The organism is Variovorax restrictus, from assembly GCF_051216715.1.
Classification (GTDB): Bacteria; Pseudomonadota; Gammaproteobacteria; order Burkholderiales; family Burkholderiaceae_C; genus Variovorax.
On the sequence record NZ_JBPJZH010000001.1, the window covers coordinates 1,400,125 to 1,510,680 of the forward strand.

The 110,556-nt window shown below is 67.0% G+C and carries 109 protein-coding genes, 2 tRNA genes and 1 pseudogene (2 of these 112 cut by a window edge); 55 read left to right on the forward strand and 57 right to left on the reverse strand.

Translation table 11 applies throughout. The features are described from left to right. The 17 genes from trpB to ACSFA0_RS06595 form a co-directional block, all read right to left on the reverse strand. Positions 1-399: the start of a tryptophan synthase subunit beta gene (gene trpB / locus ACSFA0_RS06515; protein WP_435449393.1), read on the reverse strand. Its footprint begins 864 nt before the window's first position; 399 of the gene's 1,263 nt are visible here — the first part of the coding sequence; the start codon lies at positions 397-399; the stop codon falls past the left edge of the window. Positions 400-452: 53 nt separating this feature from the next. Then, positions 453-1,139 carry a phosphoribosylanthranilate isomerase gene (locus tag ACSFA0_RS06520; protein WP_435449394.1) on the reverse strand — a complete coding sequence of 229 codons (687 nt, stop codon included), beginning with the start codon at positions 1,137-1,139 and terminating at the stop codon, positions 453-455. Continuing rightward, positions 1,136-1,957, reverse strand: a complete 822-nt coding sequence (gene truA, locus ACSFA0_RS06525; protein WP_435449395.1) for a tRNA pseudouridine(38-40) synthase TruA — start codon at positions 1,955-1,957, stop codon at positions 1,136-1,138. The genes ACSFA0_RS06520 and truA overlap by 4 nt, the downstream gene beginning before the upstream one ends. Before the next feature lie 43 nt (positions 1,958-2,000). Beyond that, on the reverse strand, positions 2,001-4,589 hold the full coding sequence (locus ACSFA0_RS06530; protein WP_435449396.1) for a FimV/HubP family polar landmark protein: 2,589 nt from the start codon (positions 4,587-4,589) through the stop codon (positions 2,001-2,003). Between the two features lie 246 nt (positions 4,590-4,835). Next, positions 4,836-6,005, reverse strand: a complete 1,170-nt coding sequence (asd, locus tag ACSFA0_RS06535) for an aspartate-semialdehyde dehydrogenase (RefSeq protein ID WP_435449397.1) — start codon at positions 6,003-6,005, stop codon at positions 4,836-4,838. 94 nt (positions 6,006-6,099) lie between these two features. Continuing rightward, complete coding sequence (leuB, locus tag ACSFA0_RS06540; protein ID WP_435449398.1) at positions 6,100-7,203, reverse strand: 3-isopropylmalate dehydrogenase; 1,104 nt, start codon at positions 7,201-7,203, stop codon at positions 6,100-6,102. Between the two features lie 35 nt (positions 7,204-7,238). Further along, entirely contained in the window at positions 7,239-7,889 is a 651-nt protein-coding gene (gene leuD, locus ACSFA0_RS06545; RefSeq protein ID WP_435449399.1) for a 3-isopropylmalate dehydratase small subunit, read from the reverse strand. Between the two features lie 15 nt (positions 7,890-7,904). Beyond that, complete coding sequence (gene leuC / locus ACSFA0_RS06550; protein WP_435449400.1) at positions 7,905-9,326, reverse strand: 3-isopropylmalate dehydratase large subunit; 1,422 nt, start codon at positions 9,324-9,326, stop codon at positions 7,905-7,907. A 38-nt stretch (positions 9,327-9,364) separates the two neighbouring features. Further along, entirely contained in the window at positions 9,365-10,321 is a 957-nt protein-coding gene (locus ACSFA0_RS06555) for a LysR substrate-binding domain-containing protein (RefSeq protein WP_435449401.1), read from the reverse strand. A 172-nt stretch (positions 10,322-10,493) separates the two neighbouring features. Beyond that, positions 10,494-10,634, reverse strand: a complete 141-nt coding sequence (locus ACSFA0_RS06560) for an entericidin A/B family lipoprotein (RefSeq protein ID WP_435449402.1) — start codon at positions 10,632-10,634, stop codon at positions 10,494-10,496. 163 nt (positions 10,635-10,797) lie between these two features. Next, the gene (gene gltA / locus ACSFA0_RS06565) at positions 10,798-12,108 is read right to left on the reverse strand and encodes a citrate synthase (RefSeq protein WP_435449403.1); all 1,311 of its coding nucleotides are present in this window, start codon (positions 12,106-12,108) and stop codon (positions 10,798-10,800) included. 58 nt (positions 12,109-12,166) lie between these two features. Further along, positions 12,167-12,445, reverse strand: a complete 279-nt coding sequence (locus ACSFA0_RS06570; RefSeq protein WP_435449404.1) for an FAD assembly factor SdhE — start codon at positions 12,443-12,445, stop codon at positions 12,167-12,169. A gap of 19 nt (positions 12,446-12,464) precedes the next feature. Then, the gene (locus ACSFA0_RS06575; RefSeq protein WP_435449405.1) at positions 12,465-13,166 is read right to left on the reverse strand and encodes a succinate dehydrogenase iron-sulfur subunit; all 702 of its coding nucleotides are present in this window, start codon (positions 13,164-13,166) and stop codon (positions 12,465-12,467) included. Between the two features lie 31 nt (positions 13,167-13,197). Further along, complete coding sequence (gene sdhA, locus ACSFA0_RS06580; protein WP_435449406.1) at positions 13,198-15,009, reverse strand: succinate dehydrogenase flavoprotein subunit; 1,812 nt, start codon at positions 15,007-15,009, stop codon at positions 13,198-13,200. A 4-nt stretch (positions 15,010-15,013) separates the two neighbouring features. Then, complete coding sequence (gene sdhD, locus ACSFA0_RS06585; protein WP_435449407.1) at positions 15,014-15,379, reverse strand: succinate dehydrogenase, hydrophobic membrane anchor protein; 366 nt, start codon at positions 15,377-15,379, stop codon at positions 15,014-15,016. A gap of 14 nt (positions 15,380-15,393) precedes the next feature. Further along, positions 15,394-15,840 carry a succinate dehydrogenase, cytochrome b556 subunit gene (gene sdhC / locus ACSFA0_RS06590; protein ID WP_435449408.1) on the reverse strand — a complete coding sequence of 149 codons (447 nt, stop codon included), beginning with the start codon at positions 15,838-15,840 and terminating at the stop codon, positions 15,394-15,396. A 265-nt stretch (positions 15,841-16,105) separates the two neighbouring features. Next, a complete protein-coding gene (locus ACSFA0_RS06595) occupies positions 16,106-16,861 on the reverse strand; it encodes a GntR family transcriptional regulator (protein ID WP_435449409.1) in 756 nt (251 codons plus the stop codon). Positions 16,862-17,049: 188 nt separating this feature from the next. Between ACSFA0_RS06595 and ACSFA0_RS06600 the strand changes: the two genes are divergently transcribed. The 5 genes from ACSFA0_RS06600 (at position 17,050) to ACSFA0_RS06620 (ending at position 23,129) form a co-directional block, all read left to right on the forward strand. Next, positions 17,050-18,039, forward strand: coding sequence for a malate dehydrogenase (locus ACSFA0_RS06600; RefSeq protein WP_435449410.1), 990 nt, complete (start codon positions 17,050-17,052; stop codon positions 18,037-18,039). A 15-nt stretch (positions 18,040-18,054) separates the two neighbouring features. Beyond that, positions 18,055-18,828 (forward strand): trans-aconitate 2-methyltransferase, encoded by a 774-nt coding sequence (gene tam, locus ACSFA0_RS06605; RefSeq protein ID WP_435449411.1) that lies wholly within the window; start codon positions 18,055-18,057, stop codon positions 18,826-18,828. After that, on the forward strand, positions 18,825-19,826 hold the full coding sequence (locus ACSFA0_RS06610; protein ID WP_435449412.1) for an HpcH/HpaI aldolase/citrate lyase family protein: 1,002 nt from the start codon (positions 18,825-18,827) through the stop codon (positions 19,824-19,826). Before tam ends, ACSFA0_RS06610 begins: the two co-directional genes overlap by 4 nt. Before the next feature lie 28 nt (positions 19,827-19,854). Further along, entirely contained in the window at positions 19,855-20,445 is a 591-nt protein-coding gene (locus ACSFA0_RS06615) for a hypothetical protein (RefSeq protein WP_435449413.1), read from the forward strand. A 98-nt stretch (positions 20,446-20,543) separates the two neighbouring features. Continuing rightward, a complete protein-coding gene (locus ACSFA0_RS06620) occupies positions 20,544-23,129 on the forward strand; it encodes a bifunctional aconitate hydratase 2/2-methylisocitrate dehydratase (protein WP_435449414.1) in 2,586 nt (861 codons plus the stop codon). A gap of 56 nt (positions 23,130-23,185) precedes the next feature. On the opposite strand, the gene ACSFA0_RS06625 is transcribed toward ACSFA0_RS06620, so the two are convergent. From ACSFA0_RS06625 to ACSFA0_RS06650, 6 genes are all read right to left on the reverse strand, one after another. After that, entirely contained in the window at positions 23,186-23,884 is a 699-nt protein-coding gene (locus ACSFA0_RS06625; RefSeq protein ID WP_435449415.1) for a glycosyltransferase family 2 protein, read from the reverse strand. Continuing rightward, positions 23,881-24,507 carry a methyltransferase domain-containing protein gene (locus tag ACSFA0_RS06630; protein ID WP_435449416.1) on the reverse strand — a complete coding sequence of 209 codons (627 nt, stop codon included), beginning with the start codon at positions 24,505-24,507 and terminating at the stop codon, positions 23,881-23,883. Before ACSFA0_RS06630 ends, ACSFA0_RS06625 begins: the two co-directional genes overlap by 4 nt. A 4-nt stretch (positions 24,508-24,511) precedes the next feature. Further along, positions 24,512-25,273, reverse strand: a complete 762-nt coding sequence (locus ACSFA0_RS06635) for a PIG-L deacetylase family protein (protein ID WP_435449417.1) — start codon at positions 25,271-25,273, stop codon at positions 24,512-24,514. Next, complete coding sequence (locus ACSFA0_RS06640) at positions 25,261-26,262, reverse strand: acyl-CoA dehydrogenase family protein (protein WP_435449418.1); 1,002 nt, start codon at positions 26,260-26,262, stop codon at positions 25,261-25,263. Before ACSFA0_RS06640 ends, ACSFA0_RS06635 begins: the two co-directional genes overlap by 13 nt. A 14-nt stretch (positions 26,263-26,276) precedes the next feature. After that, complete coding sequence (locus ACSFA0_RS06645; RefSeq protein ID WP_435449419.1) at positions 26,277-26,783, reverse strand: pyridoxamine 5'-phosphate oxidase family protein; 507 nt, start codon at positions 26,781-26,783, stop codon at positions 26,277-26,279. A gap of 105 nt (positions 26,784-26,888) precedes the next feature. Beyond that, positions 26,889-27,713 (reverse strand): helix-turn-helix domain-containing protein, encoded by an 825-nt coding sequence (locus ACSFA0_RS06650; protein WP_435449420.1) that lies wholly within the window; start codon positions 27,711-27,713, stop codon positions 26,889-26,891. 135 nt (positions 27,714-27,848) lie between these two features. Here ACSFA0_RS06650 and ACSFA0_RS06655 point away from each other — a divergent pair, with 135 nt between their 5' ends. The 6 genes from ACSFA0_RS06655 to ACSFA0_RS06680 all read left to right on the forward strand — a co-directional run bounded on the left by ACSFA0_RS06655 (position 27,849) and on the right by ACSFA0_RS06680 (position 35,133). After that, entirely contained in the window at positions 27,849-28,265 is a 417-nt protein-coding gene (locus ACSFA0_RS06655; RefSeq protein ID WP_435449421.1) for a hypothetical protein, read from the forward strand. A gap of 157 nt (positions 28,266-28,422) precedes the next feature. After that, entirely contained in the window at positions 28,423-31,290 is a 2,868-nt protein-coding gene (locus ACSFA0_RS06660) for an aconitate hydratase (RefSeq protein WP_435449422.1), read from the forward strand. Between the two features lie 181 nt (positions 31,291-31,471). Continuing rightward, positions 31,472-31,783, forward strand: a complete 312-nt coding sequence (locus ACSFA0_RS06665) for a FeoA family protein (protein WP_435449423.1) — start codon at positions 31,472-31,474, stop codon at positions 31,781-31,783. Then, complete coding sequence (feoB, locus tag ACSFA0_RS06670) at positions 31,776-33,677, forward strand: ferrous iron transporter B (RefSeq protein ID WP_435449424.1); 1,902 nt, start codon at positions 31,776-31,778, stop codon at positions 33,675-33,677. Before ACSFA0_RS06665 ends, feoB begins: the two co-directional genes overlap by 8 nt. 1 nt (position 33,678) lies before the next feature. Next, positions 33,679-33,951, forward strand: a complete 273-nt coding sequence (locus ACSFA0_RS06675; protein WP_435449425.1) for a DUF6587 family protein — start codon at positions 33,679-33,681, stop codon at positions 33,949-33,951. A 3-nt stretch (positions 33,952-33,954) separates the two neighbouring features. After that, entirely contained in the window at positions 33,955-35,133 is a 1,179-nt protein-coding gene (locus ACSFA0_RS06680) for an FAD-dependent monooxygenase (protein WP_435449426.1), read from the forward strand. Between the two features lie 37 nt (positions 35,134-35,170). Here the strand turns inward: ACSFA0_RS06680 and ACSFA0_RS06685 are convergent, their stop codons facing one another. From ACSFA0_RS06685 to kynB, 4 genes are all read right to left on the reverse strand, one after another. Continuing rightward, positions 35,171-36,427: an SMI1/KNR4 family protein gene (locus tag ACSFA0_RS06685; RefSeq protein ID WP_435449427.1), complete on the reverse strand. Its 1,257-nt coding sequence runs from the start codon at positions 36,425-36,427 to the stop codon at positions 35,171-35,173. A 73-nt stretch (positions 36,428-36,500) separates the two neighbouring features. Beyond that, positions 36,501-37,340 carry a tryptophan 2,3-dioxygenase gene (gene kynA, locus ACSFA0_RS06690; RefSeq protein ID WP_435449428.1) on the reverse strand — a complete coding sequence of 280 codons (840 nt, stop codon included), beginning with the start codon at positions 37,338-37,340 and terminating at the stop codon, positions 36,501-36,503. 1 nt (position 37,341) lies between these two features. Continuing rightward, positions 37,342-38,661: a kynureninase gene (gene kynU, locus ACSFA0_RS06695; protein ID WP_435449429.1), complete on the reverse strand. Its 1,320-nt coding sequence runs from the start codon at positions 38,659-38,661 to the stop codon at positions 37,342-37,344. Then, positions 38,658-39,293 (reverse strand): arylformamidase, encoded by a 636-nt coding sequence (kynB, locus tag ACSFA0_RS06700; RefSeq protein WP_435449430.1) that lies wholly within the window; start codon positions 39,291-39,293, stop codon positions 38,658-38,660. Before kynB ends, kynU begins: the two co-directional genes overlap by 4 nt. Positions 39,294-39,409: 116 nt before the next feature. On the opposite strand from kynB, the gene ACSFA0_RS06705 reads away from it, so the two are divergent. Further along, complete coding sequence (locus ACSFA0_RS06705) at positions 39,410-39,742, forward strand: DMT family transporter (RefSeq protein ID WP_435449431.1); 333 nt, start codon at positions 39,410-39,412, stop codon at positions 39,740-39,742. 12 nt (positions 39,743-39,754) lie between these two features. Here ACSFA0_RS06705 and ACSFA0_RS06710 read toward each other — a convergent pair whose 3' ends face one another. Further along, positions 39,755-41,170 (reverse strand): amidase, encoded by a 1,416-nt coding sequence (locus ACSFA0_RS06710; RefSeq protein ID WP_435449432.1) that lies wholly within the window; start codon positions 41,168-41,170, stop codon positions 39,755-39,757. Positions 41,171-41,429: 259 nt separating this feature from the next. On the opposite strand from ACSFA0_RS06710, the gene ACSFA0_RS06715 reads away from it, so the two are divergent. From ACSFA0_RS06715 to ACSFA0_RS06780, 14 genes are all read left to right on the forward strand, one after another. Further along, the gene (locus ACSFA0_RS06715) at positions 41,430-42,164 is read left to right on the forward strand and encodes a maleate cis-trans isomerase family protein (protein ID WP_475539781.1); all 735 of its coding nucleotides are present in this window, start codon (positions 41,430-41,432) and stop codon (positions 42,162-42,164) included. Positions 42,165-42,235: 71 nt separating this feature from the next. Further along, a complete protein-coding gene (locus ACSFA0_RS06720; RefSeq protein ID WP_435449434.1) occupies positions 42,236-42,958 on the forward strand; it encodes a GntR family transcriptional regulator in 723 nt (240 codons plus the stop codon). 333 nt (positions 42,959-43,291) lie between these two features. Next, positions 43,292-44,287: an ABC transporter substrate-binding protein gene (locus ACSFA0_RS06725; protein WP_435449435.1), complete on the forward strand. Its 996-nt coding sequence runs from the start codon at positions 43,292-43,294 to the stop codon at positions 44,285-44,287. Positions 44,288-44,304: 17 nt separating this feature from the next. After that, entirely contained in the window at positions 44,305-45,180 is an 876-nt protein-coding gene (locus ACSFA0_RS06730; RefSeq protein WP_435449436.1) for an ABC transporter permease, read from the forward strand. Position 45,181: 1 nt separating this feature from the next. Further along, on the forward strand, positions 45,182-45,952 hold the full coding sequence (locus tag ACSFA0_RS06735; protein ID WP_435449437.1) for an ABC transporter ATP-binding protein: 771 nt from the start codon (positions 45,182-45,184) through the stop codon (positions 45,950-45,952). Between the two features lies 1 nt (position 45,953). Then, entirely contained in the window at positions 45,954-46,970 is a 1,017-nt protein-coding gene (locus ACSFA0_RS06740; protein ID WP_435449438.1) for an NAD-dependent epimerase/dehydratase family protein, read from the forward strand. Beyond that, positions 46,963-47,766, forward strand: a complete 804-nt coding sequence (locus ACSFA0_RS06745; protein ID WP_435449439.1) for an SDR family NAD(P)-dependent oxidoreductase — start codon at positions 46,963-46,965, stop codon at positions 47,764-47,766. The genes ACSFA0_RS06740 and ACSFA0_RS06745 overlap by 8 nt, the downstream gene beginning before the upstream one ends. Before the next feature lie 37 nt (positions 47,767-47,803). Beyond that, positions 47,804-49,225, forward strand: coding sequence for a dihydropyrimidinase (gene hydA / locus ACSFA0_RS06750; RefSeq protein ID WP_435449440.1), 1,422 nt, complete (start codon positions 47,804-47,806; stop codon positions 49,223-49,225). A gap of 12 nt (positions 49,226-49,237) precedes the next feature. Further along, positions 49,238-49,990: an aspartate/glutamate racemase family protein gene (locus tag ACSFA0_RS06755; protein WP_435449441.1), complete on the forward strand. Its 753-nt coding sequence runs from the start codon at positions 49,238-49,240 to the stop codon at positions 49,988-49,990. Between the two features lie 29 nt (positions 49,991-50,019). Further along, the gene (locus ACSFA0_RS06760; RefSeq protein WP_435449442.1) at positions 50,020-51,186 is read left to right on the forward strand and encodes an MFS transporter; all 1,167 of its coding nucleotides are present in this window, start codon (positions 50,020-50,022) and stop codon (positions 51,184-51,186) included. A gap of 216 nt (positions 51,187-51,402) precedes the next feature. Beyond that, a complete protein-coding gene (locus ACSFA0_RS06765) occupies positions 51,403-52,491 on the forward strand; it encodes an ABC transporter ATP-binding protein (RefSeq protein ID WP_435449443.1) in 1,089 nt (362 codons plus the stop codon). A 49-nt stretch (positions 52,492-52,540) separates the two neighbouring features. Beyond that, the gene (locus ACSFA0_RS06770) at positions 52,541-53,584 is read left to right on the forward strand and encodes an ABC transporter substrate-binding protein (protein ID WP_435449444.1); all 1,044 of its coding nucleotides are present in this window, start codon (positions 52,541-52,543) and stop codon (positions 53,582-53,584) included. Between the two features lie 26 nt (positions 53,585-53,610). Further along, a complete protein-coding gene (locus tag ACSFA0_RS06775) occupies positions 53,611-54,471 on the forward strand; it encodes an ABC transporter permease (RefSeq protein WP_435449445.1) in 861 nt (286 codons plus the stop codon). Next, the gene (locus tag ACSFA0_RS06780; RefSeq protein ID WP_435449446.1) at positions 54,468-55,283 is read left to right on the forward strand and encodes an ABC transporter permease; all 816 of its coding nucleotides are present in this window, start codon (positions 54,468-54,470) and stop codon (positions 55,281-55,283) included. Before ACSFA0_RS06775 ends, ACSFA0_RS06780 begins: the two co-directional genes overlap by 4 nt. Positions 55,284-55,322: 39 nt before the next feature. On the opposite strand, the gene argF is transcribed toward ACSFA0_RS06780, so the two are convergent. Together argF and ACSFA0_RS06790 are read right to left on the reverse strand one after the other, a co-directional pair. Next, the gene (argF, locus tag ACSFA0_RS06785; protein WP_435449447.1) at positions 55,323-56,255 is read right to left on the reverse strand and encodes an ornithine carbamoyltransferase; all 933 of its coding nucleotides are present in this window, start codon (positions 56,253-56,255) and stop codon (positions 55,323-55,325) included. After that, positions 56,252-57,457 carry an aspartate aminotransferase family protein gene (locus ACSFA0_RS06790; protein ID WP_435449448.1) on the reverse strand — a complete coding sequence of 402 codons (1,206 nt, stop codon included), beginning with the start codon at positions 57,455-57,457 and terminating at the stop codon, positions 56,252-56,254. The genes argF and ACSFA0_RS06790 overlap by 4 nt, the downstream gene beginning before the upstream one ends. 161 nt (positions 57,458-57,618) lie before the next feature. Here ACSFA0_RS06790 and ACSFA0_RS06795 point away from each other — a divergent pair, with 161 nt between their 5' ends. Both ACSFA0_RS06795 and ACSFA0_RS06800 read left to right on the forward strand, forming a co-directional pair. After that, a complete protein-coding gene (locus ACSFA0_RS06795; RefSeq protein WP_435449449.1) occupies positions 57,619-57,945 on the forward strand; it encodes a DUF3579 domain-containing protein in 327 nt (108 codons plus the stop codon). Between the two features lie 74 nt (positions 57,946-58,019). Further along, complete coding sequence (locus ACSFA0_RS06800) at positions 58,020-58,706, forward strand: alpha/beta fold hydrolase (protein WP_435449450.1); 687 nt, start codon at positions 58,020-58,022, stop codon at positions 58,704-58,706. 251 nt (positions 58,707-58,957) lie between these two features. Here ACSFA0_RS06800 and ACSFA0_RS06805 read toward each other — a convergent pair whose 3' ends face one another. After that, positions 58,958-59,926 (reverse strand): chemotaxis protein, encoded by a 969-nt coding sequence (locus tag ACSFA0_RS06805; protein WP_435449451.1) that lies wholly within the window; start codon positions 59,924-59,926, stop codon positions 58,958-58,960. A 320-nt stretch (positions 59,927-60,246) separates the two neighbouring features. Further along, complete coding sequence (gene rpsT, locus ACSFA0_RS06810; RefSeq protein WP_435449452.1) at positions 60,247-60,564, reverse strand: 30S ribosomal protein S20; 318 nt, start codon at positions 60,562-60,564, stop codon at positions 60,247-60,249. Between the two features lie 205 nt (positions 60,565-60,769). Here rpsT and murJ point away from each other — a divergent pair, with 205 nt between their 5' ends. The 5 genes and pseudogenes from murJ to ACSFA0_RS06835 all read left to right on the forward strand — a co-directional run bounded on the left by murJ (position 60,770) and on the right by ACSFA0_RS06835 (position 65,935). Next, positions 60,770-62,335 (forward strand): murein biosynthesis integral membrane protein MurJ, encoded by a 1,566-nt coding sequence (gene murJ, locus ACSFA0_RS06815; protein ID WP_435449453.1) that lies wholly within the window; start codon positions 60,770-60,772, stop codon positions 62,333-62,335. Between the two features lie 55 nt (positions 62,336-62,390). Continuing rightward, positions 62,391-63,242, forward strand: a complete 852-nt coding sequence (locus ACSFA0_RS06820) for a SirB1 family protein (protein ID WP_435449454.1) — start codon at positions 62,391-62,393, stop codon at positions 63,240-63,242. Beyond that, positions 63,242-63,652, forward strand: a complete 411-nt coding sequence (locus ACSFA0_RS06825) for a VOC family protein (RefSeq protein ID WP_435449455.1) — start codon at positions 63,242-63,244, stop codon at positions 63,650-63,652. The genes ACSFA0_RS06820 and ACSFA0_RS06825 overlap by 1 nt, the downstream gene beginning before the upstream one ends. Before the next feature lie 171 nt (positions 63,653-63,823). Further along, positions 63,824-64,972 (forward strand): annotated as a pseudogene (locus ACSFA0_RS06830) (FUSC family membrane protein). Between the two features lie 9 nt (positions 64,973-64,981). Further along, entirely contained in the window at positions 64,982-65,935 is a 954-nt protein-coding gene (locus tag ACSFA0_RS06835; protein ID WP_435450914.1) for an FUSC family protein, read from the forward strand. A gap of 8 nt (positions 65,936-65,943) precedes the next feature. Here the strand turns inward: ACSFA0_RS06835 and ACSFA0_RS06840 are convergent, their stop codons facing one another. From ACSFA0_RS06840 to purM, 8 genes are all read right to left on the reverse strand, one after another. Continuing rightward, entirely contained in the window at positions 65,944-66,930 is a 987-nt protein-coding gene (locus ACSFA0_RS06840) for a GlxA family transcriptional regulator (protein WP_435449456.1), read from the reverse strand. Between the two features lie 19 nt (positions 66,931-66,949). Beyond that, on the reverse strand, positions 66,950-67,261 hold the full coding sequence (locus ACSFA0_RS06845) for a DUF1272 domain-containing protein (protein WP_435449457.1): 312 nt from the start codon (positions 67,259-67,261) through the stop codon (positions 66,950-66,952). 12 nt (positions 67,262-67,273) lie between these two features. Beyond that, positions 67,274-67,846, reverse strand: coding sequence for an isochorismatase family protein (locus tag ACSFA0_RS06850; protein WP_435449458.1), 573 nt, complete (start codon positions 67,844-67,846; stop codon positions 67,274-67,276). Between the two features lie 120 nt (positions 67,847-67,966). Continuing rightward, positions 67,967-68,329, reverse strand: a complete 363-nt coding sequence (locus tag ACSFA0_RS06855; RefSeq protein WP_435449459.1) for a DUF1428 domain-containing protein — start codon at positions 68,327-68,329, stop codon at positions 67,967-67,969. A gap of 68 nt (positions 68,330-68,397) precedes the next feature. After that, positions 68,398-69,780: a DHA2 family efflux MFS transporter permease subunit gene (locus tag ACSFA0_RS06860; RefSeq protein WP_435450915.1), complete on the reverse strand. Its 1,383-nt coding sequence runs from the start codon at positions 69,778-69,780 to the stop codon at positions 68,398-68,400. Positions 69,781-69,853: 73 nt separating this feature from the next. Next, positions 69,854-70,279, reverse strand: coding sequence for a VOC family protein (locus ACSFA0_RS06865; protein ID WP_435449460.1), 426 nt, complete (start codon positions 70,277-70,279; stop codon positions 69,854-69,856). Positions 70,280-70,357: 78 nt separating this feature from the next. Continuing rightward, entirely contained in the window at positions 70,358-71,404 is a 1,047-nt protein-coding gene (locus tag ACSFA0_RS06870; RefSeq protein ID WP_435449461.1) for an AI-2E family transporter, read from the reverse strand. A gap of 14 nt (positions 71,405-71,418) precedes the next feature. Beyond that, positions 71,419-72,459: a phosphoribosylformylglycinamidine cyclo-ligase gene (gene purM / locus ACSFA0_RS06875; protein ID WP_435449462.1), complete on the reverse strand. Its 1,041-nt coding sequence runs from the start codon at positions 72,457-72,459 to the stop codon at positions 71,419-71,421. Positions 72,460-72,632: 173 nt separating this feature from the next. On the opposite strand from purM, the gene hda reads away from it, so the two are divergent. From hda to ACSFA0_RS06910, 7 genes are all read left to right on the forward strand, one after another. Continuing rightward, positions 72,633-73,319, forward strand: a complete 687-nt coding sequence (gene hda, locus ACSFA0_RS06880; protein ID WP_435449463.1) for a DnaA regulatory inactivator Hda — start codon at positions 72,633-72,635, stop codon at positions 73,317-73,319. 37 nt (positions 73,320-73,356) lie between these two features. Next, positions 73,357-74,970: a polynucleotide adenylyltransferase PcnB gene (gene pcnB / locus ACSFA0_RS06885; protein ID WP_435449464.1), complete on the forward strand. Its 1,614-nt coding sequence runs from the start codon at positions 73,357-73,359 to the stop codon at positions 74,968-74,970. A 10-nt stretch (positions 74,971-74,980) separates the two neighbouring features. Beyond that, the gene (folK, locus tag ACSFA0_RS06890; protein ID WP_435449465.1) at positions 74,981-75,436 is read left to right on the forward strand and encodes a 2-amino-4-hydroxy-6-hydroxymethyldihydropteridine diphosphokinase; all 456 of its coding nucleotides are present in this window, start codon (positions 74,981-74,983) and stop codon (positions 75,434-75,436) included. Between the two features lie 252 nt (positions 75,437-75,688). Continuing rightward, positions 75,689-76,678, forward strand: coding sequence for a glycosyltransferase family 4 protein (locus ACSFA0_RS06895; RefSeq protein WP_435449466.1), 990 nt, complete (start codon positions 75,689-75,691; stop codon positions 76,676-76,678). Positions 76,679-76,723: 45 nt separating this feature from the next. Beyond that, complete coding sequence (locus tag ACSFA0_RS06900) at positions 76,724-77,887, forward strand: polysaccharide deacetylase family protein (protein WP_435449467.1); 1,164 nt, start codon at positions 76,724-76,726, stop codon at positions 77,885-77,887. 87 nt (positions 77,888-77,974) lie between these two features. Next, a complete protein-coding gene (locus tag ACSFA0_RS06905) occupies positions 77,975-78,619 on the forward strand; it encodes a DUF47 domain-containing protein (RefSeq protein WP_435449468.1) in 645 nt (214 codons plus the stop codon). A 13-nt stretch (positions 78,620-78,632) separates the two neighbouring features. Continuing rightward, positions 78,633-79,637, forward strand: a complete 1,005-nt coding sequence (locus ACSFA0_RS06910) for an inorganic phosphate transporter (protein WP_435449469.1) — start codon at positions 78,633-78,635, stop codon at positions 79,635-79,637. Positions 79,638-79,801: 164 nt separating this feature from the next. Here ACSFA0_RS06910 and ACSFA0_RS06915 read toward each other — a convergent pair whose 3' ends face one another. Together ACSFA0_RS06915 and ACSFA0_RS06920 are read right to left on the reverse strand one after the other, a co-directional pair. After that, positions 79,802-80,248 (reverse strand): TM2 domain-containing protein, encoded by a 447-nt coding sequence (locus tag ACSFA0_RS06915; RefSeq protein ID WP_435449470.1) that lies wholly within the window; start codon positions 80,246-80,248, stop codon positions 79,802-79,804. An 8-nt stretch (positions 80,249-80,256) separates the two neighbouring features. After that, entirely contained in the window at positions 80,257-80,784 is a 528-nt protein-coding gene (locus tag ACSFA0_RS06920) for a GNAT family N-acetyltransferase (RefSeq protein ID WP_435449471.1), read from the reverse strand. A 216-nt stretch (positions 80,785-81,000) separates the two neighbouring features. On the opposite strand from ACSFA0_RS06920, the gene rpsP reads away from it, so the two are divergent. The 8 genes from rpsP (at position 81,001) to ACSFA0_RS06960 (ending at position 87,226) form a co-directional block, all read left to right on the forward strand. Beyond that, positions 81,001-81,264: a 30S ribosomal protein S16 gene (gene rpsP, locus ACSFA0_RS06925; RefSeq protein ID WP_187108420.1), complete on the forward strand. Its 264-nt coding sequence runs from the start codon at positions 81,001-81,003 to the stop codon at positions 81,262-81,264. A 12-nt stretch (positions 81,265-81,276) separates the two neighbouring features. Beyond that, entirely contained in the window at positions 81,277-81,843 is a 567-nt protein-coding gene (rimM, locus tag ACSFA0_RS06930; protein ID WP_435449472.1) for a ribosome maturation factor RimM, read from the forward strand. 14 nt (positions 81,844-81,857) lie between these two features. Continuing rightward, entirely contained in the window at positions 81,858-82,604 is a 747-nt protein-coding gene (gene trmD / locus ACSFA0_RS06935; RefSeq protein WP_435449473.1) for a tRNA (guanosine(37)-N1)-methyltransferase TrmD, read from the forward strand. A gap of 88 nt (positions 82,605-82,692) precedes the next feature. Next, complete coding sequence (gene rplS / locus ACSFA0_RS06940) at positions 82,693-83,076, forward strand: 50S ribosomal protein L19 (protein ID WP_435449474.1); 384 nt, start codon at positions 82,693-82,695, stop codon at positions 83,074-83,076. Between the two features lie 182 nt (positions 83,077-83,258). Continuing rightward, a complete protein-coding gene (locus ACSFA0_RS06945; protein ID WP_435450916.1) occupies positions 83,259-83,969 on the forward strand; it encodes a CoA pyrophosphatase in 711 nt (236 codons plus the stop codon). Between the two features lie 70 nt (positions 83,970-84,039). After that, positions 84,040-85,041, forward strand: coding sequence for a CobD/CbiB family protein (locus ACSFA0_RS06950; RefSeq protein ID WP_435449475.1), 1,002 nt, complete (start codon positions 84,040-84,042; stop codon positions 85,039-85,041). Between the two features lie 17 nt (positions 85,042-85,058). Then, on the forward strand, positions 85,059-86,147 hold the full coding sequence (gene hisC / locus ACSFA0_RS06955) for a histidinol-phosphate transaminase (RefSeq protein ID WP_435449476.1): 1,089 nt from the start codon (positions 85,059-85,061) through the stop codon (positions 86,145-86,147). Between the two features lie 59 nt (positions 86,148-86,206). Beyond that, positions 86,207-87,226 (forward strand): glycosyltransferase family 4 protein, encoded by a 1,020-nt coding sequence (locus tag ACSFA0_RS06960; protein WP_435449477.1) that lies wholly within the window; start codon positions 86,207-86,209, stop codon positions 87,224-87,226. An 8-nt stretch (positions 87,227-87,234) separates the two neighbouring features. Here ACSFA0_RS06960 and rsgA read toward each other — a convergent pair whose 3' ends face one another. Genes rsgA through ACSFA0_RS06975 form a run of 3 tightly spaced genes read right to left on the reverse strand, consistent with a single transcriptional unit; the run spans position 87,235 to position 89,815 of the window. Further along, positions 87,235-88,173 carry a ribosome small subunit-dependent GTPase A gene (rsgA, locus tag ACSFA0_RS06965; RefSeq protein WP_435449478.1) on the reverse strand — a complete coding sequence of 313 codons (939 nt, stop codon included), beginning with the start codon at positions 88,171-88,173 and terminating at the stop codon, positions 87,235-87,237. A gap of 15 nt (positions 88,174-88,188) precedes the next feature. Further along, positions 88,189-88,536 carry a 4a-hydroxytetrahydrobiopterin dehydratase gene (locus ACSFA0_RS06970; protein WP_435449479.1) on the reverse strand — a complete coding sequence of 116 codons (348 nt, stop codon included), beginning with the start codon at positions 88,534-88,536 and terminating at the stop codon, positions 88,189-88,191. A 19-nt stretch (positions 88,537-88,555) separates the two neighbouring features. After that, the gene (locus tag ACSFA0_RS06975) at positions 88,556-89,815 is read right to left on the reverse strand and encodes a M48 family metallopeptidase (RefSeq protein ID WP_435449480.1); all 1,260 of its coding nucleotides are present in this window, start codon (positions 89,813-89,815) and stop codon (positions 88,556-88,558) included. A gap of 71 nt (positions 89,816-89,886) precedes the next feature. On the opposite strand from ACSFA0_RS06975, the gene orn reads away from it, so the two are divergent. Together orn and ACSFA0_RS06985 are read left to right on the forward strand one after the other, a co-directional pair. Beyond that, entirely contained in the window at positions 89,887-90,483 is a 597-nt protein-coding gene (gene orn / locus ACSFA0_RS06980; protein WP_435449481.1) for an oligoribonuclease, read from the forward strand. Positions 90,484-90,695: 212 nt separating this feature from the next. Beyond that, complete coding sequence (locus tag ACSFA0_RS06985) at positions 90,696-92,585, forward strand: DEAD/DEAH box helicase (protein ID WP_435449482.1); 1,890 nt, start codon at positions 90,696-90,698, stop codon at positions 92,583-92,585. Positions 92,586-92,750: 165 nt separating this feature from the next. Here the strand turns inward: ACSFA0_RS06985 and ACSFA0_RS06990 are convergent. Continuing rightward, positions 92,751-92,826: transfer RNA gene (locus tag ACSFA0_RS06990), tRNA-Lys, on the reverse strand. Positions 92,827-92,929: 103 nt separating this feature from the next. Between ACSFA0_RS06990 and ACSFA0_RS06995 the strand changes: the two genes are divergently transcribed. Continuing rightward, on the forward strand, positions 92,930-93,649 hold the full coding sequence (locus tag ACSFA0_RS06995; protein ID WP_435449483.1) for an SDR family NAD(P)-dependent oxidoreductase: 720 nt from the start codon (positions 92,930-92,932) through the stop codon (positions 93,647-93,649). 295 nt (positions 93,650-93,944) lie between these two features. Here the strand turns inward: ACSFA0_RS06995 and ACSFA0_RS07000 are convergent, their stop codons facing one another. The 3 genes from ACSFA0_RS07000 to ACSFA0_RS07010 all read right to left on the reverse strand — a co-directional run bounded on the left by ACSFA0_RS07000 (position 93,945) and on the right by ACSFA0_RS07010 (position 97,655). Then, complete coding sequence (locus ACSFA0_RS07000) at positions 93,945-94,634, reverse strand: YfbU family protein (protein ID WP_435449484.1); 690 nt, start codon at positions 94,632-94,634, stop codon at positions 93,945-93,947. 1,312 nt (positions 94,635-95,946) lie between these two features. Then, positions 95,947-96,819, reverse strand: a complete 873-nt coding sequence (locus ACSFA0_RS07005) for an ATP-binding protein (RefSeq protein WP_435449485.1) — start codon at positions 96,817-96,819, stop codon at positions 95,947-95,949. A 251-nt stretch (positions 96,820-97,070) separates the two neighbouring features. Continuing rightward, positions 97,071-97,655, reverse strand: coding sequence for a DNA-binding transcriptional response regulator (locus tag ACSFA0_RS07010; protein WP_435449486.1), 585 nt, complete (start codon positions 97,653-97,655; stop codon positions 97,071-97,073). 289 nt (positions 97,656-97,944) lie between these two features. On the opposite strand from ACSFA0_RS07010, the gene ACSFA0_RS07015 reads away from it, so the two are divergent. Further along, the gene (locus ACSFA0_RS07015; RefSeq protein ID WP_435449487.1) at positions 97,945-98,949 is read left to right on the forward strand and encodes a hypothetical protein; all 1,005 of its coding nucleotides are present in this window, start codon (positions 97,945-97,947) and stop codon (positions 98,947-98,949) included. A 401-nt stretch (positions 98,950-99,350) separates the two neighbouring features. On the opposite strand, the gene ACSFA0_RS07020 is transcribed toward ACSFA0_RS07015, so the two are convergent. The 3 genes from ACSFA0_RS07020 to ACSFA0_RS07030 form a co-directional block, all read right to left on the reverse strand. Continuing rightward, positions 99,351-100,277, reverse strand: a complete 927-nt coding sequence (locus ACSFA0_RS07020) for a replication initiation protein (RefSeq protein WP_435449488.1) — start codon at positions 100,275-100,277, stop codon at positions 99,351-99,353. Positions 100,278-100,431: 154 nt separating this feature from the next. After that, positions 100,432-102,207 (reverse strand): DUF6538 domain-containing protein, encoded by a 1,776-nt coding sequence (locus ACSFA0_RS07025; protein ID WP_435449489.1) that lies wholly within the window; start codon positions 102,205-102,207, stop codon positions 100,432-100,434. Positions 102,208-102,357: 150 nt separating this feature from the next. Next, positions 102,358-102,433: transfer RNA gene (locus ACSFA0_RS07030), tRNA-Ala, on the reverse strand. A gap of 98 nt (positions 102,434-102,531) precedes the next feature. Here ACSFA0_RS07030 and ACSFA0_RS07035 point away from each other — a divergent pair. Further along, complete coding sequence (locus ACSFA0_RS07035; protein WP_435449490.1) at positions 102,532-103,395, forward strand: alpha/beta hydrolase; 864 nt, start codon at positions 102,532-102,534, stop codon at positions 103,393-103,395. Positions 103,396-103,415: 20 nt separating this feature from the next. On the opposite strand, the gene ACSFA0_RS07040 is transcribed toward ACSFA0_RS07035, so the two are convergent. After that, positions 103,416-104,393 (reverse strand): GMP reductase, encoded by a 978-nt coding sequence (locus ACSFA0_RS07040; RefSeq protein WP_435449491.1) that lies wholly within the window; start codon positions 104,391-104,393, stop codon positions 103,416-103,418. A 209-nt stretch (positions 104,394-104,602) separates the two neighbouring features. Then, positions 104,603-105,256 (reverse strand): OmpW/AlkL family protein, encoded by a 654-nt coding sequence (locus tag ACSFA0_RS07045; protein WP_435449492.1) that lies wholly within the window; start codon positions 105,254-105,256, stop codon positions 104,603-104,605. A gap of 230 nt (positions 105,257-105,486) precedes the next feature. Here ACSFA0_RS07045 and azu point away from each other — a divergent pair, with 230 nt between their 5' ends. Together azu and ACSFA0_RS07055 are read left to right on the forward strand one after the other, a co-directional pair. Further along, positions 105,487-105,939, forward strand: a complete 453-nt coding sequence (gene azu, locus ACSFA0_RS07050) for an azurin (protein ID WP_435449493.1) — start codon at positions 105,487-105,489, stop codon at positions 105,937-105,939. 44 nt (positions 105,940-105,983) lie between these two features. Continuing rightward, positions 105,984-108,413, forward strand: coding sequence for a UvrD-helicase domain-containing protein (locus ACSFA0_RS07055; RefSeq protein ID WP_435449494.1), 2,430 nt, complete (start codon positions 105,984-105,986; stop codon positions 108,411-108,413). Positions 108,414-108,452: 39 nt separating this feature from the next. Here the strand turns inward: ACSFA0_RS07055 and ACSFA0_RS07060 are convergent, their stop codons facing one another. The 3 genes in view from ACSFA0_RS07060 to ACSFA0_RS07070 are tightly spaced (at most 10 nt apart) and all read right to left on the reverse strand, a layout consistent with a single transcriptional unit that may run on beyond the window. Further along, on the reverse strand, positions 108,453-109,244 hold the full coding sequence (locus tag ACSFA0_RS07060; protein ID WP_435449495.1) for a BPSS1780 family membrane protein: 792 nt from the start codon (positions 109,242-109,244) through the stop codon (positions 108,453-108,455). Between the two features lie 10 nt (positions 109,245-109,254). Next, positions 109,255-110,304 (reverse strand): homoserine kinase, encoded by a 1,050-nt coding sequence (locus tag ACSFA0_RS07065; protein ID WP_435449496.1) that lies wholly within the window; start codon positions 110,302-110,304, stop codon positions 109,255-109,257. 7 nt (positions 110,305-110,311) lie between these two features. Then, positions 110,312-110,556, reverse strand: the 3' portion of a protein-coding gene (locus ACSFA0_RS07070; protein WP_435449497.1) for a hypothetical protein. 124 nt of this gene lie beyond the right edge of the window; the window shows 245 of its 369 coding nt (coding positions 125-369); the start codon falls outside the window, past its right edge; the stop codon is at positions 110,312-110,314.

Here is a 110,556-nt window from a genome sequence, read left to right on the forward strand (position 1 = left end):
TTCGAGGCCGTAGCGGGCGCAGATGGTGGCGGTCGCCACGCCGTGCTGGCCCGCACCGGTCTCCGCGATCACGCGGGGCTTGCCCATGCGCTTGGCGAGCATGGCCTGGCCGATCACGTTGTTGATCTTGTGGGCGCCGGTGTGGTTCAGGTCCTCACGCTTGAGGTAGATCTGCGCGCCGCCCATTTCGCGACTGGTGCGCGCCGCATGGTAGACCGGCGAGGGCCGGCCGACGAAGTGCTTGAGCTCGTAGTGGAACTCAGCCAGGAAGGCCGGGTCGTCCTTGAACTTGGCATACGCCTCGCGCAATTCGGCGATGGCATGTGTGAGCGTCTCGCTCGCGAAGGTGCCGCCGTAGGGGCCGAAGTGGCCGGCGGCGTCGGGTTGTTGATAGCTCATGGGTTTCTCGATCGATGGGGCCGCGCCCGTCGACAAAGAGACGGTGCGGCCGGTCAAAGGGGGGCGAGGTCGGCTGCGCGCACGGCAGCAATGAAATCGCGGATCTTTCCGGCGTCCTTAATGCCCTTGGAGGCTTCGACGCCGGAACTCACGTCAACGGCCAGCGACCGGCATCGCGGCCGGAGCTGGCGAATGCCATCGGCCACGTTTGCAGGTGTGAGTCCACCACTCAAGACGAGGTGAGCGTCGACGGCGGTTGGAAGAAGTGACCAATCGAATGCCTTGCCGCCACCGCCGAACCCGTCGACATGCGCGTCGAGCAGGATGGCCTGGGCGTGGGAGAAATCGGAAGCGTATTTTACGAGGTCGAAGTGTGCCCCCGCCGCGCCAAGTGGAATGCGGGCTGCGCGCATGTACCGGTACGCCCCGTGGCCGCTGGCTGTCTGGCATTGCGCGGGGGTCTCGTCGCCGTGGAACTGGGCCATGGCGCCCGGCACGGTGGCCAGTGCGCCCATCACCTGCGTCGGCGCCTCGTTCACGAACAGCAGCACCGGCGTGACGAAGGGCGGCAGGCGCGATGCGAGCGCCGCCGCGCGCTGCGCGGTGACCGCCCTGGGGCTGGCCGGATAGAGCACGAAGCCCACGGCGTCGGCGCCCGTGTCGACCGCCGTATCGACGTCGGCTTCACGCGTGAGGCCGCAGATCTTGATGCGGGTTCGTCGAGGGGCGGGCGCGCTCATGGCGGGCCATCATACGCAGCGCCGCTCGCGCCCAGGGTCGCCTCGGCAGGGAGCCCCCAGGCCGCGTCGTACAAGGGGCCAACGAAGTACAGGCCGGCCGGCGAGAAGGTGGGCGCCGCCACCTTGCGGCTGCGCGCGGCCAGCACCTCAGCGATCCACTCGGGCCGCTCGTCGCCGTGCCCGATGCGGACCAGACAGCCCATGAGGTTGCGGATCATGTGGTGCAGGAAGGCATCGGCCTCGAACTCGAAGTGCCACTGGCAGCGCTCGCCATCGACCGAGACTTCCTTTTGCGTGATCGCGATGCGGCGCATCGTCTTGATTGGTGACTTCGCCTGGCAGGCCGAGGCGCGGAAAGAGGTGAAGTCGTGCTCGCCGATCAGCTGTGCCGCCGCGTTGCGCATGGCCGCGCCGTCGAGCGATCGCATCGACCACCCGACGCGACCGGCGTCGAGGCTCGGTCGTACCGGCGATTGCGAGAGCACGTAGAGATAGCGCCGCGCCACGGCGCTGGCCCGGCAGTGGAAGGCGTCGGGCACCGGATGGGCCCACTGGATCGCGATGTCGGCGGGCAGGTAGCGGTTGGTGCCGCGCACCCAGGAGAAAGGCGTGCGTTCGATCTCGGTGTCGAAGTGCACAACCTGCATCAGGCCGTGCACGCCGGCGTCGGTGCGGCCGGCACACAGCGTGGAGATCGGGCGATCGGCAAAGCGGGCCAGGGCGGCCTCCAGCTTGTCCTGCACGGTTTGCCCGGACAGCTGGCTCTGCCAGCCCTGATAGGCCTGGCCGTTGTAGCGAACGCCGAGGGCCAGCCTCACGAGGGTCGAACGGGCCGCCGGCGCATGCGTCGTGCCAGCCCTCTCAAGCCAGTTGCGCCAACAGGTGCCGTGCCTGGGACTTCAGGTCGCCGGAGCTTTCGGCTTCGACTTCTTCGACCAGCGAACGCGCGCCTTCGGTGTCGCCCAGGGCTTGCAGCTCGCGCGCCAGCGACAGCTTGATCGCATGCGGGTTGTCGTTGGCCTCGTCCAGCGGTTCGAGCCGGCCAGGTTCGGTGTCGTTGGAATCGCGCTGGTTCAGGCCGGCGAGCGCGCTCATGTCGAACTCGATGAAGCCCGAGTCGCCTGGCAGGCCGGCACGAAGCGTTGCTGGCTGGGTCTGCTCGTCTGTGCCGATCGGCCTCGACATGCCGGGCATTTCCAGCGCGGCGGGCGCTGTGTTGAAGTCGGTGTCGAAGTCCGCCGAAGGGCTCATCGGCGACATCTCGCGCAGCGTGTCGCGCGATGTCGCCGCGAAGCGCTCCGGCGCGGGCGCCGGGGACGGTGGCAGGCTAGCACTGACCGGAGCGGGTTCGGTGATCGGGGCCGGCTCGGTGATGGGTGCCGGCATCGTGCTGGGCGTCTCGAGGGGCGAGGGCTTGCTCAGGTCGAGATCGAAATCGAGCGGTGCCACCGAGGGGACGAACGCCGGTGGTGGCGCGGCAACGGGGGCTGCGGGTGGGGCGGCCACCACCGCCGCGGCTGTCGCGGCGATGACGGCGGCGGGTGCTGCGCTGTCGACAACCACCGGCCGGACGCCGGCTTCGTACAGCGGGTTACCCGGATCGAGCTCCTTACCCATCTCCACGACGCGGTTCCAGTCGGTGCCCTGACCGCCAGTCAACTTATGGACGTCCGATGCCAACGCCTCGTAGGCGCGCAGATCGCGCCGCTTGGCATGGATCTCGAGCAGCTTGAGGTGGATGGCGATGCGCTCGGGGTTGATGCGCAGCGCTTCGCGCAGGATTTCTTCGGCCTGGAGGTCCCGCCCATAGGCGAGGTAGACGTCAGCTTCCGCCACCGGATCGACATCGCCGGCGTCGAGCTGGCTGGGCGAGTACGAGAGCGACGAGACGATCGAGCGGTTCTTGGTGTCGACCGACTCGCCGCCGCTGGCGGCGAAGAACGAATCCTTGGGCAGCCGGCTTTCCAGGAAGACGCTGTCGCCGGCGTCCTCGCGGCGGCGTTTGACCGCCTTGTAGCCGAGGTAACCGAGCAGCAGCAGGACGAGCGCGCCACCGCCGAGCAGCAGCGGGTTGTCGAGCAGGTCGTCGAGGAAGCTGGGTTCCGGTGGAGGGGTCGCCGCGGGCTTGGCGGCAGGCTTGGCCGCCACGGCCGAGGCTGTTGCCGCCGGTGCCGGTGCCGGTGCCGATGCCGATGCCGATGCGGGAGCAGGCGTCAGGGCAGCCGGGGCGACCAAGGTCGGCGCTGCCGCCGTGGAAGCTGCAGGCGCCGCTGGTGCCGCGACCGCGGGTGACGCACTAGCCGGTGCTGCCCCGGCGACCGGCGCGATCGGCGCGCTGGCGGCTGGAGGCGCCACCGGGGCCGCACCTGCAGGCGCCGCTGCCGTGGCACCGGCCGACTGCAGCTTGTTCAGGTCGCTGATGTTCTTGGACAGCTCGGCCACGCGGGCATTGCTTTCCTGCGCCTGTCGGGCCTGGGCGAGCTTGTCGTCGGCGGCACGGGCCTGCGCGATGGTCAGTTTGTCCGGTGCGGCGGCGGCCTTGCTGCGGTCCTCGACGTTCGCATCGAGTCGGCCGGACGTTTGCCGATCGGCCGCGGCCACGGCAGACGTCGGGGCGTTGTCGGCGAGGCGGCGGCGATAGTCGCCGAAATCCCGGCTCTGCGCGATCACCGTGCGGCGTGCTTCCGGAGCGGGCGTGGCGGCGGCTTGCGATGCGTCGGGCAGGTCGAGGACCGCGCCGGCCTTCATGCGGTTCATGTTGCCGCCGATGAAGGCGTTGGGGTTGGCGCGCAGCATGGCGACCAGCATCTGGTCGAGCGACACGTCTGCTGGCTTGTAAGCGCCGGCAATCTTGCTGGCGGTGTCGCCCGGCTGTACGGTGACCTGCTGGCCGGCGCTGCCGCCGACGGTCCGCACCGCAGGCGCCTCGGCCGGTGTAGCCGGGGCGACCACGGCGGGCCGCGGCGCACGACGAATGGCCGGTGGTGCAATCGATGCCGGGCCGGTGCCGATGCTGATCTGCGGCGATATGGGCGCCGGCGCGACGGCGGCAGCCGCCGTGCGGCTGGCCGGCGGGTCGAGCAGCACCGTGTAGTCGCGGACGATGCGACCCGTGTTCCAGGTGGCTTCGAGCAGCAGGTCGATGAAGGGGTCGGACACCGAGCGATTGCTCGTCAAGCGGACGACATAACGGCCGTCGGCACGGCGTTGCAGCGCGCTGCGCACGTCGGACAACGCGGCGTTGTAGGGCACGCCGGCAGCGCGAAAGGCGTCCGGCGAGGCGATGTTGACGCGCAGGCCATCGGCCTCGGCGGTGCTCATCTCCGCGATTTCGATTTCCGCGCGCAAGGGTTCGCCGATGGCGGACTGCACATTCATGCGGCCCAGCGACAGCGCATGGGCATCGATGACCGCCGACCCCAGTCCCAGGGCAATGGCGGCACTGAGCAACGACAGCCGCGTCCGGCCCCCGGACGTCGGTTTCGGACGGATGGCTGAATCGCGGACCGCAGGCAACGGATGTCTTGTCATGCTGGAAGAGGGGCACCGCGGCCCAAAGTGTAAGAGGACGTTAACACCAACGTTCTGCACTGACAAGGAGACCGGCGTGTTCACCCCAGTGCGCGCCAACTTCGGCATGTTTTGTCCGTTGCAGCAGAGCAACGAGCGCCCATTTCAGGGCGCTTGCGTGCGGTTTTACGCGTCCAGCAGGATGCGCAACATGCGGCGCAGCGGCTCCGCCGCACCCCACAGCAATTGGTCGCCGATGGTGAACGCGCCCAAATACTCCGGCCCCATCGCCAGCTTGCGCAGCCGGCCGACCGGGATGCTCATCGTGCCGGTGACGGCGACGGGCGTCAGGTCCTTGACGGTGGCTTCGCGGGTGTTGGGAACGACCTTGACCCACGCGTTGTCGGCGGCGATCAATGCCTCGATGTCCGCCATCGGCACGTTCTTCTTCAGCTTGAAAGTCAGCGCCTGGCTGTGGCAGCGCATGGCGCCGATGCGCACGCAGAAACCGTCCACCGGCACCGGGGCGACATCGAAGCCCGGCCCCTGGCCGAGGATCTTGTTGGTTTCGGCGCCGCCCTTCCATTCTTCCTTGGACATGCCCCACTCGGCGTCGTCCTGGCTCTTGCCCAGGCCCAGGTCCTTGTCGATCCAGGGGATCAGCGAGCCGCCGAGCGGCGCACCGAAGTTCGCCGTTTCGCTGGCCGACAGGTTCTGCTGCTTGTGCAGCACCTTGCGGTCGATTTCCAGGATGGCGGACTTCGGGTCGTCCAGCAGCGCACGCACTTCGGCGTTGAGCGTGCCGAACTGCGTCAGCAGTTCGCGCATGTGCTGCGCGCCACCACCGGACGCGGCCTGGTAGGTCATGCTGGTCATCCACTCGACCAGGCCGGCCTTGTAGAGCGCGCCGACGCCCATCAGCATGCAGCTCACGGTGCAATTTCCGCCGATCCAGTTCTTGCCACCCTTGGCGAGCGCGTTCTGGATGACGGGCAGGTTGACCGGGTCGAGCACGATGATCGCGTCGTCGTTCATGCGCAGCGTGGAGGCCGCGTCGATCCAGTGGCCATTCCAGCCGGCGGCGCGCAGCTTGGGGAAGACTTCGCTGGTGTAGTCGCCGCCCTGGCAGGTGATCACGATGTCGCACTTGCGGAGCGCGTCGATGTCGTGCGCGTCCTTCAGCGTCGTCTCGTTCTTGGCCATCGCCGGGGCCTTGCCGCCGGCGTTGGAGGTCGAGAAGAATATCGGCTCGATGAGCCCGAAGTCGCCTTCGGCCTGCATGCGGTCCATCAGGACCGAGCCGACCATGCCGCGCCAGCCTACGAGGCCGACCAGAGGTTGAGATGCGTTCGCCATTTCAATATGCCCTTCGAAGAAAAAACTAGGAGATCAGGTTTTCTTGGCGCCCGGCTCGTCGAGCCGGGGAGGGGCGTGACGAAGCGGGCTGCGGTTAGCCGGTAATGCTCGTCTTTTTGATAACGGAAGAGGAGAGGGCTGCTACGACCGCGTCGCCCATCTCGCGGGTGCCGACGCGCTTCGTGCCTTCCGACCAGATGTCCCCCGTGCGCAGCCCGGCGGCGAGCACCGACTTGACCGCCGACTCGATTCGGTCGGCAGCTTCGGGTTGTTGGAGGGAGAAGCGGAGCATCATGGCAGCGGACAGGATTGTAGCCAATGGGTTGGCGACCCCCTTGCCGGCAATGTCGGGCGCGCTGCCATGGCTCGGCTCGTACAGGCCCTGGCTGCTCGCATTGAGCGACGCCGAGGGCAGCATGCCGATGGAACCGGTCAGCATGGCCGCCTCGTCCGACAGGATGTCGCCGAACATGTTGCCGGTGACGATCACGTCGAACTTCTTCGGCGCCTTCACCAGCTGCATGGCCGCGTTGTCCACGTACATGTGGTCGAGTTCGACGTCGGGATACTCCTTGCCGACCTCGGTCACGATGTCCTTCCAGAACTGGAAGGTCTCGAGCACGTTGGCCTTGTCGACGCTGGTCACGCGCTTGCTGCGCTTGCGGGCGGCCTCGAAGGCGACGCGGGCGATGCGTTCGACCTCGGGGCGCGAGTAGCGCATCGTGTCGAAGGCTTCCTCGGCACCGGGGAAGTGGCCGTCGATGGCGGTGCGGCGGCCGCGCGGCTGGCCGAAGTAGATGTCGCCGGTCAGCTCGCGAATGATCAGGATGTCGAGGCCCGCGATCAGCTCGGGCTTCAGGCTCGATGCCGCGACCAGCTCCTCGTAGCAGATGGCCGGGCGGAAGTTGGCGAACAGGCCGAGGTTCTTGCGCAGGCCGAGGATGGCCTGCTCGGGGCGGAACTGGCGTTCGAGCGTGTCGTACTTCCAGTCGCCGACGGCGCCGAACAGTACCGCGTCGGCCTCCTTGGCCAGCTTCAGCGTGGCCTCGGGCAGCGGATGGCCGTGCGCGTCGTAGGCGGCACCGCCGACCAGGGCGGTTTCCATCTCGAATTGGAGTTCGAGCGCGTCGAGCACACGGATGGCTTCCGCGACGATCTCGGTGCCGATGCCATCACCGGGGAGGACTGCGATTTTCATGAGCTGATTGGGGTTGAGGTTGAAACGGTAGGCGTTCAGACGAGCGAAGCCTTGGCCAGCCACGGCTTGGTGGCGAGTCGTTCGGTTTCGAAGGCCTTGATCTTGTCCTTCTTCTGCAGCGTGAGGCCGATATCGTCCAGCCCGTTGATGAGGCAGTACTTGCGAAAGGCCTGCACGTCGAAGGCGAGTTCGGTGCCGTCCGGCTTGATGACCACCTGGCGTTCCAGGTCGACCGTGAGCGTGTAGCCCGGGAAGGCGAAGGTCTCGTCGAACAGCTGGGCGACCTGCGCCTCGGGCAACACGATCGGCAGCAGGCCGTTCTTGAAGCTGTTGTTGAAGAAGATGTCGGCGTAGCTCGGCGCGATGATGGCGCGAAAGCCGTACTGGTCGAGCGCCCACGGCGCGTGCTCGCGCGACGAACCGCAGCCGAAGTTCTTGCGCGCCAGCAGCACCGAAGCGCCCGCGTAGCGCGGCTGGTTCAGCACGAAGTCCGGGTTCGGCTTGCGGCTGGCCGGGTCCTGGCCCGGCTCGCCGTGGTCGAGGTAGCGCCATTCGTCGAACAGGTTAGGGCCGAAGCCGGTCTTCTTGATCGACTTCAGGAACTGCTTGGGAATGATCGCGTCGGTGTCGACGTTCTCGCGGTCCATCGGTGCCACGAGGCCCTGGTGCACGGTGAATTTCTGCATGGTGTGTCTCCTGGCTCAGGCGAATTGGCGGACGTCGACGAAATGGCCGTGCACCGCGGCGGCGGCGGCCATGGCCGGGCTCACCAGATGTGTGCGGCCGCCGGCGCCTTGACGGCCTTCGAAGTTACGGTTGCTGGTGCTGGCGCAGCGCTCGCCCGGCTCCAGCCGGTCGGCGTTCATGGCCAGGCACATCGAGCAGCCCGGCTCGCGCCACTCGAAGCCCGCCGCCTTGAAGATCACGTCGAGCCCTTCACGCTCGGCCTGTTCCTTCACCAGGCCGGAGCCCGGCACCACCATCGCAAGCTTGACGTTCTTCGCGACCTTCTGGCCGAGCTTCTTCACGACCGCCGCGGCTTCGCGCATGTCCTCGATGCGGGAGTTGGTGCACGAGCCGATGAACACCTTGTCGATGAAGATGTCGTTCATCGGTTTGTTCGGCTCGAGATCCATGTAGACCAGGGCACGCTCGATGGCGCCGCGCTTGTTGGCGTCCTTTTCCTTGTCGGGGTCGGGCACGCGGCCGTCGATCGCCATCACCATTTCGGGCGAAGTGCCCCAGGTGACCTGCGGCAGGATCTGCGTCGCGTCGAGTTCCACCACCTGGTCGAAGTGCGCGCCGGGGTCCGACTGCAGCGTCTTCCAGTAGGTCACGGCGTGGTCCCATTCGACGCCGGTGGGTGCCAGGGGGCGGCCCTTGACATAGGCGATGGTCTTCTCGTCCACCGCGACGAGGCCTGCGCGCGCGCCGGCTTCGATCGCCATGTTGCACACCGTCATGCGGCCTTCCATGCTCAGGTCACGGATGGCGGAGCCGGCGAACTCGATCGTGTAGCCTGTGCCGCCAGCGGTGCCGATGCGGCCGATGATCGCCAGCACGATGTCCTTGGCGGTACAGCCCAGCGGCAGCTTGCCCTCGACCTTCACCAGCAGGTTCTTGGCCTTCTTGGCCAGCAGCGTCTGCGTGGCCATCACGTGCTCGACCTCGCTGGTGCCGATGCCGTGCGCCAGCGCGCCGAAGGCGCCGTGCGTGGAGGTGTGCGAGTCGCCGCACACCACCGTCATGCCCGGCAGCGTGGCACCCGACTCCGGCCCGATCACGTGCACGATGCCCTGGCGCTTGCTGAGGAACGGGTAGAACGCGGCGGCACCGAACTCGGCGATGTTGCTGTCGAGCGTGGTGATCTGTTCCTTGCTGATCGGGTCGGTGATGCCGTCGTAGCCGAGCTCCCAGTGGGTGGTCGGTGTGTTGTGGTCGGCCGTGGCCACCACCGAGCTGATGCGCCACAGCTTGCGGCCGGCCACGCGCAGGCCCTCGAAGGCCTGTGGGCTGGTCACTTCGTGCACCAGGTGGCGGTCGATATACAGGATCGAGGTGCCGTCGTCCTCGGTGTGGACGACGTGTTCGTCCCAAAGCTTGTCGTAGAGCGTGCGTGCCATGACTGTCTTCTTTCGTGGGGGAGGGTGAGGGTTCGTGCTCAGGCGGCGAGCCCGAGCGTTTCTTGTTCGGACGCGGCGCCGGAGGTCTGCAGGTGCGCCACCAGCGCACGCGCGGCCACCGGCAGCGTCGAGAAGTCGCGCGCGACGAGCCGGATCTCGCGCCGCGCCCAGGTGTCGGTCAGCTCGATGCTGACCAGCCGGTGGCCGATGCCGCCTTGCATCAATTCGAAAGCGTGGCCCGGCATCACGCCGATGCCCAGGCCGTTCTCGATCATCCGGCACATGGCGTCGAGGCCGGTCACGTGGATGCGCAGCTTGATGCTGCGGCCCGCTTCCAGCGCAGCCTGTCGCGTGGCCACATAGATCGAACTGTTCGTGTGCAGGCCGACATGGTCGTAGTCCAGCGAATCCGCGAAGGCGATCGCGTTGCGGCCTGCCAATGCGTGGACGGCCGGCACGACGAGCACGAGCCGGTCGTGCCGGTAGGGCAGGCTCTGCAGATCGCTGCCGCCGTCGCCCGCGTGGCAGATGCCCAGGTCGGCCGCGCCTTCGTGCACCGCGCGCAGCACCTCGGTGCTCAGATGCTCCTCGAGATCGATCTTGATGGCTTCATGGTCGCGGCGAAAGGCGCCGAGATCCTCCGGCAGGAACTGCACGATGGCCGAGATGTTCGCGTGCACCCGCACGTGGCCGCGCACGCCGTCGGCGTATTCGCTCAGTTCGCCCTGCATCTTCTCCAGGCTGTAGAGCACCGAGCGCGCGTGGTGCAGCAGGCTTTCGCCGGCCGGCGTGAGGTCGACGCCGCGCGCGTGGCGGTAGAGCAGCGGCGTGCCGAGCGTGGCCTCGAGGTCGGACAGCCGCTTGCTGATGGCCGACGCCGCGATGAACTCCCGCTCTGCCGCACGTCCGATGCTGCCCAGCTCGCACACCGCCACATAGAGCTGGAGCGAGGTCAGGTCGATTCGGCGGGCAAAGGTCCGTTCGGACGCGGTCACGGCATCGTGTGGGGAGAGGTGGGGTCCTTATTCTCCCTGAGAGTTCTGCTGTGTGCCATCGTGATCCGAGATGTCTTGGATGCCGGGCCGAGATGAGGGCGAGGCACCAGCGCGCCACCAACAAAAAAGCGGGCTCGAGGCCCGCTTTTTTGTGATCAAAACAAACGATCGATTACTGGCGCTTCTTAGCCGCGTCCTCGAGCTTGTCGCCGCCCTTCTGGATGTCCTGGCCGGCACCCTTGACGGTGTTGCAGCCAGCCAGCGGAACGCCAAATGCGAAGACGACAGCGATCATTGCGGTAAGTTTTTTCATGACAGAACTCCTGAGAGCGGTTTGTTGACGGATTCGAGCGTGGAGTCACCCTCCGTCGACGACGGTATCGAACCTGCCCCAACGCTTCTGTAAGCCAAGACGCAAAAAAGCTGCCCGCAGGCAGCTTTCGAGTGCGAAGGCCAGGCCGGCCTCCGAGGCGAGATCAACGCTGAGCGATCGGCTTCACGTCGCGCGGGGTCGAGCCTTCGAACAGCTGGCGCGGGCGGCCGATCTTGTACTCCGGGTCGCCGATCATCTCGTTCAGCTGGGCGATCCAGCCAGACGTGCGGGCCAGGGCGAACACGGCGGTGAACAGCGGGACCGGGATGCCGATGGCGCGCTGCACGATGCCCGAGTAGAAGTCGACGTTCGGGTAGAGCTTGCGTGACACGAAGTACTCGTCTTCCAGCGCGATCTTCTCGAGCGCCATGGCCAGCTTGAACAGTGGGTCGTTTTCAAGGCCCAGCTCGCTCAGCACTTCCTTACAGGTTTCCTGCATGAGCTTGGCGCGCGGGTCGTAGTTCTTGTACACCCGGTGGCCGAAGCCCATCAGCTTGACGTTGGAGTTCTTGTCCTTCACCTGCTTGATGAACTCGCCGATCTTGTCGACGCCACCGGCCTTCTGAATGTCGTAGAGCATGTTGAGCGCCGCTTCGTTGGCTCCGCCGTGCGATGGGCCCCAGAGGCAAGCCACGCCGGCTGCGATGGCGGCGAACGGGTTGGTGCCCGAGGAACCGCACAGGCGCACGGTCGACGTCGAGGCGTTCTGCTCGTGGTCGGCGTGCAGGATGAAGATGCGGTCGAGTGCGCGCTCGAGCACCGGGCTCACCTTGTACTCTTCGCACGGCGTGGCAAACATCATGTGCAGGAAGTTGCCCGCGTAGCTCAGGTCGTTGCGCGGGTACATGTACGGTTGGCCCACCGTGTACTTGTACGCCATCGCCACCAGCGTGGGCATCTTCGCGATCAGGCGGATGGCTGCGATCTCGCGGTGCTTCGGATCGTTGATGTCCGTGCTGTCGTGATAGAAGGCCGACAGGGCGCCGACCAGGCCGGTCATGATGGCCATCGGATGCGCGTCGCGGCGGAAGCCACGCAGGAAGAACTGCATCTGCTCGTTGACCATCGTGTGGTTGGTCACCAGCTTGGTGAAGTCCTGCTTCTTGCCGGCGTCCGGCAGTTCTCCGTACAGCAGCAGGTGGCAGGTCTCTAGAAAGTCGCAGTTGGTGGCGAGTTGCTCGATCGGATAGCCGCGATAGAGCAGTTCACCCTTGTCGCCGTCGATGTACGTGATGGCCGACTGGCACGACGCCGTCGACATGAAGCCCGGGTCGTACGTGAACATGCCCGTCTGTGCGTACAGTTTGCGGATGTCGATCACGTCGGGGCCCATCGTGCCCTTGTAGACCGGCAGATCGACGTTGTCTCCGCCGTTGCTGAACGACAGGGTGGCTTTGGTGTCGGAGGCTTTCATTTCGACTTTCTTTCTTGAGATTGATGTTCGGGAAGAAGACTTGGAACAGGACGCGTCGTCAGACGCGCATCAGCCGCAGCAGATCGACCACGTCCGCCCCGGCCCATGCGGGCTCGGGCTCCTTTCGCTGCAAAAGGAGGTCGAGCAGATCGGGATCCGACAGATCCATCAATGTCTCCATCGCCTTGGCCTGGCGCACGGTCAAGCGGCTTTCGTGCTGCTCGAAGAAGCGTGCGATGAACAGGTCGTTCTCCAGCAAGCCGCGACGCGTGCGCCATTTCAGCTTGCTGAGCGCGCGAACGTCCAGCGGCTGGTCGAGGTCGGCGTCTGCGTGCATGGAGCTGATTCTTCCCGGTTCAGATGGCGCGACGCACCATCAGTTCCTTGATCTTGCCGATCGCCTTGGTCGGATTCAGGTTCTTCGGACACACGTCCACGCAGTTCATGATCGTGTGGCAGCGGAACAGGCGGTACGGGTCTTCGAGGTTGTCCAGGCGCTCGGCAGTGGCTTCGTCGCGGCTGTCGGCGATGAAGCGGTAGGCCTGAAGCAGGCCGGCCGGGCCGACGAACTTGTCCGGGTTCCACCAGAAGCTCGGGCAGCTCGTCGAGCAGCTCGCGCACAGGATGCACTCGTAGAGGCCGTCGAGCTCTTCGCGCTCTTCGGGGCTCTGCAGGCGTTCCTTCTCGGGCGGCACGTTGTCGTTCTGCAGGTACGGCTTGATCGAGTTGTACTGCTTGAAGAACTGCGTCATGTCGACGATCAGGTCGCGGATCACCGGCAGGCCGGGCAGCGGCTTGAGCACGATCGTGCCCTTGAGCGTCAGCATGTTGGTCAGGCAGGCCAGACCGTTCTTGCCGTTGATGTTCATCGCGTCGGAACCGCAGACGCCTTCGCGGCAGGAGCGACGGAACGACAGCGTCGGGTCCTGAGCCTTGAGCTTCATGAGGGCGTCGAGCAGCATGCGTTCGTGACCGTCGAGTTCGACCTCGATCGTCTGCATGTACGGCTTCGCGTCCTTGTCCGGGTCGTAGCGATAGATCTGGAATGTGCGCTTCATCGTGTGGACCTTTGATGTTTTTTTGATGTGGTTAGAAGGTACGAACCTTCGGCGGCACCGAATCGACGGTCAGCGGCTGCAGGCGAACCGGCTTGTAAGTCAGCTGGTTGTCGCCGGCGTGCCACAGGGTGTGCTTCATCCACTCCGCGTCGTTGCGGCCCAGCGGCGCGACCGGGTCGTCCGCAGGACGCTCGTAGTCCTCGACCGTGTGAGCGCCGCGGCATTCGGTGCGCGCTGCCGCCGAAACCATCGTTGCCTGCGCCACCTCGATCAGGTTGTCGACTTCCAGTGCTTCGATGCGGGCGGTGTTGAACACGCGCGACTTGTCCTTGAGCGTAATCGCGTTAACGCGGTCGCGAACAGCGGCAATCTTGGCCACGCCTTCGTTCATCGACGCCTGCTTGCGGAACACGGCCGCATGCTGCTGCATGACGGTGCGGATTTCGTTGGCGACGTCCTGCGCGTATTCGCCGGAGGTCGAGGCTTCGAGCTGGTTCAGGCGCGCGAGCGAACGGTCGGCGGCGTTGGCCGGCAGCGTCTTGTGCTCTTTCAACTTGTCGTTGAATTCGACGATGTGGTTGCCCGCAGCGCGGCCGAACACCAGCAGGTCGAGCAGCGAGTTGGTACCCAGGCGGTTCGCGCCGTGCACGCTCACGCAGGAGCATTCGCCCACCGCGTAGAGACCGTTGACCGCCACGCTCTTGTTCTCGGCGTCCTGGACGACGACCTGGCCGTTGATGTTGGTCGGGATGCCGCCCATCTGGTAGTGGATGGTCGGCACCACCGGGATCGGTTCCTTCGTGACGTCGACGTTCGCGAAATTGATGCCGATCTCGTAGACCGACGGCAGGCGCTTGTGGATCGTCTCGGCGCCCAGGTGGTCGAGCTTCATGTGGATGTAGTCCTTGTTGGGACCGCAGCCGCGACCTTCCTTGATTTCCTGGTCCATCGAGCGCGACACGAAGTCGCGTGGTGCCAGGTCCTTCATGGTGGGCGCATAGCGCTCCATGAAGCGTTCGCCGTTGCTATTGAGCAGGATGGCGCCTTCGCCGCGGCAGCCTTCAGTCAGCAGCACGCCCGCGCCGGCCACGCCGGTCGGGTGGAACTGCCAGAACTCCATGTCCTGCAGCGGAATACCGGCGCGTGCCGCCATGCCCAGGCCGTCACCGGTGTTGATGAAGGCGTTGGTCGAGGCCTGGAAGATCCGGCCGGCACCGCCGGTGGCCAGCAGCACCGTTTTGGCCTGCAGGATGTGCAGGTCGCCGGTTTCCATCTCGAGCGCGGTCACGCCGACCACATCGCCTTCGTCGTCTCGGATCAGGTCCAGCGCCATCCATTCGACGAAGAACTGGGTGCGGGCTTCGACGTTCTTCTGATAGAGCGTGTGCAGCATCGCGTGGCCGGTGCGGTCGGCCGCGGCGCAGGCGCGCTGCACCGGCTTTTCGCCGTAGTTGGCGGTGTGGCCGCCGAACGGGCGTTGGTAGATCGTGCCGTCCGGATTGCGGTCGAAGGGCATGCCGAAGTGTTCGAGCTCGTACACCACCTTGGGTGCTTCACGGCACATGAATTCGATCGCGTCCTGGTCGCCGAGCCAGTCGGAGCCCTTGATCGTGTCGTAGAAGTGGTAGTGCCAGTTGTCCTCGCTCATGTTGCCGAGCGATGCACCCACGCCGCCTTGTGCGGCGACCGTGTGCGAACGGGTCGGGAACACCTTGGAGAGCACGGCCACGTTGAGGCCGGCGCGCGCCAGTTGCAGCGAGGCACGCATGCCCGAGCCGCCAGCGCCGACGATGACGACGTCGAACTTGCGCTTGGTGATTTGGTCTTTGGTATAGGCAGTCATCTTGTCAGAGTCTCCAGAGCACTTGAATGGCCCAACCCGCGCAGCCCACAAGCCAGACGATCGTGAAAATTTGGCAAACGAGTCGGATGCCGACCGGCTGGACGTAGTCCATCCAGACGTCGCGCATGCCAACCCATACGTGGTACAGGATCGAAGCGATCACCACGAAGGTGAGCACTTTCATCCATTGGGCAGAAAAGATGCCCGACCAGGTGTCGTAGCCGATGGGGCCGCGCGAGAAGAGCAGCTGCCCCAGCACGAGGATGGTGAAGAGGGCCATCAGGCCGCCGGTGATGCGCTGGCTGAGCCAGTCGCGCAGACCGTAATGTGCGCCGACGACGATGCGCTTGGCGCCGTAATTCACAGACATGTCGGTGCTCCTTCTCAATACAGGCCGAAGAGCTTCGCGCCGAGGACGACGGTCAGCAGGATGCTCAGGGCGAGCGTGGCGATCGCGGAGCTCTTGCCGAACTCCTTGTTGACCGCGGCGTGGCTCACATCCATCCACAGGTGGCGCAGGCCGGCGATGAAGTGGTGCAGGTAGGCCCAGATCAGGGCCAGCGCGACCAGCTTCAGGAACCAGCCCGGCGCGAAGCCCAGGCCGCTGTTGAAGGCGGCCTTGAAGCGTGCGAACGAGATGTCGGAGGAGACCGAGGTGTCGAACATCCAGATGATGAACGGCAGCAACAGGAACATCACGACGCCGCTCACGCGGTGCAGGATCGAAACGATGCCGGCGGGCGGAAGGCGGTAGGTGGTGAGGTCGGTGAACGCATTGATGTTGCGGAACTCGCGTCTCGGTGGACGGGGTGTTTTGGCAAGCTCGGTCATGGGGGCTTTCGTTGCTTTTTCGGGGTAGCTGCTTGTCTTTGACGGAAATGCAAACAACGCAAAATTCTATTGCAATGCACCATCGTGCAGCGGACGCCGCCGCGTCACCGCACTGGAATGGTCGGACGCTGCCGTGTTGGCGGCGATGAAGCCGGCACGCCAGATGCCAGGGCGCCCGCGGAACTGGCTGTGCCAGGCCGCTGGGCGCGCCCCCTCGATGGGGAGGCAGCGACACGCAGTGCGCCGCGTCGGGGGAGGTTTCATTTCAGCCCAGTTCGTTGCGGTAGTGGTGGGTGTCGGTGCGGTAGAGGCCGCGCCGAAGCTCCATCGGGGTGTCGTTGTAGGTGTGCGCGACGCGTTCGACGCTCAGCAGCGGCGTTCCGGTGACGACATCGAGCAGCAGCGCCTGTTCTACGTCGGGCAGGACGGCTCGGATCTTTTCTTCGGCACGCACGAGGCGCACGCCGAACTCGGCTTCGAACATTGCGTACATCGGACCGTGCCATGCGCGCAGGCGCTCGGCCGTGAGGCCCTTGAACGGCGTGCCGGGCAGCCAGAGGTCTTCGAGGATGGTCGGCACCCCGGCGTAAGCCAGCACGCGGCGCACCTGCAGCACGGCGTCGCCAGTGCGCAGGGCCAGTGCGCGCGCCACGTCGGCGGAGGCGCGCAGTCGCTTGCAGTCGACGATGGTGCGTTCGGCCGGGCCTTCGGTGGCGGTGTCGCCGCTGTCGGGTACCAGCTTCAGGAAGCGGTACTGCACCTGTTGCTCGGCATGGGTCGCGACGAAGGTGCCCTTGCCCTGGCGGCGCAGCAGAAGGTTCTCGGCGGCGAGTTCGTCGATGGCCTTTCGCACGGTGCCCTGGCTCACGCGGAAGCGCGCGGCGAGGTCCATCTCGCTCGGAATCGGTTCGCCCGGCTTCCATTCGCCCACCTGCAGGCTCTGCAGGATCAACGCCTTGATCTGCTGGTACAGCGGACTGAAGGACGGCGTGGCGGGGTCGGGGAGGGTGGGCGTGTTCATGGCGTTTCGCTCACCTCGCGGCGTGCAGACGGGCTGTATCTTATATAAGACATAAGACGCGTGCGCTCCAAACGGCGAATCGGCATAAAATGCGAGGCTGTTCCGCCACACGGGTCCGCCCGCTGCGGGCACCGGGGCCGCCGCCGTGCTGGCCGACACCGTTCTCACCATCTTCTGGAGTCTTTCCCATGAGCAAAAAGCCTGTTCGCGTTGCCGTCACCGGCGCCGCCGGCCAAATCGGTTACGCCCTGTTGTTCCGCATCGCTTCCGGCGAAATGCTCGGCAAGGACCAGCCGGTCATCCTGCAATTGCTTGAGATTCCCGACGAGAAGGCTCAGAAGGCGCTCAAGGGCGTGATGATGGAGCTCGACGACTGCGCCTTCCCGCTGCTGGCCGGCATGGAAGCCCATGGCGATCCGATGACCGCCTTCAAGGATGTCGACTACGCGCTGCTGGTCGGTTCGCGTCCGCGCGGCCCCGGCATGGAACGCGCCGAACTGCTGGCCGTCAACGGCGCCATCTTCACGGCGCAGGGCGCTGCGCTCAATGCCGTCGCCAGCCGCAACGTCAAGGTGCTGGTGGTGGGCAACCCCGCCAACACCAACGCCTACATCGCGATGAAGAGCGCGCCCGACCTGCCGCGCAAGAACTTCACCGCCATGCTGCGCCTGGACCACAACCGCGCTGCCAGCCAGATCGCCGCCAAGACCGGCAAGGCCGTGGCCGACATCGAAAAGCTCACCGTCTGGGGCAACCACTCGCCCACGATGTACGCCGACTACCGCTTCGCCACCATCAAGGGCGAGAGCGTCGCCAAGATGATCAACGACCAGGAATGGAACGCCAACACCTTCCTGCCGACCGTCGGCAAGCGCGGCGCGGCCATCATCGAGGCGCGCGGCCTGTCGTCGGCCGCCTCGGCGGCGAACGCCGCCATCGACCACATGCGCGACTGGGCCCTGGGCACCAACGGCAAGTGGGTCACGATGGGTATCCCGTCGGACGGCCAGTACGGCATTCCGAAGGACGTGATGTTCGGCTTCCCCGTCACCTGCGAGAACGGCGAGTACAAGGTCGTCGAAGGCCTCGAGATCGACGCCTTCAGCCAGCAGTGCATCGACAAGACGCTCAAGGAACTGACCGACGAGCAGGCCGGCGTCGCCCATCTGGTCAAGTAAGCACGGCCCACGTCGATGCTCGATTGGAATCCCGCGCTCTACACCCGCTACGAGGATGAGCGCACGCGTCCGGCCGCCGAACTGCTGGCGCGCGTTCCGCTGACGCAGGCGGCCCGCGTGGTCGACCTCGGCTGCGGCCCGGGCAATTCCACCGAACTGCTGGCGCGCCGCTTCCCTCAAGCGGACGTGCTGGGCATCGACAACTCCGAGGCCATGCTGGTCAGCGCGCGCAAGCGGCTGCCGCAGGCCCGGTTCGAATTCGGCGACATCGGCCAGTGGACGCCCGATGTCGCCCCCGATCTCATCTACGCCAATGCGGCGCTGCAATGGGTCCCGGATCACGAGACGCTGATCCCGCGCCTGTTCGCCGCCCTGGCGCCCGGTGGCGTGCTCGCCATCCAGATGCCCGACAACCGGGCGGAACCCACGCACCGTCTGATGCGCGAAGTCGCGTCCGAGGCGCCTTGGCAAGAACCCATCGGCGACGCCGACAAGCTGCGCACCGAGCTGCTCGGCATCGGTGGCTACTACGACCTGCTGGCGCGCGATGCCGCCCACGTCGATGTCTGGCACACCATCTACCAGCACCCCATGGCGTCGGCTGCGGCCATCGTCGAATGGGTGAGCAGCACCGGGCTCAAGCCCTTCGTCGACCCGCTCGACGCCGAGCTCAAGGCGAGTTACCTCGCCGCCTACGAGCGCCGCATCGCGCAGGCTTATCCGCCGCGCGTGGACGGGAAGCTGCTGCTGGCCTTCCCGCGCCTGTTCATGGTGGCCCGCAAGGCATGAGCGCGGCGTCTACCCATCCGCGCGACGTGCTCCTGGGCGCGCAGGCCGGCGCCATCGTGCTGCCGGTGTGCGACCACTACAGCGGCGTCGAAGCCCGCATGAAGAAGAGCCTCGCGCTCCAGGCCGAGATGGCCGAGGAGTTCGGTGCCTGCGTGTTCGACGTGACGCTCGACTGCGAAGACGGCGCCCCCGTCGGTGGCGAAGCCGAGCATGCGCAGCTCGTCACCGAGCTCGCGCTGGCCGCTGCGCCGGCGATGCGCGTCGGCGTGCGCGTACACCCGGTCGACCACGCCGCTTTCGAGGCCGACATCGCCACCATCGCCGGCCGCGCCGGCCAGCGGCTGAGCCACCTGATGGTGCCCAAGGTCGAGTCGGTCGACGACGTGGCCAAGGCTGCCGCGGCGCTCGATGCTGCCGGTGCTGCGCAGTTGCCGCTGCACGTGCTCATCGAATCGCCACTGGCCGTGCACCGTGCCTTCGACATCGCCGCCCATCCCCGCGTGCAATCGCTCAGCTTCGGGCTGATGGACTTCGTGTCGGCCCACGCCGGCGCGATTCCGGCTGACGGCATGGGTGTGGCGGGCCAGTTCAGCCATCCCCTCGTGGTGCGCGCCAAGCTCGAGATCGCCTCGGCCGCCCACGCCCACGGCAAAGTGCCGTCGCATTGCGTCGTCACGGAATTCAGCAACGTCGAGGCCCTGCGCGCCGCGGCGAAACGGGCCGCCGACGCGTTCGGCTACACCCGCATGTGGAGCATCCACCCGAGCCAGATCCGTCCGATCCTCGAGGCCTTCGCGCCCGACGAAGGCCAGATCGCGCTCGCCGTGCGCATCGTCGACGCCGCCATCCGCCAGGACTGGGCGCCGGTCAGCATCGACGGCAGCCTCCACGACCGCGCGAGCTACCGCCATTTCTGGCAAGTGCTCGAACGCGCCCATGCCACAGGCCGCCACCTGCCCGCCGAGGCACTGGCCTGGTTCTCCTCCCCGAGTCACTGACTTTCATCCTTCAAGGACACCGACCCCCATGAACAAGACCTTTGCACTGATCGCCGCCGTAGCGCTGGCGCTGCCCCTGGCCGTCAACGCACAGACGGCCACCCCCGCCAAGCCGGCAGCCAAGGCCGCGGCCAAGCCCGCCGCCAAGCCGGCCGCCAAGTCCACCACGACCGCCGCCAAGAAGCGCCAGGTGACGCCCCGCGCCGCCAAGGCCGTCGAGGAAGTCACGCCCATCGACACCAGCACCGACATCGCGCTGAGCGAGACCGACCTGGCCGTCGCCCAGCGCGTGTACACCGGCAAGATCCAGTGCGAGCTGGGTGCCGACGTGACCATCACCGCCGACGAGAAGAAGGCCGGCTTCTTCACCGTGTCGACCAAGGGGGCGCGCTACCGCATGCACCCGGTCGAGAGCCGCACCGGCGCCATCCGCCTAGAGGACCCCAAAGCCGGCGCGATGTGGCTGCAGATCGCCAACAAGTCGATGCTGATGAACCAGAAGCAGGGCCTGCGCCTCGCCGACGAATGCATGGCGCCGGCCCAGGTGGCTTATGCCGAAGAAATGAAGAAGAACCCGCCCAAGAGCCTGTTCGAGGGTGCTGACGCCGCGAAGAAGTAAGCAGGCACGGCGCCCCCCAAGAGCCGCTTGCGCGGCGCGGCTCTTGCTCGGACGTGAGAACACGAGCCGCAGTTGTCCCAGTTCCCGGAGAAAAGAAAATGTTGCAAGCCTACGTTGACCATGTCGCCGAGCGCGCCGCGCTCGGCATCCCGCCGCTGCCCCTCACCGCCAAGCAAACCGGTGAGGTGATCGAGCTGATGAAGAACGCGTCGGCATCCGACGGCGAGTTCCTGCTGAACCTGCTCACCTACCGCGTGCCGGCCGGCGTGGACGACGCGGCCAAGGTCAAGGCCAGCTACCTGGCGGCCGTGGCGCATGGCACCGAAAAGAGCACGCTGCTGTCGCGCGCCCGTGCGACCGAACTGCTCGGCACGATGCTCGGCGGCTACAACATCAGCCCGATGATCGACCTGCTCGACGATGCCGAAGTCGGCGCCGTCGCGGCCGAAGGCCTCAAGAAGACGCTGCTGATGTTCGACCAGTTCCACGACGTCAAGGAAAAGGCCGACAAGGGCAACGCCAACGCAAAGGCCGTGCTGCAGAGCTGGGCCGATGCCGAGTGGTTCACCAGCCGTCCGGAAGTGCCCGAGAGCATCACGGTCAGCATCTTCAAGGTGGCCGGCGAGATCAACACCGACGACCTGTCGCCCGCGCCCGATGCGACGACGCGTCCCGACATCCCGATGCACGCCCTGGCGATGCACAAGAACGCGCGGCCCGGCATCGTGCCGGAAGAAGACGGCAAGCGCGGCCCGGTGAAGTTCATCGAAGACCTGCGCGCCCGCGGCCACCTGGTGGCCTATGCCGGCGACGTGGTCGGCACCGGCTCCAGCCGCAAGAGCGCGACCAACTCCGTGCTGTGGTTCACCGGCGAAGACATCCCCTACGTGCCGAACAAGCGCTTCGGCGGCGTCTGCCTGGGCGGCAAGATCGCGCCGATCTTCTACAACACGATGGAAGACTCGGGCGCGCTGCCGATCGAACTCGACGTGACGCAGATGAACATGGGCGACGTGGTCGAGCTGCGTCCGTACGAAGGCAAGGCGCTCAAGGACGGCAAGGTGATCGCCGAGTTCCAGGTCAAGAGCGACGTGCTGTTCGACGAAGTGCGCGCCGGTGGCCGCATTCCGCTGATCATCGGCCGCGGCCTGACCACCAAGGCGCGCGAAGCGCTGGGCCTGCCCGTGTCCACGCTGTTCCGCCTGCCGACCAGCCCGGTCGACACCAAGAAGGGCTTCTCGCTCGCGCAGAAGATGGTCGGCCGCGCCTGTGGCCTGCCCGAAGGCCAGGGCGTGCGCCCGGGCACGTACTGCGAACCCAAGATGACCTCGGTCGGCTCGCAGGACACCACCGGCCCGATGACCCGCGACGAACTGAAAGACCTGGCCTGCCTGGGCTTCTCGGCCGACCTCGTCATGCAGTCGTTCTGCCATACGGCGGCGTACCCGAAAAAGGTCGACGTGAAGATGCACCACGAGCTGCCGGACTTCATGGCCAACCGTGGCGGCGTCTCGCTGCGCCCGGGCGACGGCGTGATCCACAGCTGGCTCAACCGCCTGCTGACGCCCGACACCGTCGGCACCGGCGGCGACAGCCACACGCGCTTCCCGATCGGCATCAGCTTCCCGGCCGGCTCCGGCCTGGTCGCCTTTGCGGCGGCCACCGGCGTGATGCCGCTGGACATGCCGGAGTCGGTGCTGGTGCGCTTCAAGGGCACGATGCAGCCCGGCGTCACGCTGCGCGACCTGGTCAACGCGATTCCGCTGTACGCGATCAAGTCGGGCCTGCTCACCGTCGCCAAGCAGGGCAAGAAGAACATCTTCTCGGGCCGCATCCTGGAAATCGAAGGCCTGCCGGACCTGAAGGTGGAACAGGCTTTCGAGCTGAGCGATGCCTCGGCCGAACGCTCGGCTGCCGGCTGCACGGTGCACCTGAACAAGGAACCGATCATCGAGTACATCAACAGCAACATCACGCTGATGAAGTGGATGATCGCCGAGGGTTATGCCGACGCCCGCACGCTGGCCCGGCGCATCGCTGCCCAGGAAGCCTGGCTGAAGAACCCCGAACTGCTCAAGGGCGACGACGACGCCGACTACGCGGCCGTCATCGAGATCGACCTGGCCGACATCCACGAGCCGATCGTGGCATGCCCGAACGACCCTGACGACGTGAAGACGCTGTCGGACGTGGCCGGCGCGCAGATCGACGAAGTGTTCATCGGCTCGTGCATGACCAACATCGGCCACTTCCGCGCGGCATCGAAGCTGCTCGAAGGCAAGCGCGACATCCCCGTCAAGCTGTGGATCGCACCGCCGACCAAGATGGACGCACACCAGCTCACCGAAGAAGGCCACTACGGCGTGTTCGGCAATGCCGGTGCGCGCACCGAGATGCCGGGCTGCTCGCTGTGCATGGGCAACCAGGCGCAAGTACGCGAAGGCGCCACGGTGATGTCGACATCGACCCGCAACTTCCCGAACCGCCTCGGCAAGAACACCAACGTCTACCTCGGCAGCGCCGAGCTGGCCGCGATCTGCTCGCGCCTGGGCCGCATCCCGACGAAGGAAGAGTACATGTCGAGCGTCGGCGTGCTGGACGCATCCAGCGCGCAGATCTACCAGTACCTCAACTTCGACCAGCTCGAGGAATACAAAGCTGTGGCGGACGGCGTCGCCGCTTGATCGCGCAGCGCTGAAACCAGAAGGCCCGCATCGTCGGGCCTTTTTTCATGGCGCCGCTACTCGGCCAGCCGCGGCGCCACCGATGCCGCCAGCCCGGCGGCGATCACGGCCAGCAGCGTGTCGCCGAAGCCGCCGCGTGCGCGCGCGTCGTGGCGCGCACTGGTCGACACGCGTGGCGCCGCGCTCCACGCGATGCGCGCACCGGTCGCCTGCAAGGCCTCGACCAGCGCCACATCTTCACTGCAGGCCAGCGCGGGGAAGCCGCCCGCGCGCACGTACGCCTCGGCCGAGACACCCAGGTTCGCGCCGTGGATGTGCCGGTGACCGTCGGCGTCGGTGTAGGTGCGCGCGAAGTGGGTGCGCAGCGCGTCGGCGTGCGAGCCATGCACGCTCCAGTCTTCCACTCCGATGGAGCCGCACACGGCATCGGCGCCGAGCTCGAGTTGGCACACCAGCCACTCGGGGGACACGCGTGTGTCCGCATCGGTGAAGGCGAGCCAGCGTGCGCCTTCGGCGAGCAGCCCGTCAGCGCCCGCGGCCCTGGCGCGCCCGACGTTGCAGGCGTCGACGGCCAGGGTGCGTGCACCGCACGCGCGTGCGATCGCACCGGTCGCATCGCTGCAACTGTCGAGCACGACGAGCACTTCGACGGCCTCGCCCTGCAGCGCCGGATGCGCCGCCGCCAGCAGCAAGGCCGCCACGGTATCGCCGATGTCCCGCTCCTCGTTGTGCGCCGGGACCACGATGCCGATCACCGGATGCCCTCGCGCTGCGCGACAGAACGCGGTTCGTTGCACCACAGCTCGAGCAAGAAGTCGTCCTCCACATGCCGGACCATCCGCGCCAGGCCGGTATGGGCGAATGCGCCATGCACCGCGTCGGTGGGGAGAGCGCGCTCGGCAAAGTCGGGGCGCCAGTTGCAAGCCACCAGCACGCCCTCGGGCGTCAGCGAGGCGGCACACAGTTCGGCCAGCGTCTCCATCGCAGGCGCATCGAGGAAATAGCCGAGCTCGCTCACCACGATCAGGTCGAAGGGCGCCTCGCCGCGGGGCCAGTCTTCGGGAAGCTGATGCGATGCGATGCGCACGTTGGGAAGCCCCGCCGTGCGCTTGCGTGCAGATGCCGCGGCACGCGCGTTGAAGTCGGCGGCGAGCACGGTGTCGCAGCGCGCGGCCAGCGCCACCGTCAGCTCGCCAGCGCCGCAGCCCGGTTCGTAGGCGGTCGCGTAGCGGCGGTGGGGCAGGGCGGCGAGCAACACGTTGCGCTTGCGCTCTTCGTACCACCGGGTGCGCAGGCCGTAGGGGTCCTCGTTGCCGTCGTAGAGCGACTCGAAGTAGGGCAGGCGGTCGACCGTCTGCGGATCGGGGTGAGGCGTCATGGCGCTAGGCAAAGAAAATTTCGAAAGGTCGGTGCGCCCGTTGCACGGTAGTACTGCGCAGGATCGGGCCTGCACCGGTGGACGCGTCGCCGGCGAGCTGGCTGGTGAACGCGCCGACCGCATGGCGCTTGCGCGCTGCACTCGGTCCATCGAGTGGCAGCCGCACCGCGCGGTGCCAAGGCAGGCGCGTGTCGCCCGGGGCCGCCCAGTGCCAAGCCCAGACCGGCACCTCGACCAGCGTGCTGCCGACCTGCGTGCAGGCGACGGCGCAGGCCCGGCCGGTGGCTTCGTGGTCGGGGTGCCCGTCGTGGCGCCAGGTCGTGAACACGACATCGCTGGGCCGCAGCAGTCCGATCAGGTGGCGAACCAGCGTGTCGCGGTGCCCGCGCACATCGCCATCGGGCAGGCCCAAGCGCTCGCAGGTCGCCTGCCCGAAGCCCAGGCGGCGCCAGGCCTCGGCGCTCTCCAGCGGTCGCTCGGCTGCCAGCCGGCCACGCGGCCACTGCTGCGACTCGGCATGGCTGCCTTCGCCATCGGTCACGGCCACGATCAGAACGTCGCCGCACAAGGTCGACAGCTGTGCCAGCAGACCGCCGATTGCCAGGACCTCGTCGTCCGGGTGAGGCGCCACCATCACCAGCCGGCGGCTGCCGCCCAGCAGGTCGTCGGCCGTCGCCGAGCGCAACGGCTGCGCGGCAAGCCATGCCAACCACGCATCTTCGGTGGTGCCCAGGCCGGCGATGGCCTTGTCTGCTACAGCGCCCATGGGCTCTCCTGTGTGGGCAGCAACGATTCCCCGAGCGCCGCGAGGTCGCGCTCGGCATGGCTCTGTCGCAGGAAAACGGGCAAGTCGGCCATGGCGCGCGCGACCTTCGGGTCGCGGCACAGGGGACCGGCGCCCATGGCGCGGCCGGCGTGCGTCAGCACGCTGGTCGCTGCGGCCTCGATCACCAGGCGGGCGCGCAATGCGGGCTGGTGGGCGAGGGAAGAAGGCTGCTCGTCGATCCACGCGGCCGTTTCGCGCAGCACGGCGGCAGCGCCTGCGAGTGAGACGTCGATCGCGCCGAGATGCGCCAGCTTGTGGGCGTCCGGCTTCGGGCCGGCCAGATCTCGCGTCATTGCCGCGATGCCGGCCGCGCCGCCATACCAGCAGGCGGCAATGCCTGCCCCACCTTGCCAGAAGCCGGCCCGTGCGACGTAGTCGCCCGCATTGCCGACCGGGATGGCGAGGGCGCCGTCGAACACCACGTCAACGCTGCCCGTGGACGCCATGCCCACGGCATGCCAACCCTGGTCGGTGATCTGCACCCCCGGCTGCGCCATCGCCACCGCCGCGAGGCGCGCCGCGCCGTCGTCGTCCCAGCAGCTGACCAGCGCATGCGTGACATCCGATGCGCCAGAACACCACGCTTTGGTGCCCTCGAGCACCCACCGGTCGCCACGGCGTCGCAGCGCCACCCGTGCGCTGGGCGGCTCGGCGCACCAGGTGCCCCAGCGGCTACCGACCGGAGGCTCGGCGCCGCCCAGTTCGGTCAGGATCGCCAACGCATCGGTGTGCCCCTCGAAGCGCTTCACCAGCGAGAGATCGCTGGCCGCGACCGCGGCCAGGGCCTGCCAGCGTTCCAGCGTTCGGCCGCCGCCGGGCAAGGGCAACTGGTCGCAGCCCGCCTCGACCAAGTCGCTCAAACTCGGCGGGCCGGCGCGATCCTCGCCGAGCACGGCAGCGAGACGTCGATCCACGCGGGGCGCGAGCATGGGGTTTGACCCGCTCAACCGACGTTCAAGGTCTTGTGCTCGCCCATGTTCTTGGGCGGTTCACCGGTGACGGCAGCCTTCATCATCTTGAAGATCTGGACCATCTTGCTGTCGTCGACGTCCCAGAACTCGGCGTTGTCGATGTGCACGGTCAGCAAGCCGAGGTTCGGGTCGGTCACGCCCTTGGGAAACCAGGCCTTCGCCATCGGGTTGAACAGCTCTTCCTTCTTGGCTTGGTCTTCCAGCAGCGACGCCCGGCCAGAGACGGAGACGTAGCTGTCCTTGTCGGTGTTGGCGTAGGCCACGTTGACGGCGTCGTCGGTGGCGATGCTGCGGGCAATCTCGCCGTCCTTGGGTACGAAGAAATACAGCGTTGCCCCCTCGTCGATGGCCTTGTTCTGCGTCGTCAGCGGATGGCTGTGCAGCAGGCCGTCGTGGTGGCGGTGGACGAACATGCCGAAGCGCGTGTCCTTGATCAGGTCCCAGAGTTTCTGGTGGTCGTTGTCATTGGTTGTCGTCATGGTGGTGGTCTCTGCAAAGTGGAAGACACCAACATACGAAGGCACCGCGCCCTTGGGGCAGGACGAACGGCGCGTGTGCGTGTGGGCCGACGCCGACGGTCCGCGTCAACCGTGCAAGGCCGACAGCGCGGCAGCGGTCTGTGCGTCCGCAGGAAAGAAGGACTCCACCGCGAGCTCCTGCAACGTGATGTCGACCGGCGTGCCGAAGACCGTGGTGGTGCTGATGAAGCTGAGCACGCCGCTCTCGGTGGCCAACTGGAAGGGCACCGCCACACCCGCGAATTCCCCGCTCGAAGACGGTGCGCCGTGCGTCGACGCCGTCACCGGATAGCCCGCCAATTCGTCGTGCAGCGACTGCAGCGTGGCGTCGCCCGACGCCGCGATCTGCTGCTGCAGCCGTTCCAGCAAATGCGCACGCCATGCCTGCAGATTCACGATGCGAGGTGCCAGGCCCTGCGGGTGGAGGCTCAACCGCAGCACGTTGATCGGCGGCTCCAGCAGCGCGGGGGCAGCCCCGGCCATCAGCAGCGGCACGACGCGGTTGGCCGCGACCAGGTGCCAGTGACGGTCGACAGCCAGCGCCGGATAGGGTTCATGGCCTTTGAGCACCAGGTCGACCGCGCCGCGCGCTGCGGCGAGCGCCGGGTCGTCGAGCGCGCGTTGCCGGTACATCGGGGCGAAGCCGGCCGCTGCCAGCAGGGCGTTGCGCTCGCGCAGCGGCACGCCCAGCCGGTCGGCCAGACGCAGCACCATTTCGCGGCTGGGCGCGGCGCGGCCGGTCTCGACACAGCTCAGGTGCCGGGTCGACACCTCGGCCTCCTGCGCCAGGTCGAGCTGGCTCAGTCGGCGGCGTTGGCGCCAATGGCGCAGATGGGCGCCGAAGGGCTCGCGGGCGCCGGGTGCAACAGAAGGTGGGGCGGAGCTGTGCATGGCGGCCATTCTGGAATGCCTTGCGCGCTGCGGCTATGACCTCCTGGGTCATGGACGCCCTGACGCGCACGCGGAACCATCGACCCGACGCAGCAGGAAGGGCCTGCCGCGTGATCCCACCCAAGGAGTTCCACCATGTCGATCTTTGCTTCCCCCCGTTTCCTGCCCCGCGTGATGGCGGCCGACGCGATCTCCTGCGCCGCGACCGGCGCCCTGCAACTCGGCTTGGCCGACATGCTGGCGCGACTGACCGGCCTGCCGGCGCCTTTGCTCACCGGCACCGGTGCGTTCCTGCTGGCCTATGCCGCGCTCGCGGCGTGGATGGCGCGCCGCCCCGTACCGCCGCGCCGGCTGATCGGGCTCGTAGTCTTCGGCAATCTGGCCTGGGCCGCCGGCGCTGTGGCGCTGCTGGCCAGCGGCCTGGTGGCGCAGACAACGCTCGGGGTGGCCTGGGTGCTGGCGCAAGCCGTGGTCGTGGTCGTGCTCGCGGAATTGCAGTGGGTGGGGCTGCGTGCAACGCGCCCCGCGCGAGGCCGCATGGCGGTGTCCTGAAGCCCCTGTCGCGCGGCCTCCGCCAAAGGAGGGAAATACGGGTCCGTCCGAAGGGAGCGGCCCGCCGGCGGGTGCGGCCTCACGGCCCTCCCTCCGACAGCGAATGACTTCGAAGCCTGCTATCTTTGCGGTGCTTCCACGAATCACAGGAGTTCCCATGGCCAAAGCACCGGCGCACCCTTTCGCATCTGCCCTCAAAACGTTCAAGACGGCATCGGGAGGGTCCGGCAAATACTGGTCGCTGAAGGAACTCGCCAAGCAATACCCGAACATCGGCAAGCTGCCGGTGTCGCTGCGCATCGTGCTCGAATCGGTCATGCGCAACTGCGACGGCCAGAAGGTCGGTGTCGAGAACGTCGCGCAGCTCGCCAACTGGCAGCCCAACGCCGAGCGCACCGAAGAGATCCCTTTCGTCGTGACCCGCGTGGTGCTGCAGGACTTCACCGGCGTGCCGCTGCTGGCCGACCTGGCCGCCATGCGCAGCGTGGCGCAGAAGCTCAACAAGAGCCCCAAGACCATCGAGCCGCTGGTGCCGGTCGACCTGGTCGTCGACCACTCGGTGATGGTCGACCACTACGGCACGCCCAAGGCGCTCGACCTGAACATGAAGCTGGAGTTCCAGCGCAACAACGAGCGCTACCAGTTCATGAAGTGGGGCATGCAGGCCTTCGACACCTTCGGCGTGACGCCGCCGGGCTTCGGCATCGTGCACCAGGTGAACCTCGAGTACCTCGCGCGCGGCGTCTACAAGGCGGCCGACGACAAGGCCGAGGTGCCGACCTGGTACCCCGACTCGCTGGTCGGCACCGACAGCCACACGACGATGATCAACGGCGTCGGCGTGGTCGGCTGGGGCGTGGGCGGCATCGAGGCCGAGGCGGCGATGCTGGGCCAGCCGGTCTACATGCTGACGCCCGACGTGGTCGGCTTCGAACTGACCGGCACGCTGCGCGAAGGCGTGACGGCGACCGACCTGGTGCTCTTCGTCACCGCCATCCTGCGCGGCGAGAAGGTGGTGGGCAAGTTCGTCGAGTTCTTCGGCCCCGGCGCGGCGTCCATCGCTGTGCCCGACCGCGCGACCATCGGCAACATGGCGCCGGAGTACGGCGCGACCATGGGCTTCTTCCCGGTCGACGAGAAGACGCTGGCCTACTTCAAGGGCACCGGCCGCACCGCCCAGGAGATCGAACGCTTCGAGGCCTACTACAAGGCGCAGGGCCTGTTCGGCATGCCGGCGCCCGGCGAACTCAACTACACGAAGATCGTCCGGCTCGACCTGGGCACGGTGTCGCCCAGCCTGGCCGGCCCGAAACGCCCGCAGGACCGCATCGACCTCGGCCACCTGGCGACCAAGTTCTCCGAGCTGTACAGCAAGCCCAACGAGGCCAACGGCTTCAACCAGCCGGCCGACAAGCTGAAGATCCGCTACCCGCTCACGAAGAACGGCCACGGCGACGACACCGAAGCGCCGGCACCCGCGCCCGGCGCGCCGCGCCAGGTCGAGGAAATGGTCGCCAACCGCTCGACCAAGGCCGCCGCGCACGTGAGCGCGACCGCACCGGCTTCGCCCAAGGGCCATGTGACCATCGGCAACGGCGACGTGCTGATCGCCGCGATCACCTCCTGCACCAACACGTCGAACCCCAGCGTGCTGCTGGCGGCGGGCCTGCTGGCGAAGAAGGCGGTGGAGGCCGGGCTCACCGTCAAGCCACACGTCAAGACCTCGCTGGCGCCGGGCTCGCGCATCGTCACCGAGTACCTCGAAAAGGCGGACCTGCTCAAGTACCTGGAGAAGCTGGGCTTCTATCTCGCGGGCTACGGTTGCACCACCTGCATCGGCAACGCCGGCGACCTGACGCCGGAGATCAATGAGGTTATCACCGAGAACAACCTGGTGGCAGCGGCGGTGCTCTCGGGCAACCGCAACTTCGAGGCACGCATCCACCCGAACCTCAAGGCCAACTTCCTGGCCTCGCCGCCGCTGGTGGTGGCCTACGCCATCGCCGGCAACGTGATGGTCGACCTGATGACCCAGCCGGTGGGCAAGGGCAAACACGGCAAGGACGTGTACCTCGGCGACATCTGGCCGACCGCCAAGGAGATCGACGAGAACCTGCACTTCGCGATGAACGCCAAGGCCTTCCGCAAGAACTACGAGCAGATCGCCGAGAACCCGGGCAAGCTGTGGAGCAGCATCAAGGGCGTGAGCGGCGACGTCTACAACTGGCCCACCTCCACCTACATCGCCGAGCCGCCGTTCTTCGAGGGCTTCAAGATGAAGCCGGCCGCGACCAACCCGGGCTTCTCGGGCGCGCGCGTGATGGCGCTGTTCGGCGACTCGATCACCACCGACCACATCTCGCCGGCCGGCGCCATCAAGGAAAGCTCACCCGCGGGCATCTGGCTGAAGGCGCACGGCGTGCAGAAGGCCGACTTCAACAGCTACGGCTCGCGCCGCGGCAACCACGAGATCATGATGCGCGGCACCTTCGCCAACGTGCGCATCAAGAACCTCATGCTGCCGCCCGACGAGAAGGGCACGCAGGAAGAGGGCGGCCTCACGCTGTTCCAGCCGGGCAACGAGAAGATGTTCATCTACGACGCCGCGATGAAGTACATCGAACAGGGCGTGCCGACGGTCGTCTTCGGCGGCGAGGAATACGGCACCGGCTCGTCGCGCGACTGGGCCGCCAAGGGCACGCAACTGCTGGGCATCAAGGCCGTGGTGGCGCGCAGCTTCGAGCGCATCCACCGCGCCAACCTGGTAGGCATGGGCGTGCTGCCGCTGCAGTTCCGTGGTGCCGATTCATGGCAGAGCCTCGGCCTGACCGGCCACGAGAAGATCGACGTGGTGATCGAAGGCGAACTGCGCCCGATGATGGACGTGAAGCTGAACGTGCACCGCCCCGACGGCACGCACCAGGAAGCCACGGTGCGCTTGCGCATCGATACGCCGATCGAGGTCGATTACTACAAGCACGGTGGCATCCTGCCCTTCGTGTTGCGGCAGTTGCTGGCGGCCTGATTCGACGAGCGAATCTGCTGACCGTTACCTGACCCTGCGCCGATGACCCTTGCGGGCATCGGCGTTGTTCGTTGCGGCGAGGTCTTGTCGCACCGGGGCCAAGGGGCTTAGTCCTACGTTGTTTGGCCCTGCCGATCGTTTTCGAGAATAATTCTCATCTTTATCTCGATGGAATGTTCGGGTGACAACAACGACTTTGGCAGCCCCTGTGGCTGCGGGCGCGGCGGCCGGTGCGCTGCGCCTTGACCAGCTACCGATCAACGAATGGGCCACGGTCCTCGACGTGCTGCGGCCCGAGGCCGCCCAGGACCGCGAGCTGGTGCTGCGCCTGACCGAAATCGGCTTCGTCCCCGGTGAAGCGGTGCGCATCGTGGCGACCGGCACGCCCGGCGCCGACCCGCTGGCCGTGCGCCTGGGTCACACCACCTTCGCCTTGCGTCGTCACGAAGCCGCTTTCGTCCACGTCACCCGCGGAGCGAGCCACCATGGTTGAAGCCACGCTCGACTTCCGTCCCAACGCCACCCGTGCCGCGGCCGCACCGCCGGAACGCGTCGCACTGCTCGGCAACCCCAACTGCGGCAAGACTGCGCTCTTCAACCTGCTGACCGGCAGCCGCCAGAAGGTGGCCAACTACGCCGGTGTGACCGTCGAGCGCAAGGAAGGCACGCTGCTCACCGCGGGCGGGCGCCGCGTCTTCGTGCTCGACCTGCCCGGCGCCTACAGCCTCAACGCGTTGTCGGCCGACGAAGCGGTCACGCGCGACGTCGTCACCGGCCAGAGCAAGGAGCCACCGCCCGATCTGCTGGTGTGCGTGACCGACGCGACCAACCTGCGCCTCAACCTGCGACTGGTGCTCGAAGCCACGAAGCTCGGCCTGCCGATGGTGGTGGCGCTGAACATGACCGACATGGCCAAGCGCCAGGGCATCGTCGTCGACACCGCCGTGCTCGCGCGCGAGCTGGGCGTGCCGGTGATCGAGACGGTCGGTGTGCATGCGGGGGGCGCGCGTGACCTGCTGTCCGCGCTCGACGCGCCGGTGGTGGCAGCCACGCCCGTGCCCTGGGTGGCCCCTGGGCTCGACGACGTGCTCGCCACCCAGCGCGAGGTGCGCCGCATCCTCGGCCTGGCCGTGACCGAGCCGGTCGGCAGCCTGGCCACCAGCGACCGCATCGACCGCGTGGTGCTGCACCCGCTGTGGGGCATGGCGGTCCTGGCGGTCACGCTGTTCCTGATGTTCCAGGCCGTGTTCAGCTGGGCCAACGTGCCGATGGACGCCATCAAGGCCGGCACCGAATGGCTGGGCGAGGCGGTGAAGGCGGTGGTGCCCGAAGGCATGCTGCAGAGCCTGCTGGTCGACGGCGTCGTGGCCGGGCTGGGCGGCGTGGTCATCTTCCTGCCGCAGATCCTGATCCTGTTCCTGTTCATCCTCGCGCTGGAAGACTCGGGCTACCTGCCGCGCGCGGCCTTCCTGCTCGACCGCATCATGGGCACCGTGGGCCTGTCGGGCCGCTCGTTCATCCCGCTGCTGTCGAGCTTCGCCTGCGCCATCCCGGGCGTGATGGCCACGCGCACCATCAGCAACTGGCGCGACCGGCTGACGACGATCATGATCGCTCCGCTCATGACCTGCTCGGCCCGGCTGCCGGTGTACGCGCTGCTCATCGCCGCCTTCATCCCGGCGCAGACCGTGGGTGGCATCTTCAACCTGCAGGGCATCGTGCTGTTCGCGCTCTACGTCTTCGGCATCGTCTCGGCCATGGCCGTGGCCTGGGTGATGAAGCGCTTCCGCGACAACACCGCGCATTCGCCGTTGATGATGGAACTGCCGGCCTACCGCTGGCCCAACCTGCGCAACCTGGCGCTCGGCCTGTACGAGCGCGCGTGGATCTTCCTGCAGCGCGTGGGCACCATCATCCTCACGCTGACGATCCTGCTGTGGTTTCTGTCGACCTTCCCCTCGCCGCCGGCGGGCGCAACCGGGCCGGCGATCGAATACAGCCTGGCCGGCATGCTGGGCCGCGGGCTCGAGCACATCTTCGCGCCCATCGGCTTCAACTGGCAGATCTCGATCGCGCTGGTGCCGGGCATGGCGGCGCGCGAGGTGGCGGTGGGCGCGCTCGGCACGGTGTATGCGCTGTCGGCCACCGGCGACGACGTGGCCACCGCGCTGGAGCCGCTGATCGCGGGCAGCTGGTCGCTGGCGACCGCGCTGTCGCTGCTGGTCTGGTTCGTGTTCGCGCCGCAGTGCATCTCGACGCTGGCCGCCGTCAAGCGCGAGACCAACTCGTGGAAGTACGTGTGGATCATGGCGGGCTACCTGTTCGGGCTCGCCTACATTGCCTGTTTCATCACCTACCGCATCGCGGTCGCCTTGGGAGCCGGATGACATGACCCAGCAAATCATCGTCGGATTGATCGTCGCCTGCGCCGCCATCTATGCGGTGTGGCGCTGGATGCCTGCGGGCTGGCGGCGTTCGGCCGCGACGAAGCTCGCCGCCGGCTCGCACCGCGCCGGCCTGGTCGACGCGCAGCGCGCCGAGGCGCTGGCGGCATCGCTCGCCAAGACCTCGGGCTGCGGGTCGTGCGACAGCTGTGGGAGCTGTGGCACGGCGAAGACCGGCCAAGCCGCCACCGGCGCGCCGCCGAGCGCCGTTCGCTGAGGCATGGCACTGCAGCTCCTGGTCGCCGGTGGCGGCATCGGCGGGCTGGCCAGTGCACTGGCCTTGGCCCGTGGCGGCCATCGGGTCGAACTTTTCGAACAATCGGCCGTCTTCGCCGAAGTCGGTGCGGGCATCCAGCTCGGGCCGAACGCGGTGCGCCGGCTGCATGCGCTGGGCTTGGCGCAGGCGCTCGACACCATCGCCGCGAAGCCCGACGCGCTGGTGGTGCGGGCGGCCTCCGACGACCATGAGCTGGCCTGCCTGCCCTTGGGCGACGTGGCGGTCCGGCGCTACGGCGCGCCGTACTGCTGCGTGCATCGCGCCGACCTGCATGGCGTGCTGCTGGCCGCCGTGCGCGCGCAGGCCGACGTCGCGCTCAACCATCCGGCGCGCCTCGTGCAGATCGAGCATTCCGACGATGTCGTGACGGTCGCCGCCGACGGCGCCCGGGCCTGGGAGGGCGATGCGCTGATCGGGGCCGACGGCTTGTGGAGCGCCGTGCGCGCCGAGCTCGACGTGCCCGGCCCCGCGCCGCAGCCCACCGGCCACACCGCCTGGCGTGGGCTGCTCTCGCAAGCCGCCTTGCCGCTGGCGCAGCGCAGCACCCAGGTGCGCGTGTGGCTGGGGGATCGCCTGCACGCGCTGGTCTACCCGGTGCGCGGCGGCGAACTGCTCAACGTGGTCGTGCTCGCCGAAGCCGCACCGACGGGCGATGCGCGGGATTGGGACCAGTCGACGAGCCTCGATGCGTTGCAGCGCGCCACCGGCCGCTGCTGCACGACGCTGCAGGGCTACCTCAGCGCCGTGCCGACCTGGCGCGCCTGGTCGCTGCACGACCGCGCGCCGCTCACCGGCCCGGGCCAGATGACGCACGAGCGCATCGCACTGCTCGGCGACGCGGCGCACCCGATGCTGCCGTACCTGGCGCAGGGCGCCGGCATGGCGATCGAGGATGCGGTGGCCCTGGCCGAGGCTTTGCGTTCAGTCGACAGCGACGGCGTACCCGAGGCCCTGCGTCGCTACGCCAACGCACGTTGGCAGCGCAACGCACGGGTGCAGGCACGGGCACGCCGCAATGCACAGATCTTTCATTCCGCCGGCCCACTGCGCATGGCGCGGGATCTGGCTATGCGCACGCTGGGCGCGCGCCTCCTCGATCAGCCCTGGTTGTACGCGCACTGATCGAAGCCGACGCCGAACGTCCGCAGGGGCGCAGCGGTCACAGGACGAAGTTCTCCAGGTGCTCGATGCGCGCGGCCAGACCTTCGCCCCCGAGGTAGTGTGAGAACGCCTGGCTCGGGTCGCGCACCTTCGCCAGCGATGCGCGCAGTTCTTCCAGCATCGCGTCTCGATGGGTCTCGTAGGCCGCGGGCACGTCGATGTCCATGCGTGCGCACGCGTCAGCGATGAGCCGGGCACTGGCCGGCGCGCCGCACGCCACGCACTTCACCATCGCCGCCATGTCGGGCTCGGCACCGTTGGCCAGCAGCGCGGCCGTGAGCTCCGGCGAGATGGCGCTGTCGATGTTGCTCAGCGCCTCCGGCGCGACCGGCGCACCGGCCCGCACCAACGCGGCGGCCGCAGCGAAGGCGCGTGCGCCCACGGCGACGTCGGTGGCCGTGGCGCTGCCCGACAGCGGGCCCTCGAAGCGCACGCCGGCCGCTGCCAGCTCAGCCACGAGTTCGGCGTCGTCCGTGGCAATCGCATGGCGCAGTGCCACATGTGCCAACGCGCTGCGGTGGCGCAGCGTGCCGTCGGCCAGCGGCGTGCGCCAGTCGACCATGGCACGTCGGTAGAACGCAATGAGCTTGTCCATCAGCGCGAGGTCCAGCCCGTGCTCCTCGTGCCGTTCGTCGAGGTACTCGATCAGCGTCTGCCCCGAGAAATAGTCACCCGACGGCGCCAGCGGGTCTTCGTTGAGGTGCAGCGCGGCAAACGCGGCCCGCAGGTCGGGCGCGATCGGGCTGATGCTGTCTTCGTGCAGGCGATGCGTCCAGGCCGGTGGCAGGCCCTGCTTCCACGCGATGATTTCGCCATGCGCGTCGCCGGGCTCGACCACGGCATAGATGCGGTCCAGGTACTCGAAGCCGCCGATGGGCAGGTGCGTGAGCTGGCCGCTCCAGGGTCTGCCACTTTCCTTTGCGGCTTCTTCAGCACATTCCTGCTCGTGGGCAATCCAGCCCTGCAGGTCGCGGTAGCCCGGGCTGCCGTGGAAGAAGAGTTCGTTCCAGCTGATCGCTTCCTCGTTGCCGTTCATCGAGAGCGTGAGGTCGTAGTCGAGGCTTCCGCCGGCCGTCTGCTGCCACAGCGCGACGAGCGCCGCCGGGAGCGGTCCGGCGCACGCCGCCTGAACCTCGGCGATCTGTCCGGTCGTCATCGGCGGCTGCGCCTCGAAGATCACGCGGTCGGCGAACAGCACGATGCCGTGCGCTCGCAGGACGTCGAGTTCGGCGGTGGAAAAACTGTCTTCGGTCATCGCTGTCTCCCGTGGCGATGCACAGAATAGCGCTGCGCGGGAGAGATGGGTACCGGGGATCGCCCCGGCTGAACTAGAGGCTGGTGCGCAGCGTCCAGATCTCCGGGAACAGCACCACGTCGAGCATCTTGCGCAGGTAGCTCACGCCGCCGGTGCCACCGGTGCCGCGCTTGAAGCCGATGACGCGCTCCACCGTCGTCACGTGGCGGAAGCGCCAGAGCCGGAAGGCGTCCTCGATGTCGGTGAGCTTCTCGCCGAGCTGGTACAGGTCCCAATGCTGGCGCGGGTCGCGGTAGACCACGAGCCAGGCCGCCTCGACCTCGTCGCTGGCCGCGTAAGGCTGCGTCCAGTCGCGTTCCACGTACCCGGCCGGAACGGCCAGGCCGCGCCGCGCCAGCAGACGCAGCGCTTCGTCGTAGAGCGAGGGCGCGCGGTAGGCCGCGTCCACCTGCGCCAGCAGGTCGGCGCGGTGCGCGTGCGGCTTGAGCATCGCCGCGTTCTTGTTGCCCAGCGCGAACTCGATGCAGCGGTACTGCGCGCTCTGGAAGCCGCTCGAACTCGCAAGGTACGGGCGCATCGCGCTGTACTCGGGCGGTGTCATGGTCGAGAGCACGGTCCAGGCGCCGACCAGCTGCTCCATGATGCGCGTCACGCGCGCCAGCATCTTGAACGCGTCGGGCAACTGCTCGGTCGCAATGCAGCGCGTCGCGGCCGTCAGCTCGTGCAGCATCAGCTTCATCCACAGCTCGCTGGTCTGGTGCTGGACGATGAACAGCATCTCGTCGTGCGCCGGCGAGAGCGGGTGCTGTGCGTTCAGGATCTCGTCGAGGTGCAGGTAGTCGCCGTAGCTCATCGACTGGCTGAAGTCGAGCTGCGCCTTCTCGTCGTGGACGATCTTTTCGGGTTCGCTCATGTCAGGTCACCGCATTCTTTTCGTTGAACTCGGGGCGCTTCCATTCGCCGTCGGCCAGCACCTGCACCAGATGCTCGACCGCATCCCACACATCCTCGAAGCTCAGGTACAGCGGCGTGAAGCCGAAGCGCAGGATGTGCGGCGTCTGCGCGTCGCCGGCGCGGAAGTCACCGATCACGCCGCGCGCGATGAGCGCTTGCACGATGGCATACGCCGCATTGCCCTGCGCTTCGGTCGCATCGGCCATCGCCAGGCACACCTGCGAGCCGCGCTGGGCGTGGTTGCGTGGCGTGACCAGCGTGAAGCGGCCGGGGCAGCGCGCCTCGACCAGCGCGATGAAGGCGTCGGTCAGCGCGAGCGACTTGGTGCGCAAGGCCGCCATCGGGCCGAAGTCGGCGTTGAAGGGCTCGGCGGCCAGCAGGGTGTCGAGCCCGCATTCGAGCGCCGACAGGCTGATGATCGGCTGCGTGCCGCACAGGTAGCGCGCCACGCCCGGCGCGGGCCGGTAGTGCGGCGTGAACTCGAAAGGCGCGGCGTGGCCGAACCACCCCGACAGCGGCTGTTCGAAGCGGCTCGCGTGGCGCGTGTTCACCCACACGAAGGCGGGGGCGCCGGGGCCGCCGTTCAAGTACTTGTAGCCGCAGCCGATCGCGAAGTCGGCGTTGCTCTCGTTGAGCGTCACCGGCACCGCGCCGGCGCTGTGTGCCAGGTCCCACACGGTGAGTGCGCCGACCGCATGCGCCGCCGCCGTGACAGCCGTCATGTCGTGCATGGCACCGGTGCGGTAGTTGACGTGCGTCAGCATCAGCACAGCGACCTCGGGCGTCAGCGCCGCGGACAGGGCGTCGACGCTGTCGATCAGCTTCAGCGTGAAGCCGCGTTCGCGGCAGAGCGATTCGGCGATGTAGAGGTCGGTCGGGAAGTTGCTGCGTTCGCTCACCACGGTGCGTCGCGTCGCGTCGCCGCTGTCGATGACTTGGCTCATCGCCGCGAACAGCACCTTGTAGAGGTTGATCGAGGTGCCGTCAGCGCACATCACTTCGTCGGGCGCGGCGCCGATGAGGCGCGCGAGTTTGTTGCCCAGGCGCTGGGGCAGGTCGATCCAGCGCGCGGTGTTCCACGAACGGATGAGGCCGGTGCCCCATTCCTGCGCGACCACTTCCGCAACGCGCGCTGGTGTCGCCGCGGGCATCACGCCCAGCGAATTGCCGTCGAGGTAGATCACGCCCTCGGGCAGGGTGAACAGGGCGCGCAGGTCGCGCAAGGGGTCGGCGCGGTCGAGGGCGTGGCAGTCGTCGAGGGTCATGGTCAGGGAGGTCATCGGGGGAGTTCGCGCAGCACGGCACGCACGGGGGAAGCGTCGGCACTGACCAGCTTCAGCGGCAGCGCGATGAGTTCGTAGTCGCCCTCGGGCACGTCGTCGAGCACCAGGTTCTCGAGCACGCGCAGGTTCAGGCGACGGATCACCTGGTGGCTGTCGAGCGTCTTGCTGTCCGCGGGGTCGATGCTCGCGGTGTCGATGCCGACCAGCGTCACGCCGAGCGCGGCCAGGCGCTCGATGGTCGCGGGCGCGTAGGCGGCGAGGGCGCCGTCCCAGCGCTCGACCGGCGCACGCTGGTAGGTGCGCACCAGCAAGCGCGGCGGCAGGTCGGCCACGGCGTGTTCGATGTGCGACCACTCGATCAGCGGGCCGCGCGCGATCGCGTGGATCACGCGGCAGCGGCCGAGGAAGGGCGCGAGGTCGACATCGCCGATCGTGGCGCCGTCAGGCGCGTAGTGCAGTGGCGCATCGGCATGCGCACCCACGTGCGGCGACAGCGTGATCTCGCTGACGTTCACCGGGCAGCCGGGGCCGATGCTGGCGGCCCAGCGCTGCCGGTAGGGCGTGTCGCCGGGGAAGACCGGCGCGCCCTCGTGCACGGGGGGGGAAATGTCCCAGAGGCGTTGCGTCATGGCGCGAAGTTAGCGCCGCGCGACGGGTCGTGGTGTCGGTTATTTCCAACGGCCGAGAGAAAACGTCGACGCGCCAAGCGCGCGCTATCCTCGCGGCCCACCGTCATCGAGCACGCATGAACACCTACCTCATCCTCGGCGCGGCCATCGTGCTGGAGATCATCGCCACGTCCTGCCTGAAGGCCTCCGAGGGCTTCACGCGCCTGTGGCCGAGTCTCGTCACGGCGGCTGGCTATGCTGGTTCCTTCTATTGCCTGTCGCTCACGCTGAAGGTGCTGCCGATCGGGGTCGTGTACGCCATCTGGTCCGGCGTGGGCATCGTGCTCACCGCGGTCGTCGGCTGGTTCATCTTCAAGCAGCGCCTGGATGCGGCGGCGATCGCCGGCATGGCGCTGATCGTCGCGGGCGTACTCGTCATCCACCTGTTCTCGAAGACCGCGTCGCATTGACGCACCGGCGGCTCACGTGCCGTCGAGCGCCTCGATGCCGCGCGCGCACTGCAGCACACGCGCATCTTCATAGCGCGGCGCCACCACCTGCAGCCCGACCGGCAACCCGCGCACCGTGCCCGCGGGCACCGAGCACGCGGGCACGCCGCAGTAGTTGAAGAGGGGGGTGAAGGCCGCATGGCCGCGCGGCCCGGCGGGGCGTCCGCCGATCACCGGCGGGCCGAGCTGATCGAGCGGCCAGGCCGTCACCGGCGTGGTGGGGCACAGCAGCACGTCGAAGGACTCGAAGAAGCGCGCCAGGCTCGCGGCGATGCGCTCCTTCAGCCGCAGTGCGCGCGCCACATCGGCCGGCGTCACTGCGGCGCCGGCCTCGATCTGGCCGACCAGCACCGGGTCGATGCGCGCGCGGTCGGTCGCCAGGCGCTCGCCGTACAGCGCATGCAGGCCGGCCACCTGCAGCGCCATCAAGGGGTACTCGCGGGCTTCGGCCGGCCACGGCGGGTCGGCATCGGCGATCTGCCAGCCGGCGGCGCGCAGGGCATCGACGCGTTGCTGCAGCGCCGCGAGCACGTCCGCGTCGACAGCGAAATCGCAGCCCAGCTGCGGGCTCCACGCGACGCGCAGTTCCTGCGGTGGCGCGTCGAGCGACAGCAGCGCGTCGAGCTCGGCGGCGATCGGCACGCCGGCCGGGTCGCCGGCGTCGTAGGCCAGCAGGTGGTCGTAGAGCCAGGCGCAATCGGCCACGTTGCGCGCCATCGGGCCGATGACGGACAGACCGTAGTTCGGCTCGGCGAAGCCCCACGGGTGTGGGATCAGCCCCGGGCTCGGCTTGAAGCCGACCAGCCCGCAATGCGCGGCCGGCCGACGGGTCGAGCCGCCCGCGTCGGTGCCCAGTGCGAGCAGCCCGAGGCCCGACGCCAGGGCCGCGACCGCGCCGCCAGAGGAGCCGCCCGGTGTGAGCGTCGGGTCGATGGGATGCCGCGTCGCGCCGTAGACCAGGTTCGATGTGACGCCTTTGCAGGCGAACTCCGAACAGTTCGTGATGCCCAGCACCACGCCGCCGAGCGCACGCAGGCGCGCCACGGCCCAGGCATCGCGCGGCGCGACGAAGTCCTCGAACAGCAGCGAGCCTTGCGCGATGCGGCGGCCCGCGACCCAGAGGTTGTCCTTGACGGTGAAGGGAACGCCGGCCATCGGCAGCGATTCGCCGGCGGCGATGCGCCGGTCGACCGACGCGGCCTCGTCCAGCACCTGTTGTGGGTCGAACTGCACGATGGCGTTGAGGCCCGGGTTGAGCGCTTCGACCCGGGTGATGAAGTGCCTCGCGACGTCGACAGCGCGCAGTGCGCCGTCGGCCACCTGCGCCGCAAGGGCGCGCGCCGTCCACGTGTTCAATGGACTGTCGTGCGTGGAGGCGTCGGTGTGCATGGGTTGATCTTCACAAGAAGCATGCCAACGGGGAGCGGCTGCCTGCTCATTCATTGGCTCCAATGCATTTTTAGATTGGACACAATGGTCTGTAAGCTTGTGCACAAATGGTGCGCGCCACGCCATCTTGGCGCGCCCACCGCACCGGCCTGGGTAGCGCCGTTCATCTGGCGGCACGCGGCGATGCATCGCCCGATGGCATGAAGATTGCGCACAACCCGCTGTCCGGGATCGCTCGATCCCGCAGAGTTCTCATGAGATGGCATCGATGAAACGTGTTTTGCTGGGGATGCTGACCCCCTCGTCCAATACGGCGCTGGAGCCGATCACCTCGGCGATGGTGGCGGGCCTGCCCGAGGTGTCGGCGCATTTCGCGCGCTTTCGCGTGACCGAGATTTCCCTGCGCTCGCAGGCGCTTGGGCAGTTCGACATCGCGCCGATCCTCGAGGCGGCGCGGCTGCTGGCCGATGCACGGGTCGACGTGATCGCCTGGAACGGCACCTCGTCCGGCTGGCTCGGCTTCGAGGCCGACGAGGCGCTGTGCGCGCGCATCACCGAAGAGACGGGCATTCCGGCGTGCACGTCGGTGCTGGCCTTCAACGAGGCGATGCAGCTGTCGGGCCGCAAGCGCTTCGGGCTGGCCACCCCCTACCTGGCCGACGTGCAGGCACGCATCGTCGAGAACTACCGTGCCAACGGCTACGACTGCGTCGCCGAGCGGCACCTGGGGCATCACGTGAACTTCGAGTTCGCGGAGGTCACGCCGGCAGAGATCACGCGCATGGTGCGCGAGGTCGCGAAGGCGTCGCCGCAATGCATCAGCACCTTCTGCACCAACCTGCGCGCGGCGCACCTGGTGCCGGCGCTGGAAGCCGAGCTCGGCATTCCCATCTACGACACCGTGAGCACGGCGGTCTGGAAGGCACTGCGCGTGTGCGGCGTCGACACGCGCCGGGTCGTCGGCTGGGGCAGCCTGTTCGGCGAATTCAACTGATGCCGACGGCGCCGCGGCCTTCTGGGTACCATCCGGCCTCTGTCGCACCTCTTCCCGAACACCGCCGCACCATGGCCATCTCCACGTCCCGCCGCGCCCTGAAGCCGTCGTCCAAGACGGCCTCCAAGGCCGACATCTACGAACGCATCTACGAAGCCGTGGTCGAACACCGCCTGCTGCCGGGCACCAAGCTGTCGGAGGAGCGCGTGGCCGAGCTGTTCTCCGTGAGCCGCACGCAGGTGCGCGGCGTGCTGCAGCGCCTGGCGGTGGAGCAGTTGGTCACGCTCATTCCCAACCGCGGCGCCTTCGTGACCACGCCCAGCGTGGACGAGGCGCACGACGTGCTCGAGGTGCGCCGCACGCTGGAGCCGGCGGTGGTGCTGCGGCTCATCGACCGCATCGCCGAGGGCAAGGCGCCCACCGCCATCAAGCAGCTGCGCGCGCTGGTCAAGCGCGAGCAGCAGGCCCACGACGTGGGCGACCGTCGTGCGGCCGTGCGGCTATCGGGCGAGTTCCACGTGCAGCTCGCGCAGCTGTCGGGCAGCAGCATCATGGCGCGCATGATGCGCGAGCTGACGCCGCTGACCTGCCTGGCCATCCTGACCTTCGAGGCGCCCACCGTGGCGGCCTGCCCGAACGACGAGCACACGCTGCTCATCGACGCGATCGAAAAGGGCCAGAAGAAGGCGGCCGTGGCGCTCATGACCGACCACCTGCACCACATCGAGAAGTCACTCAACCTGCACGTTGAGGACGAGCCCGAGATCGACCTGGCCGAAGTGCTGCTCGGCTGAGCGCCGCCGGCGGGTTACCGACGACTGGATACAAAACTCGGCACGGCCATTGTTTCGGGTGGAACACGGGTTGCCGACGCGCGTCGACATGGACGCGGTATGTGCCGAAGCGGAGGCGGCCGCGCGCGAACTGTGGGGCGACGAAGGGAGGCGCTATTGGGAGTGGGCGCAGGACTGAGGTCCGTGCCCGTGCATCGGCGGGGTGCATCTTGCACCATCGCTGCACACTTTGTATCCAATCTGATCGTGTCATTGGATTCAAAGCTGGCACGGTGTTTGCACTCCGTGAGGCAGGCCCCCTGTGCGGGCTCCCTCCAACCTTCGAGGAACACCATGTTCAAGTTCATCGCGAAACTCATCGTCGTGGCCGCCGCCGTCGTGCCGCTGGCCAGCCAGGCGCAGGACACCATCAAGCTCGGCTATGCCAAGTGCGCCCATTGCACGCCGCTGGCCCTCACGCCCGAGAAGGCGACAGACGTGAAGCTGGAGGCCATCGCCTTCAACACCGGCAACGACGTGCTGACCGCGCTGCTGTCCAAGAGCATCGACGTGGCCCAGGTGACCTACCTGCACTACGCCACGGCGCTCGACAAGGGCTTCGATGTGGTGGCCATCTCCGGCCAGATCAACGGCGGCTCGCAGATCCTCGTCGGCAACGACCTGCCGCTGCGCGAGAACGACTGGGCCGGCCTGAAGAAGCTGATCGCCGACTACAAGGCGCAAGGCAAGGTGTTTCGCGTGGCGGCCTCGCGCGGCAATGCGCAGGACATCCACATGCGCGGCGCCTTCGCCAAGCAGGGCATCGACATCAACCGCGACGTGCAGTTCATCAACATTCCGAACCCGTCGGACCACGTGCAGGCGCTGCGCCGCAACGAGGTGGAGCTGATCTGCTCGGTCGACCCCTTCGCCACACAGATTCGCGAAGTGAAGGCCGCCAAGTTCTTCGCCTTCCCCTACGACCAGGCCGCCGGCAAGCTGACCAACCTGATCGTCACGCGCTCCGACGTGATCGCCTCGCGTCCGAAGGGCGTGGAGCAGACCGTGCGTTCGATCATCAAGGTGAACGACCTGATGGCCAGCGACAAGGCGCTGTTCATCGACACGATCCAGAAGGTGACGGGCCTCGACAAAGCCGTGGCCACGGGCGCCGTCGCCAACCTGTACCCCGACTACCAGATGCACCGCGCCTCGGCCGTCGCCATCGCCCAGATGATGCGCGACCTGAAGTACATCAGTACCGACGTGAGCGCCGCGGTCGAGAAGAACATGGATTACCGCTTCCTGGAAGCCGCCACGGGCAAGCCGAAATCCGCCCTCGGCTACTGATCGATCGGTACCCAGCGATGGCGCTTTCTTCGTCCGCACCGACCCTGCCCGTGCCGCAACCGAGCGTGGCTGCCCGGCCGGCGCTGATCAAGCGGCTCTACCGCCGCATCGAACGCGCCATCGTCCCCGTCCTGCTGCTCGTCGGCTGGGAGATCTTCTCGCGCTCCGGCGTGCTGCCGCCCGCCTTGCTGCCGGCACCGTCGCAGGTGCTGGTCGCCTGGGCCGACTGGGTGTTCGCCACCGACGGCAACACGCAGACCTACAGCGGCCATTGGGTCTTCGACGTGGCCGCGAGCGCCACGCGCGTGTTCGCGGGCTTCGCGATCTCGACGCTGCTGGGCGTCTCCATCGGCATGGCGATCGGCTGGTCGCGCACCGTGGAGCGGCTGATCGAGCCGGTGCTGCAGGTGCTGCGGCCAGTGCCGCCGGTGTCGTGGATTCCGCTGGCCATCATCTGGTTCGGCATCGCCGACAAGCCGGCCATCTTCCTGGTGTTCCTCGGCTCGTTCTTCCCGATCCTGCTGAGCACCATCCACGGCGTGAAGACCTGCGACCGGAACCTGCTGCGCGCCGGCGCCATGACCGGCGGCACGCCGGGCAAGCTGCTGCGCTACATCGTCTTTCCCGCGGCGCTGCCGAGCATCTTCTCGGGTCTGCGCATCGCCGTCGGCTCGGCCTGGATGCTGACCGTCACCGCCGAGATGGTGGCGGTCAAGAGCGGCGTCGGTTACGTGCTGTGGGATTCGTATTACTTCCTGCGCTACGACATCGTGATCGCGGCGATGGTGAGCATCGGCCTGCTCGGCTACCTCAGCGACCTCGCCATCAAGCTGATCGCTGGACGCGTGCTGCGCTGGCAGCGCGGCTCGACCCTTCAAGCGAAAGAGGGATGACATGAGCCTCATCACCATCCAGAACGTCACGCGGCTGTTCGACGACCCGAAGCGCAAGAGCGCAGTGAAGGCGCTCGACAACGTGAGTGTCGAGGTCGGCCGCAACGAATTCCTCTGCCTGCTGGGCCCCAGCGGCTGCGGCAAGTCGACGCTGCTGAACCTCATCGCCGGCTTCGACCATCCGACCGAAGGCACGGTGAAGGTCGGTGGCCAGGTGGTCACGGCGCCCGGTGCGGACCGCGGTGTCGTCTTCCAGCAGCCCACGCTGATGCCCTGGCTCACCGTCTGGGAGAACGTCGCCTTTCATCTCACGATGCAGGGCGTCGGCAAGGACATCCGCCGCAAGAAGGCGCAGCACTTCATCGAGATGGTCAACTTGAAGGGCTTCGAGAACCACTTCCCGAGCGAGCTGTCGGGCGGCATGAACCAGCGCGTGGGCATCGCGCGCGCGCTGCTCATGAACCCGGAAGTGATCCTGATGGACGAGCCCTTCGGTGCGCTCGACGAGCAGACCAAGATGGAGATGCACGGCGAGCTGGTGCGCATCTGGCGGGAGAGCCAGAGCACCATCGTCTTCGTGACGCACGGCATCGACGAGTCGCTGTCGCTCGGCACGCACGTGGCCGTGATGTCGGCGCGGCCGGGCCGCATCCGCGAAATGATCAAGATCGATCTGCCGCGCCCGCGCGACCCCACCAGCCCGCAGTTCAACGACACCAAGCGCCACATCCTGTCGCTGTTGCGCCCCGAGCCGGTCGCCACGGAAGCCTGAGGTGTCGACCTTCATCACCGGTGCCTGCGGCTTCGTCGGCCTGGCGCTGGCCGAACACCTGATGTGGCGCGGCGAGAACGTGGTCGGTTTCGACCGCACACCCTTGCCGCCTGCCGCGTTGAAGGCCTTCGACGGCCTATCGGGCCGCTTCAGCATGGTGGTGGGCGACGTGCGCGACGCCGACGCGCTGCGCCAGGCTATGGCGCTGCACCGGCCGCAGCGGCTGGTCACGCTGGCCGCGATCACGGCCGATGCGAAGCGCGAGCGCGCCACGCCGGGCGCGATCTTCGACGTCAATGTCGGGGGCGTGATCGCTGCACTCACCGCCGCGGCCGACTGTGGCGTGACGCGCGTGCTGCATGCGAGCTCCGGCTCGGTCTATGGAGCGAGCGGCGAAGGTGCCGCGGCGCTGCACGAAGACGCCACGCCCTTGCGCCCGGAGGGCCTGTATGGGATCTCAAAGCAGGCGGCCGAAGGCGCCGCGTTGCGCCTGGCCGCGCTGCACGGGCTCGACCTGGTGGTCGGCCGGCTCGGCACCTGCTTCGGCCCGTGGGAGGCCGACACCGGCGTGCGCGACACGCTCAGCGCGCCGCTGCAGGTGCTGCGCCTGGCCGAACGTGGCGAGCCGGCCGTGCTGCCGCGCGACAGCCGGCGCGACTGGCTCTACGTGCGCGACGTGGCCGCGGCCATCAGTGCGCTGCTCGACCGCCCGCAGTTGCCGCACGCTGTCTACAACGTGGCGGCAAGTTTCATGGGGTCGATGAGCGACTGGTGCGACGCGCTCGCCGCGCAGCATCCGGACTTCGCCTGGCGCCTGTCGCCCGAAGGCGAGCCGACCAACGTCGACTACTACGCGCCCTACGATCGCGCGCCGATGGACATCGCGCGCCTGCGCACCGACACCGGCTTCGCGCCGCGCTTCGACCTCGCCGCAGCGGCGAAGGATTTCCTGGCCTGGCGCGAGCGCCATGGCGCCGCCCCACGCACCGCGCATGCCGCTTCGCACGCCCATGTCTGAATCCGCTTCTTCGTCGATCGCGTCCGCCCGCATGGCTGGCCAGGTGTGCATCGTCACCGGCGCCGCGTCGGGCATCGGCCGTGCCATCGCACGCACGCTGGCCGCGCACGGTGCGACCGTCGTCGTAGCCGATGTGACCACCGAGGTCATCGAAGGCGGCGCGCCGACGGCCGAGGTGATCGCCGCCGAGGGCGGTCACGCGGTCTTCGTCTCGACCGACGTCGCCCGCACCGAGCAGGTCGACGCGCTGGTGGCGCAAACGGTCGCGCGCTTCGGCCGGCTCGACGTGCTGGTCAACAACGCGTGCATCCGCCACGCGCGGCCGCTGCTCGAGCTCGAAGAAGCCGACTGGCAGCGCGTGCTCGACGTGAACCTGTCGGGCGTGTACCGCTGCTGCCGCGCCGCGGTGCGGCAGATGGTGACGCAGCCACTGGTCGACGAGGTGCGCGGGCGCATCGTCAACCTGTCGTCGCAGCACGGCATCATCGCGGCGCCCGGCGACCTGGCCTACGGCACCAGCAAGGCGGCCATCGCCTATCTCACGCGGCAGGTGGCGGCCGACTACGCGGCGCAGCAGATCGTCTGCAACGCGGTGGCGCCGGGCAAGATCCAGACCGGTGCCGGCGGCCGCGCCGTCGACCCCGTGGTGATGGCACGCGCCGAGCGCCGCACGCCCTGGCCGCGCCTGGGCCGGCCCGACGACGTGGCCCGCGCCGTGCTCTTCCTGGCCAGCAGCGACGCCCGCTTCGTGACGGGCGCAGAACTCATGGTCGACGGCGGCTGGATGGCCGCCTGAACCGTTCGACCCCACACACTTTCAATAGACGCACCCCATGCCTGATTTCGACCTCGTCATCCGCAACGCGAAGGCCATCACGGCCAGCGACACCTTCACCAGCGACATCGGCATCCGCGACGGCCGCATCGTGCAGCTCGGGCTCGGCCTCGGCCCGGGCGCGCGCGAGATCGACGCGGCCGGCCGCGCCGTGACGCCGGGCGGCGTCGACGCACACTGCCACCTCGACCAACCAATGCCGCCGCCCATGCGCAACGCCGACGACTTCAACACCGGCACGCGCTCGGCGGCCTGCGGCGGCACGACCACTGTCATTCCCTTCGCGGCGCAGCAGAAGGGCCAGTCGCTGCGCGCCGCGGTGGAGGACTACCGCGCGCGCGCGGCGGGCAAGGCGCACGTCGACTACGCGTTCCATCTGATCGTGAGCGACCCGACGCCCGAGGTGCTGAAGGTCGAGCTGCCCGAACTCATCCGCGAAGGCTTCACCTCGTTCAAGATCTACATGACCTACGACGACATGAAGCTCGACGACGGCCAGATCCTCGACGTGCTCGACGTCGCGCGCCAGCAGGGCGCGATGGCGATGATCCACGCCGAGAACGCCGACTGCATCGAGTGGCTCACCAAGCGACTCGAAGCCGCTGGACGCACCGCGCCGCGCTACCACGCGCATTCGCGCCCGATGCTGGTCGAGCGCGAGGCGACACACCGCGCCATCGCGCTGGCCGAGCTGGTCGACGTGCCGATCCTGATCGTGCACGTGTCGGGCCGCGAGGCGGTCGAGCAGATCCGCTGGGCGCGCGCGCATGGCCTGAGCGTGTTCGCGGAGACGTGCCCGCAGTACCTCTTCCTGACGGCCGAAGACCTCGGCATCGACGACAGCTACAAGGGCGCGAAGTGCGTCTGCAGCCCACCGCCGCGCGACAAGGCCAACCAGCAGGTGATCTGGGACGGCCTGAACGACGGGCTCTTCACCGTGTTCTCGTCCGACCACGCGCCCTTCAAGTACGACGCGCCCGAAGGCAAGAAGCCCAACGGCGAAGAGGTCGGCTTCCGCCACATCCCCAACGGCATCCCCGGCATCGAGACGCGCATGGCGCTGCTGTGGTCCGAAGGCGTGCTGGCCGGCCGCATGACGCCGCACCGCTTCGTCGAGCTGACCGCCACCGGCCCGGCCAAGGCCTATGGCCTGCACCCGCGCAAGGGCAGCATTTCGATCGGCGCCGACGCCGATCTGGTGATCTGGGACGAGCGCGACTTCATCCTGAAGAACGAGCAACTGCACCACGAGGTCGACTACACGCCCTACGAAGGCATGCGCCTGAAGGCCTGGCCGGGCCTGACGCTCAGCCGCGGCGAGGTGGTGTGGGACGGCAGCGACTTCCATCCGCAGCCCGGCCGTGGCCAGCTGCTGGCCTGCGGCGCGCCGTCGCTGATGCCGGCACGCCGCGCTGCCTGAGCGATCGATGCCATGCGCCTGCTCATCATCAACCCCAACATCTCGGAGAGCGTCACGGCGCTGATCGAGGCCGAGGCGCGCCGCACGGCCGCGCCGGGCACGGAAATCACGATGAAGACCGCGCCCTTCGGCGTGGCCTACATCGAGACGCGCTTTGAGGCACTGATCGGCGCCTACGCCACGGCGCAGGTCGCGGCCGAGCATGTCGAAGGGCACGACGCGGTAATCGTTGCGGCCTTCGGCGATCCGGGTTTGAGCGGACTGCGCGAGGCGCTGCCGGTGCCGGTGCTGGGGCTCAGCGAATCGGCGCTGGCCAGTGCCTGTCTGCTGGGCCATCGCTTCTCGATCGTCGCGATCTCGCAGCGCATCAGCGCCTGGTACCGCGAGGTGGTCGAAGCGAACGGGCTCATCGGCCGGCTCGCCAGCATCCGTGCGCTCGACCAGCCGCTGGCCGGCATCGGCAGCGTGCAGACCGACCATGCAGAAGCACTGCGCGCGCTGTGCGAGCGTGCGGTGTCCGAAGACGGTGCCGAAGTGATCATCCTCGCGGGCGCGCCGCTGGCGGGCCTGGCGCGTGCGGTGCGCGGCGAACTGCAGGTGCCGGTGGTCGACGGCGTGTCGAGCGCGGTGCGCCATGCGGAGACGATGGTGGCGCTGGCGCCGGGCAAGGCGCGCAGCGGCAGCTTCGCACCGCCGCCGGTCAAGCCCAACGCGGGCCTGCCCGACGCCATCGCGCGCCTGCTCGGCTCCGGGGCGGCCCCCTGACCACGCCCCTCGGCCGCACGCTGCCCGCCATGACGGCGGTGCAGGCGGTCGTGGCCATGGGGGCCTTCTCGCTCTCGGTGCTGGCGCCCCAGTTGGGCGTCGACCTCGGCACGCTCGGGTGGCTGGGCACCACGCTGTTCGGTGTCGGCGCGCTGTCGTCGCTGGCGAGCGGCTGGCTGATCGGCCGCGTCGGCGACCTGCCGCTGGCGGGGCTCTGCATGGTGTGCGTGCTGCTCGCGATGCTGTGCGTGGTGGCGGATGCGTTCGGCCTGGGCCCCGCGCGCTGGTCGCTGTGGCCGGCCGCGGTGCTGCTCGGTCTGGCCTTCGGGCCGGAGACACCCGCCAGCGCCGCCGTGCTGTCGCGCGTGACACCGCCCGCCCGGCGGCCGTGGGTCTTCTCGATCCGCCAGACCGGCAACCAGATCGGCGCCGTGGCCGGGTCGCTGCTGCTGCCTTCACTGATGCTGGTGCATGCGGCGCTGGCCTTCGGGGCGGTCGCCGTCTTCGCACTCGCCGTGGCGCTGTGCTGCTTCGCGCTGCAGCGGGTGGACGGCGCGCCGCCTGCCGTCCGCCCCATGCCGTCGCCCGGCGCGGCCCTCGATGCGAGCGGGTTGCGCGCACTCGCCGCATCGCCGGCGCTGCGGGTGCTGACGGCCACCACGGTCGTGCTCATGGCCACGCAGGTGTGCCTCAACTTCTTCACCATGAGCCATGCGGTGCGCCATTGGTCGCTGCCGGTGCCTGTGGCGGCCGGCTGGGTGGCGCTGATGCAGGCGGCGGGGCTGGTCGGCCGCTTGCTCTGGGGCCGCGTGGCGCAGCGGCCGGGCGTGTCGACCATGTGCCTCGTCGGCGTGCTGGGGCTGATGATGGGTGCCGCCGGCCTGGCGCTGTTCCTGTGGCCGGGGGTGCCGCCGCCCGCGGCGCTGGCCCCGCTGCTGGCCGTGCTGGGGCTCAGCGCCAGCGGCTGGAACGGCGTGATGGTCGCCGAGATCGCCCGGCTGGCCGGCCCCGATCGCGCCGGCGCCGTGAGCGGTGCGGTGCTGCTCTTCGGCTACGCCGGCCTGGCGCTGGCGCCGATCGGCTTCGCCGCGCTCGGTGCCGCGGCGGGGACCACGACGGCCTTCGCGGTCCTGCTCACGGCCGCCATGGCGATGGGTCTGCGCTTGCTGGTGGCGCGGCCCTCATCGCCCGCGTAGCGCCTTCGCCCGCCTTTTTCGGTGCATTTGTTCGAGAGGTTGTATCCAATTCAGTGCCGGATTGCACCAAATAATGCCGGTCATGCTTTGCGCATGATTGCGTCCGTTTCCAGCGGCAATGGAGAACACGGTCTCGCCGCGACGTTGACGATGCAAAAGAGCGTCCCGCGCACATTGGATACAAAACATGGCATGCCGATTGCATGTGCGTCCGCCATGGATTCGACCACCGGACAAAGCCTGACGCTCGACGACATCGTGCATCGCTATGCGGGCTCGCTGGCGGTCGACCATGTGACCCTGGAAGTCCAGGCCGGCGAACTCGTCGCGCTGCTGGGCCCGAGCGGCTGCGGCAAGACGACGCTGTTGCGCATCATCGCGGGCTTTATCCAGCAGACCTCGGGCAAGGTGGTGGTCGGCGGGCGCCGCATCGACGACCTGCCGCCGGCGCGGCGCCAGGTCGGCATCGTGTTCCAGAACTACGCGCTCTTCCCGCACATGACGGTGGCGGAAAACGTCGGCTACGGGCTGGCGGCGCGTGGCACCGACCGCCAGGCCGCCCGCAAGCGGACCGCCGAGATGCTGGAGATGGTGCAGCTCGGCCACCTGGCCGACCGCCTCACCAAGCAGCTGTCGGGCGGCCAGCAGCAGCGCGTGGCGCTCGCCCGCGCTCTGGCGATCGAGCCGCGCGTTCTGTTGCTCGACGAGCCCTTCTCGGCGCTCGACAAGAGCCTGCGGCTGGACATGCAGATCGAGATCAAGCGCATCCAGCGCGCAGCGGGCACCACCGCCATCATCGTCACCCACGACCAGGAAGAGGCGCTCGGCATGGCCGACCGCGTGGCCGTGCTGAGCCAGGGCCGTCTCGAGCAGTTCGCCGCGCCGTCGGCGGTGTACGACACACCGGCGACCTATTTCGTGAACCAGTTCGTCGGCACCGCGAACGTGCTGCCCGGCGTGCTGGGCGAGGTGTCCGGTGGGCAGGCCGGGGTCCGGCTGGACGACGGCACCTGGCTCGCCGCGCGGGCGCCGGTCGGCGTTGCGCCGGGCGCGCGGGTGGTCGCCTGCATCCGGCCCGAGAACATGCGGCTGGATGCGGACACCGCGTCGGACGGCCTCGAAGGCACGGTCGAACTGGGCATGCCCCTGGGCGCCACCATCGTCCATGAGATCCGCACCGCCTCGGGCCTGCGGCTGAAGTTGTCCGAGCCCCGCATGCCGGGCATGGGGCCGCGCACCGCCGGCACGCGCGTCCGGTTGCGGCCCGCATCGCCCGAGGGCGTCACCGTGTTTGCCGCGCCCTGAGATCCCGCTTCGTTTCGTCTTCACTTCCACTCTTTTCACGAGGTCTTCCATGGAACTGTCCCGTCGTCATCTGCTCGGCAGTGCGCTCACGCTGAGCGCGATGCAGCTCTTCCCAGGTATCAGCCAGGCGCAGGCGCGCAAGCTGGTGTTCGCCACCTTCACCGGCAGCTGGGAAGAGGCGCACCGCGACGTGCTGGTGCCCGCCTTCAAGAAGGCAAGCGGCCAGGACGTGCTGCTCGACGCGATGCTCTCGGTCGACCAGATCGCCAAGGTCGCGGCGGCGCGGAACAACCCGCCCATCGACGTGATGCTGCACGATCCGGGTCCGGCGCTGACGGCGATCGGGCAGGACCTGGTGGAGCCGTTCCCGGTCGCGTCCAGCAAGAACTACAAGGACCTGATCCCCGAGGCGCAGGACCCGATGGGCCCGTCGATGTTCTTCCAGGTCGTGGGCCTGACCTACAACCCCGAGAAGATCAAGACGCCGCCGACCTCCTGGGCCGACCTGTGGAAGCCCGAGTACAAGGGCCGCGTCGGCATCACCAACCTGAATTCGACGCTGGGCACCGGCTTCCTGGTCGAGATCGCGCGCATGCACGGCGGCGGCGAAGGCAATGTCGAGGAAGGCTTCAAGGCCATCGACAGGCTCAAACCGAACCTGGCTGCGGTGGCCGCCAACCCGGGCGCGCTGGCCGCGCTCTACCAGCAGGGCCAGATCGACATCAGCCCCGGCAACTTCAACGCCATCCAGATCCTCAAGGCGCGCGGCGTGCCGGTCGAATTCGTGGCACCGAAGGAAGGCGCCATCGCCTTCAAGACCAGCATCCACATCGTCAAGAACTCGCCCAACAAGGCGCTTGCCGCCCAGCTCATCGACGTGGCGTTGTCGCCGGAGGTCCAGGGCAAGCTGATGCAGGCGCCCTACCTGGTCGTGCCGACCAACGGCAAGGTCAAGATGGAAGGCGAGATCGCCAAGGTGCTGGCCAAGGACACGGCCGAGATGAAGAAGAAGTTCGTCTTCCAGGACTGGAAGAAGATCAACGAGAACCGCGCTGCCTGGATCGACCGCTTCAACCGCGAGATCAAGCTTTGATGGGGCGCTGAGCGCGAGCACGCACGATGACCGCCGCCGTCCTCAAGGGTCCGCCCGTCACCGGCTACAGCCTGGCCTTCGCCACGCCGCTGGCGGCGTTCTTCGTGCTGTTCTTCCTGGCGCCGCTGCTGCTGCTGGTCGTCATCAGCTTCTACGCCACGCCGGAACTCAAGTCCTTCGGCTTCGACCAGTACGTGAAGATCGCGACCGACGGCTTCACGCTGCCGGTGCTGTTCGACACGCTGTGGCTCGGCCTGCAGACCACGCTGCTGTGCCTGCTGCTCGGCTACGCGCTGGCCTGGTGCTACGTGCGCAGCCCCGGCAGCCTGCAGAAGCTGCTGATGCTGGCCATCCTCATGCCGCTGCTGACCAGCGTGGTGGTGCGCACCTTCGCGTGGGTCGTGATCCTCGGACGCCAGGGCATCGTGAATTCGGTGCTGGCGGAGTTCGGCTGGATCGATGCGCCGCTCAAACTGCTCTACACCCGCGGCGGCCTGATCGTCACGCTGGCCAACGTGCAGCTTCCGCTGATGGTGCTGCCGCTCATCACCGCCTTGCAGAAGCTCGACCCGAACCTCGAAGACGCCTCGTCGGCGCTCGGCGCCAGCGCGCTGCGCACCTTCGTCAAGATCACCTTGCCACTCACGCTGCCCGGGATCGTGGCCGGCTGCCTGCTCACCTTCGCGGCCAGCATCACCGCCTTCATCTCGCAGTCGCTCATCGGCGGCGGCCAGATGCTCTTCATGCCGATGTACATCTACCAGCAGGCCTCGTCGCTGCAGAACTGGCCCTTCGCCGCGGCGATTTCGCTGGTCTTTCTCGTCGCGGTGATGGCCTGCGTCAGCGTCTTCAACCTTCTCGGGCGGCTCAGCCGCGCAAGCGCATGAGTGCTGGGCGCAAATACGAAGGCTCGGCCATCGCCTTGACCGGGGTGCTCGGCGCCATCGCGACCATCGCAACGGTGCTGCTGCTGGCGCCGACCGTCATCGTGATCGTGCTGTCGTTCACCAATGGCTTCTCGCTCAAGTTTCCGCCGCCGGGCTATTCCTTTCGGTGGTACGCCTCGCTGCCCGACGCCTTCCAGCTGCAATACGCGGCACTCAACAGCCTGAAGGTGGCCTGCGCATCGACGCTGCTCGCGGTGGTGCTGGGGGTGGGCGCCGCCATGGCCATCGCGCGCTCGGAGAAGGCGATGGCGCGGGTGCTCGACTCCTTCTTCATGTCGCCACTGATCCTGCCGGCGCTGGCCTTCGGACTGGCGTCGCTGATCTACTTCTCACGCATCGGCATCCAGCTGTCGCTCTGGACCCTGGTGATCGGCCACACGGTGGTGGGCGTGCCCTACGTCATTCGCACCACGGTCGCGGCGCTGTCGCAGTTGCCGCCGGCCCTGCTCGAGAGTTCGGCCAGTCTGGGCGCGAGCCGCGCGTACACCTTCCGGCGCGTGACGTTGCCGCTCATCGCGCCGGGCGTGGCAGCGGGCGCGTTCATCTGCTTCATGTCCTCGTTCGACAACGTGCCCGTGTCGCTGTTCCTGCGCGACGCCTCCACCGACATGCTGCCGATCCGCATGTGGCAGGACCTGGAAGGGCGCCTGGACGTGAGCATCGCCGCCGTCTCCACCCTGATGGTGCTGGTGACGCTGGTGCTGATGATCGTGATGGAGCGGCTCGCCGGCATCAGCAAGCGCATCCGTTAGCCCTCCGCCCGTCGGCGGGGGGAGGCTGTTTCGGCGCGCTCAGACCGCCAGTCGCCCCAGCAGCAAGAATTCCATCAACGCCTTCTGCACGTGCAGGCGGTTCTCGGCCTCGTCCCAGACGACCGACTGCGGGCCGTCGATGACATCGGCCTCGACCTCTTCGCCGCGGTGCGCCGGCAGGCAGTGCATGAAGAGCGCGTCGGGTTGCGCGATGCGCATCATCTCGGTGTCCACGCACCAGTCGGCGAAGGCGGTCTTGCGGGCCTCGTTCTCGGCCTCGTAGCCCATGCTGGTCCAGACGTCGGTGGTCACCAGGTCGGCACCGCGGCAGGCTTCCATCGGGTCCTTGAAGACCTGGTAGCTCTCGGCCGAGCGGATACCCGCGATCGACTGGTCGACCTCGTAGCCGCTGGGCGTGCTCACATGCACCTTGAAGCCGAGGATCTCCGCGGCCTGCAGCCAGGTGTTGGCCATGTTGTTGCCGTCGCCGACCCAGGCCACCGTCTTGCCCTGGATTGAGCCCCGATGCTCGATGAAGGTGAAGATGTCCGCCAGGATCTGGCAGGGGTGGAACTCGTTGGTCAGGCCGTTGATGACGGGCACGCGCGAATTGGCGGCGAAGGCATCGATCTTGTCCTGGCCGAAGGTGCGGATCATCACGATGTCGACCATCCGGCTGATGACCTTGGCGCTGTCCTCGATCGGCTCGGCGCGGCCCAGCTGGCTGTCGCCGGTCGTCAGGTTCACGACCGAGCCGCCCAACTGGTACATGCCGGCCTCGAAGCTCACGCGCGTGCGGGTGCTGGCCTTCTCGAAGATCATCGCCAGCGTGCGGTCGACCAGCGGCTGGTGGCGCTCGTAGGCCTTGAACTTCTTCTTGATGATCGCGGCGCGTTCGAACAGGTAGGCGTAGTCGTCCGCCGTGAAGTCGGAGAACTGCAGGTAGTGCCGCAGGGGGGCTGTGGTCGTCATGGCGCCGGCTCCGCGAGGAAGGCCTTCACCAGCGGCGCGAGGATGGCGACGATCTCGTCGGCCTCGGCCACGCTCAGGATGAGCGGCGGCACCAGGCGGATCACGCTGTCCGCCGTCACCGACAGCAGCAGGCCGGCTTCGCAGGCGCGGTTGAGGATCACGCCGCAGGGCCGGTCGAGCTCGATGCCCAGCATCAGGCCCTGGCCGCGCACTTCCTTCACGCCGGCCAGGCCCTCGAATTCGCGCTCCAGGGCCGCCTTCAGGTGGGCGCCGACCGTGGCCGCGTTCTCGAGCAGCTTGTGCTCTTCCATGATGCGGATGGTCTCGTTGCCGGCGCGCATGGCCAGCGGGTTGCCGCCGAAGGTGGTGCCGTGGTTGCCGGGGCCGAAGATGTGGGCGGCGCGCGGGCCGGCCACCACGGCGCCGATCGGCACGCCCGAGCCCAGGCCCTTGGCCAGCGGCATCACGTCGGGCACGATGCCGGCCCACTGGTGCGCGAACCACTTGCCGGTGCGGCCCATGCCGCACTGCACCTCGTCGATCATCATGAGCCAGTCGCGCTCGTCGCACAGGGCGCGCACCTGCCGCATGTACTCCAGCGCCATCGGGTGGATGCCGCCTTCGCCCTGGATGGCCTCGAAGAACACCGCCACCACGTTGGGGTTGCCTTCGGTCGCCTTCTTCAGCGCGTCGATGTCGTTGAGCGGCACGCGGATGAAGCCCTCGACCAGCGGGCCGAAGCCCTTCTGGATCTTCGGGTTGCCGGTAGCCGACAGCGTGGCGATCGAGCGGCCGTGGAAGGCCGCCTCGTAGACCACGATCTCGGGGCGCTCGATGCCTTTGTCGTGGCCGAACTTGCGCGCCAGCTTCAGCGCGGCTTCGTTGGCTTCGAGGCCGGTGCAGCAGAAGAAGACGTTGGTCATGCCGGCCAGGTCGGTCAGCTTGGCGGCCAGCTTTTCCTGGCCGGGCACGTGGTAGTAGTTGCAGCTGTGGATGATCTTCGCAAGCTGGTCCTGCAGCGCGGGCACCAGTTCGGGGTGGTTGTGGCCCAGCGTGTTCACCGCGATGCCGCCCAGCCCGTCGAGGTAGGCGCGGCCGTTCGTGTCCCAGACTCGGCAGCCCTGGCCGTGCGACAGCGCGATCGGCAGTCGACCGTAGGTGTTCATGACGTGGGGCGAGGTGGGCTCTGCGATGGCACTCATGCGGTTCTCCGGGAAAGGGAAGGCGATTCTAGGCGGGGGGCTTTGCGGCTTTGTTGCTGATTCCGCATCGCAGCAATGTCGGTCGAGATGCCGTCGGGCGAGCCCGCGGATAGAATCTTGTGCGTCGCAGCACAACGCTTCGCGGCGCTTTCTTCCCACCGATGATTTCTCCCCGCGCCAAAGAAGTTTTCATCCAGGGCATCACGTCCGACGGGCGCACCTTTCGCCCGAGCGACTGGGCCGAACGGCTCGCCGGCGTGATGAGTTCCTTCCGCCCGGGCGGCGCGACGCCCGGCAGCCACCTGAGCTATTCGCCCTGGTGCGTGCCGACCAGCGTCGGCGGCGTGAAATGCGTGATCGTCCACGCCGACCTGCGCGACCACGACGTCATGGCCTGGGATTTCGTCATGAACTTCGCGCGCGACAACGGCCTGCAGATCGCCGAAGCCTGCGCCGTGCCCGACACACCACCGCCGGCCAAGCCGTGAGCCTCAGAGTGCACCGATAGATCCTGCAAATCCCGACCGAATTCACTTGCCCGGGAGGAGCATTTCTGGTGCTGATGCAGACACTTCAAGACGACCGCGAATCATTCGAGGTCTCAGTTCGAAAAGCGGCCATAGGTTCGCCTGTCGTCCTCTTTTCAGTTGGATCGGGCGGTCAACCGGAACGACTCGCTACGCTGTTGGACGCCTTGGCCGAATCTGGCTGCACGGTTGTCGCACCACATTTTGCAAGCTTGGCTTCAACGACCCCGACTGAGGAGGAACTGACCGTTCGGGCGAGACGCCTCACCCTGGCACTGGATGCATTTATTGAGCCCTCCGCAAGAGCGATAGGCGTAGGGCATTCGATCGGTGCGGCCATCCTCGTCGCAATGGCCGGAGCTCAATTGTGGTTAGGGCCAGGCCGTCGCGTCAGCATCGCACCGGACCGTCGCTTTGAACGTCTGGCCCTTTTGGCGCCGCCAACTGGTTTTTTTCAAGCTTCGAACGCACTCGATGCAGTGCGTGTTTCGATTCTGGCGTGGGTGGGATCGGCCGATAGCATCACCCCGCCAGCCCAAACCGAATGGCTCGCACGCGCCATGCACGACTGGAATGTTGTGAATGTCCGTGTCACCGAAGGCGCTGGCCATTTCTCGTTCATGGACGTTCCACCGCCGCAGACCGCTGAGCCACACCCCGACAAGCAGGCGTTTCTGCAAGAGTATTCGAATGAGATCTGCAAGTTCGTGGGAGCCGCGTAGAGCGAGCAGGAGGGCGTGTGCGTCTCTGCGGCCTATGCGCGTCGTCGAGCATAGATTCGCATGGGTGCTTTGGGTCACTCAGAAGTACGGCGGTGGCCCCGAGGATCACATGGCACCTCCTCTTGGGCCTCAGGTTTGAGGCTCAGAGGTGTCTAGCGAGTCCGGGGCGATTCACCAGTACCGGATCGGCATCCTTGCGATCCCACATCCCACAGAGGCGCGGCCCGACGAGGCGCGCGTGTGCGGCGTTTCTAGCGTCGCGCCAGCAGCATGCGCTCGATGGTTTCAGCCAGTTCCTGTGCGACGAACTTGCCCACGAAAGCATCTGCGCCGACGCCCTTGGCATGCACCTCGTTCGTCGTGCCGGTGAGCGACGAGTGGATCACCACGGGGATCGAGGCGAAGCGCGGGTCGGCCTTGATCTTGCGCGTCAAGGTGAAGCCATCCATCTCGGGCATTTCCAGGTCGGTCAGCACCAGGGCGATCTTGTCGGCCGCGGTCTTGCCCTCGGCCTTCGCGGCATCGGCGATCGCCTCGAGCCGATCCCAGGCTTCCTTCCCGGACTTGGTCATTTCGTGCGCCGCGCCCATCGCCGTCAGCCCGTGCTGGATCAGCGAGCGGGCTAGCATCGAATCGTCCGCCGCCAGGATGATGGAACCGGGGCGCAGCTGAACGCGCACGTCGACCGCTTCGTCCTTCGTGTCTTCGGCGGCAGGCGGCAAGACGGTGCGCAGAATCTGTTCGACGTCCAGCACCTGCGCCAGCCGTGTGTCGTGGGTGTCGCCATCGAGCCGGGCGATGCTGGTGATCAGGCCGCTGGACGATGTGCTTCCCTCGGCGGACAGCACCTGGCTCCATTCGAGCCGCACGATCTCGTCCACCTCTTCGACGGCGAAGGCCTGGGTCGTCCGGGCGTACTCGGTCACGAGCAGGATGTTGCGTCCGTTCTTCGGCACGCATCCCACGGCACTCGCCAGGTCGATCACGGGCATCAGCTGACCACGGATGTTGGTCACGCCCAGCACGTGCGGTGACGAGCCGGCGACCGCGGTGATCGAGGGCGTCACGATGATCTCGCGCACCTTGAACACGTTGATGCCGAACAGCTCGCGCCGATCCGATTGCGGCGACTCGCCCAGGCGGAACAACAGCAGTTCCAGCCTGTTGCTGCTGGTGAGATTGGTGCGCTCGTCGACTTCGTTCAGAACGGTGGTGCTCATGGTGTCCCCGGGGGTGGTGTTGGTGGAGGCGGTGATTGGATGCAGGCCCGACGGGATTGCTATCGGCAGCCGGCGGCACTTCCAACAGGGGGTGTTCCACGAAAAGCGTGCGGATCTGCACGATGCCACCGTGCAGATCGTTCTGGCAGGAATGGCGCGGGCCGGCGGTGCGGCGCCCGCCGATCAAGCGCCGCGCCCAGGGGACGCACATGTCGAGCGCCCATGAAAAAACCGCCCGAAGGCGGTTTTTCACTTTGCTGCAGCGCACCCCTGTCAAACGGCGGACCGGCGAACCGGTCCGGGCTTGGCCTGACGGAAGGTCAGGCGGCGGCGGGCGCCGGTGCGGCCAGGGCGAGTGCCTTGACCTTGGCCGAGAGGCGACTCTTGTCGCGCGCAGCCTTGTTCTTGTGGAAGATGCCCTTGTCGGCGACGGTGTCGACGATGCTCTGGGCCTTGGCGAAGAGTTCGGTGGCCTTGGTCTTGTCGCCGGCCAGCACGGCCTTCTCGACGTTCTTGACCGCGGTCCGGTACTTCGAGCGCAGCGAGGTGTTCGCCGCGTTGATCTTGACGTCCTGGCGGACGCGCTTGCGGCCCGACGCGAGGCGCGGGTTCTTTTTCTTGGGTTTTGCGGATGCCATGTTTTAGGTTCCTGGTGTCTGGGGATGATGCAGCAAAGCCGAACATTATAGCCCGGACCTGGCTCGCCCCCAGGCTTGCCCACGTCGTGTGGCCTCCCTCCCCCTACCGGGGGCGATGCCAGCGGCCCGGCGAAGCCGGTTCCGCGGCATCCCTGGCGAAGAGGGCCGAGGGGCGCCACCGGCGCGGGGCCTACACTTCGCCGCCGTGTCCCTGCTCAAATCCGCCTCCACCGTTTCGCTCCTGACGCTCGCTTCCCGGGTCACCGGGCTGATCCGCGACCTGTTGATGGCGTCGGTGTTCGGGGTCAGCGCGCTGACCGACGCCTTCAACGTGGCCTTTCGCATTCCCAACCTGTTCCGGCGTGTGCTGGGCGAGGGAGCGTTCAGCCAGGCCTTCGTGCCGGTGCTGGCGGCCACGCGGACCGAACAGGGCGACGAAGGTGCGCGGGCGCTGGTCGACCATGTCGCCACGCTGCTGACCTGGGCGCTGGTGCTGCTGTGCATCGCCGGTGTCGTGGGCGCGCCGCTGATGCTGTGGGCGATGGCCAGCGGCCTGCAGCAGACGCCACACGGCTACGACGCCGCCGTGCTCATGACGCGCTGGATGTTCCCGTACATCTTCTTCATGTCGCTGGTGGCGCTGGCCGGCGGGGTGCTCAACACCTGGCGCCAATTCGCGGTGCCGGCCGCCTCGCCGGTCCTGCTCAACGTGGCGCTGATTTCATCGATCCTGCTCGGCGCCCCGCTGTTCCGGCGCTGGGGCATCGAGCCGATCTATGCCCAGTGCGTCGGCGTGATGGTGGGCGGGGCGCTGCAACTGGGCATCCAGCTGCCGGCGCTGCGCCGCATCGGCATGCTGCCGCGCATCGGCGTGCGCTGGCGCGCCCTCTGCACATCGTGGAACGACCCGACGACGCGCAAGATCCTCAAGCTGATGCTGCCGGCGCTGATCGGCGTCAGCGTCGCGCAGATTTCGCTGCTCATCAACACGCAGATCGCCTCGCACCTGGCGCCCGGCAGCGTGACCTGGGTCAGCTATGCCGACCGGCTGATGGAATTCCCCACCGCGATGCTCGGTGTGGCGCTGGGCGTGGTGCTGATGCCACAGCTGGCCAGCGCCCGCGCGGCCAAGGACGACGCCCGCTATTCCTCGCTGCTCGACTGGGGCCTGCGCCTGGTCGTGCTGCTGTCGGTGCCCTGCGCCGTGGCCTTGCTGGTGTTCTCGCAACCGCTGGTCGCGGTGCTGTTCCACAACGGCGCCTTCAGTGCGCTCGACGTGCAGCGCACCACCGTCGCGCTGATGGGCTATGGCGCGGGCCTGGTGGGCATCGTCGCCATCAAGGTGCTGGCCCCGGGCTACTACGCGCGGCACGACATGCGCTCCCCGATGCGCATCGCGGTCGGCGTGCTGATCTTCACGCAGCTGCTCAATCTCGTGCTGGTACCGCTGCTGCAGCATGCCGCGCTGACGCTGACCATCGCGATCGGTGCGGTCGTCAACGCGTTGTGGCTGCTCGCCGGCCTGGTGCGCCGCGGAAGTTACCGCCCGGAGCCAGGCTGGGGCAGGTTTGTCCTGCAGGTGCTGGTGTCGGCCGCGCTGCTGGGTTTGCTGCTGTACTGGGGCGCCCGGCATTTCGACTGGGTGGCATTGCGCGCGGTGCGGCTTCAGCGCATCGGCCTGCTGGCCCTGCTCATCGCCGGAGCCGGCGCGCTCTATTTCGCAGCCCTCGCCCTGCTGGGCGTGCGTCTGCGCAGTTTCATCAAGCGATAGGGCGCGCGGCATCGTCGCCTTGACGCCCCCGGCGCGGTCCTCTACAAAGAGTCACATGACGTTCAGCTTCTCGGCACCGACCGCCCTCGAGTATTTCGACTCGCTCGTCAAGAGCGACGACCAGTTTCCGCTGCTCGAGGCGGCCGCGTCGCTCGCGCAGGACGAATACCCCGACCTCGATGTCCAGCAGGTGCTGGGCGATGTCGACCAGTTGCTGGCCCGCCTGAAGCGTCGCCTGCCGTCGGACGCGGCGCCGCTGGCCCGCCTGCGCGCGCTCAACCAGTTCTTCTTCCACGACCTGAGCTTCGGCGGCAACGTCAACGACTACTACGACCCCGACAACAGCTACCTGAACGCGGTGCTGCGCACCCGCCGCGGCATCCCGATCTCGCTGGCGGTGCTGTGGATGGAGCTGGCCCAGGGGCTGGGCCTGCAGGCGCGCGGCGTCGCGTTCCCGGGGCACTTCATGATGAAGGTCACGCTGCCCAAGGGCCAGGTGGTGATCGACCCCTTCACCGGCAAGTCGCTGTCGCGCGAAGACCTGAGCGAGCGGCTCGAACCCTACAAGCACAGCAACGGCCTGGTCGGCGAGTTCGACGTGCCGCTCGGCCTGTACCTGCAGCCGGCCCCGCCGCGCGAGATCATCGGCCGCATGCTGCGCAACCTGAAGGAAGTGCACCGCGCGCAGGAAGACTGGCAACGCGCCATCGCCGTGCAGGACCGTCTGGTGGCGCTGCTGCCCGAGGCCTGGGGCGAGCACCGCGACCGCGGACTGGCGCACGCGGCGCAAGGCAACACCGCATCGGCCGTGCGCGACCTGGAGACCTACCTGCGCCACGCCGAAGAGGCGCTCGACCTCGATGCCATCGCCGAGCGCGTGGCCACCTTGCGCCGGGCGCTGAACTGATGGCCGACGAGCTCGGCACGCGGCACCAGTTCCATGGCGTGCAGCCGGTGCTGCCGGTGGCGGACGCGACCCGCGCCGCCCGCTACTTCTGCGACGTGCTGGGCTTCACGCTGGACTTCATCGCCGGCGAGCCGCCGAGCTATGCGCGGGTCAAGCACCTGCCGGCGGCCGGGCAGGGCGAGGCGGTCTACCTGCGGCTCTGGCAGGTCAACGTGCGCGAAACCCGGCCGTGGCGCGGTGAGATCGTGATCCATGTGGGCCACGACATCGATGGCCTGTACGCGGCCTACGTGAGGCGCGGGGTCGACGTCCTCGAGCCGCCGACCTCCCAGCCCTGGGGCCTGCGCGAGTTCGCGCTGCGCGAGCCCGACGGCCACGTGCTGCGCTTCTGCGGTTATCTGCCGACGTGAACCCGACGTGATGCGCCGCATGCAGTGGCACGCATCCTGCAGCATCCGGCCATGACCGACGCCGTTCTCGCCCTGTCGCCACGCCGCTGGCTGTTCGCCGCTGGCGGCCAGCCGCTGCGCGTGCTGCTGGCGTTGGGCAGCGCCATGGCGCTGTGCTTCGGCACGGGCCAGATGCATGCGCTGATCCCCGCGGCGCTCGGCATCATCGCCAGCGCGCTGGCCGAAACCGATGACAGCTGGCAGGGCCGCTGGCGCGCGCAGGCCGTCACCTTGCTGTGCTTCGCGCTGATGGCGTTCGCGGTCGAGGCGCTGTTCGGCCAGCCGGTGCTCTTCATCGTCGGCCTGGCGGCCGCGGCCTTCGCGCTGACCATGCTCGGCGCGATCGAGGCGCGCTTCAAGGCCATCGGCCATGCCACGCTGATCCTCGCGATGTACGCCACGCTCAGCCTCGACCACGCGGCCGGCGGCCAGCCGCGCTGGCACGAGGTGGCGCTGCTGCTGTCGGGCGCCGCGTGGTACGGCGCCTGGTCCGTCGGCTGGGCCGCGTTGTTTCCGGCCGAGCCGGTGCAGGCGCTGCTGGTCAAGCTCTTCCATGCGCTGGCCGACTACGTCGGCTTCAAGGCCTCGCTGTTCGAGCCGGTGCGCGGCGTCGACATCGAGCGCAAGCGGCTGTCGCTGGCGCAGCTCAACACCAGCGTGGTGGGCGCGCTCAACGCCGCGAAGGAAAGCATCTTTCGCCGCGTGGGACCGCGCACCCCGACCGGCCGCATCACGCGCTACCGCGGCCTCTACCTGATCGCGCAGGACGTGCACGAGCGCGCCAGCTCGTCGCACGACGACTAAAACGCGCTGGCCGACGCCTTCTTCCACAGCGACGTGCTCTACCGCTGCCAGCGCGTGCTGGCGCTGCAGGCCGACGCCTGCCGCCGCCTGACGCTGTCGATCGCGCGGCGTGAGCCCTTCGTCGCCGGCGGCGCGACGGTGCAGGCACTGTCCGACCTGCGCAGCGCGATCGCGCACGAGCGCACGCGCGCCGACGCGCCGCAGCGTCTGGCGCTGCTGGCCTCGGTCGAGGCGCTGGCCCGCAACCTCGCGCAGCTCGACGGCCAGATCGCCGGAGCCAGCCAGCCCGCCGCGCAGGTCGGGCGAACCGACATGGATCTGTATGACCGCTCGCCGCGCAGCGGGCGCGACGCGTTCGAGCGGGTGCGGCGCCAGCTCGCGCCGCGCTCGCCGCTGTTCCGCCACGCGGTGCGGCTGGCCGTGGCGCTGGTCGCCGGCTACGGCGTGATGCTGCTGATCCACCCGGTGCAGGGCTAATGGATCCTGCTGACGACGCTCTTCGTCATCCAGCCGACCTATGGCGACACCATGGCGCGCATGGCCGAGCGCGTCGCCGGCACGGCGCTGGGCGTGGTGCTCGGCTGGGCGGTGCTGACGCTCTTTCCGCAGCCCTGGCTGCAGTCGCTGGTGGCGGTGGCGGCCGGTGTGTTCTTTTTCGGGGCGCGGGCGCGTCGCTACCTGCTGGCGACTGCGGCGATCACGCTGCTGGTGCTGATGTTCTTCAACCAGGTCGGCGACGGTGGCCTGCTGCTGTGGCCGCGCCTGATCGACACCGCCATCGGCAGCGCGCTCGCGGGCCTGGCGATGGTGCTGGTGCTGCCGCACTGGGCGGCGCGCCGCATCAACGAGCTCGCCGCCGCGGCCCTGCAGACGCACGCGGCCTACCTGCGGCAGATCGCGGCCCAGTACCGCTCGGGCGCGCGCGACGACCTGGCCTACCGGCTGGCGCGGCGCAACGCCCACAACGCCGATGCGGCGCTGTCGACCGCCGTCAGCGACATGTTCCGCGAGCCGGGCGTGGTCCGGCCGCATGCGGGTGTAGCGCTGCGCTTTCTGATCCGCTCGCACACGTTGCTCAGCTACGTTTCGGCGCTGGGCGCGCACCGCACCTCGCTCGCCGACGCGCGCTCGGCGTCGGCGCTGTTCGACAGCATCGAGGGCGCGGCGGCGGCGCTCGAGGCGCTGGCACAGGCCTTCGTGCGTGGAACGCCGGATGCCGCTGACATGAGCGTCGGCAGCACGGTGCGTGAGGCGCTGGCGCGTGCAGGCCAGGCCGATGCGGACACGCAGGAGGCCGCCGCGCTGGTGCGCACCCAGCTTGGCCTGATCGCGCTGCAGCTCGACGCGCTGGGCACGCACACCGCCGACTGGTTGCGGTCCGGCACGCCGGACGCGGCCGCCGCGCCGCTGGCCGCGCAGGGCGGCACCGGCGCGCCCTGAGCGCCGTATCAGTGGTTCTGGGTGGCTGACGAGGGCGACCCGGGCAGCCCGAATTGCCGCCAGGCGCGTCGCAACTGCGTGTCTGAGCCGAAACCGGATTGCGCCGCGGCCCGCGTGACGTTCGCGCCCGACTGCAGCGCCAGTTGCGCCGATGCCAGGCGGAGTCGGCGCAGGTAGGCCAGCGGTGCCACGCCCGCGTGCTCCATGAACAAGCGCGTGAGATGCCGCGGCGAGGTATGGGCCACCTCCGCCATGCGCGGCACGCTCCAGTCGGACTGCGGTTGGGCGCTCACCGCGTCCTGCACGCGGTGCAGCGCGGCGTGCAGGTGATGCCGATGCGCGAGGAAGGGCGACAGCTCCGGGTCGTTCGGGCCGCGCCGCAGCGCCACCACCATGGTCTGCGCCACCTGCGCGGCCAGCGCCTCGCCGCAGACTTCGCCGATGCGGTGCAGCATCAGGTCGATCCCGGTCGTCACGCCGGCGCTGCTGCTGATCGGCGGGTCGAGCACGAAGACGCGATTGGCGACCACCTCGCAATCGGGCGCCGCCGTGCGCAGTTCGTCGAGGTGGTGGTGGTGCGTGGTCACGCGGTGCCCGGCCAGCAGGCCCGCATGCGCCGCGAGCAAGGTGCCGGCGCAGATGGTGACCAGTTCCAGCCGGCCGGCCTCCAGCCGCTGCCCGCCGAGCCAGTGCAGCAGCGCGCGCGCCTCGTCGGTGTCGACCGCGATGGTGCGGCCGGGCAGCCCGACCAAGACGATCCACGCTGGCCCGCCCCATGTTTCCGGCAGGGGCGACAGCCCGCTCAGCGTCACGCCAACCGAGCCGACGCTGCTCGGCGTGGGCGACACGAAGTCGATGACGAAGCGCTCGGGCTGCTCGCTGGCGCGCAGCAGCTGGTTGGAGATGCGCAGCGCCTCCGCCGGGCCGGCCCAGTCGAGCACCAGGCTGTTCGGCAGCAGGGCGAAGGCGACGCGGATCGGTGGGCCGGGGATCACCGATGGTCCTGGGTCGCGCTCAACGCGCAGCGGGCGGCCTGCCGGCCAGGCGTCGCAGCATCTCGGCATGCGCGGCCAGATCGGCGGGACGGTGCTTCGCTGTGTCCTGCGCCGGGTGTTGCTGCAAGGAATTGCCGCGGCCGTTCCAGTCCTTCGCCGGTCGGATCGGCCGAGGCACCAGGTTGCCGCCGCAATTGGGGCAGACCTGCTGCAACAGCGTGTCGGCGCAGTTCGCGCAGAAGGTGCATTCGAAGCTGCAGATGCGTGCGTCGGCCGATGCGGGCGGCAGGTCGGTGGCGCAGTGTTCGCAGGCAGGGCGGAGTTCGAGCATGCGTGTGCGCCTTCAAGCCGCCAGCGATGCGCCAGCGCGTTCCAGGGCTTGCGTCACGCTGCACAGGGTGGCGAAGCGGCCCTGCAGCACGGTGGCGGTGCGGTCCTTGATCTCGGCGGCCGAGAGCGGCCGGCCGTCAGGCTGGGTCATGTCGAAGGTCAGCGTGGCGTCGGTCACGTAGTCGACCTGCCAGCCGAGGTCGGACGCATGGCGCGTGGTCGTCTCGCAGCATTGCTCGGTGCGGATGCCGCTCACGATGAGCCGGCCGATGCCGTGCCGTGTCAGCCAGACGTCGAGCCCGGTGCCGACCAGCGCGCTGTGGCGATGCTTGGTGAAGGTCGCGGCCGCGTCGAACGGCGCCAGCCCTTCGAGCGGGCGCACATGGCCCGATTCGACCGCGAACGGGTTGTCGGCCGTCTTCGGCCCGTCGACATGGAACACCCGCACGATCGGCACGCCGGCTTCGCGGCAGCCGTCGATCAACGCGTTCTGGGCCGCCAGGTAGGCGCCCATGTCGCGTTCGGTGGAATAGGGGCGGTGGCGGAACGATTCCTGGACGTCGATCACTATGAGACAGGTCTTCATGGCATGGCGCGCGATGGCGAGTGGGGATGATGCGCCAGATTTTGCGGCGCTGTCAGCCCATCGTCCGTGCCATGCCGGACCAGTCTCGATCAATTCAGGACATTGCTTGGCACGACGGCGTCAAAGCTCGACCAGCGTCTTGAACCCGCCCCAAAACATGCGCTGCATGTCGAAGGGCATCTTCTTCGGGTCCATCATCGACTGCAGCCGCGGGTCGGCCATGACCTTGGCGTTGATCGCGTCGCGCTGCTGGCGCGAGGGGTAGACGATCCACGAGAACACGACGACCTCGTCGGCCTTGAGCTTCACGCTCTGCGGGAAGGACGTGCGCTTGCCGGGCTTCACGTCGTCGGCGACGCACTCGATGTATTCCAGCGCGCCGTGCTCGCGCCAGATCTTGCCGGCCTTGCGCGCGATCTTGCGGTAGGCGGCGATGTTGTCCTTGGGCACGGGCAGGACGAATCCGTCGACGTAGCGGGGCATGGGCGATCTCCGGTGGGCGTGGAACAGCAAGGACGAACGAAGCTTCAGCAGCAGGTGGATCGGTGGACTCATGGGTGGCCGGACGCCGCGGCACCAGGCCGCAGGAAGACCGCGCCCAGCAGGGCCGCTGCGGCGGCGAACACGGCACCGACAACGAAGGCCAGCTGGTAGCCCGCGTTGAGCGCCACTGTCTGCGGCGCGCCGGCCGCCAGTTGGGTGCCGGTGCGCGCCGCGGCCAGGCTGGCTAGCATCGCCAGGCCGAGCGAGCCGCCCATCATGAAGGCGGTGTTGACCACGCCGGAGGCCAGGCCAGCGTCTTCCGGTCGCACGTCGCTCATGGCGGCGAGCAGCATCGGGTTGAAGGCAATGCCCGCGCCCAGGCCGAGCAGCAGCATGCCGGGCAGCACATGCACGACGAAGTCGCCGCCGACCGGCGCGCGGGCGAAGCACGCCAGCCCCACCGCCGCGATCAGCAACCCGACGGCCAGCGGCCAGCGGATGCCGACGCGCATCACCAGCTTGGCCGACAGGCCGACCGAGAAGGCCGCCATGATCAGGTTGGCGGGCAAGAAGGCCAAGCCGACCTGCATCGGGCTGTAGCCAAGCACCAGCTGAAGGTAGAGCGCCGAGATGAAGAACCACGCGAACATCGCCGCGGCCCAGAACACGCCGGCGACGTTGGCGGTCGCCACATTGCGCAGTCGGAACAGCGCCAGCGGCACCAGCGGATCGCGCACGCGTGATTCGACCACCAGGAAGACGGCGAAGAGCAGCACCGCCGCGCCCAGCAGCACGATCGTCTGCGTCGATCCCCAGCCGGCCTCGTTGCCGTTGACCACGCCGTACACCGCGAGCATGAGTGCGGCCGTCACGCTGACGGCACCGGCCACGTCGAGCCGCTTGCCGCTGCGGTCGCCATGGTGCGGCGGCAGCAGCGCCGCGCACAGGGCGTACACGGCTACGCCGATCGGCAGGTTGACCAGGAAGATCCAGTGCCAGCTGAGCGCACCGGTCAGCAAGCCGCCCAGCAGCACGCCGATGCTGCCGCCGCCCGCGCAGACGAAGCCGTAGACGCCCATCGCCTTGGCCCGGTCGGCCGGCTCGGTGAAGAGATTCATGATCAGCGAGAGCGAGACGGCCGACACCACCGCGCCGCCCAGGCCCTGCACCGCCCGCGCCGTGATCAGCAGCGCCTGCGAGTTCGCGAGCCCGCAGGCCAGCGACGCGACGGTGAAGGCCACGATGCCGGCGAGGAACATGCGCCGGTGGCCGAACAGGTCACCGAGCCGCCCGCCCAGCAGCAGGAAGCCGCCGAAGGTCAGCATGTAGGCATTGACCACCCAGACCAGCGCGGTCTCGCTGAAGGCGAGGTCCTGGCGGATCGAGGGCAGGGCGACGTTCACGATGGTCGTGTCGAGCACGATCATCAGCACGCCCAGGCACAGCACCATCAGCGCGAGCCAGCGTCGGCGTTCGTCGGTGGGCGCCGTGACATGCGCCGGCGCCGCAGTCGGCACCGACGCCTCAGACATCCTGCTGCATGCCGCCGTTGACCATCCACGGCGTGCCGAAACGGTCGGTGCACATGCCGAAGCGTTCTGCCCAGAAGGTGGGCCCGATTGGCATCGTCACCTGGCCGCCTTCGGCCAGGGCGGCGAACACCTGTTCGGCCTCGGCCGCCGTGTCCTTGTTGACCGTGAGCGCGAAGCCCTTCATGCCTTCGTAGGGCTGGCCTTCCATGGTGTCGGACGCCATCAGCTGGCCGCCGTCGAAGCTGAGCATCGCGTGCATCACACGGTCAGCGTCGGTGGCGGGAATCTTCTGCTGCTCGGCGCCGGGCATCTGCGCGAAGGTCATGACGTCGAGCTTGCCGCCCAGGACGCGTTGGTAGAAGGGCATGGCTTGCGCCGCCGTGCCGTCGAACACCAGATACGGATTGAAAGAGCGCATGGAGTCTCCTGGGTGGTTTGTGTACGCCGTCCACAATACGATAGCAAAGTGACCGGGCGATGTCCATCCGGAAATCGATCAGACCAGTTGCGCGGCCTGGAGCTCTTTTTTCAGGTAGGCGTAGAACAGCGGCGCGGCCACCAGCCCGGCCGGTCCGAACACCGCCTCGGCCATGAACATCACGGCCAGCAGTTCCCACACGGCCATGTGGGTGCGGCTGCCCACGACCTTGGCGTTGATCACGTATTCCGCCTTGTGGATCAGGATCAGGAACATCAGGCAGGCGATGGCGGCGACGGGCGACACCGACAGCCCGACCATCGTGATGACCGCGTTGCACAGCAGGTTGCCGACGATCGGCACGAGGCCCGCCACGAAGGTCAGCGTGATCAGCGCCGGCGTGTAGGGCAGACCCAGGTCCCACAGCGGCAAGATGAACAGCAGAAAGATGGCGGTCAGCAGCGCGTTGAACGCGGCGATCCAGAACTGTGCTGCCACGATCTGCCCGAAGGCCTGGCCGAACAGCGTGACCCGCTGCCGCAACTGCACCGTCAGCGGCCCGCCGCCGACCGATGCCATGCCCGCGCCCGCCAGCGCGCCGACCAGCAGGCCGACGTAGGCGAACAGCAGCCCGCCCAGCCAGGCACGCCCCGTGAGCGCCAGCATGCCGGCCTGCGCGCGCAGATAGCCGGCCACCAGGCGCTGCACGTCGGCCACGCCTTCAGGCAGGTAGACCGCCATGTCCGGTGGCAGCTTCAGGCGCAGTTCGAGCACCGTGCGGGCGATGTAGTCGAGCAGCTCCCTGTACTGCTCGGGTGCGTTGAGGACGAATTCGCGCGCCTGTGAGAAGGCCAGTGCCATCACCACCAGCGGCGCCAGCATCACCAGTGTGGCCGCGATGGCCCGTGCCAAGGGCGTGGTGAAGGGCGGCTGCAGCGCGGCGCGGCGGCGCCGGACCACGGCGTCGAGTGGGCGTGCGAGCCGGCGCGTGGCGAGGAAGCCGATGCACACGCACAGCAGGCCCGGCAACAGGCCCTGCCACATCACCAGCAGCAGCGCGCCCGCTATCAACAGATAGCTGGCGATCACCACGGGGCGCGAGGGGGCGGCGACGGGTGCGCTCACGCTGGCAGGCGTGCTCAGGCGACGACCACGGCGGCGCCGGTGCCGCGCTCGGCGATGACGCCGATGTCGTACACCGTCTCGCCCGCAGCGCGCAGCGTGGCGGCGCAGGCCGCGGCTTCGGCGGCGTCGATGACCACCACCATGCCGATGCCGTTGTTGAAGGTGCGGTTCATCTCGATGTCGTCGACGCCGGCCACCTTCTGCAGCCAGGCGAAGAGCTCGGTCTGCGGCCAGCTGCCCTTCTTCAGGTGGGCGGCCGTGCCTTCGGGCAGCACGCGCGGGATGTTCTCCAGCAGCCCGCCGCCGGTGATGTGGGCGAGCGCCTTGATCGGGTGCTTGCCCAGCGCTTCGAGCACCGGCTTGACGTATAGGTGGGTGGGTTCCATCACGGCTTCACGGAAGGGCTTGCCGTCGAGTGTGGCCGGCAGGTCGGCACCCGCGCGCTCGATCACCTTGCGCACCAGGCTGAAGCCGTTGGAATGCACGCCGGCGGACGCCAGGCCCAGCACCACGTCGCCGGGCTTCACGTTCTGGCCGGTGAGGATCTTCGACTTTTCGACCGCACCGACCGCGAAGCCCGCCAGGTCGTATTCGCCGGCAGGGTACATGCCGGGCATTTCCGCGGTCTCGCCGCCGATCAGCGCGCAGCCCGACAGCTCGCAGCCGCGGGCGATGCCGCCGATCACGGCCGCGGCGGTGTCGACGTCGAGCTTGCCGCAGGCGAAGTAGTCGAGGAAGAAGAGCGGCTCGGCGCCCTGTACCAGCACGTCGTTCACGCTCATCGCGACCAGGTCGATGCCGACCGTGTCGTGCATCTTCCATTCGAAGGCCAGCTTGAGCTTGGTGCCCACGCCGTCGGTGCCGCTCACCAGCACCGGTTCCTTGTAGCGCTTGGGCACCTCGAACAGGGCGCCGAAGCCGCCGATGCCGGCCAGCACGCCCTCACGCATCGTCTTCTTGGCCAGGGGCTTGATGCGGTCGATCAGCGCGTCACCCGCGTCGATGTCGACGCCGGCATCCTTGTAGCTGAGCGGGGTGGGCGTGTTGGAGTTCATGGGCAGAGCAGGCTTGGCGGACGGAACGACGAAGAGGAGCGGGAGGGCGCCGGCAACCGAAACGGCCGGGCCGATAGAATTCGAGACGATTTTAAGGGCCCCTCCGCGCCCGGTCCCATGAACCCCTTGTTTGCGTCCTCCGTGCCACGGCAGCCGCCCGCTTCGCTCCCGGCATGAAGCAGCTCGCGCTCGACATCGGCCTTTCGACCGGCCCCACGCTGGCCGGTTTCTTCGCCGGTCCCAACGAGGCGGCCCTGCGCCACCTGCGCGTGTGGGTGGGTGATGCGCACGCGCCGACCCTGCATTCGCCGGTGCCCACCTACCTGTGGGGCGAGAGCGGCAGCGGCAAGACGCACCTGCTCGAAGGCGTGCGCAGCGCGCTGCGCGAGCAGGGCGCCGTGGTCGGCTGGCTGCACGCCGGCCTGCTGGAGCCGCCCGAGTTCGACGAGCGCTGGGGTGCCGTGGTGCTCGACGACGTGCATCTCTACACCGCCGTGCAGCAGCACACCGCCTTTAATTGGTTCGTCAATGCGCAGACGCTGCAGCGCGGCGTGGTCGCCGCCGGCGCCCTGCCGCCGGCCGATCTGGCGCTGCGGGAAGATCTGCGCACCCGCCTGGGCTGGGGGCATGTGTTCCACTTGCAGCTGCTGAGCGAGGCTGAACGCCGCGCGGTGCTGCGCAGGGCGGCCGACGCGCGTGGCGTGCTGCTGGGCGACGACGTGCTCGACTACATGCTGCACCGCTTCAGCCGCGACCTGGGCAGCCTGATGGAGCTGCTCGACCAGCTCGACGGCTATGCGCTGCAGACCCAGCGCGCGGTGACGATCCCGCTGATCCGATCGATGCTCGAAAACCAATGATGCCAACCGGGGCGCCGTGCGTCCGACCTTTTCTCCCATGATCAAGACCTTCATCGACAAACTGCTCGGCAAGTCGGGCGGCGCCAGCGCCAGCGCCAAGGCGCGCTTCGGAAAGCGCCAGGAAGTGCCCGCCAGCGTCCACGGCATCGACCCCAACCTGGTCGACGAGCGCGCCAAGAACGTGGTGACCACGCTGCAGGGCGCCGGCTACGAGGCTTACGTGGTGGGCGGCGCGGTGCGCGACCTGTTGCTGGGCCTGCGGCCGAAGGATTTCGATGTGGCGACCAATGCGACGCCTGAGCAGGTCAAGAGCCTCTTTCGCCGCGCCTTCATCATCGGCCGGCGCTTTCGCATCGTGCACGTGGTGTACGGCCGTGGTCGCGAGCATGAGGTCATCGAGGTCTCGACCTTCCGTGCCTACATGGACAACGCGGCGGCCGAGCAGGTCAAGGGCAACGAGCGCACCAGCAAGGGCGAACTCGCCGGCATGACGCATGCCGTCGACTCGAGCGGCCGCGTGCTGCGCGACAACGTCTGGGGCCCGCAGGAAGAAGACGCGGCGCGCCGCGACTTCACCGTGAACGCCATGTACTACGACCCGGCGAGCGGCATCGTGGTGGACTATCACAACGGCATCAAGGACGCGAAGAAGCTGGTGCTGCGCATGATCGGCGACCCGATCACCCGCTACCGTGAAGACCCGGTGCGCATCATTCGCGCGATTCGCTTCTCGGCCAAGCTGGCCGCGCTGGGCTTCGAGATCGAACCCAAGACGGCCGCGCCGCTCATCGCCTCGAGCAAGCTGCTGGCCGACGTGCCGCAGAGCCGCCTGTTCGACGAGATGCTCAAGCTCCTGCAGACCGGCCATGCCGTGGCCACCATCGCCCAGCTGCGCAAGCTGGGCCTGGCGACCGGGATCTACCCGCTGCTCGACGTGGTGGTCGAGCGCGCCGAGCAGCCCTTCGTGAAGGCGGCCCTGATGGACACCGATCGCCGCGTCGGCGAAGGCAAGCCGGTGGCGCCGAGCTTCCTGCTCGCCTGCGTGCTGTGGGCCGATGTGCGCGACGGCTGGGCCCAGCGCCTCGAAGGGCGCAACGGCCAGCGCGGCCAGCCCGCCTTCCCGGCGCTGCAGGACGCGATCGACGACGTCTTCAACACCCGCATCGGCGACGTGTCGGGCCGCGGCAAGCTCGGCGGCGACATGCGCGAGATCTGGATGATGCAGCCGCGCTTCGACAAGCGCGTCGGCGCCACGCCCTACAGCCTGGTCGAGCAGGCGCGCTTCCGTGCCGCCTTCGACTTCATGCGCCTGCGCGCCGACGTTGGTGAGGTGAGCGAGGCCATCGCCGAATGGTGGCAGGAATTCAGCACCGCCGACGACCTGCGCCGGCAGGACCTGCTCGACCAGGTTCGCGAAGAACAAAAGGCGCCGACCCGCACCCGCGTGCGCGCCAAGCCGGCCTCACGCACGGATCGCACCGATGCGCCGGCGGCCGTCGGGGCGGACCGCGACGAGCCCGAGCGTGACGAGGCCGACGATGGTGGCGAGGTCGCCGGTGCGGTGCCGCCCGACGGCGAAGCACCGCGCAAGCGCCGGCGGCGCCGCAAGCCGCGCACCGGCGGCAGCGCGGGCGACGGCGGAGCCGCCTGACGCTGCGACCATGACCCTGGCGTTCGTGGCGCTCGGCGCCAACCTGGGCGATGCGCCGGCGACGGTGCGCATCGCCATGAAGCAGATCGACATGATTCCGCGCACGCGGGTCACGGCGTGCTCGTCGCTCTACCGCACCGCACCTTTCGAGGCGAGCGGGCCCGACTTCATCAATGCCGTGGTGGCCGTCGACACCGGATTGGCGCCGGAGGCCTTTCTGGACGCGCTGCAGCTGCTGGAGCAGCATGCGGGGCGCGAGCGCCCGTACCGCCATGCGCCGCGCACACTTGACCTGGACCTCCTGACCCACGGCGACGCCCTGCTGGCGACGCCTCGGCTCACCCTGCCGCACCCCCGCATGAACCAGCGTGCCTTCGTGCTGCTGCCGCTGGCCGAGATCGCGCCCGACAGGGTATCGCCGGAACAACTTGCGGCCGTGGCCGGCCAATCCATCGCACGGCTGTGAGTCGCCGCGGGCTTCGGCGTCGCAGGCGCCGCCGGGGATCGTCATGAAATGGGCCGCGATGCGGGGCGTGCCCTCTGCGGCGTCGACCAGGCGCGGCTGGATTCAAAGTTAACGCGAAAGTTCAAGTCCGCGTAACAATGTTGCTACAATTGCAGTCCAGTTCACATTCGCGCTGACCACTGCCTGACGGTCGGGGCCGCAATCGCGCAAGAAGTGGCTCGCTGGCGCTGGAGCAACCTGCCGTTTGATCGCATGAAGATCCTGATCTACAGCTCGGTTTTTTATCCTGCCATTGGCGGCATCGAAAACCTGACGCTTGCGCTCGCCAAGGAATTCCACCGCTCCGGCCATGACGTCAAGGTAGTGACCGAGCAGCGCCAGACACCCGATATGCCGGTCGAGGGCATCGAGATCTTCCATTCCTCCAGAGTGCTTCAGCAATTGAAGCTCTTCTTCTGGAGCGACGTCTGGTACATGCCGAACATCACGCTCAAAGGCATGTGGCTGCTGCTTTTCAACCCCTTCAAGAAGTTGTTCATTTCGCACAATGATTTCCATGTCATTGACGCGCGCAATTCCAAGGGCTTTCTCAAGAACGCCGTCATTCGTTCGGTCGCCAAGAATATTTCCGTCAGTCGGAGCGTGGCCCGCGCGCTGCGGGTGAAGTCCACCGTGATCCTCAACTGTTACAACGACGGTGCTTTTCGGTTGTATCCGGACGAAAAGAGAAATCGGGACTTTCTTTTCGTCGGTCGTCTGGTGTCTCAGAAGGGCTGCGAGTTACTGCTCGATGCCTGTCGTGGATTGACGCGGCCGTTCAGCCTCAGCATCGTGGGCGATGGCGTTGAATTGACCCGGCTGCAGGCGCTGGTCGACGAGTATGGGCTGCAAGGCAGCGTTTCGTTTCTTGGCTTCCAGCGCGACGAGGCCCTGGCGCGCACCATGAACCGACATCGCGTGATGATCGTTCCCTCGCTGGGTGCCGAAGGTTTCGGCATCGTGGCACTCGAGGGCCTGGCATGCGGGTGCGAGATGGTGGTGTCGGATGCGGGCGGGCTGCCCGAAGCCGTGGGCGGCTTCGGCGAAGTGTTTCCGGTCGGCAATGCGGTCGCCCTGAGGGCACTGCTGGATCGCCATCTGGCACAACCCCGCATGGGCACGATGTCGGACGACAAGGCGCGGTATTTGCATAGCCGAACGGCCAAGAACGTGGCGCTCGAGTACCTGGACGTGTTTCAGTGAGCATGCCGGCCCTGCATCACCCGTTTCCATTCACGTGAGACCGCCATGTTTGCGCTCAAGAACATCGAGAACATCGACCTTCCACCGAAAACGCTTTGCCTGACGTACGACGATGGTCCTGGCGCGACCACTGGCGACATCGGACGTTTCCTGCAGTCGAATGGGATCCGTGCGACCTTCTTCGTGGTCGGCAAGTACGCGGTGGAGCACACCGACGTGCTCGATCAATTGCACGCGCAAGGGCACATCATCGGAAATCACACGTACGAGCATCCGGATATGCCGTACTACGTGTCCGTCAACGGCGATGTGCGCGACCAGATCATCCGGACCAACACCGTCATTCAGAAATACAACGAGGGCAAGCCCATCTACTTTCGCGCGACCTATGGCAAATGGTCGCCCGAGGTGGCGCGCGAGCTCAACGTGGACATCCGAAGCTCATTCCGGCATGTCGGCCCCGTGTTCTGGGACATCGCGGGCATCGACTGCTATTTCTGGAAGCTTGACAAGTCGGTCGAAGAGGCGGCGCAGGTCTATCTGGACGACATCGAGAAGAAAGGGCGCGGCGTCGTCGTGATGCATGACGGTACCGCCGACATGGACACCGTGGCCGCCAAGAGCAAGACGCTCGAGCTGACCCGGTACCTCGTGCCGAAGCTGTTGGCGCTCGGCTACCGCTTCGTCGGTCTCGACGAGATCGACGACATTCAGCTCACGACGCCGCTCGCCGACACGTTCTCCCTTCAAGGCCACAACGGCCGTTTCCTGGAGCCTGCGCTCGGTGACGAAGATGCCCTCAGCTGGACGGCGACGGCTGCGGGAAAGCCCGGCGGCCGCTTCGTGATGGAGCTCAAGGGGCGCGGCAAGATCGCCCTGCGCACGGTCGAAGGGCGCTATCTGCGCGTCAACCCCGACGTGGACGAGACGGTGCGCCTGTCCGACGAGTGCGATGTCTATGCCCTGTTCGACAACATCCCGGTGGGCGAGTCGCAGATGATGCTTCGCTCGCACAACGGCAACTATCTGGCGGCCGAGACGCCGAAGGGCGGCCTTCTTCGCGCCAACGCGCCGTTCATGCGCCAGGCCTGGCGCATCGACTACCGGCCGACGAGCGGCGCGTACGTCAAGCCGGTCACGCTGTCGCAGCGCCTGAAGAACGCGAAGAAGGCGGCGATGTTCGTCAAGTCCAAAGTGCTGCAGTCCTGAATTGGCGCCCGGCATCGGGCCCTTACACTCCGCGTGTCACGAAATCGTCATCACGACGACACACGGATTGTTTAAGGAAACCGCGCCATGTTCGGCAAGTTGCTGCCCCGAGAGGGCAATTTTTTTGAGATGTTCAACCAGCACGCCGAACGCATCGTCGAAGCGGCGCGTGCGTTCGAGAACCTGGTCGCCAACTACAACGACCTGCACCTGCGCGAGCAGTACAACCGCGACGTCGACAACGCCGAGCGTGCGGCCGACCGCGTGACGCACGACGTCAACCGTCTGATCCACAAGACCTTCATCACGCCGATCGACCGCGAGCAGATCCACAAGCTCATCAACACGATGGACGACGTGGCCGACCTGATCCAGGACTCGGCCGAGACCATGGCGCTGTACGACGTGCGGCACATGACCGAGGAGATCGTGCGCCTCACGGCGCTGAGCGTGAAGTGCTGCGACCGCTTGAAGGACGCCGTCAAGTACCTGGGCAAGATCGCCGACCCGGCCGTGGCCGAGGCCACGCTCAAGACCTGCGAGGAGATCGACCGGCTCGAGTCCGACGCCGACCGCGTGATGCGCAGCGCCATGAGCAAGCTGTTCCGCGAGGAGCCGGATGTGCGCGAGGTCATCAAGCTCAAGGCCATCTACGAGCTGCTCGAGACCATCACCGACAAGTGCGAGGACGTCGCCAACGTGATCGAGGGCATCGTCCTCGAGAACTCCTGACCGGCGCGCTGTCATGGCAACCGTACAGGTAGGCCTGTGGGTCGTCGTGCTGCTGGTCGTGCTGGCCATCGCCTTCGACTTCATGAATGGCTTCCACGACGCGGCGAACTCGATCGCGACTGTCGTGTCGACCGGCGTGCTCAAGCCCGCCCAGGCGGTGGCCTTCGCCGCCTTCTTCAATCTGGCGGCGATCTTCGTCTTCCATCTGAGCGTGGCGGCGACGGTGGGCAAGGGCATCGTGCATCCGGGCATCGTCGACGCGCATGTGGTCTTCGGTGCGCTCATCGGTGCGATCACGTGGAACCTGGTGACCTGGTACTACGGTATCCCGAGCAGCTCGTCGCACGCGCTCATCGGCGGCATCGTGGGCGCGGTGATCGCCAAGGCCGGCGCGGGTGCGCTGGTGGCGTCGGGCATCTGGAAGACCGTGGCCTTCATCTTCGTGTCGCCGCTGCTGGGCTTCACGCTCGGCTCGGCCATGATGGTGCTGGTGGCGTGGGTCTGCCGGCGTGCCACGCGCTCGCGGGTCGACCGCTGGTTCCGTCGCCTGCAGCTGGTGTCGGCGGGGGCTTACAGTCTCGGCCATGGCGGCAACGATGCGCAGAAGACCATCGGCATCATCTGGATGCTGCTGATCGCCACCGGCCATTCGGGCGCCGACGCGCCGCCGACATGGACCATCGTCAGTTGCTACGCCGCGATCGCGCTGGGCACCATGTTCGGCGGCTGGCGCATCGTGAAGACCATGGGTCAGAAGATCACCAAGCTCAAACCCGTCGGCGGCTTCTGCGCCGAGACGGGTGGGGCACTCACGCTGTTCCTGGCGACGGCGCTGGGCATCCCGGTGTCGACCACGCACACCATCACCGGCGCCATCGTGGGCGTGGGCTCGGTCCAGCGCGCGAGCGCGGTGCGCTGGGGCGTGGCGGGGACCATCGTGTGGGCATGGATCTTCACGATCCCCGCGTCGGCCTTCGTCGCGGCCTTTGCGTACTGGATCAGCCTGCAGGTGTTCTGAGAACGTGCGAATGAACCTGCTGCGCACCCCGATCTCGCATCTGCGGTCCTCACCGCACGCGAGTGCGGCTCCGGTCCTCGACGCAAGCTCGGGGCGCTCGCGACGGTTCCTTCACACGTTCTGAAGTCTGCTGGCTGGGTTGGGGTGCTCGTCGGCTCCCGCCGCTACTGCGAGATCTTCCGGCCCTCTTCGACCTGGTGCTCGAAGTAGCGCTGGAAGCTGAAGGCGATGCTGGCCATCAGCACGGTGCTGCCGATGAGCAGTGAGACGACCACCGCACCGATGGTGATCCACCCGGTCTGGCCGGGAGGCGCGTCGGCCGGACCGGTGGCATTGAAGCGCGCGTTCCATTTCTCTGCCGTCGTCAGGCCGTAGACGATGGCCGTGAGCGCGCAGGCGGCGATGGTGAAGCCCAGCAGGGGAATCAGCGCCCAGCTCAGGCCGTCGTCCAGCCCGTGCAGGCGCGCGCGTTCGACGCCGTAAAGACCGAGCGCCGTGGGGATGGGCAGCAGCCAGCCGAGCGTGTCGCCCAGCCCATGCAGGTAGAAGCGGTGCAGGCCGAAGGGCCCGCCGACGAAGGCGAGCCAGGCGGCCAGTGTCTTGTTCTTCATGCCGTGCGTCACTCGGGTGCCGTGGTGCTGCCAGCGCCCAGCGACTTTTCCATGAGCACGACGTCGAGCCATCGGCCGAACTTCCAGCCGCAGTCCTTGAGCACGCCGACATGCGCGAAGCCTTGCGCGCGGTGCACACCGACCGAGCCGGCGTTGGCCGAATCGCCGATCACCGCGATGAGCTTGCGCACCCCGGCCGTTTCGGCCGCCTGTGAGAGCGCGGCCAGCAGCTGGCTGCCCACGCCTTGGCCCCGTGCGGCTTCGGCGAGGTAGATGGAATCTTCGGCCGAGAAGCGGTAGGCGGGACGCGGCTTGAACCAGTTGCAGTAGGCGAAGCCCAGAATCTGTCCGTCGCGCTCCGCCACCAGGTAGGGAAGCTGCTTGGTCAGCACGTCGGCGCGGCGCGCCGCCATGTCTGGCGCGCTGGGCGGATCTGTCTCGAAGGTGCCGGTGCCGTTGAGCACGTGGTGCGCATAGATGGCGGCGATGGCGGCGACGTCCTCGTCGCGGCTGGGGCGGATGGTCAGGGGATGCATGGCGGCTGCTGCTCGTGGCGGGGTGTGCGTGGAAAAGACAATGCGCGTGCGCGGACGCGCGCTCGACACGATTCTGGAGCCAAAAACCGCGCCCGGGCTATAATCGCAGGCTTTTCAGCGTGTCGCTGGCCGGGTGGCCATGTCGCGTGTCTCGACGCTGGAAGAACTCTTGTGGGCGAACCTTGCGGGTTTGCTGCACCACCCGAAGGATAAATCATGGTCGTCATTCGACTCTCCCGCGGCGGCTCTAAAGGTCGTCCGTTCTTCAACATCGTCGTGTCGGACAAGCGCGTTCGTCGCGATGGCCGCTTCATCGAACGTCTGGGTTTCTACAACCCGACCGCCAAGGAAAACGAAGAAAGCATCCGCATCGCGCAGGATCGCCTGACCTACTGGAAGAGCGTCGGCGCGCAAGCCTCGCCTACGGTGATGCGTCTGATCAAGCAAGCCGCCGCTGCCGCCCCCAAGGCAGCAGCCTAAGCTCGGCCCGGGATGCTGCCCACGCTCGAAGCCGCCGAATTGCCGGCGGACGCGATCGAGGTGGGGCGCATCGCCGACGCCTGGGGCATCAAGGGCTGGTTCAAGGTCCTGCCCCACAGCGCCCAACCCGAGGCGCTCTTCTCATCGAAGCGCTGGTTCATCCAGCCTTCCGGCCCGGCCACTTCGACACCGAAGACCGGCGCCTTCCGGCTCGCGATCCGCGAGGCCAAGGAACATTCCGACTGCATTGTTGCCGCCTCGAACGACGTGGCCGATCGCACCGCCGCCGAGGCCTTGCGCGGCGCGCGCGTGTTCGTGCCGCGTTCGAGCTTTCCCACGGCGGGCGACGACGAGTACTACTGGGTCGACCTGCTCGGCCTGTCGGTGGTCAATCGCGAAGGCGTCGCCCTGGGCGTCGTGCGCGAACTGCTTTCGGGCGGTTCGCAGACCACGCTGGTGCTCGAGGCCGAAGAAGACGGCAAACCCGTCGAGCGGATGGTGCCCTTCGTCGCCGCCTTCGTCGACAAGGTCGACCTGGCGGGTCGCCTCATCACGGTCGACTGGCAACCCGACTACTGAGCGCCGGCGTCGCCATGCGCTTCGACGTTCTCACCTTGTTCCCCGAATTGTTCGCACCGCTGCTCACCAGCGGCGTGACGCGGCGCGCCTACGAGTCCAAGCAGGTCGAGCTTGTCTTCTGGAATCCACGTGACTATGCCGAGGGCAACTACCGCCGGGTGGACGACCGCCCGTTCGGCGGCGGCCCCGGCATGGTCATGATGGCCGAGCCGTTGTCGGCATGCCTCGATGCAGCGCTTGACGCGCGAGGCTCACCCGCCCCGGTGGTGCTGTTCTCACCGATCGGCGACACCCTGCGCCACGCCGCGGTCGAGACGTGGGCCGCCAGCGAGGGCGCCGTGCTGGTCTGCGGTCGCTATGAGGGCATCGATCAGCGCTTCATCGACGCACGCGTCACGCACCAGATCAGCCTGGGCGACTTCGTGCTGTCAGGCGGCGAGATCGCGGCCATGGCGCTGCTCGATTCAGTCGCGCGGCTGCAGCCCGGCGTGCTGGGCGACGAGGCCAGCCATGTGCAGGACAGCTTCAACCCGGCGCTCGACGGGCTGCTCGATTGCCCGCACTACACGCGACCCGAGGTCTGGAGCGGCCAAGCCGTGCCGGCCCCGCTGATGTCGGGCCACCATGCGCAGATCGAGCGGTGGCGGCGCGACCAGCGGCTGTCCTTGTCGGCGGCAAGGCGGCCGGAGTTGGTGGAGGCCGCTCGCGCTGCGGGCAAGCTCACCAAGGCCGATGAGCTGGCATTGCAAAAAAAGCTATAATCTCGGGCTCCCCGATCCTCTGGCCGGCCGCGTCATCCAAGAGACGACGCCTTTAGTGCAGCGCGGTCACGATCGAATCCAGGAAATCATGAACCTCATCCAGACCCTCGAGCAGGAAGAAATCGCCCGGCTCGGCAAGACCATCCCCGATTTCATGCCCGGTGACACGGTCATCGTCAGCGTGAACGTCGTCGAAGGCACCCGCAAGCGCGTGCAGGCCTACGAAGGCGTCGTGATCGCCAAGCGCAATCGCGGCCTCAACAGCGGCTTCACGGTGCGCAAGATCTCCAGCGGCGAAGGCGTGGAACGCACGTTCCAGACCTACAGCCCCCTGATCGCCGCCATCGAAGTCAAGCGCCGTGGCGATGTGCGCCGCGCCAAGCTGTACTACCTGCGCGAGCGCAGCGGCCGTTCGGCACGCATCAAGGAAAAGCTGCCGGGCAAGCGCATGAAGGCCGCCGCCGCTCAATAAGCTGCGCCTTCCATGCCGCGCAAAAAGCCGCCGAATCAGGCGGCTTTTTGCATTTTGGCGCGGTGCTTGCATGCGTCGGTGGTGCGCATGCGGGCCTGTCGTGTACCTTTCAGGCACCTCCCGCGTTGTACCTGTCACCTGTCGAAACCGTCCTCGTTCCCTTGAATCTCCTTCGCGCCACCATGGAAGCCGTCGCCCCGGTCGAACCTATCAATGCCGTCTCGCTGGCGGCCTTCGATCCGCGCGCAGTGCCGGTGGTGCGGGTCGACAGCGATCTTCCTCCCGTGCCGGCATCGGAGCTCACGGCGCATGCCTTGCGTGCCCGTTTTGCGACGCCGCCCCCCTGGACGCCGGAACTGCGCCGCGAGCCCCGCATCGGTGACCGCGCACCGGCGCAGGCCGCCGTGCTGGTCCCGATCGTGCAGCGTGACGTGCCGACGGTGCTGCTGACCGAGCGCGCGACGCAGATGTCGACCCATTCGGGCCAGGTCGCATTCCCCGGTGGACGCGTCGATCCTGAAGACGCCAACATCGCCGCTGCCGCATTGCGCGAGGCGTGGGAAGAGGTGGGCCTGTCGGCCGACTACATCGAGGTGCTGGGCAGTCTGCCGACGTACACCACCGTCACCTCCTTCATCGTCACGCCGGTCATCGCACTGGTGCGGCCTGGTTTCCACCTCACGCTCAGTCCGTCGGAAGTGGCGGATGCCTTCGAGGTCCCGCTCGCGCATCTGATGGACCCGGCCAACCACCGGCGCCACGCCATGGTGGGCGAAGGCCTGAACGCCCGGCAGTGGTTCTCGATGCCTTACCAGGACGGGCCGCAGGAGCGCTTCGTCTGGGGCGCGACGGCAGGGATGCTGCGAAATCTCTATCGCTTTCTCTGTGCTTGAGCCACATGCGTCAGCAGCGTTCGACGAAGCGGTGTCCAGATCACTTCGGACCACTCGCTATCATCGACCGATGAGCTTCTTTGCCATCTTGTGCGCGTTGCTGATCGAGCAGGTGCGCCCGCTCGCCACGCACAACCCGGTGTATGGCGGCGTGCTGGCCTGGACGCGATGGACCAGCCGCAACTTCGATGCCGGGCAATCGCACCACGGCTGGGTGGCCTGGGGGTTGGCGGTCTTCGTGCCCACGCTGTTGACGCTGGGCGTGCATTGGTTGTTGGTGCTGACGCTGGGCTTGCCATTTGCGGTGCTCTGGAGCGTCGCCATGCTCTATGTCACCTTGGGCTTCCGCCAGTTCAGCCATCACTTCACCGGCATTCGCGACGCGCTGGAAGAGGGCGACGAGCCGATGGCGCGCTCGCTGCTCGCGCATTGGCAGCATGTGGATGCAGCGAACCTGCCGCGTAGCGAGGTCATTCGCCATGTGATCGAGCACTCCGTGATCGCCGCGCACCGTCACGTGTTCGGCGTGCTGGCTTGGTTCTCCGTGCTGGCAGCTCTGGGCCTGGGCCCGGCCGGCGCTGTGTTCTACCGGATGAGCGAATTCGTCGCCCGTTACTGGGCCCACAAGGACGGCGCCGTGGTGCAGCCGTCCAGCATGTGGGTGCAGCAGGCGGCGCAGCGGGCCTGGCTGGCGGCCGACTGGTTGCCAGCGCGCATCACGGCACTGGGGTTCGCCGTGGTCGGCAGTTTCGAGGACGCGATCGACAGCTGGCGCAACGACGCCAGCCGCTTTTCGCAGCCGAACGACGGTGTGATCCTCGCCGCCACGTCCGGCGCGGTGAACGTCCGGCTCGGCGGCGGTGGTCTCCGTCCGCTGGCCTCCGTCGACCCGCTGGCCGGTGCGCAGATGGCCGACACCGGCTGGCCGGAGCCGCTGCGCGATACCGGCAGCACCGGCGGCCGCGAGCCCGACCTGGCCCATCTGCGCAGCGTGGTCGGCCTGGTGTGGCGTTCGGTCGTGATGTGGATGGTGCTGCTGGCGCTGTTGACGCTGGCGCGTTTGCTGGGTTGACGGTTCACCGGCTGTCGATGGCATCCATCCCGACGTTCTGGAGCCCGCGCATCGGCGCGCTCGAGCCCTACGTGCCCGGCGAGCAGCCGCACATCGAGGGCCTGGTCAAGCTCAACACCAACGAGAACCCGTACCCGCCGTCGCCGCGCGTCCTCGACGCGATCCACGCGGCGGCCTCGAACGGCCTGGAGCGCTATCCCGATCCCGAGTCGCTGGCGTTGCGCGAGGCGGTCGCTTCGTACCATGGGCTGCGGGCCAATCAGGTCTTCGTGGGGAATGGCTCCGACGAGGTGCTGGCGCACGCCTTCTTCGCCTTCTTCCAACAGGCCGAGCCGCTACTGCTTCCGGACGTCACCTACAGCTTCTACCGCGTGTATGCGCAGCTCTACGGCATCGACTGCGCGCTGCAGCCGGTCGACGACGCCTTGCGCATCGACATCGATGCGCTGGCGGCTCGAGCGGCGCAGGGTTGCGGCGGCCTCGTCATCGCCAACCCCAACGCGCCGACCGGGCGCTCGCTGCCGCGGGCCGACATCGAACGCCTGCTGGTGGCCTGCCCGACGCGCGTGGTGCTGGTGGACGAGGCCTACGTCGACTTCGGTGCCGAAAGCGCGGTGTCGCTGATCGCCGACCACCCCAATCTGCTGGTGGTGCAGACCCTGTCGAAGTCGCGCTCCCTCGCCGGACTGCGCATGGGCTTCGCTTGTGGGCAGGCGTCGTTGATCGACGCACTGACGCGGGTGAAGAACAGCTTCAATTCCTACCCGATCAATCGACTTTCAGGTGCCGGCGCCATCGCGGCGCTGGAGGATGATCGCTGGTTCAAGCAGACGCGCGATGCGATCGTCGACACGCGAGAGGGGCTTGTGCTGCAGTTGGAGGACCTCGGTTTCGAGGTGCAGCCTTCGCATGCCAACTTCGTCTTCGTGCGGCACCCCGCGCACGATGCGGGCGCGCTGGCGACCGCATTGCGCGAACGGGCGGTGCTGGTGCGGCACTTCCGCGAGCCACGCATCGATCAGTACCTGCGCATCAGCATCGGTACCCGTGCGCAGTGCACACGGCTCGTGGCGGGGTTCGAGAACATCCTTCAACACGGAGCATGAGCTCCACGACTCCTTCTTTGTCCGGCCGTATGTCCACCGTTACCCCGCACCCTGCGCCGATGAAGATTGCCTTGCTGTCCTATGCGTACGCACCGGGCGTCGGTGGCATCGAGACGGTGAGTCAGTTGCTCTTCGACGGGTTGCACGCACGGGGTCACGATGTGCGGGTGCTGACCGCGAAACCGGCCGTATCCGAAGCCGCTTACGATTCACGCATCGTTCGCCGTCCGTCGCGACGCGTCCTGCTCGACGCGCTGCGCTGGTCCGACGCCGTGGTGCAGTCGAACATCAGTCTCGGCTTGGCGTGGCCGCTGACGCTCGGTCTGGTTCGCAGGCCGTGGGTGGTCGTCAACCATACGCCCATCAGCCAGCCCAGCGGCGAGCGGACATGGCGCGATCGCGTCAAGCTGGCCAGCCTTCGTGGTGCGCGGGTCTATGCCGTCTCCGAATACCTGCGCAGCGTGACCCTGGCCCGGTCGCACGTCATGCGAAACCCCTACGACATCACGTCGTTTCACACGACGTCGGACATCGTCCGCGATGGCGCGCTGCTGTTCGTCGGCCGCATCGTGCGGGCCAAGGGCCTGGACGTGCTGATCGACGCGCTGCAGTTGCTCAAGCAACGCGGCCTGTGTCCGAAGCTGTCGGTGGCCGGCGATGGCGATGAACGCGTGGCGCTTCAATCGCGCGTCGTGGCGCTCGGGCTGCAGGACCAGGTGACCTGGTTGGGCGTGCTGCGCGGCGCACGCCTGGGCGACGCGATGCGCAGGCATCGCATCGTCGTCGTGCCGTCCCGGCCCGAACCGCCGGAGGCCTTGCCGCTGGTGCCGATCGAAGCGGTTGCCTGCGGATGCGTGGTCATTGCGAGCCGGCAGGGCGGCCTCCCCGAATCGGTCGGACCCTGCGGCATGCTGGTCGAGCCGGAAGACCCGACGGCGTTGGCCGATGCGATCGCAGCGCTGCTCGAATCTTCCGAGCGTCAGCGGGAATTTCTCGATGCAGCGCCCGCGCATCTGCGGCCGTTCCACCCCGCGACCGTCATCGCCGACTACGAAGCCGCGATCGCCGCCGCGCGCTGACGCGTCCGTCAGTAGCGGTTCTGGCTCAGTTCGGCGAAAAGCTCGCCGTAGATGCGGTAGCGCGTGGCGTTGATGGCGCCGGCGTGGGTGGCCGAATCGACCTGCGCGATCACGCCGCAGCCCGGTTCGTGCAAGTGCGTGCAGTTGTAGAACTTGCAGTCGTTCGCATGTTCGGCGATGTCGGGCATCAGCCGTGCGAGCTGCATCGGCTCGATGTGGTTGAGCCCGAATTCCTGGAAGCCGGGGGAATCGATGAGCGCCGTGCGGCGTTCGGCGTCGACCCAGTACAGCGTGGTGCTGGTGGTCGTGTGCTTGCCGGAATTGAGCGCGTAGGAAATCTCGTTGGTCAAGGCCGACGCGCCCGGCACCAGCAGGTTGGTGAGCGTGCTCTTGCCGGCGCCCGACGGACCGAGAACGAGCGTGGTCTTGCCATCGAGCAGCTTCAGCAGCGTCGCGCGGTCGACCTCGGCCGACGCGTTGAGCGACAGCGGCAGCACGCCCTGGTGCATGCGGCGGTACGGTGCGAGCCGCGCCCAGGCCCGCTCGAAGGGCACGACCAGGTCACTCTTGTTGAGCGCGATGATGGGCGTGATGCGCTCGGCCTCGGCCGCGATCAGTGCGCGCGCCAACTGGTGTTCGGAGAACTCGGGCTCGGCCGCGATGAGGATCAGCACCTGATCGAGGTTGGCCGCGAAGGACTTGGTGCGGATCTCGTCCTGCCGATAGAACAGGTTCTTGCGTTCGACCACCTGTTCGATCGTGCCTTCGTCTTCACTCGCCTGCCAGCGCACGCGGTCGCCGACGACGGCCTGGCTTTTCTTGCCGCGCGGGTGGCAGATCAGGCGTTCGCCCTCGGGCGTCTCGACCAGGCAATGGCGACCGTGGCTCGCGACGACCAGGCCATCGCGCAAGGCCGCTTCCGCCGCGGCGCCGCGTTGCTTAGCCAAGCGCGCGTTCTCCGGTCATGCGGCCGCCAGCAAGGCGTCGGCCTGCGCCGCGCAGTCGAGGTCGGTCTGCGAGATGCCCGACACATCGTGCGTGTTGAAGCGCGCCACGCAGCGGTTGTAGTGCACCGACAGGTCCGGGTGGTGGTCGAAGCGGTGCGCCACCATGGCGAGCGCGTTCACGAAGGCGATGGTCTCGAAGTAGTTCGCGAAGGTGTAGGTCTTCTCGATCGCGACATCGGAACCGTCGCCGGTGAGCTTCCAGCCGTCGAGGCGGGCGAGGGCGCTCACGATCTCGGTGGCGCTCAAGGCGCGCCGCGGCGTGGACTTCCAGTCCTTGACGCTGAGCATGCTGGTGTTGGGCATGAAGACGATCTCCCGGGGGTCAGGCCGCGGCCATGCGCGCGAGGCGCTCGGAGGCCGGTGGGTGCGAGTAATAGAACCGGACGAACAGCGGGTCGGGCGTGAGCGTCGACGCGTTGTCCTGGTAGAGCTTGAGCAGCGCGGCGGCCAGGTCGGTGCCGTTGGTCTGCGCGATGGCGTAGGCGTCGGCCTCGAACTCGTGCTTGCGCGAGAGCCAGGCCGGCAGCGGTGCCACGAAGAAAGTGAAGACCGGCACGGCGAGCATGAACAGCAGCAGCGCCAGCGCGTCGTTGGGTGCGCCCATGTTGGGCTGCACGCCCAGGCCGGCGTAGAACCATGATTGGCCCGACACCCAGCCCAGCAGCGCGAAGCCGGCCAGGCTCAGCGCGAACATCGCCGCCATGCGCTTGACGATGTGGCGGCGCTTGAAATGCCCCAACTCGTGGGCCAGCACCGCCTCGACCTCACCGGCGTTGAGCTGGCGCAGAAGCGTGTCGTAGAACACCACGCGCTTGCTGGCGCCGAAGCCGGTGAAGTAGGCGTTGGCATGCGCGCTGCGGCGGCTGCCGTCCATCACGAACAGCCCCTTGGCCGCGAAGCCGCAGCGCTGCATCAAGGCCGTCACACGGACCTGCAGGTTCGCGTCGTCGAGCGGCTTGAACTTGTTGAAGAGCGGGGCGATGAACGTGGGGTAGACCAGCATCAGCAGCAGGTTGAAGCCCATCCACACGGCCCAGGCCCACAGCCACCACAGATTGCCCGCGGCGCCCATCAGCCAGAGGATGAGCGCCGCGATCGGCAGGCCGATGAGCGCGCCGAGCAGTGTGCCCTTTGCTGCGTCGGCCAGCCACAGCCGCAAGGTCATCTTGTTGAAGCCGAAGCGCTCTTCGAGGCGGAAGGTTTGCCACAGCGTGAAGGGCAGGTCGAGCAGGCCGCCGATCAGCGCGAAGGCCGCGAGCAGCGCCAGTTGCTGCACCATGCCGCCGCCCAGCCAGCCGAGCAGCACCTTGTTGAGGATGTCGAGGCCGCCGAGCAGTGTCCACGCCAGCAGCATCGCCGCGCTCCACGCCATCTCGACCAGGCCGAAGCGGCTCTTGGCGATCGTGTAGTCGGCCGCCTTCTGGTGGGCGTCCCGCGTCATGGTGCTGGCGAAGGCGGCGGGCACCGCGTCGCGATGGCGTGCCACGTGGCGGATCTGGCGCGTGGCCAGCCAGAACTTCACCGCCAGGCCGGCGAGCAGGGCGGCGGCGAACGCATAGGTGAAGGTGAGGGCATCGGACATGGCGCGCCGAGTTTAGCCCCCGCGTCGACGGGCTTGCCCGGCGCAGGGGCACCTTCGACGACAATCGACCGATGCCTGAAACCGCCGAACTGAATACCGCCACCCCCGTCCCCGTGCTGAAGAAAAGCGACCAGAACCTGGTCTGGCTCGACTGCGAAATGAGCGGTCTGGACCCGGAGAAAGAACACCTTCTGGAGATCGCCGTCGTGGTGACCAGCTCCGACCTCTCGGTGCGCATCGAAGGGCCGGTCTTCGTCATTCACCAGAGCGATGCCGTGCTCGACGCCATGGACAGCTGGAACAAGGGCACGCACGGCCGCAGCGGCCTGATCGACAAGGTGAAGGCGTCGACGGTCGATGAAGCCGAAGCCGAGAAGCAGCTGATCGAGTTCATCGGGCGCTACATCCCCAAGCAGGGCTCGCCGATGTGCGGCAACACCATCGGCCAGGACCGCCGCTTCCTGGTCAAGTACATGCCCAAGCTCGAGGCCTACTTTCACTACCGCAACCTCGACGTGAGCACGCTTAAGGAGCTGGCCAAGCGCTGGAAGCCCGCCGCCTACAACGCGTTCAAGAAGCAGCAGGCGCACACTGCGCTGGCCGACGTGCACGAATCCATCGACGAGCTGGCCCACTACCGCAAGACCTTTCTTCGTCTCGAAGATTAGGTAAAAACCCGGGCCCGTGTCATAATCGCGGGCTTCGCTGCACAGTGCAGCGTTTCTCGCATCTCCCTATCTTGCACACCGCGCCCGATGAACGGGCCGCAGCCAAGGCAGACCCCAGGTCGTAGCTCTTGCTGAATGTCGTTGGATGGTTGATGTTTTTAACCACCCGACGGGGCGCCGCCTACGGCAGCGCTCGCGTATGAGCTATCTACATGACCGACGCTTACATCCAAGCGCAGGGCGATTTCGCGCCTGTGCAATCCGACGAATTTGCCGTGGCCGGTGAATCCGCTGCTGTTTCGCATTCCGATTCTTCCGTCGCCGACGACATCGTCGTGCTCGACCTGGCCGACGACGTCGCGCCTGAAGCCGAAGCCCCGAAGAAGCCCAACGGCTTCGTCCTGCTGGGCCTGGCGCCCGAGCTGGTCGCCGCCGTGGCCGACCTCGGCTTCGAGCAACCGACCTCCGTGCAGGAAAAGGTCATCCCCCTGGCGATGACCAGCTCCGACGAAGGCAACGCACGCTTCATCGACCTGCTGGTGTCCAGCCAGACCGGCAGCGGCAAGACCGCCGCCTTCCTGCTGCCCGTGCTGCACACGCTGCTCGCGCAAGAAGCCGAAGCCGCCGCTGCGCTCAAGGCCGAGGCCGACCGCCTGGCTGCTGAAGCCATCGCCCGTGGCGAAGCGCCGCCCAAGAAGGCCAAGCGCAAGGACCCGACCAGCAACCGCAACTTCAAGGCCGCCACGCCCGGCGCCCTGATCCTGTGCCCGACGCGCGAGCTCGCCCAGCAGGTGGCGCACGACGCCATCGACCTGGTCAAGCATTGCCGTGGCCTGCGCGTCGCCAGTGTGGTGGGCGGCATGCCTTACCAGCTGCAGATCGCCAAGCTGCAGAACGCCAACCTTGTGGTTGCCACGCCGGGCCGCCTGCTCGACCTGCAACGCTCCATGCAGATCAAGCTCGATCAAGTGCGCTTCCTCGTGGTCGACGAAGCCGACCGCATGCTGGACCTCGGCTTTGCCGACGATCTGGCCGAAGTCAACCAGCTCACCATCGAACGCAAGCAGACGATGATGTTCAGCGCGACCTTCGCGCCGCGCATTCAGCAGCTCGCGACCCGTGTGATGCGCCAGCCGCAGAAGATCCAGATCGACTCGCCGCAGGAAAAGCACGCGAACATCAAGCAGGTGCTGTTCTGGGCCGACAACACCCAGCACAAGCGCAAGATGCTCGACCACTGGCTGCGCGACACCACGATCAACCAAGCGATCGTGTTCGCCAGCACGCAAGTCGAGTGCGACGGCCTTGCCAACGACCTGCAGCAGGACGGCTTCAGTGCCGTCGCACTGCACGGTGCCCTGAGCCAGGGCCTGCGCAACCGCCGCCTGATGGCGCTGCGTCAGGGCCAGGTGCAGATCCTGGTGGCCACCGACGTTGCTGCCCGCGGCATCGACGTGCCGACCATCACCCACGTCTTCAACTTCGGCCTGCCGATGAAGGCCGAGGATTACACCCACCGCATCGGCCGCACCGGCCGTGCCGGTCGCGACGGCATCGCCGTCACGTTCGCCGAGTTCCGCGATCGCCGCAAGATCATGGACATCGAGCACTACAGCCACCAGCAGTTCAAGGCCGAGACCATTCCCGGCCTGGAGCCCCAGCAGCGCATGCCGCAATCGCGTCCGCAAGGCAACTTCGGCGGCGCTGGTCGCGACACCCATTCGCGCGGTGGTGAACGCAAGTTCGGCGGCGGTGGTGCCGGTCCGCGTGGTGGCAATGGTGGCGGCTATGCCGGCGCCAGCAACTTCAACGACCGCGGCCCGCGCGGCGCGGCACCCGGTGCCCGCCCACACCAGGGTCACAACGCCGGTTTCGGCGGTGGCCGTGACGAAGGCGGTGGTGGTTTCGGCCGCAAGCCGGGCTGGGGCGACAGCGCGCCGCGCGGTGCCGGTGGCCCGGGCCGCGGTGAAGGTTTTGCGCCGCGTGGCGAGAGCTTCGCCCCGCGCAACGAAGGCTTCGGCGGCCCGCGTGGTGCAGCCGGCGGCGGCAAGGTGTTCGTGCCGCGCGATCCGGCCAAGCGTGCCTTCAAGCCCAGCCGTTGATTGATCGCCGGCTTCGTGCCGGCTTGCCAAACAAAAGGCCTGCCTTCGTCATGAAGGGGGGCCTTTTGTGTTTCCGGGAGAGAGTGCGCGCGAAGCGGGAGCCTGAAATGAAAAAAGCCTGCTACGGTGAGGTAGCAGGCTTTTCAACGCTTTCGCGGGTGTTGGTGGTGGGCCCTGAGTGACTCGAACACTCGACCTACGGATTAAGAGTCCGCTGCTCTACCAACTGAGCTAAGAGCCCCTGACTGACATCGACATCGCTGTCATCAGGCAAGACTGCGATTATAGCCATAGAAATCGGGCTGTCGTAGGATGGGCAGCTTTCCTCCGTCAAAAATCCAACAATGGCCACCTCTCTCCCTTCTGCCTCCGAACCGTCGCACGTCGTGATCACCGGTGCTGCCGGCGCGCTCGGGCGTGCCGTGGTGCAGCGCTTCCTGGGCGAGGGCGCCCGGCTCGCGCTCATCGGTCATAGCGACAAGCAATTGGCCGACGCTTTTCCAGGGCTCGACAACTCGCGCCATTTGCTGATCGCGGCGGATGTGACGTCCGAGTCGAGCATGCAGGCCGCCGCGGGGCAGATCGTGCAGGCCTTCCAGCGCGTCGACACGGTCGTGCATGTGGCCGGTGGTTTCGAGATGGGTGCTGCGGTGCATACGCTCGAGCGCGCCAGCTGGGACCGGATGATGAACCTCAACGCCTGGTCCTTCGTTGCCGTGGCGCAGGCCTTCGCACCGTCGATGATCGAGGGCAAAGCCGGCAGCATGATCGCCGTCACGGCCAAGGTGGCCGGGCGTGGCGTGGCCTCGATGTCCGCCTACATCGCGTCGAAGAGCGCGCTGCAGCGGCTGGTCGAGGCCATGGCGGCCGAACTGTCGCCGCACGGGATCAGGGTCAACAGCATCGCGCCCAGCGTGCTCGACACGCCCGCCAATCGGCAGGCTATGCCCGACGCCAACCCGGCCGACTGGGTGTCGACGGATGTCGCGGCGCAGACGGTGGCTTTTCTGGCATCACCTGCCGCACAGGCGCTGCACGGCCAGCATCTGACCCTCGACGCCTGATCGGCGCGCGCATCAACGAAAAAAGCCTCGGCGCGAACGCCGAGGCTTTGAGATCGAGTTGGTGGAGAGGATGAGGCTCGACGAGGGGCTCCAAATCTCCATGGTCTTCCTGGGACATTTTAGAGTTCAACACACCGTTGTGCTGCAGCGTTGTGTTGAACTGCGGAGGCCATTTTAGCCGCGCTCTGAAGTTCCGGAGCCGCCAACTAGACGCTGCCGTTGAGGAGCTCGTTCGACCGGTTTCTACCACGCTGGTCTCCCAGCCTGTGGCGATGCTGCAGAAGTCCGAGCAAACTTAACGCTCAACCTTGAGCAACTCGATGATCCGGTCGACGCCCAGGTCGCGCCCGAAACCCAAGGTAGCCCGGACGGGCTCGAATGCAATGGTCATGCGGCGATAGCGGGCGGCAGTCGGCGCGTGCGAGTTGAAGTCGCGCTCCTTGAAGCGGGAGAAGCGGTTCATCTTTTCCACGAGGAAGCGCGCGATGCTCATGAGCGAGGCTTCATTGTTGCCGTCGAAGCCCGCGAACTTCGGCAGGTAGCCGTAGTTGGAGGCCTTTAGCTTCTCGGTTTCTTCGGGGGATAGTTTCTCGACACAGGCTTCGATGAAGTCCCACATGTCTAGCGTGTCGACCACAAGGCTCACGTCCGCGGGGCGGTCTGTGTGCTTGTGGAACAGCCCCTGCATCTCCCATGTGGGCGCCCAGTAGTGCCCACCATAGATCGTCTCTGCAACGAAGTCGACCTCGGTCTCGGCGTTCTTGATCTTCAGGTGCTTGACGATGTCGCGCAGGACCATGAAGTTCAGCTTGTCGCCATCGCTGAAGTGCACGCTCTTGCCGGTCACCGTGCCCAGGCCGATGTCCACCAGTTGCCGCACCGCATCAGAACGGGAGCTGGCTTGACCCGTTTCCTCCATCCAAGTATCGATGCGCTGGAGCAACTCGTCGTCCAACCGTAGTTCAAGTCGTTCGGTGCGGGCCATGTACAAATCTCCGGGTTGCCGGCGAATTGCCGGCGTCACGTACAAATGTACAGCATTTCTGTGCGACCCACAACTGGCTGAGCGTCCGGCATGTCGCGGACGCCGTTGATGGCAGCCACGCCCAAAAATCTGGCTTGCGTTCCAGGCCCTGTGCCCGCACGACTGGATTCTTTGTTTGTGTTGACAGGATGTCCTTGAAACGCCTTGATGCGGTGCGTGTTTCTTGCGTTGGTGACGGATCAGCAAGATACGCCGATCACTGAGCTATACAGAGGTGGAGGTCATTGATTTGCGTCGGCGACTTCCGCCTCTTCATTGGTAGATATTTCCTCTCTTGCCCGGGCCTCCTCGCCCGGGCTTTTTTTGTGGCGCAGGCCGATTTCATCGCGCCTATGAAGCGGTCATGGCATCCAGGGCTGCCGCGGGGCAACTCCTCGCTGCGCCGAACGGCAGCAGGCCTGGCAGGGCCTGTGGGGGGGCCGCCTCAGCGGGCCGCGCCGACGAGCCCGGAGCGAAGCGCAGTGGTCGGTGCGGAGCCGTTGAGGTGGGGGCCTACGGCCACGGTGCAGGCTGCGGCCTGCTGGGGGAGCCGACAAGTTTTGACCGACGAGCCGGAGCCGCAGGCGACTGGTCGGTCAAAAGCTTGTTGGGGGCAAAGCCCCGCCTCCCGGACGCTGCGCGGGCGGGCAACCGGGTCCCACCTCGACGCAGGAGAGGCTGGCCGCAGGTCAGGCTGAGCCCGTTAGCGGGCGAATGCTGGGAGCCGGTTGCCCGCCCGTGGAACGGTCCTCGCAGAGGGGGCCGGAGGCCGCGGGAGGCGCCCCGAGGGCTGGACACGAAGTGCCTGCCCGCTGGAGGAATTGCCGCTGTTCAGCGGCGATTTCGAAGGCAAGCACGGCAAGGAGCGCAGCGACCCAGTGCGTGCAGGTCGACGACCTCCGGGGAGTTGGCCTAAGTGTGCTTATCCGCGCGAGCGTTGATAAGCGGCTGGGTAATCAGCTCGTAATCGCCAGGCGCCCGCGCTGAGTCGACCTAGGGCGGTACTTGCTTGTCCAATGGGTCCATGGCCTCGGCCCAGCGGCGTCTCCATGGTGCCACGGGCACGATGGCGTCGTTCGCCTGCTTCATTATTCGCAACCCTGATGCACCTCTTCTGAGACGCCTTTACGATTGAACCTCTTTTCGTTGCACACGCTTGCTAGGCGTTGCGGCTGGCGCGCTCAACAAGATGCGTTGGGGCCTTCTCGGCACATTTCACATGCATTTCAATTACGTGGCGACCTTGCAGCGCAATGCCAGAGACGCCCCGAGGTCACCCGCGCCAGCTCGGTCGAATGTGACTCGACTTCGTGATCGGACTGCTAACAGTGGGCGATGATTTCACTACCGTCCGCGGGGGAAACTCTATTACAAACAAATTTCTCGCGAACTGTATGTCTTTGGGGGCTAACCTGGCGGTGGGAGGACGCGCCTTGCCGAAGACCGTCTTCAGTCCAGCATGATTAAGTTTTAACAAATCTCTTGCGATTCCCATGCCGCGGCCTTCGCCCGCAGTCTTCGTTAGTGTTGCAAAGCGCCCGGACTTTCCGGAGGTGAAGATTAATTCTTCCTCCCCCGGGTCTACTGCCAAACTTTCCATAGAAATATTTATCCGAACACCAAAATCGCCTCGTTCAAACGCGAACTCAATAAGCGAGTCAGGCTCGGCGTATTTAACTGCATTATCCATAAGATGATACAGTGCGACCTGAAAAGAAACATAGTCCAATAGTAGTCGATCCGCGCTGGCGCCAATCCTAATCTCCAGGCGCCGTTCAATCATTAATTGATAGAACAGATGCACTACGTTAAAAATCACCTTGTGAACGTAATGAGCCGCAACGCTCAACTTGGGGCTCTCGTTGTAAAGCATCTGGTAGACCGCAAACTCATTCTTTACGGATACCGAATTCTTTAGCAATCGCAGAAGCACACCCGCCGCCTCTCTAGGCTCGCGCCGCACTATGTCGGCCACAAGGACCGTTTGATCTTTAAACGAGCCTGCGAGCTCCTCTTGAGGCATCAAGGCATAGAGCTCCTGCAACTCCAGTGCATTCAATTTCACTAGGTTATGGAGCAGATTCGTGGATTTCTCGAATTCTCGTCGGGAAATCTCCGCCTTCACCTGAACGTATTCAGCGGTCATGGCAGACAGAAATGTCAAATGTCGCTTGAAGAGTTTTGAGCTCTCGACATAATCAGCCCTGTCGGTGCATAAAAAGGCCACGCCTTGACTTGTCGTCCTTGAGCCTCGCCGACGTTTCGCCTGACCATCACACGCGGGTACGATTTCGCTCTCGCTACTGCATCCCGCAGCGCATTCAGAACACCCTGGGTCCATGATCGAAATAACGGGAATGCCGGTTGCCTCCACAATCCGGTAGTGCATCGTCGCCATCAGACCGCCGACAAGTCTTCGACGAGACTGATGAATTGATAAGGGTCGGCATTCTTCGCTATTGAGCTATCCGCCGCCCGTAAGGCCGCGTGGAACCTGTCGCCCGAGGGCTGTGAGGAGTAGATAACCAATTTCTTGGTTGGGTGTCGCTTCTTGATTGCTTGAGCTAGGCCTAGCCCTTCATCCGCAAAACCCAAGACTTTGCCCACGCCCTGAATGTCAATGAAGAGAATCGTTGCTTCGAGCAACTCCGCAGAATCCAAAGATGAGATATCCTTCACAATCTTTACGTGTGGCCAGCCAGCTGTTTTAAGAATTTTTACGACCTTGAATCTGGTATCGTCATCAATAAACAAGATGCGTGTGGCATTCTTGTCTATTATTCGAGGAGCAACTGGCAAAAACGATGAGCCGGCGCCTTGTGAGTCGAGGAAGCCGTTCTGGTTATGAATCGTATTATTTACGGTTACGCCCGGTGGCGGAGCATCCGATTTTTTGGTAAACATCAGCCCTGCAATTATTGCAATAACGGTTGCGCCCACCCCGCTGAATACCCACTCCGCGTTTTCAACAACCCAGCTCATTCTTAGACCTTGCAGCAAAGCTTCAGATGGTTACAGGTTGTTGCGACAATGTCTACCCCGGTCTGCCCGAATAGCCAGCGTTATGAGTGAGCAAAGTGCGGCCCGCGCAACTGGTGTCACGGGTGCAGGGTCACGGAAATGATGATGTGATAGCTGCCCGGGCGGCATTTCCCTGTGACGCGTCACGTGTTCGACGCGCTCTCGGGTGAGGCCAGTGGCATCACGCCATGGGTAAGGCTCAGGCGTGCTTGGAGCATGAAAAAGATACGCCGCCTCGGCTATACCTTGCATGAACCAACACGATCAGCGGCGGCTGAAAGACGCGCGGGGCCTCTTCTTCCTTCGTCAGTTCACTTGGCTTAGGAGCTTTGAGCTCGGCAAACTGATGTGGCCCGACATCTTGGCCAATCGCCAGTCTGCCGACAGGCTCGTTCGCGACTGGCTTGCCCGTCGGCTCGTAATCGCGCGAGACCTTCCCGATGGAGCCGGACGTGCGCTGGTCCTCGCCACCGCTGGGGTTCGCCTATTGGCCGAGCAAGGGGTCGTGGCCGTCAGTGGCAAGGACATCGGCAAGTTGACCCATGGAGGCGGATGGTCGCCGCCGCTGACCTGGCGGCATGACCTCTTGGCCACGGGCATTATGTGTGAGCTTCACCGGCTAGGTTTTGTCATCCACCCTGAGGCCGAGCTTCGTCGAAGTGCTGACCTTGGGGTCAAGATTCCCGACGGCATCTGTGTGAGGGGTCAACAAGTGCTGTGGCTGGAAGTGGAGAGCGCCCGGAAGACCGGCCCCGAGATGCGCAAGTTGGCAATGGCCATTTGCCTTGCCGCGACGGCCAGCGCCCCGGTGGTGGCCGGCTTCAAGGCCAACGGCGCCCTGGTGGGCTACGTTCCCGGGGCATTGGATGAGCGTGGCTTTGCACTGAGCCACCAAAAGCGCGTTCGGCGTGCAATCCAACTGGCAAGTCGCACCGACATCGACATTCAATGGGCCGAATGCAGTTTGCTGGGCTCCGCAGGGGTTGGTGCAGTTACGTTCAGCCGTGAGCGCATCCAGGCCGACGGTGTCGCCCGTGTTCTTCAACGGCTGGATGCCGGTGGCTGGCATCCGCAGCTAGATGGTTCGGTGGGGGCCAACTACGCCGACCATCGAGTCTTCGTGTGGGAGAGCGACGAGGTTTGGCGTTGGTCGTACGCGGTAGAGACACGCGACGGCACCCCGGTCGACGCGGGCTACGCGGAGACCTTCGATGACGCAAAGCGGGCCTGCGCCACATGGCTGGCGAAGGTCTGAGCGCTCCTGGGCGAACCCGTGCGCGCTCTATACGCGCGACGACTATGCCGTTTCCCGCTCAGCGCGTCATATCGGTCCAGCGGCCACCGGCATCCTGGCGAAGCCTACCCAGGGCCACGAGGGTGTCCAGCAGCGTAGGCAGACGCTCGCGCCAGCGTCCCCTGCCGCTGAAATGCGCTGCTACTTCGTCCAGCTTCAGCGCGCGGCCCGCCTGGCCCAGCACCTCGGCTACCGCCTTGATCTGCTCGGTTACCCTTGCGACGCTCCTGGTGCTCGGCATTGCATTGGGGGGGCGCTGCCCTCGCCACAGCTGGAGCCCCCACAGCGTTGATGCGTGGGCGAGCCTCCCGCTGCTACCTGATATGGCATTTTTACCCCCCGACATCGCTCCCGGGCACGGGCTACGGTTTACCGCGCTTGAGCCAGTTGGCAATGGTCGGCGCCGTCACATCCAGGGCCGCAGCAATGGCCTTGTTGCTGTGCCCCTGCTCGTGCATTACGAGGCACAACGGCAGTTTCTCGTTGCGTTGCTGCTGTCCCTTGAAGGCACCCACTGCGGCCTGCCGCTCCCGAAACCCGCCGGGAGTGATGTTGCGCCACACCCAGCGGGCGACCGAGCGCGCCAGTCCGCGAACTTCGGAATCATGGAGGGGCTCGGGAAACCCTGCGTTCATGGCATCCGCCTGGTCCCGCACGGCGTCGCGCCATCGGTCCTCGCCGCCAGCCCGCCAGTAGAGGCGCACGCTGCGGTAGGCCCAGCGCGATAGCTCGTCGAACAACGTGCAGTTCCGACCGAGGCCAATGGCCTCGCGCTTGGGGGGCACCCAGGCAGGCAACTCGGCGACGTGTTCGGCCAGCATAGTGAGTTCGTAGCGCGGCGCGTTGGCGGGTTCCCATAGCCGCCATTTTTCGTGCAGGGGGTTCTTGCCGAGTGGGCCGGTGAACCCGCGATCCGCTCCGGGGATGGCCCTTATGTAGGCCGCCTCGATAGCCGCAAGGTAGCGCATTGGGTGGCGCCGTGCGTTCTTGGTGGTGGGCACCGGAGCGGCCAGCGCATAGCCGTAATGCGCGTGGCCGTTGGCAGGGTTGATGGCGATGAAGGTCGGCGGGGGCAGCCCCGCGTCCAGCCACGCGTCATAGGCGTTCGACTGGTCCACGTCGAGCACCAGCCAGGCCACCACGCCGGGCGGGTTGAGTTGCAGATAGGGTTCGCTGAGCGCGGTGCTCAGCGGGCGGATGTGCGCCTGGTTTTTCTCCAGGGCGCAGTACGGGCGGCGCGGGGCCGACGATTCGATGAGCGAGCGCAGGGCGCCCGAGGCGTGGGACAAGGCACACTCCAACGGTGTGCCGCGCGGCTATATCGTGTCTGTCCTCGGTGTGCGATTGCACTGGGCAGGCGCCCTGGCTGTTCCTCCGCGTTGCGGCTGGTTTGTAAGGAGCACCCCCTTTCGGGGGCGCTCAGGTCTGAGGGCGAACGGCCCTCTACTTGGGTATAGCGCTCGGACAAGGGGGTGTGGTCACCGGCCGATGAAATTGCAGGTCGCCATAGGTGATGCGCTCAAGAATCTCCATCTTCTGGTTCACAGGAAGAGCGCCTTGGTAGTGCATGACGACCTCAGACCGGTCGTCCTCCACCTGCCCCTCGTTGACGCGCCGAATATTCGTGACGTTGCTGGTGTGGCCCGTGATTACTTCGGCACCCGCAATTCTGAGCACCATCGCTCGATTCAGTAGGGTGAACCGGAACGCGTGCATTCCCACGATGCGTGCGTTTGGCGTTTCGTCACGCAGGCCTATGTCGCGCAAGAAGTCGCTGAACCACTCGCGGGCCTTCGGTGAAGCCTTGCCGGCGCAAGGTGGGAATCCATGAAACAGCAGCGTGTGGCCTTGCCGCTTGACGTGCTCGACGTACTGGAGAAACCCAAGCTCGATCAGCTGGGGATGAATCGGCACGGTTCGCTTTGAGCCACCGGTCTTAACGGACTTATCCACCTTTTCGTGCCCCTCAGATTCGTCAGTGATGTCGAAGTACCAGATGCCTTTCTCATCCTGACGAATATCCACCTGAGGATTCAGTTGGCACAGTTCGTTCACACGAGCGCCTGTAAACAGGCCAACGTGAGGCAGCCAGAACTGGTGCGCCTGTCGCGGGTCGTTTGCGAACTTTGCCATTTCGGTGCTGTGGAACAAGCGCTCTAGCTCCAGGGGCTTGAATGGGCGTTGGCCGTTCTCGGGGTCCTTCCGACTGCCGGTGTACTGAATGCCTTCTGCAGTCAGTCCCATCGGCCAGCCCCGGTCTTGCCACTTCCGCCTGCAGTAGCGGATGAACGGAATCATCACCGCGAGGTATGTCCCGGTGAAGGTCGCCTTGGCCATCTCACCGACGCCCAACTCCGCCAGCTTGCGCGGAGTGATGTTCTGCCGGCGGCAGATGGCGCTCCAATGCGGCGGGAGGTTCTGGATGGAGTCGAAGAAGGTCTCGAGGTCGTCCTGCATCAGAGACCCGATGGACTTGTCGCCGACGATGCCCAGTAGCAAGGGCATGGACGTGCGAACCTTCTTGAGCATCGCGGGCTGGTCGAGCTTGGCGTAGTGCTCAAGGTAGTCTTTCGTGACCTCGGACAGCTGCGGCGTTGCCAGGCTGCGCGCTAGCGCCGGTGTCGGTTCGTCCTTGCCAGAGTAGCGGTTCAGCAGCTTCTCATTCACGCGCAGCACTGCGCGACCGTATGCAAGTGACAGCCGACGCATGTCTTCGTCCGGCACGTTCAACTCGTAGCGGTACAGGTGAAGAAACTCCTCCAGCGGAGGACGTAGAACATCCTGCTTGCCGAAGACCAAGGCAGTCTTCAGCATCCTGTTGGCCTCGGCATAGCCGGCTTGGTACTCTTCGATTTCTTCGGGCGTGTAGTTCTCGGCCAGCACGCGGGCCTCGTCGCCAGCGAGGCTGGCAGCTTCTACGTGCGCACAGATAGCCTCGATGGTTTGCGAGGTCAGCGCATCTATACGGACTATGGCCTCGACTTGTTGACGCGCAGCCAGGTCGGCCAGACGTTGGCGCTGCTTTCCCCAGCTTGCAGTCAGCTTCGCCTCCTCAAATCGCTGGCGCTCCACGGCGATGTGGTAGTCCTTGGTCTTGAGCGAGAAGCTGACCATCTCTTTGCCGGGGTAGCAAGAAAGAACGTCAGTGGGGATTCGACGGTGGAGGTAGTAGGTGCCGAACTTTGGATTGCGGCGAAGACCGGTGGGGAGCATGGGCATGGTTCGAAGTTCCTGATGCCAACGTATAGGGGGCCAGGAAGACCATGATTGCTCTCGCACCGTTGTGTAGAAGCGTTGTGTGAAAGTCCAAGGTGAAAAACACCTTGGATTCACTGGATCTTCTTGCAAATCAACGGCTTGCAAAGAATTTGGTGGAGAGGATGAGGATCGAACTCACGACCTCCGCATTGCGAACGCGGCGCTCTCCCAGCTGAGCTACCCCCCCAACACAGCGCGGATTCTAACCAGATCGACCGGCGTTGGTGCGCCCACGAAGGTGGGCGATGTGCGGCGCTATGCTCGACGGTGAAGGAGTTGGAACCGATGATTACCCATGACCCCGCCTGGCTCGAGCGCATGTACAACAACCGTGCCCGCGTGCCTGAAAGTGCTGAGCACCTGACGCGCTGGACGTGCGATTCCGCGGATGCGCGCGCCACCACGCCCGGCATTTGCGACCTGCGCTATGGCGATACGCCCAGCGAGACGCTCGATGTCTTCGCAGGACCCAGCGCCAACGCGCCGGTGCTCTTTTTCATCCACGGCGGGTGGTGGCGGTCGCTCGACAAGAGCGATCACTCTTTCGTCGCGCCGCCCTTCGTGGAGAGCGGCGCCTGCGTCGTGCTGCCCAACTACGCGCTCTGCCCCGGCACCGAGGCCGCGCCGGTCACCATTCCCGAGATCGCACTGCAGATGGTCCGCGCCCTGGCCTGGACGTGGCGGCATGTGGCCGAGCACGGCGGCGATCCGTCGCGCATCACGGTGGCAGGCCACTCGGCGGGCGGGCATCTCGCCGCGATGCTGCTGGCGTGCGACTGGCAGGCCGTGGCGCCGGACCTTCCTGCGGACCTGGTGCGCAACGCGCTGTCGATCTCGGGCCTGCACGATCTGCGGGAGATCCGGCGTGTGCCTTTCCTCGACTCGCTGCGGCTCACCGAGCGCGACGCGCGACGCGCCAGCCCGGCCCTGTGGCCGGCGCCCAAGCGCGGCACGCTCTACAGCGTGGCCGGTGTCGACGAGAGCGAAGCCTTCCACGCCCAGAACGCCGCGATCCGCAAGGCGTGGGGCGCGAAGACCGTGCCGGTCTGCGAACTGCTGCCGGGCCTCAACCACTTCAGCATCGTCGAGGCGCTGGCCGACCCGGCCCATGCGCTGCACCGCCACGCCGTCGCCCTGCTGGAGGCCTGACGCGGCCGTACACGGGGGCGCTACATCAGCAGGTGTTCGCCCTCGTTGGCACCGCCGAGCGTCACATAGTTGACCTTGCGGATGTCCATCAGCGCCTTGCCGCCCGCATAGCTGATGGAGCTCTGCACGTCCTGCTCCATCTCGATCAGTGTGTCGGCCAGCTTGCCCTTGATCGGCTCGAGAATGCGCTTGCCTTCGACGTGCTTGTACTCGCCCTTGTTGAAGTCGCTGGCCGAGCCGTAGTACTCCTTGAAGAGCACGCCGTCGACCTCGACCGTCTTGCCGGGCGATTCCTCATGGCCGGCGAAGAGTGAGCCGATCATCACCATCGACGCGCCGAATCGGATGCTCTTGGCGATGTCGCCGTGGTCGCGGATGCCGCCGTCGGCAATGATCGGCTTGGTCGCCACGCGCGCACACCACTTGAGCGCGCTCAACTGCCAGCCACCCGTGCCGAAGCCGGTCTTGAGCTTGGTGATGCATACCTTGCCCGGGCCGATGCCGACCTTGGTCGCGTCGGCGCCCCAGTTCTCCAGGTCGATGACGGCTTCGGGCGTGCCCACGTTGCCCGCGATCACGAAGCTCTTCGGCAATTTGTCCTTGAGGTAGCCGATCATGGCCTTCACCGTGTCGGCATGGCCGTGCGCGATGTCGATCGTGATGTATTCCGGCACGAGGCCGGCCGCGGCCAATTGGTCGACCGTGTCGTAGTCCGCCTGCTTCACGCCCAGCGAGATCGAGGCGAAGGTGCCCTTGGCGTGCATGTGCTTGACGAACTTGACGTTGTCGAGGTCGAAGCGATGCATCACATAGAAATAGCCGTGCTGCGCCAGCCAGAGGCTGATGCGCTCGTCGACCACCGTCTTCATGTTGGCCGGCACGACCGGGAGCCGGAAGCTGCGGCCGCCGAGCGTGACGCTGGCGTCGCATTCCGAGCGGCTTTCCACGCGGCATTTGCGCGGCAGCAGGAGGATGTTGTCGTAATCGAAGATCTGCATGAGAAACCAAGCTCCTGTGAAGGTGCACCGTCGGAACGATTTCCGGCGGCGTTGGGCGCTTGGTCCCGGCCCGGTCGATTCAGCGTCTTGCAGACGAAAAAAAACCGGGCGACAAGAAACTTGGGCCCGGTGACCGATTCTAGGCAGGTGCCGGCTCGCGTGCGAGGTTCCTTTTGTATAGACCTTATTCGCGAACCGGCTGTGCTCGATCAGAAGCGGTAGCCGATGCCCACGCCGATCAGCAGCGGGTCGACCTTGACCGTCGACAGCTTCGTGCCGTTCATGCTGACGTCGGTGCGAATCTGCACCTTCTTCACGTCGAAGTTCAGGAACACGTTCTTGGCGACCTTGATGTCGAAACCGGCGCCCACGGCCAGGCCGAAGCTGTTGTGGTCGAGGCCGAGTCGGCCGACGGTCGGCACGTTCAGGTTGACCGAGCTGATGCGCGTGTAGTTGAAACCGGCACCGACGTAGGGGCGGAAGGTGCCTTCCGGGATGAAGTGATACTGCAGGGTCAGCGTCGGCGGCAGGTGCTTGAAAGTGCCGATGTCCACCGGGCCGCCGAGCGCACTCTGCTCGACCGTCACGCGCTGCTTTTGCGGCACCGTCAGCACCAACTCTGCGGCGATGTTCGGCGTGAAGAAGTAGGTGATGTCGAGCTCGGGGATCGTCTTGTTGTTGATCGTGATTGCATCCTTGGGCACGGCGAGGGCGCCGATGGCATCCGACTTGTCGGCCGGATCGAGGTGCACGGCGCGCAGGCGCACCAGCCAGTTGCCTTGGGCTTCCTGCGCCAGCGCAGGAACGGCGCACAGCGTGCCGAGCAGGGTGGCGACAAGGGCGCGGGCGAGATTCTTCTTCATGGTCTTGGGACTCCAGTAGTGACCGACACGAGGGGTCGGATGCCGAGGCCCAGTGTCCGCAGGGGCAAGGTTTGCTTCCTTGATCCACGGCAACGTTTTCGGCGGGGTGTTTCAAAGCCGCAACGTCACGCGTGCGCCTTGACGCCGGTCAGTGTTGCGGGGGACGATGCCGTCACACTGTCCGCACCGCAGCGCTTTTGCGCGGCTTCACCGTCCTGGAGACTGTTCTCATGTTTCGTCATCGTTACGCCGCCCTCGCCGTCCTGGCCTTCGCCTCGTCCTCCGTCTTCGCCGCCGACTGCACCGTCGAGATCGAAGGCAACGACGCCATGCAGTTCAACAAGCCCGTCATCGAAGTGAGCAAGGCGTGCAAGGACTTCACCGTCAAGCTGAAACACAGCGGCAAGCTGCCGAAGCAGGCCATGGGCCACAACTGGGTGCTGACCAAGACCGCCGACGTGCAGGCCGTGGCCACCGACGGCATCGCCGCCGGTCTTCCGCAGAACTATGTGAAGGCCGGTGACGCACGCGTCGTGGCGCACACCAAGGTCCTCGGCGGTGGCGAAAGCGACAGCGTGACCTTCGCCGTGGCCAAGCTCGGCGCGGCCGACAGCTACACCTACTTCTGCTCCTTCCCCGGCCACTCGGCGATCATGAAGGGCACGCTGAAGCTGGTGAAATAAGCGGCACGGGCACCGCGCGGACCCCGGCTTCCTACAATGCCGGGATGTCTCTTTTCGGCTCGCACGACGCCTCCGCCGGCGCCCCCTCCTTTCCAGCGGCCGCCTCGCCCCTGCTCGCCAACCTCAACCCCGAGCAGCTCGCGGCGGTCACGCTGCCTGCGGGCAACGCGCTGATCCTCGCCGGAGCCGGGTCGGGCAAGACGCGGGTGCTCACCACCCGCATCGCCTGGCTGATGCAGACGGGCCAGGTGTCGCCCGGCGGCATCCTGGCCGTGACCTTCACCAACAAGGCGGCGAAGGAGATGATGACGCGGCTGACCTCGATGCTGCCCGTCAATGTGCGGGGCATGTGGATCGGCACCTTCCATGGCCTGTGCAACCGCTTCCTGCGCGCGCACTGGAAGCTGGCCAACCTGCCGTCCACCTTCCAGATCCTCGACACGCAGGACCAGCTCTCGGCCATCAAGCGGCTGATGAAGCAGTTCAACGTCGACGACGAACGCTTTCCCGCCAAGCAGACGCAATGGTTCATCGCCGGCGCCAAGGAAGACGGCCTGCGCCCGCGCGACGTCGAGGTGCGCAGCGAAGACGACCGCAAGAAGGTCGAGATCTACCAGCTCTACGAAGAGCAGTGCCAGCGCGAAGGCGTGGTCGACTTCGGCGAGCTGATGCTGCGCAGCTACGAGCTGTTGCGCGACAACGACCCGGTCCGCGAGCACTACCAGCGGCGCTTTCGCCACATCCTGATCGACGAGTTCCAGGACACCAACCGCCTGCAGTACGCGTGGATCAAGATGCTGTCGGGCCAGACGGTCGATGGCCGCTTCGTGCCCGGTGACAGCAGTGTGGTCGCGGTGGGCGACGACGACCAGAGCATCTACGCCTTCCGCGGTGCGCGCGTGGGCAACATGGCCGACTTCGTGCGCGAGTTCGACGTGCAGCGGCAGATCAAGCTGGAGCAGAACTACCGCAGCTTCAGCAACATCCTCGACTCGGCCAATGCGCTCATCGGCCACAACACTAAGCGCCTGGGCAAGAACCTGCGCACGGAGCAGGGGCCTGGCGAACCGGTGCGCGTGTACGAGGCCACCAGCGACTTCGCCGAGGCGCAATGGATGGTCGAGGAAATGCGCCAGCTCGCGCGCGACGGCATCGACCGCAAGGAGATGGCCGTGCTCTACCGCAGCAATGCGCAGAGCCGGGTGATCGAGACCGCATTGTTCAACGCCGCCGTGCCGTACCGTGTGTACGGCGGTCTGCGCTTCTTCGAGCGCGCCGAGATCAAGCATGCGCTGGCATATCTGCGCCTGCTGGAGAACAAGGACGACGACACCAGCTTCCTGCGCATCGTCAACTTCCCGCCGCGCGGCATCGGCGCGCGCAGCATCGAGCTGCTGCAGGACGCGGCGCGCGCGGCCGGCCATTCGCTGCACGACGCCGTGAGTGCCGTGGGCGGCAAGGCGGGCGCCAACCTGTCGGCCTTCGTCGCCAAGATCGACGTGCTGCGCGAGCAGACGGTGGGCATCTCGCTGCGCGAGATCATCGAGCTGGTGCTCGACCACAGCGGCCTCATCGAACACTACAAGGCCGACCGCGAAGGCGCCGACCGCATCGAGAACCTGGAAGAACTGGTGAACGCGGCCGAGAGCTTCGTCACGCAGGAGGGCTTCGGCCGCGATGCGGTCGCGCTGCCGGTCGACGAGCTGCGGCAGTCGCCGGCGAGCCAGGGGCTGGACCCGAACCGGCCGGTGCTGAACGAAGCGCTCGAACCGCTCGCGCCTGATGCGGAAACCGGCGAGACGCTCAGCCCGCTCGCCGCCTTCCTGACCCACGCCGCACTCGAGTCGGGCGACAACCAGGCGCAGGCCGGGCAAGACGCCGTGCAGCTCATGACGGTACACGCGGCCAAGGGCCTGGAGTTCGACTGCGTGTTCATCACCGGCATGGAAGAGGGCCTGTTTCCGCACGAGAACTCGATGAGCGACTTCGACGGGCTAGAGGAAGAGCGTCGCCTGATGTACGTCGCGATCACGCGTGCGCGCCAGCGGCTGTACATGAGCCATTCGCAGACGCGAATGCTGCACGGCCAAACCCGCTACAACCTCAAGAGCCGCTTCTACGACGAGCTGCCCGAAGGCGCGCTCAAGTGGCTGACGCCGAAGAACCAGGGCTTCGCGCCGTCTGCCTTCGGCTATGGCGGCGGCTATGCGACCTCGCGCGGCGCGGGCGGCAGCGGCAGCGGCTACAGCGGCGGCTACGGCAAGGATTCCTTCGCGAGCCCGCCGGTGCCGCCCCAGAAGGCCGCGCCCTCGCATGGCCTGCGCTCGGGCATGCAGGTCTTCCACAACAAGTTCGGTGAGGGCACGGTCACAGCGCTGGAAGGCAGCGGCGACGACGCCCGCGCGCAGATCAACTTTCCGCGCCACGGGGTGAAGTGGCTGGCGCTGTCGGTGGCCAAGCTCACGCCGGTCTGACCGGCGCGGGATGCGCGGCGTGCGCGAGGTGCGCGATCGTCAGTCGATGAACGAATCGCGGAAGGTGAACCAGGTGCTGGTGAAGAACATCGCCGCCATCACCATGGCGCCGCCGACCATCAGCGCGCCGGCCGCGGCACCCGCGCCTTCACCGGCGACTGCGGCGAACAGCGTGGCGATCAGGCTCAGCACGATGCCGGAGCCGATGAACACGCCGACCCAGACCAGCCCGAAGACGGCGAGGGCGCCGAAGTTCTTGAAGCAGGCGATGAAGCTGAAGAACAGGCTCTTGGCCGGCGGCACGCCGTGCCAGTGCACCAGCGCGGGCGCGTGCCAGAAGGCGAGCGACAGCGGCAGGTACAGCAGCATCGCGATCCACAGGGCCGCCTGGAAGTCGCCGGCCTCGGCCATCTCGCGGCTCACCGTGCCGCCCATCAGGTAGACCTTGGCGAACTGCCCGCCGTCGGCCAGGGCCGAGATGCCCATCACGAGCATGAAGAGCACGGCATAGAGCACGCCGAGCACCAGCATCGGCTTGAAGCCGGTGCGCGCGGCCTGCAGCGCCGCCAGGAACACCGCGGCAGCGGGTGGTTTCGCACCTTCGCCGGCTCGCGCGGCCTCGGCGGTGGCGGCCATCAGCCCCAGCGTCATGGTCGGCAGCAGCATCAGCGCGATCGCGGTGCCGACCAGCGGAACCTGCGAGGCGATCGACACCATCGCCATGAAGAAGAAGAACAGCGAGACGAAGGCGAGGGGGCGCTTGGCGAAGGTCTGCAGGCCGGTGCGAACCCACAGCACACCGGTGCGCGCCGGGACGATATTCAGTTTCATGAGGATCCGTTCAGGCCGCCTGCGAGGCGGTGGCGCTCGGTGACGGCGCCGTGAGCGGCTGGCGCGCGCGTTCGCGCAGCACCCGCTCGAAATGCGTGGGGTCGTGCGCCTTGAGCATGCTCGCCTCGCGTGGCAGGTAAAAGTCCCACAGGCGCGAGATCCAGAAACGCAGTGCGGCGGCGCGCAGCATCGCGGGCAGCAGTGCGCGCTCGGCAGCGGTCAGTGGACGCACCGCCATGTAGGCGGCCAGCAGGGCGTCGGCGCGCAGCGGGTCGTGCGTGCCGGTGGGCAGGTCGATTGCCCAGTCGTTCAAGCACACGGCCAGGTCGAACAACCAGGTGTCGGTCCCGGCGAAGTAGAAGTCGAAGACGCCGCTCAGGCGGGGCTGCTCGTCGCTGGCAGCGGTGTCGAACATGGCGTTGTCGCGGAACAGGTCGGCGTGCACCGGCCCGCGCGGCAGGGCCGCGTAGGCGGACGACTGGGCGACGTGGTTCTGGTAGGCCAGTTCGCCGCGCAGCAGCGCGGCCTGCGATTCGTCGAGGTGCGGCAGCACCACCGGTGCGGTGTCGTTCCACCAGGCCAGACCGCGCAGGTTGGGCTGCACGCGGTCGAAGTCACGGCCGGCCAGGTGCATGCGCGCGAGCCATCGTCCGAGTTCGGCGCAGTGCGCGGCGCCCGGTGCCAATTCGCTGCGGCCCGACAGGCGCTGCACCACGGCGGCCGGCTTGCCCGCCACGAGGTGCACCAGCGCGCAAGGGGCGTCAGCGGCGCGTTCCAGACCCATGGTTTTGGGCGTCACCACCGTGGGGTCGGCGACCGGCGCAGGCACCGGGATGCCGCGTGCCGCGAGGTGCTCCATCAGGCACAGGTAGTAGGGCAGCTGCGCGCGGCCCAGGCGCTCGAACAGCGTCAGGACGTAGGCGCCCTGGTCGGTCGTCGCGAAGTAGTTGGTGTTCTCGATGCCGCCCTGGATGCCTTCGAATTCGCGCAGGGTGCCCAGGGCCAGGCGCTGCACGAGCGCGTCCGCTTCGTCGAACCCGACGTCGGTGTAGACCGCCACGCCCGGCTCAGAACTTCATGACGTTCCAGACACGCGGGCCGTTGCCGCCCGTGCCTGTCTCGCCCTGGCCCTGGCGCTCGCGGCCGCCGTCGTTGGGCAGCACCTGGTAGGCCGGCACATCGGCCTTCGGCTGCACCGTGATGCTCTGGGTCTGGCCGCCGTAGCGCACCTCGTCGACCTTGGCCCCACCGTCCTCGACGTGGATGTTCTCGATCTTCTGGTTGCGACGCCCTTCGGCGCGGGCTTCGGCCT

What these genes read in the sequence shown, in the direction of transcription:
- ACSFA0_RS06520 (WP_435449394.1), bottom strand. Translation starts at nt 1,139, where the DNA reads ATGAGCGCGCCCGCCCCTCGACGAACCCGCATCAAGATCTGCGGCCTC.
- asd (WP_435449397.1), bottom strand. Translation starts at nt 6,005, where the DNA reads ATGGCGAACGCATCTCAACCTCTGGTCGGCCTCGTAGGCTGGCGCGGC.
- leuB (WP_435449398.1), bottom strand. Translation starts at nt 7,203, where the DNA reads ATGAAAATCGCAGTCCTCCCCGGTGATGGCATCGGCACCGAGATCGTC.
- leuD (WP_435449399.1), bottom strand. Translation starts at nt 7,889, where the DNA reads ATGCAGAAATTCACCGTGCACCAGGGCCTCGTGGCACCGATGGACCGC.
- leuC (WP_435449400.1), bottom strand. Translation starts at nt 9,326, where the DNA reads ATGGCACGCACGCTCTACGACAAGCTTTGGGACGAACACGTCGTCCAC.
- ACSFA0_RS06560 (WP_435449402.1), bottom strand. Translation starts at nt 10,634, where the DNA reads ATGAAAAAACTTACCGCAATGATCGCTGTCGTCTTCGCATTTGGCGTT.
- gltA (WP_435449403.1), bottom strand. Translation starts at nt 12,108, where the DNA reads ATGAAAGCCTCCGACACCAAAGCCACCCTGTCGTTCAGCAACGGCGGA.
- ACSFA0_RS06570 (WP_435449404.1), bottom strand. Translation starts at nt 12,445, where the DNA reads ATGCACGCAGACGCCGACCTCGACCAGCCGCTGGACGTTCGCGCGCTC.
- ACSFA0_RS06575 (WP_435449405.1), bottom strand. Translation starts at nt 13,166, where the DNA reads ATGAAGCGCACATTCCAGATCTATCGCTACGACCCGGACAAGGACGCG.
- sdhA (WP_435449406.1), bottom strand. Translation starts at nt 15,009, where the DNA reads ATGACTGCCTATACCAAAGACCAAATCACCAAGCGCAAGTTCGACGTC.
- sdhD (WP_435449407.1), bottom strand. Translation starts at nt 15,379, where the DNA reads ATGTCTGTGAATTACGGCGCCAAGCGCATCGTCGTCGGCGCACATTAC.
- sdhC (WP_435449408.1), bottom strand. Translation starts at nt 15,840, where the DNA reads ATGACCGAGCTTGCCAAAACACCCCGTCCACCGAGACGCGAGTTCCGC.
- ACSFA0_RS06595 (WP_435449409.1), bottom strand. Translation starts at nt 16,861, where the DNA reads ATGAACACGCCCACCCTCCCCGACCCCGCCACGCCGTCCTTCAGTCCG.
- ACSFA0_RS06600 (WP_435449410.1), top strand. Translation starts at nt 17,050, where the DNA reads ATGAGCAAAAAGCCTGTTCGCGTTGCCGTCACCGGCGCCGCCGGCCAA.
- tam (WP_435449411.1), top strand. Translation starts at nt 18,055, where the DNA reads ATGCTCGATTGGAATCCCGCGCTCTACACCCGCTACGAGGATGAGCGC.
- ACSFA0_RS06610 (WP_435449412.1), top strand. Translation starts at nt 18,825, where the DNA reads ATGAGCGCGGCGTCTACCCATCCGCGCGACGTGCTCCTGGGCGCGCAG.
- ACSFA0_RS06615 (WP_435449413.1), top strand. Translation starts at nt 19,855, where the DNA reads ATGAACAAGACCTTTGCACTGATCGCCGCCGTAGCGCTGGCGCTGCCC.
- ACSFA0_RS06620 (WP_435449414.1), top strand. Translation starts at nt 20,544, where the DNA reads ATGTTGCAAGCCTACGTTGACCATGTCGCCGAGCGCGCCGCGCTCGGC.
- ACSFA0_RS06630 (WP_435449416.1), bottom strand. Translation starts at nt 24,507, where the DNA reads ATGACGCCTCACCCCGATCCGCAGACGGTCGACCGCCTGCCCTACTTC.
- ACSFA0_RS06635 (WP_435449417.1), bottom strand. Translation starts at nt 25,273, where the DNA reads ATGGGCGCTGTAGCAGACAAGGCCATCGCCGGCCTGGGCACCACCGAA.
- ACSFA0_RS06640 (WP_435449418.1), bottom strand. Translation starts at nt 26,262, where the DNA reads ATGCTCGCGCCCCGCGTGGATCGACGTCTCGCTGCCGTGCTCGGCGAG.
- ACSFA0_RS06645 (WP_435449419.1), bottom strand. Translation starts at nt 26,783, where the DNA reads ATGACGACAACCAATGACAACGACCACCAGAAACTCTGGGACCTGATC.
- ACSFA0_RS06650 (WP_435449420.1), bottom strand. Translation starts at nt 27,713, where the DNA reads ATGCACAGCTCCGCCCCACCTTCTGTTGCACCCGGCGCCCGCGAGCCC.
- ACSFA0_RS06655 (WP_435449421.1), top strand. Translation starts at nt 27,849, where the DNA reads ATGTCGATCTTTGCTTCCCCCCGTTTCCTGCCCCGCGTGATGGCGGCC.
- ACSFA0_RS06660 (WP_435449422.1), top strand. Translation starts at nt 28,423, where the DNA reads ATGGCCAAAGCACCGGCGCACCCTTTCGCATCTGCCCTCAAAACGTTC.
- feoB (WP_435449424.1), top strand. Translation starts at nt 31,776, where the DNA reads ATGGTTGAAGCCACGCTCGACTTCCGTCCCAACGCCACCCGTGCCGCG.
- ACSFA0_RS06675 (WP_435449425.1), top strand. Translation starts at nt 33,679, where the DNA reads ATGACCCAGCAAATCATCGTCGGATTGATCGTCGCCTGCGCCGCCATC.
- ACSFA0_RS06680 (WP_435449426.1), top strand. Translation starts at nt 33,955, where the DNA reads ATGGCACTGCAGCTCCTGGTCGCCGGTGGCGGCATCGGCGGGCTGGCC.
- ACSFA0_RS06685 (WP_435449427.1), bottom strand. Translation starts at nt 36,427, where the DNA reads ATGACCGAAGACAGTTTTTCCACCGCCGAACTCGACGTCCTGCGAGCG.
- kynA (WP_435449428.1), bottom strand. Translation starts at nt 37,340, where the DNA reads ATGAGCGAACCCGAAAAGATCGTCCACGACGAGAAGGCGCAGCTCGAC.
- kynU (WP_435449429.1), bottom strand. Translation starts at nt 38,661, where the DNA reads ATGACCTCCCTGACCATGACCCTCGACGACTGCCACGCCCTCGACCGC.
- kynB (WP_435449430.1), bottom strand. Translation starts at nt 39,293, where the DNA reads ATGACGCAACGCCTCTGGGACATTTCCCCCCCCGTGCACGAGGGCGCG.
- ACSFA0_RS06705 (WP_435449431.1), top strand. Translation starts at nt 39,410, where the DNA reads ATGAACACCTACCTCATCCTCGGCGCGGCCATCGTGCTGGAGATCATC.
- ACSFA0_RS06710 (WP_435449432.1), bottom strand. Translation starts at nt 41,170, where the DNA reads ATGCACACCGACGCCTCCACGCACGACAGTCCATTGAACACGTGGACG.
- ACSFA0_RS06715 (WP_475539781.1), top strand. Translation starts at nt 41,430, where the DNA reads ATGGCATCGATGAAACGTGTTTTGCTGGGGATGCTGACCCCCTCGTCC.
- ACSFA0_RS06720 (WP_435449434.1), top strand. Translation starts at nt 42,236, where the DNA reads ATGGCCATCTCCACGTCCCGCCGCGCCCTGAAGCCGTCGTCCAAGACG.
- ACSFA0_RS06725 (WP_435449435.1), top strand. Translation starts at nt 43,292, where the DNA reads ATGTTCAAGTTCATCGCGAAACTCATCGTCGTGGCCGCCGCCGTCGTG.
- ACSFA0_RS06730 (WP_435449436.1), top strand. Translation starts at nt 44,305, where the DNA reads ATGGCGCTTTCTTCGTCCGCACCGACCCTGCCCGTGCCGCAACCGAGC.
- ACSFA0_RS06735 (WP_435449437.1), top strand. Translation starts at nt 45,182, where the DNA reads ATGAGCCTCATCACCATCCAGAACGTCACGCGGCTGTTCGACGACCCG.
- ACSFA0_RS06745 (WP_435449439.1), top strand. Translation starts at nt 46,963, where the DNA reads ATGTCTGAATCCGCTTCTTCGTCGATCGCGTCCGCCCGCATGGCTGGC.
- hydA (WP_435449440.1), top strand. Translation starts at nt 47,804, where the DNA reads ATGCCTGATTTCGACCTCGTCATCCGCAACGCGAAGGCCATCACGGCC.
- ACSFA0_RS06755 (WP_435449441.1), top strand. Translation starts at nt 49,238, where the DNA reads ATGCGCCTGCTCATCATCAACCCCAACATCTCGGAGAGCGTCACGGCG.
- ACSFA0_RS06760 (WP_435449442.1), top strand. Translation starts at nt 50,020, where the DNA reads ATGACGGCGGTGCAGGCGGTCGTGGCCATGGGGGCCTTCTCGCTCTCG.
- ACSFA0_RS06765 (WP_435449443.1), top strand. Translation starts at nt 51,403, where the DNA reads ATGGATTCGACCACCGGACAAAGCCTGACGCTCGACGACATCGTGCAT.
- ACSFA0_RS06770 (WP_435449444.1), top strand. Translation starts at nt 52,541, where the DNA reads ATGGAACTGTCCCGTCGTCATCTGCTCGGCAGTGCGCTCACGCTGAGC.
- ACSFA0_RS06775 (WP_435449445.1), top strand. Translation starts at nt 53,611, where the DNA reads ATGACCGCCGCCGTCCTCAAGGGTCCGCCCGTCACCGGCTACAGCCTG.
- ACSFA0_RS06780 (WP_435449446.1), top strand. Translation starts at nt 54,468, where the DNA reads ATGAGTGCTGGGCGCAAATACGAAGGCTCGGCCATCGCCTTGACCGGG.
- argF (WP_435449447.1), bottom strand. Translation starts at nt 56,255, where the DNA reads ATGACGACCACAGCCCCCCTGCGGCACTACCTGCAGTTCTCCGACTTC.
- ACSFA0_RS06790 (WP_435449448.1), bottom strand. Translation starts at nt 57,457, where the DNA reads ATGAGTGCCATCGCAGAGCCCACCTCGCCCCACGTCATGAACACCTAC.
- ACSFA0_RS06795 (WP_435449449.1), top strand. Translation starts at nt 57,619, where the DNA reads ATGATTTCTCCCCGCGCCAAAGAAGTTTTCATCCAGGGCATCACGTCC.
- ACSFA0_RS06800 (WP_435449450.1), top strand. Translation starts at nt 58,020, where the DNA reads ATGCAGACACTTCAAGACGACCGCGAATCATTCGAGGTCTCAGTTCGA.
- ACSFA0_RS06805 (WP_435449451.1), bottom strand. Translation starts at nt 59,926, where the DNA reads ATGAGCACCACCGTTCTGAACGAAGTCGACGAGCGCACCAATCTCACC.
- rpsT (WP_435449452.1), bottom strand. Translation starts at nt 60,564, where the DNA reads ATGGCATCCGCAAAACCCAAGAAAAAGAACCCGCGCCTCGCGTCGGGC.
- ACSFA0_RS06820 (WP_435449454.1), top strand. Translation starts at nt 62,391, where the DNA reads ATGACGTTCAGCTTCTCGGCACCGACCGCCCTCGAGTATTTCGACTCG.
- ACSFA0_RS06825 (WP_435449455.1), top strand. Translation starts at nt 63,242, where the DNA reads ATGGCCGACGAGCTCGGCACGCGGCACCAGTTCCATGGCGTGCAGCCG.
- ACSFA0_RS06845 (WP_435449457.1), bottom strand. Translation starts at nt 67,261, where the DNA reads ATGCTCGAACTCCGCCCTGCCTGCGAACACTGCGCCACCGACCTGCCG.
- ACSFA0_RS06850 (WP_435449458.1), bottom strand. Translation starts at nt 67,846, where the DNA reads ATGAAGACCTGTCTCATAGTGATCGACGTCCAGGAATCGTTCCGCCAC.
- ACSFA0_RS06855 (WP_435449459.1), bottom strand. Translation starts at nt 68,329, where the DNA reads ATGCCCCGCTACGTCGACGGATTCGTCCTGCCCGTGCCCAAGGACAAC.
- ACSFA0_RS06860 (WP_435450915.1), bottom strand. Translation starts at nt 69,780, where the DNA reads ATGGTGCTGTGCCTGGGCGTGCTGATGATCGTGCTCGACACGACCATC.
- ACSFA0_RS06865 (WP_435449460.1), bottom strand. Translation starts at nt 70,279, where the DNA reads ATGCGCTCTTTCAATCCGTATCTGGTGTTCGACGGCACGGCGGCGCAA.
- purM (WP_435449462.1), bottom strand. Translation starts at nt 72,459, where the DNA reads ATGAACTCCAACACGCCCACCCCGCTCAGCTACAAGGATGCCGGCGTC.
- hda (WP_435449463.1), top strand. Translation starts at nt 72,633, where the DNA reads ATGAAGCAGCTCGCGCTCGACATCGGCCTTTCGACCGGCCCCACGCTG.
- pcnB (WP_435449464.1), top strand. Translation starts at nt 73,357, where the DNA reads ATGATCAAGACCTTCATCGACAAACTGCTCGGCAAGTCGGGCGGCGCC.
- folK (WP_435449465.1), top strand. Translation starts at nt 74,981, where the DNA reads ATGACCCTGGCGTTCGTGGCGCTCGGCGCCAACCTGGGCGATGCGCCG.
- ACSFA0_RS06895 (WP_435449466.1), top strand. Translation starts at nt 75,689, where the DNA reads ATGAAGATCCTGATCTACAGCTCGGTTTTTTATCCTGCCATTGGCGGC.
- ACSFA0_RS06900 (WP_435449467.1), top strand. Translation starts at nt 76,724, where the DNA reads ATGTTTGCGCTCAAGAACATCGAGAACATCGACCTTCCACCGAAAACG.
- ACSFA0_RS06905 (WP_435449468.1), top strand. Translation starts at nt 77,975, where the DNA reads ATGTTCGGCAAGTTGCTGCCCCGAGAGGGCAATTTTTTTGAGATGTTC.
- ACSFA0_RS06910 (WP_435449469.1), top strand. Translation starts at nt 78,633, where the DNA reads ATGGCAACCGTACAGGTAGGCCTGTGGGTCGTCGTGCTGCTGGTCGTG.
- ACSFA0_RS06915 (WP_435449470.1), bottom strand. Translation starts at nt 80,248, where the DNA reads ATGAAGAACAAGACACTGGCCGCCTGGCTCGCCTTCGTCGGCGGGCCC.
- ACSFA0_RS06920 (WP_435449471.1), bottom strand. Translation starts at nt 80,784, where the DNA reads ATGCATCCCCTGACCATCCGCCCCAGCCGCGACGAGGACGTCGCCGCC.
- rpsP (WP_187108420.1), top strand. Translation starts at nt 81,001, where the DNA reads ATGGTCGTCATTCGACTCTCCCGCGGCGGCTCTAAAGGTCGTCCGTTC.
- rimM (WP_435449472.1), top strand. Translation starts at nt 81,277, where the DNA reads ATGCTGCCCACGCTCGAAGCCGCCGAATTGCCGGCGGACGCGATCGAG.
- trmD (WP_435449473.1), top strand. Translation starts at nt 81,858, where the DNA reads ATGCGCTTCGACGTTCTCACCTTGTTCCCCGAATTGTTCGCACCGCTG.
- rplS (WP_435449474.1), top strand. Translation starts at nt 82,693, where the DNA reads ATGAACCTCATCCAGACCCTCGAGCAGGAAGAAATCGCCCGGCTCGGC.
- ACSFA0_RS06945 (WP_435450916.1), top strand. Translation starts at nt 83,259, where the DNA reads ATGGAAGCCGTCGCCCCGGTCGAACCTATCAATGCCGTCTCGCTGGCG.
- ACSFA0_RS06950 (WP_435449475.1), top strand. Translation starts at nt 84,040, where the DNA reads ATGAGCTTCTTTGCCATCTTGTGCGCGTTGCTGATCGAGCAGGTGCGC.
- hisC (WP_435449476.1), top strand. Translation starts at nt 85,059, where the DNA reads ATGGCATCCATCCCGACGTTCTGGAGCCCGCGCATCGGCGCGCTCGAG.
- ACSFA0_RS06960 (WP_435449477.1), top strand. Translation starts at nt 86,207, where the DNA reads ATGAAGATTGCCTTGCTGTCCTATGCGTACGCACCGGGCGTCGGTGGC.
- ACSFA0_RS06970 (WP_435449479.1), bottom strand. Translation starts at nt 88,536, where the DNA reads ATGCCCAACACCAGCATGCTCAGCGTCAAGGACTGGAAGTCCACGCCG.
- ACSFA0_RS06975 (WP_435449480.1), bottom strand. Translation starts at nt 89,815, where the DNA reads ATGTCCGATGCCCTCACCTTCACCTATGCGTTCGCCGCCGCCCTGCTC.
- orn (WP_435449481.1), top strand. Translation starts at nt 89,887, where the DNA reads ATGCCTGAAACCGCCGAACTGAATACCGCCACCCCCGTCCCCGTGCTG.
- ACSFA0_RS06985 (WP_435449482.1), top strand. Translation starts at nt 90,696, where the DNA reads ATGACCGACGCTTACATCCAAGCGCAGGGCGATTTCGCGCCTGTGCAA.
- ACSFA0_RS06995 (WP_435449483.1), top strand. Translation starts at nt 92,930, where the DNA reads ATGGCCACCTCTCTCCCTTCTGCCTCCGAACCGTCGCACGTCGTGATC.
- ACSFA0_RS07000 (WP_435449484.1), bottom strand. Translation starts at nt 94,634, where the DNA reads ATGGCCCGCACCGAACGACTTGAACTACGGTTGGACGACGAGTTGCTC.
- ACSFA0_RS07005 (WP_435449485.1), bottom strand. Translation starts at nt 96,819, where the DNA reads ATGACCGCTGAATACGTTCAGGTGAAGGCGGAGATTTCCCGACGAGAA.
- ACSFA0_RS07010 (WP_435449486.1), bottom strand. Translation starts at nt 97,655, where the DNA reads ATGAGCTGGGTTGTTGAAAACGCGGAGTGGGTATTCAGCGGGGTGGGC.
- ACSFA0_RS07015 (WP_435449487.1), top strand. Translation starts at nt 97,945, where the DNA reads ATGAACCAACACGATCAGCGGCGGCTGAAAGACGCGCGGGGCCTCTTC.
- ACSFA0_RS07025 (WP_435449489.1), bottom strand. Translation starts at nt 102,207, where the DNA reads ATGCCCATGCTCCCCACCGGTCTTCGCCGCAATCCAAAGTTCGGCACC.
- ACSFA0_RS07035 (WP_435449490.1), top strand. Translation starts at nt 102,532, where the DNA reads ATGATTACCCATGACCCCGCCTGGCTCGAGCGCATGTACAACAACCGT.
- ACSFA0_RS07040 (WP_435449491.1), bottom strand. Translation starts at nt 104,393, where the DNA reads ATGCAGATCTTCGATTACGACAACATCCTCCTGCTGCCGCGCAAATGC.
- ACSFA0_RS07045 (WP_435449492.1), bottom strand. Translation starts at nt 105,256, where the DNA reads ATGAAGAAGAATCTCGCCCGCGCCCTTGTCGCCACCCTGCTCGGCACG.
- azu (WP_435449493.1), top strand. Translation starts at nt 105,487, where the DNA reads ATGTTTCGTCATCGTTACGCCGCCCTCGCCGTCCTGGCCTTCGCCTCG.
- ACSFA0_RS07055 (WP_435449494.1), top strand. Translation starts at nt 105,984, where the DNA reads ATGTCTCTTTTCGGCTCGCACGACGCCTCCGCCGGCGCCCCCTCCTTT.
- ACSFA0_RS07060 (WP_435449495.1), bottom strand. Translation starts at nt 109,244, where the DNA reads ATGAAACTGAATATCGTCCCGGCGCGCACCGGTGTGCTGTGGGTTCGC.